Annotated in this window: 103 protein-coding genes, 1 tRNA gene, 1 pseudogene and 2 riboswitches (1 of these 107 only partly in view); of the genes and pseudogenes, 58 read left to right on the forward strand and 47 right to left on the reverse strand. The window is 62.8% G+C overall.

Features of this window, described 5'->3' with window-relative positions; all coding sequences use genetic code 11:
• The 3 genes and pseudogenes from PSV05_RS01295 to PSV05_RS01305 all read left to right on the forward strand — a co-directional run.
• Window positions 1–497 (forward strand): annotated as a pseudogene (locus PSV05_RS01295) (type I glyceraldehyde-3-phosphate dehydrogenase); the annotation flags it as partial.
• A 133-nt stretch (window positions 498–630) separates the two neighbouring features.
• The gene (locus PSV05_RS01300) at window positions 631–3,351 is read left to right on the forward strand and encodes a DUF2339 domain-containing protein (protein ID WP_300060334.1); all 2,721 of its coding nucleotides are present in this window, start codon (window positions 631–633) and stop codon (window positions 3,349–3,351) included.
• Window positions 3,348–4,718 (forward strand): DUF3999 domain-containing protein, encoded by a 1,371-nt coding sequence (locus PSV05_RS01305; RefSeq protein WP_300060337.1) that lies wholly within the window; start codon window positions 3,348–3,350, stop codon window positions 4,716–4,718. Before PSV05_RS01300 ends, PSV05_RS01305 begins: the two co-directional genes overlap by 4 nt.
• Before the next feature lie 25 nt (window positions 4,719–4,743).
• Here the strand turns inward: PSV05_RS01305 and PSV05_RS01310 are convergent, their stop codons facing one another.
• Window positions 4,744–6,462 (reverse strand): tetratricopeptide repeat protein, encoded by a 1,719-nt coding sequence (locus PSV05_RS01310; RefSeq protein WP_300060340.1) that lies wholly within the window; start codon window positions 6,460–6,462, stop codon window positions 4,744–4,746.
• Between the two features lie 95 nt (window positions 6,463–6,557).
• Between PSV05_RS01310 and PSV05_RS01315 the strand changes: the two genes are divergently transcribed.
• The 10 genes from PSV05_RS01315 to PSV05_RS01360 all read left to right on the forward strand — a co-directional run bounded on the left by PSV05_RS01315 (window position 6,558) and on the right by PSV05_RS01360 (window position 18,445).
• Window positions 6,558–7,748, forward strand: a complete 1,191-nt coding sequence (locus PSV05_RS01315; RefSeq protein ID WP_300060343.1) for a phosphoglycerate kinase — start codon at window positions 6,558–6,560, stop codon at window positions 7,746–7,748.
• An 87-nt stretch (window positions 7,749–7,835) separates the two neighbouring features.
• The gene (gene pyk / locus PSV05_RS01320) at window positions 7,836–9,317 is read left to right on the forward strand and encodes a pyruvate kinase (protein WP_300060346.1); all 1,482 of its coding nucleotides are present in this window, start codon (window positions 7,836–7,838) and stop codon (window positions 9,315–9,317) included.
• A 78-nt stretch (window positions 9,318–9,395) separates the two neighbouring features.
• A complete protein-coding gene (locus PSV05_RS01325; RefSeq protein WP_300060349.1) occupies window positions 9,396–9,983 on the forward strand; it encodes a hypothetical protein in 588 nt (195 codons plus the stop codon).
• Window positions 9,984–10,145: 162 nt separating this feature from the next.
• Entirely contained in the window at window positions 10,146–10,805 is a 660-nt protein-coding gene (locus tag PSV05_RS01330; RefSeq protein ID WP_300060352.1) for a hypothetical protein, read from the forward strand.
• Window positions 10,806–10,880: 75 nt separating this feature from the next.
• Complete coding sequence (locus PSV05_RS01335) at window positions 10,881–11,507, forward strand: hypothetical protein (RefSeq protein ID WP_300060354.1); 627 nt, start codon at window positions 10,881–10,883, stop codon at window positions 11,505–11,507.
• Between the two features lie 69 nt (window positions 11,508–11,576).
• Entirely contained in the window at window positions 11,577–12,581 is a 1,005-nt protein-coding gene (locus PSV05_RS01340) for a class I fructose-bisphosphate aldolase (protein WP_300060357.1), read from the forward strand.
• A 157-nt stretch (window positions 12,582–12,738) separates the two neighbouring features.
• A complete protein-coding gene (locus PSV05_RS01345) occupies window positions 12,739–13,206 on the forward strand; it encodes a hypothetical protein (RefSeq protein ID WP_300060360.1) in 468 nt (155 codons plus the stop codon).
• Window positions 13,207–13,341: 135 nt separating this feature from the next.
• Window positions 13,342–14,439, forward strand: coding sequence for an efflux RND transporter periplasmic adaptor subunit (locus PSV05_RS01350; protein WP_300060363.1), 1,098 nt, complete (start codon window positions 13,342–13,344; stop codon window positions 14,437–14,439).
• 6 nt (window positions 14,440–14,445) lie between these two features.
• On the forward strand, window positions 14,446–17,580 hold the full coding sequence (locus PSV05_RS01355; RefSeq protein WP_300060366.1) for an efflux RND transporter permease subunit: 3,135 nt from the start codon (window positions 14,446–14,448) through the stop codon (window positions 17,578–17,580).
• A complete protein-coding gene (locus PSV05_RS01360; RefSeq protein WP_300060369.1) occupies window positions 17,573–18,445 on the forward strand; it encodes a TrmH family RNA methyltransferase in 873 nt (290 codons plus the stop codon). Before PSV05_RS01355 ends, PSV05_RS01360 begins: the two co-directional genes overlap by 8 nt.
• Before the next feature lie 173 nt (window positions 18,446–18,618).
• Here the strand turns inward: PSV05_RS01360 and PSV05_RS01365 are convergent, their stop codons facing one another.
• From PSV05_RS01365 to PSV05_RS01380, 4 genes are all read right to left on the reverse strand, one after another.
• A complete protein-coding gene (locus PSV05_RS01365; RefSeq protein WP_300060372.1) occupies window positions 18,619–20,022 on the reverse strand; it encodes a M28 family peptidase in 1,404 nt (467 codons plus the stop codon).
• Between the two features lie 122 nt (window positions 20,023–20,144).
• A complete protein-coding gene (mscL, locus tag PSV05_RS01370) occupies window positions 20,145–20,558 on the reverse strand; it encodes a large-conductance mechanosensitive channel protein MscL (RefSeq protein WP_300060375.1) in 414 nt (137 codons plus the stop codon).
• A gap of 49 nt (window positions 20,559–20,607) precedes the next feature.
• Complete coding sequence (locus PSV05_RS01375; protein ID WP_300061292.1) at window positions 20,608–21,303, reverse strand: fumarylacetoacetate hydrolase family protein; 696 nt, start codon at window positions 21,301–21,303, stop codon at window positions 20,608–20,610.
• A 36-nt stretch (window positions 21,304–21,339) separates the two neighbouring features.
• The gene (locus PSV05_RS01380; RefSeq protein WP_300060377.1) at window positions 21,340–21,624 is read right to left on the reverse strand and encodes a hypothetical protein; all 285 of its coding nucleotides are present in this window, start codon (window positions 21,622–21,624) and stop codon (window positions 21,340–21,342) included.
• Window positions 21,625–21,740: 116 nt separating this feature from the next.
• On the opposite strand from PSV05_RS01380, the gene PSV05_RS01385 reads away from it, so the two are divergent.
• Window positions 21,741–22,088, forward strand: coding sequence for a Rieske (2Fe-2S) protein (locus PSV05_RS01385; protein WP_300061294.1), 348 nt, complete (start codon window positions 21,741–21,743; stop codon window positions 22,086–22,088).
• Here PSV05_RS01385 and PSV05_RS01390 read toward each other — a convergent pair.
• The 4 genes from PSV05_RS01390 to thiS are packed head-to-tail and all read right to left on the reverse strand — an operon-like array spanning window position 22,085 to window position 25,738.
• A complete protein-coding gene (locus PSV05_RS01390; RefSeq protein ID WP_300060379.1) occupies window positions 22,085–23,923 on the reverse strand; it encodes an SLC13 family permease in 1,839 nt (612 codons plus the stop codon). The genes PSV05_RS01385 and PSV05_RS01390 overlap by 4 nt on opposite strands.
• Before the next feature lie 43 nt (window positions 23,924–23,966).
• The gene (gene trmB, locus PSV05_RS01395) at window positions 23,967–24,701 is read right to left on the reverse strand and encodes a tRNA (guanosine(46)-N7)-methyltransferase TrmB (RefSeq protein ID WP_300060382.1); all 735 of its coding nucleotides are present in this window, start codon (window positions 24,699–24,701) and stop codon (window positions 23,967–23,969) included.
• 1 nt (window position 24,702) lies between these two features.
• Entirely contained in the window at window positions 24,703–25,506 is an 804-nt protein-coding gene (locus PSV05_RS01400) for a thiazole synthase (RefSeq protein WP_300060385.1), read from the reverse strand.
• A gap of 31 nt (window positions 25,507–25,537) precedes the next feature.
• Window positions 25,538–25,738 (reverse strand): sulfur carrier protein ThiS, encoded by a 201-nt coding sequence (gene thiS, locus PSV05_RS01405; protein ID WP_300061296.1) that lies wholly within the window; start codon window positions 25,736–25,738, stop codon window positions 25,538–25,540.
• Window positions 25,739–25,899: 161 nt separating this feature from the next.
• Here thiS and PSV05_RS01410 point away from each other — a divergent pair, with 161 nt between their 5' ends.
• The 5 genes from PSV05_RS01410 (at window position 25,900) to PSV05_RS01430 (ending at window position 31,223) form a co-directional block, all read left to right on the forward strand.
• A complete protein-coding gene (locus PSV05_RS01410) occupies window positions 25,900–27,759 on the forward strand; it encodes an autotransporter domain-containing SGNH/GDSL hydrolase family protein (RefSeq protein WP_300060388.1) in 1,860 nt (619 codons plus the stop codon).
• Window positions 27,760–27,829: 70 nt separating this feature from the next.
• A tRNA-Gly gene (locus PSV05_RS01415) sits at window positions 27,830–27,903 on the forward strand.
• Window positions 27,904–27,998: 95 nt separating this feature from the next.
• On the forward strand, window positions 27,999–28,916 hold the full coding sequence (gene rimK / locus PSV05_RS01420; protein ID WP_300060391.1) for a 30S ribosomal protein S6--L-glutamate ligase: 918 nt from the start codon (window positions 27,999–28,001) through the stop codon (window positions 28,914–28,916).
• A gap of 296 nt (window positions 28,917–29,212) precedes the next feature.
• The gene (locus tag PSV05_RS01425; RefSeq protein ID WP_300060395.1) at window positions 29,213–29,896 is read left to right on the forward strand and encodes a response regulator transcription factor; all 684 of its coding nucleotides are present in this window, start codon (window positions 29,213–29,215) and stop codon (window positions 29,894–29,896) included.
• Window positions 29,883–31,223: a HAMP domain-containing sensor histidine kinase gene (locus PSV05_RS01430; protein ID WP_300060398.1), complete on the forward strand. Its 1,341-nt coding sequence runs from the start codon at window positions 29,883–29,885 to the stop codon at window positions 31,221–31,223. Before PSV05_RS01425 ends, PSV05_RS01430 begins: the two co-directional genes overlap by 14 nt.
• A 19-nt stretch (window positions 31,224–31,242) precedes the next feature.
• Here PSV05_RS01430 and PSV05_RS01435 read toward each other — a convergent pair whose 3' ends face one another.
• The 3 genes from PSV05_RS01435 to metF all read right to left on the reverse strand — a co-directional run bounded on the left by PSV05_RS01435 (window position 31,243) and on the right by metF (window position 33,677).
• Window positions 31,243–32,160 (reverse strand): branched-chain amino acid transaminase, encoded by a 918-nt coding sequence (locus PSV05_RS01435; RefSeq protein ID WP_300060401.1) that lies wholly within the window; start codon window positions 32,158–32,160, stop codon window positions 31,243–31,245.
• 64 nt (window positions 32,161–32,224) lie between these two features.
• Complete coding sequence (locus PSV05_RS01440; protein ID WP_300060404.1) at window positions 32,225–32,806, reverse strand: hypothetical protein; 582 nt, start codon at window positions 32,804–32,806, stop codon at window positions 32,225–32,227.
• Window positions 32,807–32,852: 46 nt separating this feature from the next.
• Window positions 32,853–33,677 carry a methylenetetrahydrofolate reductase [NAD(P)H] gene (metF, locus tag PSV05_RS01445; protein WP_300061299.1) on the reverse strand — a complete coding sequence of 275 codons (825 nt, stop codon included), beginning with the start codon at window positions 33,675–33,677 and terminating at the stop codon, window positions 32,853–32,855.
• 148 nt (window positions 33,678–33,825) lie between these two features.
• On the opposite strand from metF, the gene PSV05_RS01450 reads away from it, so the two are divergent.
• Window positions 33,826–34,971, forward strand: a complete 1,146-nt coding sequence (locus PSV05_RS01450) for a GGDEF domain-containing protein (RefSeq protein ID WP_300060407.1) — start codon at window positions 33,826–33,828, stop codon at window positions 34,969–34,971.
• A gap of 67 nt (window positions 34,972–35,038) precedes the next feature.
• On the opposite strand, the gene ahcY is transcribed toward PSV05_RS01450, so the two are convergent.
• The 4 genes from ahcY to PSV05_RS01470 all read right to left on the reverse strand — a co-directional run bounded on the left by ahcY (window position 35,039) and on the right by PSV05_RS01470 (window position 38,199).
• Window positions 35,039–36,484 carry an adenosylhomocysteinase gene (gene ahcY, locus PSV05_RS01455; RefSeq protein ID WP_300060410.1) on the reverse strand — a complete coding sequence of 482 codons (1,446 nt, stop codon included), beginning with the start codon at window positions 36,482–36,484 and terminating at the stop codon, window positions 35,039–35,041.
• A 51-nt stretch (window positions 36,485–36,535) separates the two neighbouring features.
• A riboswitch (S-adenosyl-L-homocysteine riboswitch) is annotated at window positions 36,536–36,627 on the reverse strand.
• A gap of 67 nt (window positions 36,628–36,694) precedes the next feature.
• A complete protein-coding gene (locus PSV05_RS01460) occupies window positions 36,695–37,132 on the reverse strand; it encodes a putative toxin-antitoxin system toxin component, PIN family (protein WP_300060413.1) in 438 nt (145 codons plus the stop codon).
• Window positions 37,129–37,431: an AbrB/MazE/SpoVT family DNA-binding domain-containing protein gene (locus PSV05_RS01465; protein WP_300060416.1), complete on the reverse strand. Its 303-nt coding sequence runs from the start codon at window positions 37,429–37,431 to the stop codon at window positions 37,129–37,131. Before PSV05_RS01465 ends, PSV05_RS01460 begins: the two co-directional genes overlap by 4 nt.
• 195 nt (window positions 37,432–37,626) lie before the next feature.
• Complete coding sequence (locus PSV05_RS01470; RefSeq protein ID WP_300060419.1) at window positions 37,627–38,199, reverse strand: hypothetical protein; 573 nt, start codon at window positions 38,197–38,199, stop codon at window positions 37,627–37,629.
• A gap of 153 nt (window positions 38,200–38,352) precedes the next feature.
• Here PSV05_RS01470 and dcm point away from each other — a divergent pair, with 153 nt between their 5' ends.
• The 5 genes from dcm to PSV05_RS01495 all read left to right on the forward strand — a co-directional run bounded on the left by dcm (window position 38,353) and on the right by PSV05_RS01495 (window position 42,876).
• Window positions 38,353–39,600 carry a DNA (cytosine-5-)-methyltransferase gene (dcm, locus tag PSV05_RS01475; protein WP_300060422.1) on the forward strand — a complete coding sequence of 416 codons (1,248 nt, stop codon included), beginning with the start codon at window positions 38,353–38,355 and terminating at the stop codon, window positions 39,598–39,600.
• 9 nt (window positions 39,601–39,609) lie between these two features.
• Window positions 39,610–39,882, forward strand: a complete 273-nt coding sequence (locus PSV05_RS01480) for a hypothetical protein (RefSeq protein WP_300060425.1) — start codon at window positions 39,610–39,612, stop codon at window positions 39,880–39,882.
• Entirely contained in the window at window positions 39,882–40,283 is a 402-nt protein-coding gene (vsr, locus tag PSV05_RS01485; protein WP_300060428.1) for a DNA mismatch endonuclease Vsr, read from the forward strand. Before PSV05_RS01480 ends, vsr begins: the two co-directional genes overlap by 1 nt.
• A 10-nt stretch (window positions 40,284–40,293) precedes the next feature.
• Window positions 40,294–41,505, forward strand: coding sequence for an MvaI/BcnI family restriction endonuclease (locus PSV05_RS01490; RefSeq protein ID WP_300060431.1), 1,212 nt, complete (start codon window positions 40,294–40,296; stop codon window positions 41,503–41,505).
• 321 nt (window positions 41,506–41,826) lie between these two features.
• On the forward strand, window positions 41,827–42,876 hold the full coding sequence (locus tag PSV05_RS01495) for a nucleotidyltransferase domain-containing protein (protein WP_300060433.1): 1,050 nt from the start codon (window positions 41,827–41,829) through the stop codon (window positions 42,874–42,876).
• 145 nt (window positions 42,877–43,021) lie between these two features.
• On the opposite strand, the gene metK is transcribed toward PSV05_RS01495, so the two are convergent.
• The 6 genes from metK to PSV05_RS01525 all read right to left on the reverse strand — a co-directional run bounded on the left by metK (window position 43,022) and on the right by PSV05_RS01525 (window position 49,472).
• A complete protein-coding gene (gene metK, locus PSV05_RS01500; RefSeq protein ID WP_300060436.1) occupies window positions 43,022–44,257 on the reverse strand; it encodes a methionine adenosyltransferase in 1,236 nt (411 codons plus the stop codon).
• A 182-nt stretch (window positions 44,258–44,439) separates the two neighbouring features.
• On the reverse strand, window positions 44,440–45,438 hold the full coding sequence (gene dusB / locus PSV05_RS01505; protein WP_300060439.1) for a tRNA dihydrouridine synthase DusB: 999 nt from the start codon (window positions 45,436–45,438) through the stop codon (window positions 44,440–44,442).
• A gap of 90 nt (window positions 45,439–45,528) precedes the next feature.
• Window positions 45,529–45,864, reverse strand: a complete 336-nt coding sequence (locus tag PSV05_RS01510) for a YegP family protein (RefSeq protein ID WP_300060442.1) — start codon at window positions 45,862–45,864, stop codon at window positions 45,529–45,531.
• Between the two features lie 73 nt (window positions 45,865–45,937).
• Window positions 45,938–46,906 carry a ribokinase gene (locus PSV05_RS01515; protein WP_300061302.1) on the reverse strand — a complete coding sequence of 323 codons (969 nt, stop codon included), beginning with the start codon at window positions 46,904–46,906 and terminating at the stop codon, window positions 45,938–45,940.
• A gap of 37 nt (window positions 46,907–46,943) precedes the next feature.
• Window positions 46,944–48,227, reverse strand: a complete 1,284-nt coding sequence (locus PSV05_RS01520; protein WP_300060444.1) for a nucleoside permease — start codon at window positions 48,225–48,227, stop codon at window positions 46,944–46,946.
• Window positions 48,228–48,335: 108 nt separating this feature from the next.
• On the reverse strand, window positions 48,336–49,472 hold the full coding sequence (locus PSV05_RS01525; protein WP_300060447.1) for a GGDEF domain-containing protein: 1,137 nt from the start codon (window positions 49,470–49,472) through the stop codon (window positions 48,336–48,338).
• A 144-nt stretch (window positions 49,473–49,616) separates the two neighbouring features.
• Between PSV05_RS01525 and PSV05_RS01530 the strand changes: the two genes are divergently transcribed.
• The 6 genes from PSV05_RS01530 (at window position 49,617) to PSV05_RS01555 (ending at window position 55,203) form a co-directional block, all read left to right on the forward strand.
• Window positions 49,617–50,576 carry an aldo/keto reductase gene (locus tag PSV05_RS01530; RefSeq protein WP_300060450.1) on the forward strand — a complete coding sequence of 320 codons (960 nt, stop codon included), beginning with the start codon at window positions 49,617–49,619 and terminating at the stop codon, window positions 50,574–50,576.
• Between the two features lie 190 nt (window positions 50,577–50,766).
• The gene (locus PSV05_RS01535) at window positions 50,767–51,720 is read left to right on the forward strand and encodes an SPFH domain-containing protein (protein WP_300060453.1); all 954 of its coding nucleotides are present in this window, start codon (window positions 50,767–50,769) and stop codon (window positions 51,718–51,720) included.
• Between the two features lie 3 nt (window positions 51,721–51,723).
• The gene (locus tag PSV05_RS01540) at window positions 51,724–52,164 is read left to right on the forward strand and encodes an NfeD family protein (RefSeq protein ID WP_300060456.1); all 441 of its coding nucleotides are present in this window, start codon (window positions 51,724–51,726) and stop codon (window positions 52,162–52,164) included.
• Between the two features lie 149 nt (window positions 52,165–52,313).
• Complete coding sequence (gene gcvT, locus PSV05_RS01545; protein WP_300060459.1) at window positions 52,314–53,429, forward strand: glycine cleavage system aminomethyltransferase GcvT; 1,116 nt, start codon at window positions 52,314–52,316, stop codon at window positions 53,427–53,429.
• Window positions 53,430–53,493: 64 nt separating this feature from the next.
• Window positions 53,494–53,889 carry a glycine cleavage system protein GcvH gene (gcvH, locus tag PSV05_RS01550; protein WP_300060462.1) on the forward strand — a complete coding sequence of 132 codons (396 nt, stop codon included), beginning with the start codon at window positions 53,494–53,496 and terminating at the stop codon, window positions 53,887–53,889.
• Window positions 53,890–54,651: 762 nt separating this feature from the next.
• Entirely contained in the window at window positions 54,652–55,203 is a 552-nt protein-coding gene (locus PSV05_RS01555) for a hypothetical protein (RefSeq protein ID WP_300061362.1), read from the forward strand.
• Window positions 55,204–55,307: 104 nt separating this feature from the next.
• Here the strand turns inward: PSV05_RS01555 and PSV05_RS01560 are convergent, their stop codons facing one another.
• The gene (locus PSV05_RS01560; protein WP_345782228.1) at window positions 55,308–56,657 is read right to left on the reverse strand and encodes a serine hydrolase domain-containing protein; all 1,350 of its coding nucleotides are present in this window, start codon (window positions 56,655–56,657) and stop codon (window positions 55,308–55,310) included.
• A gap of 83 nt (window positions 56,658–56,740) precedes the next feature.
• Between PSV05_RS01560 and PSV05_RS01565 the strand changes: the two genes are divergently transcribed.
• Together PSV05_RS01565 and PSV05_RS01570 are read left to right on the forward strand one after the other, a co-directional pair.
• On the forward strand, window positions 56,741–57,337 hold the full coding sequence (locus tag PSV05_RS01565; protein ID WP_300060464.1) for a LemA family protein: 597 nt from the start codon (window positions 56,741–56,743) through the stop codon (window positions 57,335–57,337).
• Window positions 57,338–57,392: 55 nt separating this feature from the next.
• Window positions 57,393–59,285 (forward strand): M48 family metallopeptidase, encoded by a 1,893-nt coding sequence (locus PSV05_RS01570; RefSeq protein WP_300060467.1) that lies wholly within the window; start codon window positions 57,393–57,395, stop codon window positions 59,283–59,285.
• 36 nt (window positions 59,286–59,321) lie between these two features.
• Here the strand turns inward: PSV05_RS01570 and PSV05_RS01575 are convergent, their stop codons facing one another.
• Both PSV05_RS01575 and PSV05_RS01580 read right to left on the reverse strand, forming a co-directional pair.
• The gene (locus PSV05_RS01575) at window positions 59,322–60,320 is read right to left on the reverse strand and encodes a glycerophosphodiester phosphodiesterase family protein (protein WP_300061305.1); all 999 of its coding nucleotides are present in this window, start codon (window positions 60,318–60,320) and stop codon (window positions 59,322–59,324) included.
• Between the two features lie 160 nt (window positions 60,321–60,480).
• Window positions 60,481–62,055: a choline dehydrogenase gene (locus PSV05_RS01580; protein ID WP_300061308.1), complete on the reverse strand. Its 1,575-nt coding sequence runs from the start codon at window positions 62,053–62,055 to the stop codon at window positions 60,481–60,483.
• A 184-nt stretch (window positions 62,056–62,239) separates the two neighbouring features.
• Between PSV05_RS01580 and PSV05_RS01585 the strand changes: the two genes are divergently transcribed.
• A complete protein-coding gene (locus tag PSV05_RS01585; RefSeq protein WP_300060470.1) occupies window positions 62,240–63,595 on the forward strand; it encodes an MFS transporter in 1,356 nt (451 codons plus the stop codon).
• On the forward strand, window positions 63,595–64,449 hold the full coding sequence (locus PSV05_RS01590) for a metallophosphoesterase (protein WP_300060473.1): 855 nt from the start codon (window positions 63,595–63,597) through the stop codon (window positions 64,447–64,449). The genes PSV05_RS01585 and PSV05_RS01590 overlap by 1 nt, the downstream gene beginning before the upstream one ends.
• Here PSV05_RS01590 and PSV05_RS01595 read toward each other — a convergent pair.
• Complete coding sequence (locus tag PSV05_RS01595; protein WP_300060476.1) at window positions 64,446–66,920, reverse strand: acyl-CoA dehydrogenase; 2,475 nt, start codon at window positions 66,918–66,920, stop codon at window positions 64,446–64,448. The genes PSV05_RS01590 and PSV05_RS01595 overlap by 4 nt on opposite strands.
• 168 nt (window positions 66,921–67,088) lie before the next feature.
• Here PSV05_RS01595 and PSV05_RS01600 point away from each other — a divergent pair, with 168 nt between their 5' ends.
• The 7 genes from PSV05_RS01600 to PSV05_RS01630 all read left to right on the forward strand — a co-directional run bounded on the left by PSV05_RS01600 (window position 67,089) and on the right by PSV05_RS01630 (window position 76,630).
• A complete protein-coding gene (locus tag PSV05_RS01600; RefSeq protein WP_300060479.1) occupies window positions 67,089–67,667 on the forward strand; it encodes a TetR/AcrR family transcriptional regulator in 579 nt (192 codons plus the stop codon).
• 102 nt (window positions 67,668–67,769) lie between these two features.
• Window positions 67,770–69,518, forward strand: a complete 1,749-nt coding sequence (locus PSV05_RS01605) for a phosphoenolpyruvate carboxykinase (GTP) (protein WP_300060482.1) — start codon at window positions 67,770–67,772, stop codon at window positions 69,516–69,518.
• A 204-nt stretch (window positions 69,519–69,722) separates the two neighbouring features.
• The gene (locus PSV05_RS01610; protein WP_300060485.1) at window positions 69,723–72,893 is read left to right on the forward strand and encodes a TonB-dependent receptor; all 3,171 of its coding nucleotides are present in this window, start codon (window positions 69,723–69,725) and stop codon (window positions 72,891–72,893) included.
• A gap of 98 nt (window positions 72,894–72,991) precedes the next feature.
• On the forward strand, window positions 72,992–74,578 hold the full coding sequence (locus PSV05_RS01615) for a tetratricopeptide repeat-containing sulfotransferase family protein (protein ID WP_300060487.1): 1,587 nt from the start codon (window positions 72,992–72,994) through the stop codon (window positions 74,576–74,578).
• A 32-nt stretch (window positions 74,579–74,610) separates the two neighbouring features.
• Window positions 74,611–75,204 (forward strand): sigma-70 family RNA polymerase sigma factor, encoded by a 594-nt coding sequence (locus tag PSV05_RS01620; RefSeq protein ID WP_300060490.1) that lies wholly within the window; start codon window positions 74,611–74,613, stop codon window positions 75,202–75,204.
• Window positions 75,201–75,728: a hypothetical protein gene (locus tag PSV05_RS01625; protein ID WP_300060493.1), complete on the forward strand. Its 528-nt coding sequence runs from the start codon at window positions 75,201–75,203 to the stop codon at window positions 75,726–75,728. The genes PSV05_RS01620 and PSV05_RS01625 overlap by 4 nt, the downstream gene beginning before the upstream one ends.
• An 11-nt stretch (window positions 75,729–75,739) precedes the next feature.
• Window positions 75,740–76,630, forward strand: a complete 891-nt coding sequence (locus PSV05_RS01630; protein WP_300060496.1) for a DUF4097 family beta strand repeat-containing protein — start codon at window positions 75,740–75,742, stop codon at window positions 76,628–76,630.
• Between the two features lie 89 nt (window positions 76,631–76,719).
• Here PSV05_RS01630 and PSV05_RS01635 read toward each other — a convergent pair whose 3' ends face one another.
• Complete coding sequence (locus tag PSV05_RS01635; protein WP_300061311.1) at window positions 76,720–77,544, reverse strand: hypothetical protein; 825 nt, start codon at window positions 77,542–77,544, stop codon at window positions 76,720–76,722.
• Window positions 77,545–77,701: 157 nt separating this feature from the next.
• Window positions 77,702–78,622, reverse strand: a complete 921-nt coding sequence (locus tag PSV05_RS01640; protein WP_300060498.1) for an Hsp33 family molecular chaperone HslO — start codon at window positions 78,620–78,622, stop codon at window positions 77,702–77,704.
• Window positions 78,623–78,737: 115 nt separating this feature from the next.
• On the opposite strand from PSV05_RS01640, the gene mtgA reads away from it, so the two are divergent.
• From mtgA to PSV05_RS01655, 3 genes are read left to right on the forward strand one after another with little or no spacing between them, the layout of a single operon-like run.
• The gene (mtgA, locus tag PSV05_RS01645) at window positions 78,738–79,499 is read left to right on the forward strand and encodes a monofunctional biosynthetic peptidoglycan transglycosylase (protein ID WP_300060501.1); all 762 of its coding nucleotides are present in this window, start codon (window positions 78,738–78,740) and stop codon (window positions 79,497–79,499) included.
• Between the two features lie 57 nt (window positions 79,500–79,556).
• Window positions 79,557–80,597, forward strand: a complete 1,041-nt coding sequence (locus PSV05_RS01650) for a glycosyltransferase family 2 protein (RefSeq protein WP_300060503.1) — start codon at window positions 79,557–79,559, stop codon at window positions 80,595–80,597.
• Complete coding sequence (locus tag PSV05_RS01655) at window positions 80,557–80,985, forward strand: CBS domain-containing protein (protein WP_300060506.1); 429 nt, start codon at window positions 80,557–80,559, stop codon at window positions 80,983–80,985. The genes PSV05_RS01650 and PSV05_RS01655 overlap by 41 nt, the downstream gene beginning before the upstream one ends.
• A gap of 17 nt (window positions 80,986–81,002) precedes the next feature.
• On the opposite strand, the gene PSV05_RS01660 is transcribed toward PSV05_RS01655, so the two are convergent.
• The 5 genes from PSV05_RS01660 to PSV05_RS01680 form a co-directional block, all read right to left on the reverse strand.
• A complete protein-coding gene (locus PSV05_RS01660; protein WP_300060508.1) occupies window positions 81,003–82,964 on the reverse strand; it encodes an AsmA family protein in 1,962 nt (653 codons plus the stop codon).
• A 54-nt stretch (window positions 82,965–83,018) separates the two neighbouring features.
• The gene (locus PSV05_RS01665) at window positions 83,019–83,666 is read right to left on the reverse strand and encodes a hemolysin III family protein (RefSeq protein ID WP_300061314.1); all 648 of its coding nucleotides are present in this window, start codon (window positions 83,664–83,666) and stop codon (window positions 83,019–83,021) included.
• Between the two features lie 97 nt (window positions 83,667–83,763).
• Complete coding sequence (locus tag PSV05_RS01670; protein WP_300060511.1) at window positions 83,764–84,834, reverse strand: proline iminopeptidase-family hydrolase; 1,071 nt, start codon at window positions 84,832–84,834, stop codon at window positions 83,764–83,766.
• Window positions 84,835–84,922: 88 nt separating this feature from the next.
• Window positions 84,923–86,542 (reverse strand): peptide chain release factor 3, encoded by a 1,620-nt coding sequence (locus tag PSV05_RS01675; protein ID WP_300060514.1) that lies wholly within the window; start codon window positions 86,540–86,542, stop codon window positions 84,923–84,925.
• Between the two features lie 46 nt (window positions 86,543–86,588).
• Window positions 86,589–87,536: a M23 family metallopeptidase gene (locus PSV05_RS01680; protein ID WP_300060517.1), complete on the reverse strand. Its 948-nt coding sequence runs from the start codon at window positions 87,534–87,536 to the stop codon at window positions 86,589–86,591.
• A gap of 112 nt (window positions 87,537–87,648) precedes the next feature.
• A riboswitch (SAM riboswitch) is annotated at window positions 87,649–87,777 on the forward strand.
• 154 nt (window positions 87,778–87,931) lie between these two features.
• Here PSV05_RS01680 and PSV05_RS01685 point away from each other — a divergent pair.
• From PSV05_RS01685 to PSV05_RS01695, 3 genes are read left to right on the forward strand one after another with little or no spacing between them, the layout of a single operon-like run.
• The gene (locus tag PSV05_RS01685) at window positions 87,932–88,930 is read left to right on the forward strand and encodes a homoserine O-succinyltransferase (RefSeq protein WP_300061317.1); all 999 of its coding nucleotides are present in this window, start codon (window positions 87,932–87,934) and stop codon (window positions 88,928–88,930) included.
• Entirely contained in the window at window positions 88,927–90,156 is a 1,230-nt protein-coding gene (locus tag PSV05_RS01690) for an O-succinylhomoserine (thiol)-lyase (protein WP_300060520.1), read from the forward strand. Before PSV05_RS01685 ends, PSV05_RS01690 begins: the two co-directional genes overlap by 4 nt.
• On the forward strand, window positions 90,153–91,295 hold the full coding sequence (locus PSV05_RS01695) for a homoserine dehydrogenase (protein WP_300060523.1): 1,143 nt from the start codon (window positions 90,153–90,155) through the stop codon (window positions 91,293–91,295). Before PSV05_RS01690 ends, PSV05_RS01695 begins: the two co-directional genes overlap by 4 nt.
• Here PSV05_RS01695 and PSV05_RS01700 read toward each other — a convergent pair.
• Together PSV05_RS01700 and PSV05_RS01705 are read right to left on the reverse strand one after the other, a co-directional pair.
• Window positions 91,253–93,445 (reverse strand): EAL domain-containing protein, encoded by a 2,193-nt coding sequence (locus tag PSV05_RS01700; RefSeq protein WP_300060526.1) that lies wholly within the window; start codon window positions 93,443–93,445, stop codon window positions 91,253–91,255. The two genes, PSV05_RS01695 and PSV05_RS01700, sit on opposite strands and share 43 nt — an antisense overlap.
• A 78-nt stretch (window positions 93,446–93,523) precedes the next feature.
• Window positions 93,524–94,906 (reverse strand): L-serine ammonia-lyase, encoded by a 1,383-nt coding sequence (locus PSV05_RS01705; RefSeq protein WP_300060529.1) that lies wholly within the window; start codon window positions 94,904–94,906, stop codon window positions 93,524–93,526.
• 98 nt (window positions 94,907–95,004) lie between these two features.
• Here PSV05_RS01705 and PSV05_RS01710 point away from each other — a divergent pair, with 98 nt between their 5' ends.
• A complete protein-coding gene (locus PSV05_RS01710) occupies window positions 95,005–95,256 on the forward strand; it encodes a glutaredoxin family protein (protein ID WP_300060532.1) in 252 nt (83 codons plus the stop codon).
• 72 nt (window positions 95,257–95,328) lie between these two features.
• Entirely contained in the window at window positions 95,329–98,853 is a 3,525-nt protein-coding gene (locus tag PSV05_RS01715; RefSeq protein ID WP_300060535.1) for a hybrid sensor histidine kinase/response regulator, read from the forward strand.
• Between the two features lie 33 nt (window positions 98,854–98,886).
• Here the strand turns inward: PSV05_RS01715 and hemE are convergent, their stop codons facing one another.
• From hemE to PSV05_RS01735, 4 genes are all read right to left on the reverse strand, one after another.
• Entirely contained in the window at window positions 98,887–99,930 is a 1,044-nt protein-coding gene (hemE, locus tag PSV05_RS01720; RefSeq protein ID WP_300061320.1) for a uroporphyrinogen decarboxylase, read from the reverse strand.
• A gap of 186 nt (window positions 99,931–100,116) precedes the next feature.
• Entirely contained in the window at window positions 100,117–100,368 is a 252-nt protein-coding gene (locus PSV05_RS01725; RefSeq protein ID WP_300060538.1) for a WGR domain-containing protein, read from the reverse strand.
• Window positions 100,369–100,403: 35 nt separating this feature from the next.
• Window positions 100,404–101,504, reverse strand: coding sequence for a 3-dehydroquinate synthase (gene aroB / locus PSV05_RS01730; protein WP_300060541.1), 1,101 nt, complete (start codon window positions 101,502–101,504; stop codon window positions 100,404–100,406).
• Window positions 101,501–102,049, reverse strand: a complete 549-nt coding sequence (locus PSV05_RS01735; protein ID WP_300060545.1) for a shikimate kinase — start codon at window positions 102,047–102,049, stop codon at window positions 101,501–101,503. The genes aroB and PSV05_RS01735 overlap by 4 nt, the downstream gene beginning before the upstream one ends.
• A gap of 121 nt (window positions 102,050–102,170) precedes the next feature.
• Between PSV05_RS01735 and PSV05_RS01740 the strand changes: the two genes are divergently transcribed.
• From PSV05_RS01740 to PSV05_RS01750, 3 genes are read left to right on the forward strand one after another with little or no spacing between them, the layout of a single operon-like run.
• Window positions 102,171–102,374 carry a dodecin family protein gene (locus PSV05_RS01740; RefSeq protein WP_300060548.1) on the forward strand — a complete coding sequence of 68 codons (204 nt, stop codon included), beginning with the start codon at window positions 102,171–102,173 and terminating at the stop codon, window positions 102,372–102,374.
• Between the two features lie 43 nt (window positions 102,375–102,417).
• Window positions 102,418–103,029: a pyridoxamine 5'-phosphate oxidase gene (gene pdxH, locus PSV05_RS01745; protein WP_300060551.1), complete on the forward strand. Its 612-nt coding sequence runs from the start codon at window positions 102,418–102,420 to the stop codon at window positions 103,027–103,029.
• Complete coding sequence (locus tag PSV05_RS01750; RefSeq protein ID WP_300060554.1) at window positions 103,026–103,859, forward strand: cobalamin-binding protein; 834 nt, start codon at window positions 103,026–103,028, stop codon at window positions 103,857–103,859. Before pdxH ends, PSV05_RS01750 begins: the two co-directional genes overlap by 4 nt.
• Window positions 103,860–103,965: 106 nt before the next feature.
• Here PSV05_RS01750 and PSV05_RS01755 read toward each other — a convergent pair whose 3' ends face one another.
• From PSV05_RS01755 to PSV05_RS01765, 3 genes are read right to left on the reverse strand one after another with little or no spacing between them, the layout of a single operon-like run.
• Window positions 103,966–104,448 (reverse strand): DUF4426 domain-containing protein, encoded by a 483-nt coding sequence (locus tag PSV05_RS01755; RefSeq protein WP_300060557.1) that lies wholly within the window; start codon window positions 104,446–104,448, stop codon window positions 103,966–103,968.
• A gap of 8 nt (window positions 104,449–104,456) precedes the next feature.
• On the reverse strand, window positions 104,457–105,278 hold the full coding sequence (gene proC, locus PSV05_RS01760) for a pyrroline-5-carboxylate reductase (RefSeq protein WP_300060560.1): 822 nt from the start codon (window positions 105,276–105,278) through the stop codon (window positions 104,457–104,459).
• Window positions 105,275–106,033, reverse strand: a complete 759-nt coding sequence (locus PSV05_RS01765; protein WP_300060563.1) for a YggS family pyridoxal phosphate-dependent enzyme — start codon at window positions 106,031–106,033, stop codon at window positions 105,275–105,277. Before PSV05_RS01765 ends, proC begins: the two co-directional genes overlap by 4 nt.
• Before the next feature lie 93 nt (window positions 106,034–106,126).
• On the opposite strand from PSV05_RS01765, the gene PSV05_RS01770 reads away from it, so the two are divergent.
• From PSV05_RS01770 to PSV05_RS01790, 5 genes are all read left to right on the forward strand, one after another.
• Window positions 106,127–107,164 carry a type IV pilus twitching motility protein PilT gene (locus PSV05_RS01770; RefSeq protein ID WP_300060566.1) on the forward strand — a complete coding sequence of 346 codons (1,038 nt, stop codon included), beginning with the start codon at window positions 106,127–106,129 and terminating at the stop codon, window positions 107,162–107,164.
• A 59-nt stretch (window positions 107,165–107,223) separates the two neighbouring features.
• Window positions 107,224–108,354, forward strand: a complete 1,131-nt coding sequence (locus tag PSV05_RS01775) for a PilT/PilU family type 4a pilus ATPase (protein ID WP_300060569.1) — start codon at window positions 107,224–107,226, stop codon at window positions 108,352–108,354.
• A 62-nt stretch (window positions 108,355–108,416) separates the two neighbouring features.
• Complete coding sequence (locus PSV05_RS01780; protein WP_300061323.1) at window positions 108,417–108,983, forward strand: YqgE/AlgH family protein; 567 nt, start codon at window positions 108,417–108,419, stop codon at window positions 108,981–108,983.
• Window positions 108,984–108,985: 2 nt separating this feature from the next.
• Entirely contained in the window at window positions 108,986–109,459 is a 474-nt protein-coding gene (ruvX, locus tag PSV05_RS01785) for a Holliday junction resolvase RuvX (protein WP_300061326.1), read from the forward strand.
• On the forward strand, window positions 109,456–110,400 hold the full coding sequence (locus tag PSV05_RS01790) for an aspartate carbamoyltransferase catalytic subunit (RefSeq protein WP_300060572.1): 945 nt from the start codon (window positions 109,456–109,458) through the stop codon (window positions 110,398–110,400). The genes ruvX and PSV05_RS01790 overlap by 4 nt, the downstream gene beginning before the upstream one ends.
• Window positions 110,401–110,422: 22 nt before the next feature.
• Here PSV05_RS01790 and mgtE read toward each other — a convergent pair whose 3' ends face one another.
• The 5 genes from mgtE to rapZ form a co-directional block, all read right to left on the reverse strand.
• On the reverse strand, window positions 110,423–111,784 hold the full coding sequence (gene mgtE / locus PSV05_RS01795) for a magnesium transporter (RefSeq protein WP_300060575.1): 1,362 nt from the start codon (window positions 111,782–111,784) through the stop codon (window positions 110,423–110,425).
• A gap of 115 nt (window positions 111,785–111,899) precedes the next feature.
• Window positions 111,900–113,624: a phosphoenolpyruvate--protein phosphotransferase gene (gene ptsP, locus PSV05_RS01800; RefSeq protein ID WP_300060577.1), complete on the reverse strand. Its 1,725-nt coding sequence runs from the start codon at window positions 113,622–113,624 to the stop codon at window positions 111,900–111,902.
• On the reverse strand, window positions 113,624–113,893 hold the full coding sequence (locus PSV05_RS01805) for an HPr family phosphocarrier protein (RefSeq protein ID WP_300060579.1): 270 nt from the start codon (window positions 113,891–113,893) through the stop codon (window positions 113,624–113,626). Before PSV05_RS01805 ends, ptsP begins: the two co-directional genes overlap by 1 nt.
• 24 nt (window positions 113,894–113,917) lie before the next feature.
• Window positions 113,918–114,310, reverse strand: coding sequence for a PTS fructose IIA subunit family protein (locus PSV05_RS01810; RefSeq protein ID WP_300060582.1), 393 nt, complete (start codon window positions 114,308–114,310; stop codon window positions 113,918–113,920).
• A gap of 69 nt (window positions 114,311–114,379) precedes the next feature.
• Window positions 114,380–114,651 carry the final stretch of an RNase adapter RapZ gene (gene rapZ, locus PSV05_RS01815; RefSeq protein WP_300060586.1) on the reverse strand. 610 nt of this gene lie beyond the right edge of the window, so 272 of the gene's 882 nt are visible here — the last part of the coding sequence; its start codon lies beyond the right edge, outside the window — the gene reads right to left on this strand; its stop codon occupies window positions 114,380–114,382.

Consider the following 114,651-nt stretch of genomic DNA (forward strand, 5'->3'; position numbering starts at 1 on the left):
TCAAGCGCGGCCTGATGACCACCGTGCACGCCGCCACCGCCACCCAGAAGACCGTGGATGGCCCGAGCAACAAGGACTGGCGTGGCGGTCGCGGCATCCTCGAGAACATCATCCCCTCGAGCACCGGCGCGGCCAAGGCGGTTGGCGTGGTGTTGCCGCAGCTCAAGGGCAAGCTGACCGGCATGAGTTTTCGCGTGCCGACCAGTGACGTGTCGGTGGTTGACCTGACCGTGGAACTCGACAACCCGGCGACCTACGCCGAGATCTGCGCGGAGATGAAGGCGCAGTCCGAAGGCGCGATGAAGGGCGTGCTTGGCTACACCGAGGACAAGGTGGTTGCCACCGATTTCCGCGGTGATGCACGCACCTCGATCTTCGATGCGGGCGCCGGCATCGCGCTGGATTCGACCTTCGTCAAGCTGGTCAGCTGGTACGACAACGAGTGGGGCTACTCCAACAAGTGCCTGGAGATGGTCAAGGTCGTCGCGGCCAAGTAATTCGTTGCAAACTGAGAACTAGGCAACATCGAACCAAGGAAGCCCCGCATCGCGGGGCTTCTTCTTTTTTTCACCGCGTCGGCTAAGGTGGCGGCCATGATCCCGGCTGAACGGGGCTGGGGACGACCGCGCCATGGAACAGATGCTCGTCTTGCTTGCCCTGGTCGTACTCGCGGTTCCGGTGCTGCTGATCGTCTGCCTGGTCAAGATCAGCGGGATGAATCGCCGCGTAGGAGATCTGGAAACCGAAGTGCAGCGCCTGCGCAGGCCAGCCCAAGCAGCGGAAACTGGACCCACGCCGGCAACGGCACAGCCTGTGCAGGCAGTCCAGCCGCAACCGTCCGAACCGCAAGAGCCCACCTTGTCCGACCTGATGGCCCAGCGCACTGCCTCGGCGCCATCTGTTTCGCCAATGCCTCCAACTGCGCCAGTCGCCATGCCGGAAACCGCGCGCGTCGCGCCAGTTGCGGCATCGGCGACACCGCTCGTCACGCCGCCGCCGATCACGCCATCGCCTCGTCGAGTGGAGCCGGTGCGTCCCAATCCGGTCGAAGTCCTGTTGCGTCGGGTCAAGGCCTGGTTCACGGTCGGCAACGTGCCGGTCAAGATCGGCATGCTGGTGCTGCTGGCCGGCGTGGCCGCATTGCTGCGCTATGCCAGCGACCAGGGTTGGATGCGGATGCCGATCGAATTCCGCCTGGCCGGCATCTCTGCTGCGGCGCTGGCGGCACTGGTGTTTGCCTGGCGCAAGCGCGAGAGCAACCGCAGTTTTGCACTGGCATTGCAGGGCGGGGCAATCGGGGTATTGCTGCTGACGGTATTCGCGGCGTCCAAGATGTACGCGTTATTGCCGGCTGGCGCGGCATTCGCGATCAGCATTGTGCTGGTGGCGGGCCTCGGCGTGTTGGCGGTGCTGCAGGATTCACGCACCTTGGCAGTACTCGGGATTCTTGCCGGCTTCCTCGCGCCGATCTGGCTGTCGAACGGTGGTGGCAACCATGTCGCGCTGTTCGCCTATTACGCGATGCTCAATGCCGCGATCTTCGCGATCGCCTGGGTGAAGTCGTGGCGGATCCTCAATCTGCTTGGTTTCGCATTCACCTGGGGTATCGGCATCGTCTGGGGTGTGCTGGATTACCAGCCGGCCAAGTACGCCAGCACCCAGCCGTTCCTGCTGCTGTTCTTCGCGTTCTACCTGCTGCTGCCGATCCTGTATGCACGCAAGCGGCCAGCGCGGCCCAACGACCGCATCGACGGCTGCCTGCTGTTCGGCACGCCGCTGATCGCGTTTTCGCTGCAAGCCGGATTGATGCATGGCGACCGTATGCCGTTGGCGTTCTGCGCGCTCGGGCTGGCATTGATCTACGCGGTGCTGGCGCGCTCGCTGATCCATCGCGAACGCTATGCCGTGCTGGGTCAGGGCCACGCGATATTGGCAGTTGGCTTTGCGACCCTCTCGGTGCCGCTGGCGTTGTCGGCGCGGGCCACCGCCAGCGCGTTTGCGCTGGAAGGCGCCGGCCTGGTCTGGCTCGGTTTGAAGCAGGGCCGTCGCCTGCCGCGCTGGACCGGTAGCGGATTGCAGGTCGCGGCAGCTGTCGCGCTCCTCATCGGCGTGACGGCATGGAGGCACGATGCGACCGCCGTCGCCAACCCGACCTTCATGGGCGCCTTGCTGATCGCGCTGGCCGGTTTTGCCAGTGCGTGGACGCATCGCGATGCAGGCAAGCGGCAGCCCGCGCTCATCTGGTACGGCTGGGGTTTGTTGTGGTGGTGTGGCAATGCCATCAATGAGGTTGAGCGCTTCGTCGAATACACCTCGCGCGTCGACGTGTTGCTGGCGTTTGCGGCGATCACTGGCTGGCTTGCTGCGGAAGTGCATCGCCGCAAGCCGGCATCGGCGCTGGTGCTGACCACGCTTGCATCGATGGCCATCGCCATTCCGCTGGCTTTTGCCCAGGTCGATATCCACGAGCAGCCCTTCGCCGGCAACGGCTGGTGGGCATGGCTGGTGTTCGCGGTGTTGGGCATGCGCAGCCTGCAATGCCTGCGCGAAGGCGAGAATCGTTTTGCGGTTGGCGCGCAATTCACCTGGTGGCTGGTGTGGCCGACGATGGCTTCATTGCTCGGTGCATGGATCGCCGATCGCTTTGGGCTGGCGCAAGGCTGGGAGATTGCGCTGCTGGGCTTGCCATGGCTCGTCGCATTGGCCCTGGCGCAATTCCGCTGGGCGTGGCTGGCGATGCCGCTGGGCACACGCTTCGATGCCTGCCGCGTGGCGTTGACCGGCACCTATGTCGCAGTACTTGCGGTCGGTTGGGTGTGCGCATTGTTCGCGGCCGGCATCACTGCGCCGCTGCCGTGGGTGCCGCTGCTGAATCCGCTTGATCTGGCACAGTTGGCGGCATTGGCCTTGCTGGCGCGCTGGCTGTGGTCGCCGCATGCGAATGCCTTGCTGGTACGCCGACGGATCGCGGTGTTGTCACTGGCCGGATTTGCACTGGTGACCTGCATCACCTTGCGCGGCGTGCACCATTGGGGCGCGGTGCCATGGGACGGCGAGCTGCTATCGACCAGCCTTGCGCAAACCAGCTTGACCATTGTCTGGAGTGTGCTGGGCGTGGTTGGCTGGATCGGCGGCTCACGTCGTGGTCAACGTGCGCTGTGGCTGGCCGGGGCGGTGTTGATGGGCGTGGTGTTGGCAAAACTTGTCCTGGTTGATCGCCAGCATCTTGGCAATCTGCTGGGCATCGGTTCCTTCATCGCCTTCGGCCTGTTGTGCACGCTGGTGGGCTACTTCGCGCCCGCACCGCCACGCGCACATGCTGACGACGAATCTGCGGAGACAACATCATGAAGCGCTTGCTCTGGTTGACCCTGCTGCCGGCTTTGATCGCGTCCGCGCAAGTCGAAACCCATGCCGAGAATTACGCGCGGCAATGGCCGCTGGCCCTGCAATCGCAGGACGCGGGCGCCTATCGGGTGGTGCTGGATCGCGAGGTTTATCGCAGCGCGACACTGTCCTCGCTGCGCGACATCGACGTCCGTAATGCAGCAGGTGCCGCGGTGCCTGCTGCATTGTTCTCACCCGAACAACCGCTGGCGCAGGCATCGCATCAGCGTGTATTGCCGTGGTACCCGTTGCCGCGCGACCAGGCCGCGCCGGGCCGTGACATCACCCTGATCAGCGAGCGCGATGCCGATGGCAGCCTGCGCCGGGTGGAGGCGCACGTCGGCGAATCCGGAAAACCGGGCGCGGAACCAACCGCGAATGCATGGCTGATCGATGCCAGCCAGATCGATGCGCGGATCAAAGCCCTGCATCTGGATTGGCCTGCACAAGCCTCAGCACTCGACGTGGCATATCAGGTCGAAGGCAGCGACAACCTGCGCGACTGGCGCATCCTGCAACCACGCGCACAACTGCTGGACCTGACCCGCGACGGCCAGCGCCTGCAGCAGCGACGGATCCCACTTGACGGGCAAGCGAAATACTTGCGGCTGTCGCCGTTGCAGACCGATGCGGTACTGCCGCTGGCTGGAGTGACCGCAGAACTGGCTACGCCTGCGGCCGCAGAGACTTGGCAATGGGAAGCGTTGCGTGGGCATGAAGTGGTCGAAAACGGACGCACGTATTACCAGTTCACCCTCGATGGCCGCTTCCCGATCGCACGTGCCGATGTCGCGCTGGACGCCAATGCGGCAGGCGAATGGACGCTGGAAAGCCGCGATGCCGACGATGGCTACTGGCAGCGCCGCGCCGGCCCATGGATGGCGTTCCAGGTAGGCGCAGGCGACGGTGGCTTACGCTCCGCCGAGCAGTCGCTTGCGGGCATCGCCCGTGACCACCAGTGGCGGTTGTCGTCGCGCGCACCGATCAATGCTGCGCCCGTATTGCGCCTGGGCTATCAGCCTGAAGTGATGGTATTCCTTGCCCAGGGTCAGCCACCATTCGCTTTGGTCGCGGGCAGTGCGCGCGCGACACGCGCTGATGCGCCATTACCGCAACTGGTCGAAGCGATCCGCGCGCGTCGTGGCGCGGATTGGCAGCCCGCAACCGCAACACTGGGCGCACCGGCCGAGCTATCAGGCGCGCAGGCGCTGCAACCTGTGCCAGCGCAACGCGACTGGAAGTCGTGGCTGTTGTGGGGCTTGCTGGTGCTGGGCGCGGTGCTGGTGACGGGGTTTGCGACCAGCTTGTTGAGGCAGTCGAAGACGCCGTAATGACAATCTGCGCAAACGTTTACGCTCAGGGCGGTAGGCCGATCTCCAGCAGCAGCTCGCGGTAGCGTGGATCGTCGCGTAATGAACGCAGTGCCGGATCGTACTTGAGGTATTGCAAGCCGGCGTCGTGCTGCGACACCGCGCGTTGCAACCAGTCGAACGCCGCATCGTGCTCGCCGCGCCAGGCGAATGCACCGGCGATCTGATATGCGCTGTCGTGCGCATGTTCGGTGACCAACGCCTGCATGAAACGCGAGGATTCCGCATCGGCGCCACGGTCATGCTCCACCATCGCCAGCCCGGCGAGCCTGAAGGTGTCGTCGTTGCAGCGTGCATACCAGAGACGCGCGCCCTCGGCATCGCCTTCGAGTAATGCCGCCATGCCCAGGCCCAACGGTGCACGACCATGGTCGGGCGCGATGTCCAGGGCATGCTCCAGCGATTGGCGTGCCCCCGCGATGTCCCCATCTGCGAGCTGGTAACGCGCCAGGATTTCCCAGGCCTGCGCCGACAGCGGATCCAGCTGGGTGGCCAGCCGGGCGGCGGACAAGGCCTCGGGCAGGCGGCCCAACGCCGCAAGCAGTCGGCTGTACTGCCAATGGGTCATCACATCGCCCGGATTGAAGACCAGTGCCTGCGCGAAGTCGGCGTCGCCACCGTTCCAGTCCAGGTCGAACACGAAGCGCAGCACCGCGCGAGCTGTATAGGCCTCGCCCAACGTGGGGTCGCATGCCACGGCTTGCTCCGCCACTTTGCTGGCGCGCTGGCGCCCGGCCAGCATCGCCGCGTCGGATCTGGTGTGGTCCGCGGCATAGGCTTCGGCCAGCGCCAGCCCGGCGAGCGCGGCCGCGTACCCAGGCTCAAGCGCGGTCGCTTGCCCGAACGCCTGCACCGCGCGCCGGAACCCGTCCTCGCTGGCGCGGTTGAGCAATTGCCGTCCCAGCAGGAAGTGGTTGTATGCCTCCGGACCTGGCACGTGATGGCCGGCGGTGGTGGGCTGCTGCGCCGGCAACAGCCTTAGCCTGAGCGCTTCGACGACTGCGGCGGCAATCTCGTCCTGTACCGCGAAGATGTCGGTCACTTCGCGATCGTAGGTTTGCGACCACAGGTGGTAGCCGTCCTGCACCTTGACCAGCTGCGCGGTGATCCGCACCCGATCGCCAGCCTTGCGCACGCTGCCTTCCAGCACGTTGGCGACATTGAGCGCGTGGCCGATCTCGACGATTGTTGTCGGCTTGTCCTTGAACGAGAACGATGAGGTGCGCCCGGCGACATGCAGGCCCGGTACTTGCGCCAGCAGGTTGAGCAGCTCCTCGGACAAACCATCGGAAAAATAATCCTGTTCCCGGTCCGAGCTCATGTTGACTAGTGGCAGCACTGCGATTGATGCCGTTGCCGGTGTGGGCGCCGCCGCCCAGGGCGTTTCGTTGGCGACAGATACGGCGGGTGTTGCTGCTGGCTGCCCGGCGCGAGGGGCCTGCGTTTCGCGCGCCAAGCCGGCGCTGGTCCAGGCGTAGCTCCACGAGAACAGCAACGCCAGCGGGAAGCCCAGCACCGCCATCAGCACTAGCAAGCGCATCACCCAGTTGGGGATGTCGAAGGTCGGGATCAGCAGCGACGCGACCTGCAGCAGCAGCCACGAAAGCGCGCAGTAGGCGACTGCCATGCGGATGACATGGCGGCGCTTGAGTTCCGCCCAAACTACGCGCATCGCCTCCACTCCCGGCGCCATGCGCGCCACCATGCTGGATGGATGGTAGCCGATGCCGAAGCGTCGGCAGGTTTGAAGGCGGCCGTACGTCGCGAGACAATGCGGTTTTCCAGTGAGTGATGACCTCGATGCCCATCGTCCGCATGACCGACCTCGACCTGACCAGCAAGCGCGTGCTGATCCGCCAGGATCTCAACGTGCCAATCGAGCATGTTGATGGCAAGCCGGGGCATATCACCTCCGAACAACGCATCACTGCTTCGTTGCCGACCATCCGGTTGGCGCTGGAAAAAGGTGCCGCGGTGATGGTCACCTCGCATCTTGGCCGGCCCAGGGAAGGCGTGTGGAGCGAGGCGGATTCGCTGGCGCCGGTGGCCAAGCGCCTGGGCGAATTGCTCGGACGCGCGGTGCCGCTGGTGAAGGACTGGGTGGACGGCGTGGAGGTAGCGCCGGGTAATGTCGTCCTGTTGGAAAATTGCCGCATGAATATCGGCGAGAAAGCCGACGACGACGTGCTCGCGCAGAAATATGCCGCGCTATGCGACGTGTTCGTGATGGATGCATTCGGCACCGCGCATCGTGCTCAGGCGTCCACGCACGGTGTCATCAAATTCGCGAAACAGGCCGCGGGCGGGCCGCTGCTGATGGCGGAACTCGACGCGCTGGCCAAGGCGTTGCAACATCCTGCGCGGCCACTGCTGGCGATTGTCGCCGGATCAAAAGTCAGCACCAAGCTAGAACTGCTGTCCTCGCTGGTGAACAAGGTCGACCAGTTGATCGTTGGTGGCGGTATCGCCAACACCTTCATCGCCGCGATGGGCCATGGCGTCGGCAAGTCGCTGGTCGAGATGGACCTGCTCGACACCGCCCGCCAGATCATCGCCGACGCCAAGGCGCGCGGCGCCGGGATCCCGCTACCGATCGACGTGGTGGTGGCGCCTGCATTCGCCGCCGATGCACCGGTTACGATCAAGGCCGTCGATGCAGTGAGCGATGACGACATGATCCTCGACATCGGCCCGCAAACTGCGGACGTCTACGCACAGCTGATCGCCAAGGCCGGCACCGTGGTCTGGAACGGCCCGGTGGGCGTGTTCGAGTTCGACGCGTTCGGCAAGGGCACCGAAGCGGTTGCACGCGCGATAGCGGCCAGTGATGCGTTTTCAATCGCGGGTGGTGGCGACACGTTGGCGGCAGTCGACAAGTACGGGATTGCCGATGCCGTGTCCTACATCTCCACCGGCGGCGGCGCGTTCCTGGAGTTCCTGGAAGGCAAGACGCTACCTGCAGTGGCGGCACTCGAAGCCCGCGTCTGCTGAGTTCGTTTTCAGGCGTGCGGTGCTGCGGTTGGTCGGCGCCGCATGCTAGCGTGCGGGCAACAGGAGCCCATACATGACTGATCTCGCATGAAAGAGAAAGACGCCACTCCGCACCAGCGCCGCACCCGCATCGTTGCCACGCTTGGGCCAGCTACCGATCCGCCCGAGGTGCTGGAGGCAGTATTACGGGCTGGTGTCGATGTGGTGCGGTTGAATTTCTCGCATGGCGATCCGTCTTCGCAGGTCGCGCGTGGCGAAGCGGTACGAGCTATGGCGCTGAAGATCGGGCGCGAGATCGGCATCCTCGCCGACCTGCCGGGCCCGAAGATCCGCATTGAAACCTTCGCCGAGGGCAAGGTGCAGTTGCGTGCGGGTGAACGCTTCGACCTGGTGGCGCGCAACGACGTACCGCCCGGCGATGCAACCCAGGTCGGTGTCAGCTACCTTGAGTTGCCGGGCGATGTCGTTGCCGGCGACTTGCTGTTGCTCGACGATGGTCTTGTGCAGTTGGAAGTGACCGCGGTGGAGGGCGAGCGCATCGTCACCCGCGTGATCAACGACAGCGTGCTGTCCAATCGCAAGGGGCTGAACAAGCAGGGTGGTGGACTGTCACTGGGCGCGATCACCGAAAAGGATCGCGAGCTGATCGCGGTGGCCGCCGGCATGGACGTGGACTTCATCGCGGTCTCGTTTTGCCGCAATGCCGAAGACATGCACGAAGCACGCCGGGTGGCACGCGCGCATGGCAGCAAGGCCGCGCTGGTGGCGAAGATCGAACGCGCCGAGGCGATCGAGAACCTGATCGAGATCGTCGATGCCAGTGAAGTGGTGATGGTCGCGCGTGGCGACCTGGGCGTGGAGATCGGCGATGCCGAATTGCCGGGCCTGCAGAAGAAAATCATCCGTGTAGCAGTGGCACGCGAGAAGGTGGTGATCACCGCCACCCAGATGCTGCAGTCGATGGTTGAAAGTCCGATCCCGACCCGCGCCGAAGTATTGGACGTGGCCAACGCGGTGATCGACGGCACCGACGCGGTGATGCTGTCGCAGGAAAGTGCCGCCGGCAGCTGGCCGGTGAAGGCCGTCGAGGCGATGGCGCGGATCTGCGTGGGTGCGGAAAAGCAGTTCGTGGCTGACGTCGATTTCGAGAAGGCACGGCGCGGCCTGGAACGCGCCGATCACGCCATCGCGATGGCCACCATGTTCCTGTCCGAACACATCGGCGTGCGCGCGGTGGTGGCGATGACCGAATCCGGCGGCACCGCGCGGTTCCTTTCGCGGTTCCGTTCCTCAGTACCGATCTATGCGTTTTCGCGACACGCTGGCGCACGCCGTCGCATGGCGCTGATGCGCGACGTGTTCCCGATGGACTACGACAGCCGCGGCCAGACCCCACGTGAGGCCGCTCGCGGCGGCATCCGCCTGCTGGTCGATGCTGGTTTCCTGGCAATCGGAGACCGGGTGGTATTCACCAGCGGCGAGCACATGGAAACCCGCGGTGCCACCAATACCCTGCGCCTCTTGCAGGTCGGTGAAAACGGGCAGGCCGAGGGGCTCGGCGAACTGTAGTCCATTCTTTTTGCATGTCATGAATTGGGGGGGGTAGAGTCAGGTTTCCTTGGCCAGCATTTTTGGAAGGCGGGTTCAATGAAGATTCCATTCGCTGTTTTGGCAGTATTGGCCGCCGGGACTGTTTCCGCCCAGCAAATGGACATGCGCATCGTTGATGAAGGAAAGCTCGACGGCGCCCAAGTCTTTGCGGTCGCAGGCAATCAGGTTGCCCCGGATTATCCGGCGGCATACGTCGCCAGTGGCGACGATGTCTGCATCGCGATGGCCTATACGATCAAGCCTGACGGCAGTACCGGCGATTTCAAGGTGTTGCAGGCATGGAGTAGCGACTCCTCGCAAGCGCAATCCAAAGTTGGCTATGTCGATGCATTCGCGGCGAAGGTGATTGATGTGGTTTCGAAATGGCGTTTCGTCCAGCAGGAGCGTACCGATGCACAGCCTGTTAGCACGGTGGCGACATTAACCTTCAAAGGCAACGGCGGCACGCGCAGGCTTGGCGACCGTTGCCGGGTCAGCCAGCTTGTAAACTATTACAAGACTGTCGGCCGCGCCGATCTCAGGACGGCGCAGGAATTGAAACGGACTGCCGACCAAGTAATGAATCAAATAATCTCGGTCACGGTTCATCAGTTGTATGACGAAGCATACCTTCGGAACCACTGAATCAAATGTTCTTTGCCACAAGCCGTGCAAATTATATCCAATCCACACCATATGTACCCCGTCCTATACCAGCACGCCAAAAGAGCAGTGCGCCGATCCGTTTGGCGGATGACGTAGGCCGGTGCTAATTAAAGTCGAGAATTCGATTTGCAGAGGTGCGAAATGGGCAAGTCATGTTGGCTGTGCGTGTTGCTTGTGCTGGCAATCAATGCACCCTATGCGCGCGCGGAAGACAAGATCCCGGTCGTGAATGAAGATGCGATCGGCAAGACGTGGACACTCCCGCCAGGCAGCAAGCTGACAGGTCTGGGATACCCGCCGGAGTACCGGGATCACCAGGAGGAAGTCTGTCTTGCCGTTGGATACCTGATCAACCCAGACGGACATACCTCGGACCTCGCCTTGCTCAAGTCCTGGAGTTCCGGGGAACCCAAGCGCGACCGCGCCCGATACTGGGGCGCGTTCGCCGGCGTGGTATCGGCCGAGCTTTCGCAATGGCGCTTTGTGCCCAAGTCGGAAGTGGGTGTGCCTAACGCGGTGTATACGGTGGCAACCTTCGTGTTTGCATCACCCAGCGTGCTTGAATCCAGCATGCGGTGTGCAATTCCCAATCTCAGCCAGCAGATCCTCGGGCTCATGCAGGACACCCGGCGACGCCGTCGCATGACATCGACTGGCGTGTTCACCCGGCTTGACCTCGACCGGATGGTGGTACCGCGTTACCAAAACTATCGCGGCATCGGCGCGAGCCAGATGAACGGGCCACCACAACGACCGCCACCGCCACCACGACCGGAAGGGACGAAGGAGGGGTCGGATTAGTGGAACCCAGGTGTTTGACCTTGCCATGGGTCAGTGTTAAATCAGAGTCGTGAATTCAATTTGCAGAGGTGCTGAATGAGCAAGTCATGTTGGTTGTGCGTGTTGCTGGTGCTTGCAATCAATGCGCCTAATGCACGGGCGGCGGAGGACAAGATCCCGGTCGTGAATGAAGATGCACTCAATAAGACATGGATATTTCCGCCAGAAATCAAGCTTAAAGGCTTGGCATACCCGCCTGAGTACCGGGATCACCAAGAGGAAGTCTGTCTTGCCATTGGCTATGTGATCAACCCGGACGGACATGCATCGGATCTCTCCTTGCTCAAATCCTGGAGTTCAGGGGAACCCAAGCGAGACAAGGATAAATACTGGGCCGCGTTCGCCGACGCGACGTCAGCCGAACTTTCGCAATGGAAGTTCGTGCCCGCGCCTGAAGCGAAATCGCCAGGCGCGGTGTACACCGTGTCGACGTTCGTATTCGCCTCACCCAGCGTGCTTGAATCCAGCAAACGGTGTGCAATCCCGAGCCTTACCCAGCACATCCGCGATCTGCTGCGGAACAACCGCACACACCGTCGCATGGCTTCGAATGGCGTGTTCAACCGGCTTGACCTCGATCCCACGCTGGAAGCTCGCTTCTACAATGCCAACGGCGCCGGCACGAGCACGAAGGAGGCGCCGCCACCTCCCGGCGTAAAATGACGAGCGGGTGGGTCAGGCCAGCCAGCGGGCTATAATCACGGGTTATCACTACAAGCCTGCAGGAAGCCCATGAGCATCGAACAACTCGCCGAAACCGCCCGTGCCATGGTTGCCCCGGGCAAGGGCATCATCGCCGTCGATGAATCTTCTGGCACCTGTGCCAAGCGTTTCGCCGGTGTTGGCATCGAAAACACGGAAGAGAACCGCCGCGCCTATCGCGAAATGCTGCTGACCGCGCCAGGCGCCAACCAGTACCTGTCCGGCGCGATCCTGTTCGACGAGACGATTCGCCAGTCGACCAAGGCTGGCGTGCCGTTCACCAAGTACATGATGGACAACGGCATGATCCCCGGGATCAAGGTCGACATGGGTACCCATCCGCTCGCCGGCTTCGAGGGTGAGGTCATCACCGAAGGCCTGGATGGCCTGCGCGCGCGCCTGGCCGAGTACTACAAGCTGGGTGCGCGCTTTGCCAAGTGGCGTGCGGTAATCACCATCGGCGAAGACATCCCGTCCGGCACCTGCATCGAGGCCAACAGCCATGCGTTGGCACGTTATGCCGCGCTGTGCCAGGAGCAGGGCCTGGTGCCGATGGTCGAGCCCGAAGTGCTGATGGACGGCGACCATGACATCGAGACCTGCTACGAAGTCACCGAGGTCGTGCTGCGTTCGCTGTTTGACGCGCTGTACAACCAGAGCGTGATGCTGGAAGGCACGATTCTGAAAGCCTCGATGGTCGTGCCGGGCAAGGGTTGCGACGAGCAGGCCAGCATCGAGGAAGTGGCCGAGTCCACCCTGATGTGCCTGAAGTCGACGGTGCCGGCGATCCTGCCGGGCATCGTGTTCCTGTCCGGTGGCCAGAGTGATGAAGCCGCGACCGCGCACCTGGACGCGATGAACCGGATGGGCCCGAACCCGTGGCCGCTGAGCTTCAGCTATGGCCGCGCGATGCAGCAGGCTGCAATGGCGTTGTGGGCGAAGGACATGACCGGCAACTACGCCAAGGCCCAGCAGACCGTGTTCGAGCGCGCCAAGGCAAATGGTCTGGCTGCTTTGGGTCAGTGGGGCGAGTAAGGTGCTACTACGCGCCGTCCGTGCGTCCCGCTGACGGCGGTTCGCTACGCGCTCCAACAACACGCTGGCCTAGTGCCGGCGTATTGTTTTTTGCGGGTTTGATGATTGACTAGACATGGCGGGGGTATGCTCGGCATGGATCACGGGGGACTGGCACGTGTCGAATGACCAATCGTTGCAGGCGCAACTCAAGGATGCCGTCGCGCGTGGCGACAAGGACGCGATCAAGGCGTTGATGCGCCAAGGCGGCATTGGTGGATTGTTGCAGACCTTGCGTGCAGTGCAGGCCACGGCCGTCCAGCAATCCATGCAGGCATCCACGCAGTCGGCGGTGCAGGTGCCTGCTGTGGTCAAGAACGCATTGCAGCAAGGCAACTTGATCGAAGCGGTCAAACGCCTGCGCGAGGCCAACCCGGGGATCTCGCTGAAGGCTGCCAAGGATCATGTCGACGCGTTGGGTGCCAGGATGCCAGTGAAGCAGATACAAAGAGCTGCTTCGACCTTCGCCAGCACTCGCGAACGAACGCCAACCGTAGTGATGGGCGACAAGCCCGGCGGGTTACGCTGGCTGTTCGTGTTGATCGCGTTCGTGGGATTGGCCGGGTGGTGGTGGTCGACCATATGATCGCGGCACTGCCGGCGGCAACGCTCGAAGGTGCATTTGGTTGACCGTGAAGTCGGTCGCAGGGTGCAAGCGGATGGCACAGGGCCTGTCACCCCGCAACGGCTAGAATCAACGATCCTTCGTACGAGTCGCGCCATGCTGCCAAGCATCCGCAATCTTTTCCTTGCCTGCATGTCGTTGGCGATCCTCACTGGCTGTGGCAATGACAAGGGCGCCGCGGGTCCCGGGGCACGTGGCATGGATCGACCTGTTCCGGTGACCACGCAGGTGGTGCAGCCACGCGAGTTCAGCGATACCTTGCGCGCACTTGGCACCGTGCATGCGCGCGAAGCGGTGACCATCACCGCCAAGGTCAGCGAGACCGTGCAGCAGGTGCATTTCGACAGTGGCGACACGGTGGTACGTGGTGCGCCGCTGGTGAGCTTGTCCGGCCAGCAGCAACAGGCTGCAATGTCCGAAGCGCAGGCCGCCGCCAGCGAGGCCACGCGCCTGTATCAGCGCCAGTCCGACCTGGCCGCACAGCAGTTGATTGCGCGTGCATCGCTGGATGCGCAGGCGGCTACCCGCGACGCCGCCAACGCCCGTGTTGCGCAGATCCGCGCGCAACTTGCTGATCGCGTGATCCGCGCGCCGTTCGCCGGCGTGCTCGGAATTCGCAAGGTCAGTCCAGGCGCGCTGGTCACGCCAGGTACGGCGATTGCCACGCTCGACGACATCGCCCGCGTCTACGTCGACTTCCCGCTGCCGGAAAGTGATCTGGCATTGGCGGGTGTTGGACAGCGGGTCAGCGGCAGCAGCTCCAGTTGGCCCGGCCGCAGTTTTGATGGCACCGTTTCAGCAATAGATCCGCGCATCGATGCCGCAAGCCGCGCGCTCACCGTGCGCGCCGATTTCCCGAATCCGGACCAGGCCCTGCGCCCGGGCATGCTAGTCGAGGTCAGCCTGCATCGCGCGGCGCGGCAAGCGCTGTTGCTGCCGGAGATCGCAGTGGTGCAAGTCGGTGACAAGACCTTCGTCTGGCTTGTCGGTGCCGATGGCAAGGTTGCCCAGGCCGATGTGAAGATCGGCGTGCGCCGCGATGGCATGGCCGAAGTCGTCTCCGGCCTGACGGCTGGTGATCGCATCGTGGTGGAAGGCACCGGCAAGCTGCGCGCAGGCAATGACGTGCAGGACGCCGCCAACGAAAAGGCAGCCCCCACCCCAGCCCTCCCCCGCAAGCAGGGGAGGGAGTAAAAACGCATGCGCCTGTCGGATATCTCGATCCAGCGGCCGGTATTCGCGACCGTCTTGAGCTTGTTGCTGGTGGTGCTGGGGGTGATGTCGTTCAGCCGCCTCACCTTGCGCGAACTGCCCGCGATCGATCCGCCAATCGTCTCGGTGCAGGTCGATTATCCGGGCGCATCGGCCAGCGTGGTCGAAAGCCGCGTCACCCAGCCACTGGAAGACGCGCTGGCCGGGATCGAGGGCATCAACACGATCGATTCGCGCAGCCAGAACGGTAGTTCTTCGATCAGCATCGAGTTCCTCGCCAGCCGCGATGTGGAAGCTGCGGCCAATGACATCCGCAACGCGGTCAGTCGCGTCGCCGACCGCATGCCGGACGAAGCGCAGGCGCCGGAAATCAGCAAGGTCGAAAGTGATTCCGACGCGATCATCTGGTTCAACCTGCGCTCGTCCACCATGGACACGCTGCAGCTGACCGACTACGCAAACCGCTATGTCGTGGATCGGTTTTCCAGCCTCGAAGGCGTCGCCCAGGTACGCATGGGTGGTGGCCAACGCTATGCGATGCGGGTCTGGTTGAACGGCGATCAGCTGGCGGCGCGTGGACTCACCACAGGTGACGTGGAAGCGGCCTTGCGCGCCGAGAACATGGAGCTGGGCGCGGGTCGGATCGAATCGGCCGACCGTGACTTCATTTTGCGCGTGGCGCGCGATTACACGAGTGCCGAAGCCTTTGCGCAGATGCCCATTGCAAAAGGCGCGGATGGCTACGTGGTCAAACTGGGCGATGTGGCAAGGGTTGCACTGGACTCGGTGGAACGCCGCTCCTACTACCGCAGCAATGGCGAGCAGGCGATGGGCCTTGGCATCGTCAAGACCTCGACCGCAAACAGCCTGGATGTCGCGCGCACTGCGCAGGAAGAAGCCAAACGCATAGGCGCCACGCTTCCGCAGGGCACAGATATCTACGTGGCCTTCAACAGCACGTTGTTCATCGAAGCCGCGGTCGAGCGCGTGTACGAAACCCTGGCCGAAGCCATCGTGCTGGTGCTGCTGGTGATCTGGCTATTCCTGGGCAGCATGCGCGCCGCGTTGATCCCGGCGGTGACCGTGCCGGTATGCCTGATCGCAGCGTTCACCGCACTGTATGTATTCGGGTTCTCGATCAACTTGCTGACCTTGCTCGCGCTGGTGCTGTCCATTGGCCTGGTGGTGGACGATGCGATCGTGGTGGTGGAGAACATCCAGCGCCGTGTCGACCTGGGTGAGCCCGCTCTCGTCGCCGCCAAGCGTGGCACCAAGCAGGTCGCCTTCGCGGTGATTGCCACGACCGCCGTGCTGATCTCGGTGTTCCTGCCGGTCGGTTTCCTGCAGGGCAATACCGGGCGCCTGTTCCGTGAGTTGTCGGTGGCATTGGCCGCGGCAGTGGCGATCTCGGCATTGGTCGCGCTCACGCTGACGCCGATGATGGCGTCCAAGCTGTTGCGCCCGCATAGCGGTCCGCATGCGGTGCACGGCAACCGGGTGAGCGAGTGGCTCAACGGCAAGTTCCAGGCAATGGCCGGACGCTATCGCGGCGTGCTGGATCGCCACGTGCATCGAATCTGGCTGTTCGGCGCATTGATGCTGGCCGCGCTTGCTGCTTCGTTCTTCCTGTTCAAACTGCTGCCGAGCGAGCTGGCGCCAGCGGAAGACCGTGGTTCGTTCCAGTTGTCGATGGACGGGCCGGAAGGCGCCGGTTTCGATTACACCGTCCGGCAGATGCACAAGGTCGAGGCGATCCTGGCGAAGGAAGTCGGCGACGACAAACCCATCATCCGCGCCAATCCGCGCGTGCCCGGCAGCTGGGGGGGCAGCGAAGAAATGCACACCGGTCGCGCCAGCATCTTCCTGCAGCCATGGAACAAACGCTCGCAATCGACTGCGGAAGTGGCCGACGAATTGCAGAAGGCGTTTGCCGGCCTGACCAGCGTGCGTGTGCGTACCCAGGTTGGCGGCGGCCTGGTGCGCACGCGCGGACAACCGTTCCAGTTGGTGCTGGGTGGCCCAGACTACGCCGAGCTGGCGAAGTGGCGCGACATCATGTTGTCCAAAATCGAGGACAACCCGGGCCTGGTCGGTGCCGATTCGGACTACAAGGAAACCCGTCCGCAGATGCGGGTGAAGATCGACCGCGCGCGCGCATCGGACCTTGGCGTGTCGGTCGGCGATGTTGGCCGTGCACTGGAAACCATGATGGGCGGGCGCCGCGCCACCACTTTCGTCGACAATGGTGAGGAGTACGACGTGGTGCTGCAGGCCGCGCGCAATGCACGTTCCTCCCCCGCCGATCTTGGTGCGATCCAGGTGCGTGGCGGCCATGGCGAACTGGTACCGTTGTCGAACCTGGTGACCTTGAAGGAAATCGCGGAACCCGGCTCGTTCAATCGCTTCAACCGGCTGCGCTCGATCACGATCTCCGCTGGCCTCGCGCCTGGCTATCGCTTGGGCGATGCGGTGACTTGGGCACAGCATGAAGTGGATACCTCATTGCCGGATTACGCGCAGGTCAGCTGGAAGGGCGAGTCGCGCGAATTGCAGCAATCCGGTGGCGAGGTGCTGCTGACCTTCGCGCTGGCGCTGCTGATCGTGTACCTGGTGCTGGCGGCGCAGTTCGAGAGTTTCCTGCATCCGCTGGTGATCATGCTGACCGTGCCACTGGGCGTGCTGGGCGCGTTGATTGGCCTGTGGATCAGCGGCGGCACGCTCAATCTTTTTTCACAGATCGGCATCGTGATGCTAGTCGGGCTGGCGGCGAAGAACGGCATCCTGATCGTGGAGTTCGCCAACCAGCTGCGCGACGAGGGTCGTAACGTCCACCAGGCCATCGTCGAATCCTGCGCGATCCGCCTGCGTCCGATCCTGATGACCTCGATCGCCACCGTGATGGGTGCGGTACCGCTGGTCGTCGCGGGAGGGCCGGGCTCGGCCAGTCGCGCCACGATTGGTATTGTGGTGATCTTTGGGGTGATGGTCTCGACCTTGCTGTCGCTGTTCGTGGTGCCGGCGTTCTATTCGTTGCTGGCGCCGTTCACGCATTCGCCCGAAGCATTCAAGCACGAACTCGAAACATTGGAAGCAAGCACCCCGGAGGTGTCCGCACATGACTGAGCGTGAATCGCCATGGAAAACCCGCGCACAGCGTGACGCGCGACCTGCACGCCAGGAACCCGCACCACGTGTCTACCGTGAACGCCCGCCAGTGGTTGAACCTGCAGCAGCGGATGCGCCGCAAGACGAACGTCGCAATCCTGAACTGCGCATCCATGGCATGAATGCACTCACCGCCGTGTTTGCCAAGCGGCCACAGGCCATCCGCAAGCTCTATCTGCTCGAAGCGCGCATCCCGCAGTTGCAGCCCTTGCTCAAGTGGTGCGTGGCCAATCGCGTCGGCTATCGCGTGGTCGAAGACGGTGACTTGCAGAAACTCGCCGCCAGTGCCCATCACGAAGGCGTGGTTGCCGATGTGCTGCGCGCGGAGCCGCAACCGCTTACCACGTGGCTACGTGAACTGCCCGAAGGTCCGCAATGCGCGCTGTGGCTGGATGGCGTGGGCAATCCGCACAACCTTGGCGCGATCCTGCGTAGCGCCGCGCACTTCGGCGTAGCGGCCGTGCTGCTGCCGAAGCATTCGATGCTGGCGCTATCCGGCGCGGCTGCGCGCGTGGCCGAAGGTGCCGCGGAAGCAGTGCCGTTCGTACGATTGGGGCGCGACGACAATGCGCTTGCGCAACTGCATGGAGCCGGCTTCCAGCTGGCTGCGACCGTGGTAAGCGGTGGCAGCGATCTGTTCAAGGCGAAGCTGCCGCAGCGCCTGGTCTATGTGCTTGGCGCCGAAGGCGAAGGCATGTCGGGCGAACTCACCACGACATGCGACCTCAAGCTGTCGATTCCTGGCAGCGGAGCGGTTGAAAGCCTGAATGTGTCTGCTGCGTGTGCCGTATTGCTGGCGCAGTGGGTGAGCAGCCGCGCGTAGGGCGAGCCTTGGATCTGCGCGGTGCTGCTGGCGCAGCGTGTGAGCGGTCCATGTAGAGCGGGCCTTGGCCCGCTAGCCGACGCAACTTCGAATCGAAGCAGCGGGTCAAGACCCGCTCTACGCGGCTCTCAGGAATCATAGGGTGGGTCCAGGCCCGCCCTGAGGTGTGTCTGTCAGTGCGCTTGGGTTTCAGCCGGTTTCGGCGCGCTGCCGAAATCGCCATCTGCCTGCGCTGTTAGCCATGTGAGCACCACGTAGGCGGCCACGTTCTGCGCGAGTTGCTTCGGGTCGATCTTGTCGAGTGTGTCTTCGGCGGTGTGGTGCAGATCGAAGTACTTGGTGCCGTCGTGCCCCAGCGATGCCCAAGCCATGCCGAGTCCGGCCATCATCTCGATATCCGATTCCGGTCCACCCGTGCCCGGCATCCACTTAATGCCCAGCGGCTCCAGCGCGCTGGAGATTTGCGCCATCACCTCTGGTTGCAGCTTGGCCGCGCTGCTGTCGAACTGGTAGATCCGGTCGGCGCCGAAATCGCTTTCCGCGGCGATCACATGCTTGCTCACTTCGCCCGCATGCTTTTCGGCATACGCACGACCGCCCCATAGCCCTTGCTCCTCGTTGGCGAATGCGACCACGCGGATGGTCCGGCGCGGCTTCATCGGCTTGAGCAATGCGCCGGTGGCCATGGTGATGGCAACGCCGGCGCCATCGTCGATCGCGCCGGTACCGAGGTCCCAGGAATCCAGATGACCGCCGAGCAGCACGATCTCGTCAGGCTTTACGCTGCCGGTGATTTCGCCAATGACATTTTGCGAGGTATAGGTACCGTCGAAGCCGCAATCCAGCGAGAGCCGCACGCGGGTCGGGCCAATCGCGACCAGGCGCGCGAGTTGCGCCGCATCAATCGTCGAAAGTGCAGCGGCCGGGATCGGCGTCAGTCCGGCGGCAAGGCGTGTCATGCCGGTGTGTGCGGCGCGCGAGGTGTCGGTGCCTGCCGAACGCATCAGGAACGCCGACGCACCCTTCTGGATCGCCACCGATGGCCCGCCGCCACGGATGCCGCCGCCGTTGCGGTAGTCGCTACCGTCCTGCTTGCGCTGCATCTGGTAATCGACGAAGGCGATCTTGCCCTTCAGTGATCCATCCGGCGCCGCCTGCAGTGCGGCCAGGTCGGGGAAGCGCACGACTTCGCCTTCGACCGTACCGCCAGGGCTACCGCCGAGTGCGGTCAGCACCAGGTTCTGCGCGCTGCCGCCAAGGACTTCGCCATGTTCGCTGCGACGCACCCATTTCGGGAACGTGACCGGCTCGGTCCATACCTTGTCGTAGCCGAGTGCCTTGAACTTGGCCACTGCCCAGGCGACTGCGCGCGCATCGGCTTCGCTGCCGGCAAGGCGCGGGCCGACTTCGGTGGTCAGCGACTCCACTACCTTCCAGCCGGTGTCGTCATGCAGTGCCTTCTCACGCAATTGGCTGGCTGTGGCCAGTGTTGCAACGCTGACATGGGTCGCACGTTGGGCATGGAGCGGGCCGCTGAGGGTAACGGCAAGGGCAAGCAGCAGGACAGTACGGCGCATTGCGCGATCTCCATGGAGTAGGCGCCAGGATGCAAACATGGGCGCGAAAACGACGAAACCCCGAGCGTAGCAGCCCGCGGTTCCAATGCGCTGTGCCGGTGGTCATGCCGGCATCGCGAAGTCTATTTTTTGAGTGAGTCGCGGATCTCGCGCAGCAACAGGACTTCCTCGGAAGGCTCGGCCGGTGCGGCGGGCGCTGCTTCCTGCTTGTGGTGCATGCGGTTGATCGCCTTGACCACCAGGAAAACGGCCAGTGCGATGATCACGAACTGCACCAGGGTATTGAGGAACGCGCCGATACCGATCGCCACCGCAGGCACTGCTTCACCAGCGGCGTTCACTGTGGCGTCCTTCAGCGTAATGACCCATTTCGAAAAATCCACCCCGCCGATGAGCAGTCCGATCGGCGGCATGATGATCTTGTCGACGCTCGCGGTGACGATCTTGCCGAATGCCGCGCCGATCACCACAGCGACTGCCAGGTCGATCACGTTGCCCTTGGCGATGAAATCCTTGAATTCGCTGACCATGCCCATGCGCGCATCCTTTTGTTGGGATGATGTCGTTGATGCTTCGGCCGGAAGCTCAAGCGACCTGTGGCGGCTGGATGCAACCCTGCAATTCGATCAGGTTGCCCAGCCTCGCCAGATAGCGATCGCCAACCTGCAATGGCCCTACGCCCGCCGGCGTGCCCATGAATATCACATCGCCCGCGCGTAGCGCATAGAGCTTGGACAGTTCATGCAGGATGTCGCCGACATCCCAGATCAGGTCCGACAGAGGGCCGTGCTGGCGGGTTTCGCCATTCACCTGCAGGCTGATGTCGAGCGAGGTGTAATCGCCAATCATGTCGGCAGGCAATAATGCACTGACCGGTGCCGAGTGGTCGAACGCTTTGCCGGTATCCCACGGCAAGCCCTTGGCCTTGGCGGCGGCTTGCAGGTCGCGGCGGGTCAGGTCGAGGCCGATGCCGTAGCCGAACACCAGTGCCATCGCTGCATCGGGCGCCAGAACGCCCACAGGCGCATCACGGCCGAGCGCAACGAGCAGTTCGACTTCGTGATGCAGGTTGTTGGTACCAGGCGGGTAGGGCACTTGCCCATCGATGACGATCGCATCGGCCGGCTTGCAGAAAAATACCGGCGAACCGCGATCTTCCTTCGATGCCGGCGCCGCAGCACCCATTTCGCGTGCATGGTCGGCGAAGTTGCGACCGACGCAATAAATACGCCGAACCGGGAAATCGCCGAGCACGCCATCGCTGGCATTGCGTACCGGAATCCGCGGCGTCGCCGCGGCAGCGACAAGGTCAGCCACTCAGCGTGCCTGCGGCAGTTCAGCCTTGGGCAATACGCGGTACTCGCCGGGAATGGTGTCGCCACCATGAGCGATCGGTTTGCTGCGCTGCTTCCACAGGCGCACCAGCAGGCCTACCGCCAGCATCGCGATGCCGACGAACACGCTCACGAACAACAGGCCCAGCAACAAGGCTACGCCAACCGCGCCCAGCACCCAGCGCAGGATGCGATGGCGCGGCCTGCGCGGCGCCTTGAACGGGTCAAAGCGGAAACCTTGGAACGAACGGGCACGGAATACGGACATCGAGGTTGAATCCCCAGGGCGCTAATGCGCCATGACACAATGACGACAGTATCGGACGGGTGCGGATTCGAGTTGTGAGTAGTTCGTTAAATGGTGATGGCGTCGACACCTCGCACATGCCCTTGTTGCGGGTGGATGCCCTGGCCGCGGACAGCCTGCATGAGGTCGAGGCGGTGCTGGATGGCGATGCGGAATCACTGATCGTGCATCGCGATGCCGCGGGCGCGGTGCATGCGTGGTTGAACGTGTGTCCGCATGCGGGCCGGCGCCTGGATTGGGCGCCTGGCGAGTTCCTGCGCAGCAAGGACGGTCTGCTGGTATGCGCCGTGCATGGCGCCAGTTTCGAACTTGCCGGTGGCGAGTGCGTGGCCGGTCCCTGCCGTGGCGAGCGATTGCGCGAAGTTGCAGTGCATTGCGTGGATGGCGATGTGCGGCTTGGCGCCGCGTCGGATGCAGCCACTTAATAAAGCAGGTTGATCATCACCACGATAATGGCGGTGTAGGCCAGGGTCAGTGGGCCACCCGTGCGCCACATGTCGCGCACCGTGTATGCAGCCGGGCCGGTAATCATCGAGATCGACGGGTTGGATGCGGTGATGAAGTTGTTGGAGGCGGACAGCGCCACGATCAATGCGAACGCGGTGGGATTGCCGCCTACTGCCAATGCCAGGCTGATTGCCAATGGCACCATCACAATCGTCGCGCCAACGTGGCTGATGACCAGCGAAAAAGCAGTGGTGAACAGTGCCAGCACCAGTTCGATAAGCCATACCGGCATGCCTTGCGGCAGGCGATCGAAGCTGTGCCCGGCAATCCAGGCCGCTGTGCCGCTGGAATCCATCGCCCAGCCCAGAGGGATCAGGCACGCCATCAGGAATACGGTCTTCCAGCTGATGGCTGCATAGGCCTCGTCCATCTTCAACACGCCGCTGACCAGCATGCCGGCAACGCCTGTCATCAGCGCGATCGAGGTAGGGATGCGCGAGGAAAGTGCGAGCAGCATGCTCACCGCGAAAATCGCCATGGCGATCTTGAATTTGTGCGGGCGCTGCTCGCCCTTCGGATAATCAGTCACCACCACGAAGTCGCGGCTCTCGGCCGCTTCCGCAAGGTCGGTCCAGATGCTGTGCAGGACCAGCATGTCGCCCGCGCGGATGGCGATGTTGCGCACGTCTTCGCGCAATACGTGTTTGTCGCGGTTGATCGCCAGCAGGCTGATGCCGAAATGCTTGCGCAATTGCAGGTCGGCCTGGGTCTTGCCGATGAAGCGCGATGTCGGGGGGACCACCGCCTCCGAAATGCCGGCACGGCTGGGGTTGAACAGGTCGCCGAAGGTTCGCAGGCGGGTCGACAGGCGCAGGAAGTTGTTTTGCGCGAAGTCGGCAACCTGCTCGCGTGGACCCATCGCGCCGAGCACGCTGCCGACCCAGATGCGCGCATCCGCCGGTGGTGCCAGCCGCGATTCATTGCCGGTCAGCAAGGCCAGCATCAACGGCGAACCGGGTACTGCTTCGGCCTCGCCAATGCTCATCCCGACCAGCGGGCTGTCGGCGCTGACGGTGAGTTCATAGACATCGCCATCAATGCCGTAGGCGCGGGCGAAATAACTTTGGGTGCGGGCCGGAGTGACCGCTTCGTCCACGTCCTCGCGCAGCAGTTTGGCGCCGAAGAAATGAAAATAAAGCAGCGATGCAGCCAGCAACGCCAGCCCGATCGGCAGCGGTGCGAACATTTTCAGCGGTTCCAGTGTCGCCGCACCCGAAGGCATGTTGGCATTGGCCGAAACCAGCAGGTCGTTGAGCAGGATCAGCGGCGAGTTGCCGACCATGGTCAGGCTGCCGCCCATGATGATTGCTGCCGACATCGGCATCAGCAGCCTGGACAGGCTGATGCCGGTGCGCGCAGCCAGCCGCGATGCTACTGGCAGGTAAAGCGCAGTGACCGAGGTGTTCTGGATGATTGCCGAGTTGAGGCCGGCAACACCGGATGCCAGCAGCAGCAGCCGCTGTTCAGCCCCGTTGGCGCGCCGCAACAGCCAGCTGGCGAGGCGATTGAGTGCGCCAGTGCGGTCCAGTCCCGCGCCCAGAATCATGGTGGCGATGACGTTTATCACCGCGCCGGAGGAAAAGCCGCCGAACAGGTCTTCGGGCGCAATCAGGCCGGTCAGGCCCAGCACCACAAGCACCACCAGGGCGACCACATCGGCGCGGATGCGATCGAACAGGAACATCAGCATCGTGAAAAACACCAGCCCGAGCACCAGTTGCATGTCCGAGGTGAGCGTCAGCGCGGTATCCATTCTGCGACGAGCGTTTCCCTGTATTCAGCCGGCAAGCGCCGGGTCAGCAGCGGTCGTACAGTAGGTCCCAGACGCCATGACCGAGTTTCTGGCCACGGGTCTCGAAATGCGTTTGCGGGCGCCAGTCCGGTCGCGGCACCGCACCACGCAGTCCCGCGCGATTGACGATACCCAGCGTTGCATCCAGCACATCCCACATCTGCTCGGCATAGTCCTGCCAATCGGTGGCGAGGTGCAAGCGGCCATCGGCCGCAAGCTTGCGCACCAGCAGTGCGGCGAAGGTGGAATTCACCAGCCTGCGCTTGTTATGGCGCTTCTTGTGCCACGGATCCGGGAAGTAGATGCGCACTTCATCCAGCGTGCCATCGGCGATCTCTTGTTCTAGCACCTCGACTGCGTCGTGGTGGTAGAGACGGACGTTGCCGGTATCGTCATCGCCAAGCGCATTGAGCAGGCGGCCGACGCCCGGCGCATGCACTTCAATACCGATGTGGTCGCGCAGCGGATCGTGTTGCGCTGAGTAACGCAGGGCTTCGCCATTGCCGAAGCCTATTTCGAGGATGCGCGGCGCGGTACGCCCGAACAATGCATCGAAGTCGCGCGGGCTTCCTGCGTAATCAATGCCGAAGCGCGGCCACAGTTCATCGAACGCGCGCTGCTGGGCTTCGGTGAAGCGACCCTGGCGAAGCACGAAGCTGCGCACCTTGCGCTGGCCCTCGATAATCGTGAACGGCTTCGGCGGCACCTTGCCGCCAGCACTGGAGAACGGATCCGTCATCTCAGCCGATGAGCCCATCGATCGGCGAGGACGCACTTGCGAAACGCTTGCGCGGGATACGGCCGGCCAGGAATGCTTCGCGTCCGGCCTCGACCGCCTTGCGCATGGCACTGGCCATCAGCACCGGGTTCTTGGCGCCGGCGATCGCGGTGTTCATCAGCACGCCATGACAACCGAGTTCCATCGCGATGGCCGCATCCGATGCGGTGCCGACGCCGGCATCGACAATGATCGGCACCTTGGCGTTCTCGACGATTTCGATCAGGTTGTATTTGTTCTGCACGCCCAAGCCCGAGCCGATCGGCGCCGCCAGCGGCATCACCGCGACGCAGCCGATTTCCTCCAGACGCTTGCACAGGAGTGGATCGTCGCTGGTGTAGACCATTACGTCGAAGCCGTCCTTGACCAGGATCTCGGCGGCGGCGAGGGTAGCGACGACATCGGGATATAACGTGCGCGGGTCGCCCAGTACTTCGAGCTTCACCAGCTTGTGGCCATTCAGCAGCTCACGCGCCAGCCGGCAGGTGCGCACCGCGTCGTCGGCGGTGTAGCAGCCGGCGGTGTTGGGCAGGATGGTGTAGCGCTCGGGCGGCAGTACGTCGAGCAGGTTGGGCTCGTCGGGGTTCTGACCGACGTCTTTGTTGAAGAACGGCGTCCGGCGGATCGCGACGGTGACGATCTGTGCACCGGCGGCCTCGGTGGCGCGGCGGGTCTCGTCGAGGTCCTTGAACTTGCCGGTGCCGGTCAGCAGGCGCGAGGCATAGGCCTTGCCGGCGATATGGAGCAGGTCGGATGTCTGTGTCATCTGGTCATTATTGCCGATGCGGACGATTGCCTCACCCCCCCCCCAGCGCATGCACGATTTCGACGCGGTCGCCGTCTTGGAGCTTATGTTCGGGATGTTGTGCACGCGGCACGATGGTGCCATTGACCTCGACCGCGACGCGGCGCTCGGCCAGGCCTTCGGCCTTCAGCAGGCTGGAGATGGTGTCATTGGCTAGAGTTTGGCGGGCTTCGCCATTGAGTTGGATCTGCATGCAGGGATTTTCGCCTGTTTTGCGGACCGGGCGTGCGGCGGCGCAACTTGTGAGCGTTATAATTTCGTGAAACCATTCGAACCATTCGGTGTCGTACTGTTGCTGCAACGCGATTGTCCACAGCATCCACCGCCTGAATTCCGCCCCCTCAGAGGATCGTCATGAAAGCCAAATTCTCCCGCACCGTGCTGGCCGCTGCCCTGGCCCTGGCCGCGATGCCGCTGTATGCGCAAAACCAGCCGACCTTCACCCAGACCGTGTTCTTTGGCGACAGCCTGACCGATGGCGGTTATTTCCGTCCGCTGTTGCCTCTCAGTGTGCAGGCGGTGACCGGCCAATTCACCACCAATCCGGGTCTGGTCTGGTCGCAGTACCTGGCCGACTACTACGGCAGCAATGCCGACAGCGCCTGGTTTGGCACCGGCGCAGGCACCACGCCCGGAGCCGGCAACAACTGGGCGGTCGGTGGCGCTCGCGCCGGGCAGGATAGTTTTGGAGCACTGGGATATACGCCATCGATGGCGTCGCAGGTCACCAACTATCTGTCCCGTAACGGCGGCCATGCCGATCCTGGCGCGCTGTACACGGTCTGGGGTGGCGCCAACGACCTGTTCGCGGTGCAGGCCAACCCGGCCAATGCGCAGGCAATCATCGGTGGCGCAGTGGCCGCACAGGTCGGCATCGTCGGCACACTGACCACTGCCGGTGCCAAGTACATCCTGGTGCCGACCATTCCAGACCTCGGCCTGACCCCGTCCTCGCGTGCCGGTGGTGCAGTCGCGATGGCGCAGGGCACGGCGCTGACCGCCAGTTACAACAACGCACTGTTCGGTGCACTGGCATCGGCAAACATGCGGGTGATCCCGCTGGACACGTTCCACTTCCTGCAGGAAATCGTCACCAATCCGAGCACCTATGGCATCGTCAATGTTACCGGCACCGCTTGCCTGCCACCCGGTAGTTCTTCGCTGACCTGCAACCCGACCTCGCTGGTCAGTCCGAACGCACCTTATGACTATGCCTTCGCCGATGGCGTGCATCCGACCACCGGTTCGCACAAGATGCTCGCGCAGTTCGCGGAATCGGTGATCGAAGGCCCGCGCCAGATCGCGATCCTGCCGCATTCCGAGGCCACGATTGGCCGGGCCCGCACTGAAATGTTGTCGACCAACCTGGGCAATCGTCCAGAAAGCGATGGCATGCGCTGGTGGGCCAGTGCCCTCAATACCAATCAGCGCTTCGGGCGCGGCGGCACCGCTGACGGCTTCGATGGCGATGCGCCAAGCCTCAACGGTGGCATGCAGTGGGCGGCCGGCAATCTCACCTATGGTGCGTTCGGTGCGTACGGCAAGGCCAATATGGATTGGGGCATGCGCCGCGGCAACTTCAAGCAGACCGATACCACCCTGGGCGGTTTCGTTGGCTGGTATGGCGATGGTCCGTGGGCGAATGCGCAGCTGAGCTACACCTGGCTCAACTTCGACGTCAAGCGCGACATCGTGCTTGGCCCGGCGGTGCGGACCCACTACGGCTCCGCCAACGGCAGCAACCTGACCGCCGCAGGCAGTGCGGGTTGGACCTTCACCCACGGCATGTTGAGCCATGGTCCGGTGCTCGGCCTGGTGTCGCAGAGGATCGACGTGAATGGCTTCGCCGAATCCGCTCCGGCGATGTCGACCTCGCTCGCGTATCCGAGCCAGTCTTTCAATTCGTTGGTAGGCAGCATTGGCTGGCAGGCCAGTCTTGCACTGGGCGAACACATCACGCCCTACGCCAAGCTGACCTGGGATCGCGAGTTTGAGAAGCCGGCGGCGGAAGCCTTCGCCATGGCGCAGTCGATGCCCGGTACCCAGCCGTATGCGGTTCCGGGCCTGGTGCTGGATCGCGAATACGGTACCGCGCAGTTCGGCGTCCGCAGCGAGATGTTCGGCATGGATGTGCAGACCGGTACCCGCATCACCGTCAACCAGGACAATGGCAACAACGCGACGTTCTTCGTGACCGTGGCCAGGAAGTTCTGATAGCACCAGTGGCGCACGCTTGCGCGTGCGTTGCGCCGCCCGTTGCGCTCGGCATAGACTTGCCGCGCAAGCGGGTGTAGCTCAATGGCAGAGCTGTAGCTTCCCAAGCTACTGACGAGGGTTCGATTCCCTTCACCCGCTCCAGATCGACAACGGCGGCACCCCGGATGGGGTGCTGCCGTTTGCTTCGGGGCGCGCTTGCGGTTGTTGAAGCATCGAACATCCCCCGAGTCACGCCGATGAAACTCGCGATCCTGTCCCGCAACAGCAAGTTGTATTCCACGCGCCGACTGGTCGAGGCCGCACGCAACCGTGGCCATAGCGTGCGCGTGCTGGATCCTTTGCGTTGCTACATGCGGATCAGCACCGAAGGCTTTGAGATGCACTACAAGGGCGCCAGCATCGCCAACTATGCGGCGGTGGTGCCGCGGATCGGCTCCTCGGTGACCCGTTATGGCTGCGCTGTATTGCGCCAGTTCGAACTGATGGGCAGCTTCACCCCGAACAGCGCGGCGGCCATCGCGCGTGCACGCGACAAGCTGCGTTGCCACCAACTTCTGGCGGCGGAAGGGATCGGTCTGCCGGTGACGGTGTTTGGCGACAATCCCGACGATACCGGCGACCTGCTGGCCATGCTCGGCCCGCCACCGCACGTGATCAAGCTCAATGAGGGTACCCAGGGCGCGGGCGTGATGCTGACCGAGAAATTGTCTGCCTCGCGTGGGGTGATCGAAACCCTGCGCGGCCTGTACGCGCATTTCCTGGTACAGGAATTCATCGCTGAAGCGAAAGGCGCCGACCTGCGCTGTTTCGTGGTCGGCAACCAGGTGGTTGCAGCGATGTCGCGACATGCCCCGAAGGGCGACTTCCGTTCCAACCTGCACCGCGGCGGTACTGCCAGGGCAGCGCGCGTGAGCAAGGCGGAAATCGCCACCGCGGTACGGGCCGCACAGGTGCTTGGCCTGGGCGTGGCCGGCGTCGACCTGATTCGGTCCAAGCGTGGCCCGCTGGTGCTGGAAGTCAATTCCTCGCCGGGGCTTGAAGGGATCGAGCACGCCACTGGCATCGATGTCGCCGGGCACATCATCGGCCACGTGACATCGGAAGGCAGCGTTGCCAACAAACACCCACGCAACACGGATTTGACGGATTCTTAATCGCTATGCGGCTAACGTGGCGCTGTGGCGCTGCTTCCACCCCCGGAGCCGCCATGCAGGACAGCAAGTGACCTTCGGCCCAGGTGGATTCCCGCCTGGGCCTCTGTTTGTCCGTGCTAGTTATCCAAGATAGTTGTCTGAATTGTCCTTGCGGTCGCCACAGACCCGCGACGATGCGAGAGTGGCAGGCCCAACTGTCTGAGACGTGCTGTGCCAGAATCGTTGAACCATGAACATCGGTGCAGGTCACAGCCAAGGCTGCATCTGTCCTGCAAGCCCGCCGAAAGGAACCCTGCATGCGCATCCTGGTCATTGAAGACAACCCCGATATCGCCGCCAACCTGGGCGATTACCTTGAAGACCACGGACATACCGTGGACTTCGCCGCCGACGGCGTGACCGGCCTGCACCTGGCTGTAGTGCATGAATTCGATGCGATCGTGCTGGACCTCAACCTGCCCGGCATGGATGGCCTTGAGGTCTGCCGCAAGTTGCGCAACGAGGCGCGCAAGCAGACCCCGGTGCTGATGCTGACCGCGCGCGATTCGCTGGACAACAAGCTGGCCGGCTTCGATTCCGGCGCGGACGACTACCTGATCAAGCCGTTTGCGTTGCAGGAAGTCGACGTGCGCCTGAACGCGCTGGCCCGGCGCGGGCGCGGCCCGCAGGCGCGGATACTCAACGTGGGCGAGCTGGAGTTCAACCTCGATACGCTTGAAGTCCGCCGCGAAGGCAAGTTCCTGCAACTCAACCCGACCGCGTTGAAGATACTGCAGTCGCTGATGGAGGCCTCGCCGGCGGTAGTGACCCGGCAGGAACTGGAAACCCGGGTGTGGGGCGAGGAGTTGCCGGATTCGGACTCCCTGCGTGTGCATATCCACGGCCTGCGCGCAATGATCGACAAGCCATTCGCCACGCCGATGATCCAGACCCGGCATGGTATCGGCTACCGGATCGCCGTACTCGATGTCGAAAGCTGACCCCGCGCCGCAGCGGTCGGTTGCCCGTGGCCGGCACCGGCTACGCACACGCATCATTGTTTCCTTCATGTTGCTGGGTTTTGGCCTGACGGCACTGTTCGCCGTAGCAATGGTCAACTTGCGAAACCGCCTGGAAAATCAGCTCATCGAGAACACCCTCAAGCGTGAGGTCGCAAATCTCGTGCAGCATGTCGAGACGCGTCCCGACGAGCCTCCTTACTACCTTGTCTTCGATGCCCGTACCTTCAGCGACGACAACGCCTACAAGATCAACCCGCTGTATCGTGACCTGAAGTCAGGCGTGCACGAGATTCGTGAGCCTGACGTCAATGGCGTTATCCAGGTTTACAAGGTCGCAGTCCGCATGGGGCTGAGCAAGGAAGGAAAACGGTTCACAAGTCTGGTGCGGTACAACGTCACTGATGCCGCAGCAACATCGGATGTATTGACTCAATGGCTGTTTGGAGCGGTGTTGGCGTTTACCCTGCTCGCCCTCGTGTTGGGCTGGTGGTCGGCCTCCCGCGTGATGGCCCCGGTGTCCGACCTCGCCCAGCGATTGCGACGCAGTGGCATGAGTTCCGACACAGATGAACTGGCGCCGTATTTCGCCGAGGACGAAGTGGGCGAGCTGGCCAAGGCCCTCGACGACTACGCGGGCCGCCTGACCGAGGTCGTGCAGCGCGACCGCGAGTTCAATGCCGATGTAAGTCATGAACTGCGCACGCCACTGGCGGTGATTCGCGGTGCAGTGGAGTTGCTGCTGTCCAAACCCGAACTGGATGAACGCACGCGCAGTCGCTTGCAGCGCATCGAGCGTTCCGAATTGCAATGCACCGACTTGATCAGCGCGTTGCTGCTGCTGTCGCGCAACGAACGTGCGCAGGGCCATTGCGACGTGGCCAAGCTGGCCAAGCAACTGCTGGACAACCATCGTGCGCAGCTTGGTGGCAAGCCGCTGGAGCTGCGTCTGGAAGGCGAACCGAAGCTGATGATCGATGCGCCGGAATCCGCGGTAGCGGTGGCCTTGGGCAACCTGATCGGCAATGCGGTGAAGTACACCCGCAGCGGTGAGGTGGTGGTGCGTCTGCATGCCGATGCGGTGGAAGTGGTGGACTCCGGCCCCGGACTGAGCGCTGACGATGCCGCGCGCCTGTTCGAGCGTGGTTATCGCGGTACCCACGCCGGCCATTCGCAGGGCGGCGGCATTGGCCTGTCGATCGTGCGCCGGATCTGTGCGCTGTACGGCTGGGATGTGCGTGTGCGTCCTGGCGATACGCAGGGCGTAGTGGCCATGCTGCGCTTTGGGGCGCAGGACATCCTGGGCTGATTGCGCAAAAGAGCGAGTGTTACGCGTCCAGCATCTCCAGCCAACCGTGCTTGTCCGGCGTGCTGCCATCGAACAGTCCGAAGAACATCGACTGGATGCGCTGGGTCATCGGGCCGGGCTTGCCGGCGCCGACCTGGCGGCCATCGACCGAACGGATCGGGGTGATCTCGGCGGCGGTGCCACACATGAACAACTCATCGCATAGATAGAGATATTCGCGCGGCAGGTCGCGTTCGACCACTTCGATCCCGTTGGCACGGGCCAGGATAATGATCGTATTGCGGGTGATGCCGTTGAGCAGCGCGGCGCTGACTGGCGTGGTGTGCAGCGCGCCGTCGAACACCAGGAACAGGTTCTCGCCGGCGCCTTCGCTGAGCAGGCCGGTCGAGGCCAGCGCAATACCTTCGCCGAAGCCAAGCCTGCGCGCCTCGCGCGCGATCAGTTGCCCGGACAGGTAATTGCCGCCGGCCTTGGCGCCGGCCGGAATGGTGTTCGGCGCGACCCGCTGCCAGCTGGACACGCAGGCGTCGATCCCTTGTTCAAGCACGCCCTCGCCGAGATAGGCGCCCATCGGCCACGTCGCGACGGCAACATCGATCGGCGTTTCCGCGGACAGGCCGAACCCGCCAAGGCCGCGGTAGGCGACTGGACGCAGGTAGGCCTTGGCCAGTTCATTGCGCCTCACGACTTCGCGGCAGGCGGCGTTGATCTCATCCTGCGTGTACGGGATCACCATGTCGTAGATCTTGGCCGAGGCGAACAAGCGCTTGGTGTGGTCGGTCAGGCGGAAGATCGCCGGGCCCTTGGGCGTGTCGTAGCAGCGGATGCCCTCGAATATCGACGAGCCATAGTGCAGCGCATGCGCCATGACATGAGTAGTAGCCTCGGCCCAGGGCATGATTTTGCCGTTCTGCCAGATCCATTCGGGGTATTGCATCGCCGCCACTCCAGGGAACTTCAAACCTCGATTTTGCCTGAATCCGCCGCGACGCGGCACTTGCTCAGAAATGCACCCACCAGCAACCGAGGTTCTTGCGCAGGCCAAACACCGTGCGCGAGGGCGTGCTGTTGTTTGCCAGCGTCTGCTCGACGCGCAGGCCAACCAGACGCGGCCTGACCGCAGGTCGCGGGATGACGGCGCCATCCTGGTCGAATTCAAGGACGCCGGCATACGGATCGCTATAGGGGTCATAGCCACCCGAGTACATCGGTTGCACATCGACCAGTGGACGCTTGGCGATTATTTCCAATCGCTTCATCAACCGATAACCACTGGCGGTGGATGCACCGCTGAAATCATAAAGCCCCGCCAGCTGGTTGACGTCACTGGTCTGGATCGCATTGCCCAGCGAATACGCCAGGTCCTGCACACTGCGCGCGCAACCGCGATACACGTGACTGTTGTTGATCCCGATAATCCCGTTGGAGGACAGGCGCTCGGTCGCGCCGATGTCCTCGCATTTGCGATCGGTATAGATCAGGTTGCCGTCGCTGGCCGTGCAGCGGCGTACCTGCGCCTGTGCGGCATGCGGCATGTACGCGGCGATTAGCAGCAGGAGTGACGTCAGGAGGATGCGATGCATGCACCAGCCTAACCGCGCGGGCACGGCCGGGGAAGCGGATTACGGATCAACGCAGGCGTTCGAGTACGGACAAGGTTGGCTTCGACAGGTTCAGCGTATAGAAATGCAACGCTGGCGCGCCACCGGCCATCAGCCGCGCGCACATGCTGGCGACCACATCGGCCGCGAACGCGCGGATGCTGTCGGCATCGTCGCCATAGGCGCGCATGCGCTGGCCGATCCAGCGCGGGATTTCGGCGCCGCAGGCTTCGGAGAAACGCTTGAGCTGGCTGAAATTGGAGATCGGCATGATGCCGGGAACGATCGGCACCTCGATGCCGGCTGCGCGCACGTCATCGACGAAGCGGAAGTAGGCATCGGTGTTGTAGAAATACTGGGTGATCGCACCGTTCGCACCGGCATCGACCTTGGTCTTGAAATTGCGCAGGTCGACCAGTGCATCCTCCGCCTGCGGATGCGTTTCCGGATAGGCGGCGACCTCGATGTGGAAGTGATCGCCCTGTTCGGCACGGATCAATGCGACCAGTTCGCTGGCGTAACGCAGGTCGCCACTACTCACCATGCCCGACGGCGTGTCGCCGCGCAGTGCGACCACGCGGTCGCAACCCAGCGCGCGATAGAGCTTGAGCAGCGAGCGGATTTCCTCGCGGTTGCCGCCCACGCAGGTGATGTGCGGCACGCCGGCCACACCATGTTCGCTGCGTAGCCGTTGCACGGTTTCCGGGGTATGGCTGAGGGTCGAACCGCCGGCGCCGAAGGTGACCGACATGAACTGCGGAGCGTGCGCTTTCAGCCTCTGCACGCTGCGGTCCAGTTGTGCGCGCTGCTCGTCGGTCTTGGGCGGATAGAACTCGAAACTGATCGGCAGCATATGCGGGGTTCGGCGCGAGGATGCCGACATTCTATCGCTTCATCCGGATGAAATAAAACAGTTAACGCGAAGCCTGGTTGCCGCAGCGCTTGACCTGTGCGGGATCCGGCGGGCAATGTGCATCCAGGGGGAACCGATGCACGATGTAATGGAAACTGCGCCTGCGTCGACTACAGCGACGCCACGCGTGCTGCAGGAATTGACCGAAACCTTGCAGCGCCTGCGCCTGGGTGGACCGTTCTATGTCCTGCTATGGGGCTTGGCGGGCTTGGCAGGCAACTTGTGGGAACGCGCGCGCTGGCCATTTCTGGTGATCGGCGTGTGCTTCATCGTGCTGACCATCATCCGTTTCCGCGTGCGCGGATTACCCAAAGGTTCAAGCAAATGTTCAAGCGACGTCGAGATGCGCAAGCGGCTTGATGCCATCTGGATGCTGTTGCTGGTGAATACGGCGCTGTGGGGCGGGGCGGCGGGCTGGTTGTTGCTGGTGGCGCCAGACGAGAGCGCACGCACCGTGGCCGCCGTGAGTTCCTACGCATTTGCCACCGCCTTCGCGCACAACTTCCCGATGCGCCTGCGGCAGGCGCTGCTGGCCATTGGCTTGATCTACCTGCCGACGCTGGCAGGCTTCATGCTCGTTGGTTCGCGCGTGGAGTTGGTGGCGGTCAGTGCGCTGTACTTGCTGTACGTGGTCCTGGCGCTGCGCCGGAGCCATGTCGAATACCTGCAGCGCCTGGACCTGGAGGACGAACTGCGTCGCCAGCGCGACCTGTTCGAGCAGCAGAGCCGGCGCGATGGACTCACCGGCCTGGCCAACCGGCGCCTGTTCTCGAGTGTGATCGAGGAAGGCATGGCCACGACCCGCCGCCATGGCGATGCATTAGTGCTGATGATCCTCGACCTGGACCATTTCAAGGTGGTCAACGACAGCCATGGTCATGCTGCAGGGGATATCTGCCTGCGCGGCTTCGCCCGGCAGTTGCAGCAGGCATTCGACAACCCGGACGAAATGGTCGCGCGGCTGGGTGGCGAGGAATTCGCGGTCGTGATTCATGGCCAGGCGCTGGAGGCTGCGCTGGATCGTGCCGAAGCCTTCCGTATCGACCTTGTAGGCACGCCACAAATGCTCGATGAAACCAGTAGCCTCACGCTGGCGGTCAGTATTGGTGTGGCGGTATTCGACCCGGCACGGCATGCGGATGTCGATGCGTTTTATCGCGATGCCGATGCTGCCCTGTACCGCGCCAAGGAACTGGGCCGAAACCGGGTCTGCACGCCGGACATCGATTCGTAGCCTCGGTTCCACAAACACAGCGGGCGCCTTCCAGCGCCCGCTGCTTGCAAACGATTCGGCGATTCGATCAGTAGCGGTAATGCTCCGCCTTGTACGGGCCATTGACCGAAACGCCGAGATACTCGGCCTGATCCTTGCTCAGCGTGGTCAGCTTCACCCCGATCTTCTCCAGGTGCAGGCGCGCCACTTCTTCGTCCAGGTGCTTGGGCAGGATGTAGACCTTGTTCTCGTAGCTGTCCTTCTTTTCCCACAGGTCGATCTGGGCGAGGGTCTGGTTGGCGAACGAGTTGGACATCACGAAGCTCGGGTGGCCGGTGGCGCAACCCAGGTTGACCAGGCGGCCTTCAGCCAGCAGGAAGATGCTGTTTCCATTCGCAAACGTGAACTTGTCGACCTGGTCCTTGATGTTGGTCTTCTGAGCATCCTTGAGCGCGTACAGCGCATCGACCTGGATCTCATTGTCGAAGTGGCCGATGTTGCAGACAATCGCCTGGTCCTTCATCGCCTGCATGTGCTGCACGGTGATGATGTCCTTGTTGCCAGTGGTGGTGACGTAGATGTCGCCGCGGCCCAAGGTCGCTTCGAGTGTGTTGACCTCGAAACCTTCCATCGCTGCCTGCAACGCACAAATCGGGTCGATCTCGGTGATCACTATGCGCGCGCCGTAGGCACGCAGTGACGCCGCGCTGCCCTTGCCGACATCACCGTAGCCGCAGACCACTGCGACCTTGCCGGCCAGCATCACGTCCATCGCGCGCTTCAGGCCATCGGCCAGCGACTCGCGGCAGCCGTAAAGATTGTCGAACTTGGACTTGGTGACGGAGTCGTTGACGTTGATCGCTGGCACCAACAACTTGCCCTGTTCGGCGATCTGGTACAGGCGGTGCACGCCGGTAGTGGTTTCTTCCGATACGCCTTTCCAGTCCTTGACCACGCGGGTCCAGTAACCGGGGCGTTCGATGGCAACACGCTTGAGCAGCGCCTTGATCACGCCTTCCTCGTGCGAAGCGGCCTTTTCATCAACCCAGGTCGAACCCTTCTCGAGCTCGAAGCCCTTGTGGATCAGCAGGGTGACGTCGCCGCCGTCATCGACCACGAGTTCCGGGCCCGTCTGGGTGCCATCGGCCAGGGTGAAGGTCAGCGCGTCGAGCGTGCAGTCCCAGTATTCCTCCAGCGATTCGCCCTTCCAGGCGAACACCGGGGTGCCGGTCGCGGCGATCGCGGCGGCGGCATGGTCCTGGGTCGAGAAAATGTTGCAGGACGCCCAGCGCACATCGGCGCCGATGTCCTTGAGGGTTTCGATCAGCACTGCGGTCTGGATGGTCATGTGCAGCGAGCCGGTCACGCGCACGCCATCCAGCGGCTTGCTGTCGGCATGCTTGCGGCGGATCGACATCAGGCCCGGCATCTCGTGCTCGGCGATGTCAATTTCCTTGCGGCCGAAGTCGGCCAGCGCGATGTCGGCGATCTTGTAGTCGCCGTCGGTACTGAAGGTCTTGAGTTGGGCGTTCATGTGAGCTACTCCGGTTTCCGTGCTCGCCGTTGCGGCAGAGCGGGGATGAATGCAAACCGGGCGCCGTTGGTGCGTGGAAATCCTGCCGAGCCTGATTCCGGCATGCCTTGACGGCATCCGGACTTGCAGCGCCCCTCGGCAGGGAGCGGCATTATATCGCAGGATCGCGATGGAGGGATGAATGGCGTGCTTGCCCATCCCTACTCACAATCAGACGCTGCTGCCTGCCGGGTACAGCACTGCCAGAAAATTTGCCGGCGCCAGAATCGAAAAGCGCACCTGTTCGGCCAATGCCAGCAGGTCGGCATCACCGCTGACCAGCACGTCTGCGCGGCCGGTCGCAGCCAGATACAGGAATGGCATATCGAAGGGGTCGCGGCACGCGGGCACAACAGGCGGCTTGGCGATGCGAATGACCCGCGTATGCGGCAGGTAGTCAGCCAGAAGCTCATGCTGCGCGTCAGCGGGCAGCTTGAACTTCGGATAGGCCAGCACCCGGATCAACTCCTGCACCGTGTCGTTGCTCACCAATGGCTCGAAGGCGCCACGTTGCCACGCAAGCCGCAGTTGCCCGGACACACCGCCACGGAACAGCAATGCAGACACCACCACATTGGTATCCAGCACCACCCGTGGTGGGTGCTTCATGGCTTGCGTTTGCCGGCCTTGCGCGGTGTCGCCGCGCGCGCAGGTGACTTCATTGCGTAAGTGCCCGCCGGTTCGGCAACGCGCTGCCGCGCCCAGGCGACGGCGTCATCCAGATCAGCCTGGGTCAGGTCGAGTTCCGCCAACTTGGCCCGCACCGCATCAGCACGCTGGATGCGCACCGGCGTCAGCACAATCGCTCCGTCGCGCACCTCGACATCGAAATACTCTGTTGCTCCAACCGCAAGCGTTGCCGCCTTGGGCAGGGTGAGCTGGTTCTTGGAGGTGAGTTTGGCAAGCATGTCGGTTGCCGAAAGTAAGGATTCCTTACTCTAGCAGGTGTTGGTGATTGTGCGATTAATCAGTGCGTCGTGGACGAAGTGCAGGGAAGAAAAGGGGTCAGAGTGAATTTCCTGCCGAGGAACATTGATCGTTCGAGGATGTTGGTCAGGAAACTTCACTCTGACCCCTTTTCTTGCTTGCGATGAAGGGATGAATCAGTGTGCCGTGGATGACACGCGGAACGGCAGGATCTTCGCTGCCGGCCGCAAGTGCTGGCGCAGCAGGTCCGCGGCAAAGTGGAAATCCCGGCCCAGATCCTTGCGGCTGAACGGTGTCTCCAGCTCGCGCAGCGCGACCTCGAAAGCGTTCAGCCCGTTATGCGCGATCAGCGACCAGACCAGAAATTTACGCTGGTTCATCGACGCGATCAGGCTGCGGTTGCTGTTATGGGCGAAGACGAATGGATGACTCAGCGCGTCGAGTTCGGCCTGTGCCAATGGACCATCGATCCCGCATGTTGCAAGCAGACCGGCCAACTGCCGCGCGGCCATGACATGCAGCTGTCTGAGGTCGGCCACCAAGCCCGGCAGCACCAGCACGGTGCCTGTGGCCGCGTTCATCAGCACCACATAAGGATTGCGATCGATGAAATCGATGTCCGCACACCAGGCGCCCAGGGGGTTGTCGCCGGGCGGTGGCTCCGGCAGTTTCGGTGGTTGGCGCAGGCGCTTGAGGAGTTTTTTGGAGCAGTGGAGGGTGGTCATGGACTTATTTTCAGGTGGGGTCACGCAAAGGACAACCGCCACGTAGACCAAGCGGCGCGGCGGTACGTGTCAACGGTAGTGCGGTTCGAGGAAAGCTGCGCGGCTGGCATCCAGTCTCATGATCTGGGACGATGACCGGACACCCTGTCCGCTTTCCGTCCCAGAGATTCCGCCGCCATGGAAGACCCGATTCCCTACCTGCTGGCACTTCGCCGGCATCACTCCCAGACCGATATCGCCCGCGCACTGCAGACCACCGCACGCACCGTTCGACGCTGGGAATTGCGGGAAACCGACCCGCCTCCTTATTTGCTGGACGCACTCCGCCAGCGTCTGCTGCTGCCGCAGGCGCAGCCGCCATTACCCGGGAATGCCGCATTCCGCTTCATCGATCTGTTCGCCGGCATCGGCGGCTTGCGAACTGCCTTTCAGGCGCAGGGCGGCCAATGCGTGTTCACCAGCGAATACGACGCCTACGCGCAGAAGACCTATCTGGCCAACTTCCCCGACGCCATCGACCACATGGCTGGCGACATCACTCTGGTGAAGGCCAAGGACATCCCCGATCACGATGTGTTGCTGGCCGGCTTTCCGTGCCAGCCCTTCAGCATTGCCGGCGTGTCCAAGAAGAATGCGCTGGGGCGGGCGCATGGTTTTGCCGATGAAACCCAAGGCACGCTGTTCTTCGACGTGCAGCGGATCATCGCGGAGAAACGCCCGGCCGCATTCCTGCTGGAGAACGTGAAGAATCTGGTCAGTCACGACAAGGGCAATACCTTCCGGGTGATCCGTGGCGTTCTGGAAAATGAGCTGGGCTATCACATTCATTGCAAGGTGCTGGATGGCGGCCATTGGGTACCGCAACACCGCGAGCGCATCCTGATCGTCGGCTTCCGCGAACCGACCGATTTCGACTGGCAGGACGTGCGCATTCCCGAAGTGCGGCGAGTGCTGGGCGACATCCTGCATCCGCAGGACGGCAGCGAGACGCCGGAAGGCCACTACACCACCGGCCCGAAGGCCAAGGTGGACGCGCGCTACACCCTCACCCCGAACTTGTGGGCGTATCTGCAGGCGTATGCGGCCAAGCACAAGGCGGCGGGCAACGGGTTCGGGTTCGGGCTGGTGAACGAGCAGAGCGTGACCCGCACCTTGTCCGCGCGCTACTACAAGGATGGTTCCGAGATCCTGCTGTCGCAGGGCGCGCGAAAGCGGCCACGCAGACTGACGCCGCGCGAGTGCGCGAGGTTGATGGGGTTCGACAAGGACTTCGTGATTCCGGTGAGCGATACGCGGGCGTACAAGCAGTTCGGAAACAGCGTGGTAGTGCCGATGATGACCGCAGTGGCGAAAGTGATGACGCCGCGCGTCATGCAGTTGATTTCGGAAGACCCTCAAATGCAACAATCACTCATGGTCGCTTAGGAGATCGAAATGGAAAGTCGGATTCCTGCTTACGATTCAGCTAACCCGGACGGGATGCTCACGTGGTTTGCTGAAATGTCCGCACGTGGCCTGTTGTTTCACCCTGAAGAAGATCCGGCAGAGATCCTGCGCATCGGCACATGGGAACGAACATTCACGGATGCCGAAGCTGACCGAGTGCGTGGGATTCTTTGCAACATGTTCGCCCAGCATGGCGACGAAACGATCAGCGCCTGCTGTCCGGTCTTCATGCGTGCTGTCGGCCAACGACTGGATGCCTGATGACGGACGTCGTGGACCGCGCCACGCGAAGCCGGATGATGTCCGGCATCCGTGGCCGGGACACGAAGCCGGAACTAGCTGTGCGCAAGTACCTGCACGCAGCCGGTCTACGCTTTCGGCTCAAATCTAGACTTCCAGGGAAGCCTGATCTGGTATTACCTAAATATGAAGCTGCGGTATTTGTGCATGGCTGTTACTGGCATCGGCATGCAAATTGTCGATTTGCCAGTACGCCATCGTCCAACAAGGACTTCTGGCTTGAGAAATTTGCAGCCAATATTGAGCGCGACAAGAAAGTAAAGGTGCTCTTGCGGAACCTTGGCTGGCGGCATTTCGTTGTATGGGAATGCCAATTGTCGCCACTGGCACTAGACTCTCTCATACGGAAAATCATCGATTGAAGGAATATCGTTGAGCGCACAGCTTGAAGCTTATGCAAGGTTGCTTGCAGATGGCATCGACTTTGAGTCAGCTGAGATCTTCGTAAAGGTGCTTACATCAAATGATGACGCCGGCCGACATGGTGTTCTAATTCCAGGAGAATCGTATTCGTTTTTTCCTGACCTCCAGATCCCAGATCCGGCCATCAACGCAACCGTATTGTTTTCCGGGATCGATGCGATCTCCAAAGAGCGCAAGGACTTTGGATGGAAGTATTACCAGCGTTACCCGGAACGTCGCGTTACAAGACTGAATCCGTGGTTGAACGAAATGACTCACGGACGAAGATTGGCAATCTTTCTGCGAGCGAAAATTCCAGCTGGGCTCGTTACATATTTTGCAGATGCCAGTGTCGAAGGTTTAGATGAAAGATTCGACAGGTTGGTCGACATGTTCTTTGGCTCGGATGCTCCATCAAATCCAGGATCGTTCGTGCGTCTGCCAGTCGATGCGCCGAAATTCAGCGTGGATGATGCACTTTCAGATCTTCTTCGTCGTTACGACCATGTAAGTGCCTGTGGCTGGCTGGACTCAATGCGAACTGGCTCGACTGGCATTGGATACACCTTCGAGAGTTTGGTCGGTGTTGAGGAAAATAACGACCAAGGCGCGGACTTTCGGGGTATAGAACTGAAATGCAAGCTTAAACGCGACCACGGCCCAGCCATCGGCAAGGTCAATTTGTTCCAGCTGGCCCCGCGCTGGACCACCCCGCAATCCAGCATCGAACGTTTGCGGATGATGGGCCGGCAAGATGCGGACGGCCGCTATTCCTGTTATTCGCAGGTCACCACCACCGCCAATAATTTGGGACTCTGGCTAGGAGTACAACTGCCGCCTGAGGGAATCCACATGCACAAGGATGCCCAGCAGATAGGAGTCTGGGCGCGTGAGCGTCTCGCGGAACGGCTGGCGGAGAAGCACTCTCGCGCGGCCTTCGTCACAGCGGAATCCAGACGATTGCGTGCTGCCACCCAATACAGGTACATCGATCTGGTGTATTGCGAACGGCCCGATATCCAGAAGTTCATTGACATGGTTGATATGCGCCGCATCGTCTTCGAGTTCACGATGACAGAACGGCCACCCGGACAAGTTCGGAATCACGGCTATCCGTGGCGGCTGGTTGACCCGCGTGAGCTAGGCAGGTTGTTCGCCATGCAGGTGAAATTGCGCGGCTAAGGCGCTTCTTCCGTACCGATCTATCTTGCAGGCACGGCGCGCCACGTGAGGCGCAGCCGAGCATGCTTGGTGAATAGGCATCGAAACGCAAATTCACCGCATCACTGCGGCCCGGAAGAGCCAACCCTCCCCTTCAACAAGAGGAGCGGGCGAGAGCATTTGCGCGCGGGGTTATACCACCAGATATTTTTTGGTGGGATAACTCCTTCTGTCTGAGGACACCGCCAGAATCAGCCCAGATCGACGTTGTACGCAAATTCGTATTGATTGCGTATAACAGCGGGAGTACGCTCAAACCTGCCTGCACACCGGGAGTCCCGAATGCCCCGTTTCGCGCCGCTTTCGTCATCGGCTCAAACATCCTACGCACAGCTGCTGGATGCGGTGCATGGTGCGGATCTGACCCGCACGGTGGCCAACCTGCGCGGCACGTTTGCGCGCAAATCCGTGCGTGGACGTGAGTATTGGTATTTCCAGTACACGGAGATCTCCGGCAAGGTGCGGCAGGTCTACGTGGGGCCACAAAGCGAACGCGTGCAGGCGCTGATCGACGCCCACGCCGCTGGCGGTGCATTGCCCGCGCTAGAGGCATTGGCCCGTTCGTCCGCGGCACTTGGCAATGCGCCGGTGCTGGCGCGGCATTACAAGGTGGTGCAGCGGCTGTCGGATTACGGGTTTTTCCGTGCGGGCGGCGTGCTGGTGGGCACGCATGCCTTCCTGACCTTCGGCAACATGCTGGGCGTGCGTTGGGAGGACGGCCAGCGCACGCAGGATGTCGATTTCGCGCATGCCGGCAAACAACTGGCAATTGCGCTGCCGACTAACGTGGAGATCGATACGCATGCCGCGATCGAATCATTGCAGATGGGACTGCTGCCAATCGTGCATGCGGACGGAGGGACAGGTGCGACCTATCTTGATCCGCGCGATCCCGAATTCCAGCTGGATTTCCTGACGCCACTGCATCGCGGCGGCAACGAACCATTCCTGCATCCGCAACTCGGGATCAAGTTGCAGCCGCTGAAATTCATGGAATACCTGCTGCAGGATGTGCAACAGGCCGCTTTGTTTACATCGGCAGGGGGCGTGGCGCTGGTGAATGTGCCGCATCCGGCGCGCTATGCGCTGCACAAGCTGATCGTGGCAGGCGAGCGACCGGCATCGCGCATCGCCAAATCGAACAAGGACGTGCAACAGGCCGCAGCCTTGTTGGCTGTCATGCACGAGCAAGCCGCATGGCAGGTCGATGAGGCGTGGCAGGACCTTGTGGCGCGCGGTCCCGGATGGCGGTCGCGTGTGGTGCGCGGTCGTGATGCGTTGCTGCGGGTTGCACCGGAGCTGGATGCGGCAGCTTGGCTGGTTTTGCCGTAAGACTAGGCGGCTGGGTTGCGCAAACAACCTGCGCAACAAAAACGGGCCGCAGTGCTGCGGCCCGTATCGAAAAGCCGGATTCCCGCTTTCGCAGGAATGACGAGTTGGCAAAGGCGCGCGCGCGTGACGCTAGTGCGCCGAACCGTTACTTCAGCTTCGCAGCCTTGCGCAGTTCTTCGGCCTTGTCGGTCTTCTCCCAGGAGAAGGCGGTAGCCTTGTGTTGCTTGCCGGCGCCATCGGTGTAGCTGATTTCTCTCGGCTTGCGGCCGAAGTGACCATAAGAAGCCGTCGCCTGGTACATCGGATGGATCAAGTCGAGCATCTGCAGGATGCCGTACGGACGCAGGTCGAAATGGCCGCGGATCAACTGCTCGATCTTGTCATCGGAAATCTTGCCGGTACCGAAGGTGGTCACCGAAATCGAGGTGGGGTGCGACACGCCAATCGCGTAGCTCACCTGGACTTCGCAGCGATCGGCCAGGCCTGCGGCGACGATGTTCTTGGCGACGTAACGCGCGGCGTACGCGGCTGAACGATCGACCTTCGACGGATCCTTGCCCGAGAATGCACCGCCGCCGTGGCGCGCCATGCCGCCGTAGGTGTCGACGATGATCTTGCGACCGGTCAAGCCGCAATCGCCGACCGGGCCGCCGATCACGAAGCTGCCAGTCGGATTGATGTGCACCTTGTTCTTCGACAGCGCATCGAGCATGGCCTTGGGCAGCACCGGCTTGAGGATTTCTTCGTAGACGCCTTCGACCAGATCCTTGTGCTTGATGCCGGGGTCATGCTGCGTCGAGAGCACCACGGCATCGAGGCCGATCACCTTGTGCGCGTTGTCATAGCGCAGCGTGACTTGCGACTTCGCATCCGGACGCAACCACGGCAACTTCGAATTCTTCTGCTTGCGCACCTTGGCCTGCTGCTCGACCAGGCGGTGGGCGTAGAAGATCGGCGCCGGCATGAACTCGGGCGCTTCGTTGCAGGCATAGCCAAACATCAGGCCCTGGTCGCCCGCGCCTTGTTCTTCAGGCTTCTTCTGCTTCTTGCCGGTGCCATCGACGCCGGCAGCGATGTCGGTCGACTGCTTCCCGATCAGGTTCAGTACGCCGCAGGTCTCGCCGTCGAAACCGACTGACGAGGAGTCGTACCCGATGTCCATGATGACCTTGCGCGTCAGCGCTTCCAGGTCGATCCATGCCGAGGTGGTGACTTCGCCGGCGACGATCGCCACGCCGGTCTTGACCATGGTCTCGCACGCCACGCGCGCACGCTTGTCCTGCGCGAGGATCGCGTCGAGGACGGCGTCGGAAATCTGGTCGGCGACCTTGTCCGGATGGCCTTCGGACACCGATTCGGAGGTGAACAGGTAGCTCGACATCAGGCTTATATCCTTATATTCGGATGAAAAGATGGCTGCACATGATACATGGCGCCGGGCAGGCGTGCATTTTGCGGCATTTCCGCGCGATGCTGTGTTGTGCGCGTGTTAAGTAGCGTGGACGCGACGGAGCGCGAAGCATTACGCCTGTTCTGGCAACTCCTGCGTATTCCGCTAGCTGCTCAAGCCGCCGCGCAAACATCCGGAATCACGCCCGCGACCAGCGCATCGAAATAATCGCCGGTCAGTCGCAACTGCGCGTCGGCACTGATGGCCTGGTTGACCACCGCTCGGAACGCATGGTTTTCAGGTCGATCCCTGGCATACCAACCCAGGTGCTTGCGTGCGATGCGCACGCCCATCTGTTCACCATAGAAATCGTGCAAGGCCTGCAAATGGCCAAGCAGGACCGCGCGCACCTGTTCCAGCGAGGGTTCCGGCAAGCGTTCGCCGGTGGCCAGGAAATGCGCGATCGCACCCAACAGCCATGGCCGCCCTTGCGCCGCACGCCCCACCATCACCGCATCGGCACCGGTATGGCGCAGGACCCAGGCTGCCTTGTCAGGTGAATCGATATCGCCATTGGCGATCACCGGAATGCTTGACCGCGCCTTGATCGCGGCGATCGTGTCGTATTCGGCGCTGCCGGTGTATTGCTGGTCACGGGTGCGTCCGTGCACGGCCAGTGCTTTGATCCCGGCATCTTCGGCGATGCGCGCGATTTCCGGCGCATTGCGATGGGTGGCATCCCAGCCAGTACGGATTTTCAGTGTCACCGGTACATCGACTGCGGCCACCACGGCTTGAAGGATGCGCGCGACCAGCGCCGGCTCCTGCATCAGTGCGGAACCCGCCCAGGCGTTGCAGACCTTCTTGGCCGGGCAGCCCATGTTGATGTCGATGATCTGCGCGCCATGCTCGACGTTGTGGCGCGCTGCGTCGGCCATGATCGCGGGCACGGTGCCGGCAATCTGCACGCTGACCGGGTCGGGCTCGCCGACATGGTCCATCCGGTGCACCGATTTCGCCGTGGTCCAGAAACGCGGATCGCTGGTGGTCATTTCAGACACCGCCAAGCCCGCACCCAACTGCTTGCACAACAGCCGGAACGGTTTGTCGGTGACTCCTGCCATCGGGGCGAGGATCACGCGCGGCTCAATGCGATGACGGCCGATCTGCATCGGCATAGTGTAGTCATCGTTGCCGGCAAGAACCCGTAATGACAAAGCCCGGCAGGGGCCGGGCTTTGTCATGGAATGGGCGTTGCCTGGTCAGGCGATTTCGCTGAGGACCTCGGCACCCGGTGCATTGGTCATCACCGCCTGGATGCCGTTGTCGCACGCGGACACGCTGCTATACATCTCGCTCTTGCCGATGATCTGCCCGTTGCTGGCCTTGAGGCTGAAATACGGACTGCCATCCTTCGCGGTCTTGCACTCGAAGTGGGTGGGATTGACCGAATGCATGCGCACCGATTCGACGCCCATCTGGCAAGCTGGCAGCGAGCTGTAGCCTTCGCTACTTAGGATCACCTGGCCTTTTCCGGTCTTCAGGTTGAACTGGAATTCGCCGTTGCTGCGACTGCTGATTTCAAACTTGCCTGTCATGCGGGTTTCCTCCGGGCACGATTGCACGATGTGGATATGCCACTAGGATAAACCCAGACTGGTGATACGACGGTTAAGCCGTCTTGAAGCGCGCGGCCATCTCCGCCAGGGTCGGCATCGCAAGCGCGGCGCCTTCGTGTTCGGTGGACAGGCCGGCGTAGCGGCTCGCGAAACGCACATGCGCGTTGAATGGCAGTTGCGGCTGGCTGGCCAGTGACGCCGCCAGCGCGCCATTGAAGGCATCGCCCGCGCCGGTGGTGTCGACCGTGCGCACTGCTTCGGCGGACACTCTGCAGTAAGCGCTGGTATCGCCGCGCAACTGCTTATCCGCATGCGACACGAAGCAGCCACTCGCGCCCAGGGTCACGATCACCGTGCTCTCGTGGCCAAGTTGGCGGCACAATGCATGCAGGCGACTCTGGTCGAGGCTGCCAACGTCATTTGGATTAATGCGCTCGCCGACATGCCGGCCCAGCAGGGCAGCGAATTCGGTTTCGTTCGGGGTCAGGATGTCGGCCAGTTCGAGTTGTGCGCCGCCGACGGTGGCATTGGCCGGGGCTGGGTTGAGGATGGTCAGTGCACCGCGCTGCCGGCCAAGCCACAAGGCTTCCTCCACCGCATCGGCCGGCGACTCAAGTTGCGCCAGCACAACGTCTATACCCGCAATCGAGTTCAGCGTCTCGGTGACGAAGCCCGGCTCCAGCCAGGCATTCGCACCAGCGCCCACGACAATACTGTTGCGGCCCTGTGCATCCACATAGATGCCGGCGGTTCCGGTTGGCAGCGTGCACTCGGCATCGCGCAGGTCGATGCCATCAGCGCTGCACAACGCGCGTGCGAGTTGCGCGCCGGGGTCGCCACCAAGCGCACACACGAAGCTGGTCTCGGCGCCGGCACGCCGCGCCGCCATCGCCTGGTTGAAGCCCTTGCCTCCCGCACCGCTGCGGTACTCGCCGGCCAAGGTCGCACCCGGTTGCGGCAACGAGGCGACACGCCAGACATGGTCGACGTTGAAGGAACCGACCACACAGACGTGGCCCATTTGCGATTGACCGATGCGGGGCTTGTCCATTCGCGGGTCAGGGGTTGCTGACATCGGCCTGGCCATGTGCACCTGCATGCGCCAGCGCGCGCGAGTCGTGACGATGCTTGAACAGTGGCACGAACAGCAGCGCCATCGCCAGCGAGTACAGCGCGAACGTCACCCAGATGCCGTGCCAGTCCTTGGTGCCATCGGCACCCGTGAAATACGCATCGATCATCCAGCCGCTGATCGAACTGCCCAGCACCGCGCCGATGCCGTTGGTCATCAGCATGAACAAGCCTTGCGTTGACGCGCGGATGCGTGGGTCGCTCTGCTGCTCGACGAACAGTGAGCCGGAGATGTTGAAGAAGTCGAACGCCATGCCGTACACGATGCAGCTGGCCACGATCATCCACAGCCCCGGACCCGGATCGCCGTAGGCGAACAGGCCGAAGCGCAGGAACCACGCCACCATGCTCAGGGTCATCACCGTCTTGATCCCGAAGCGCTTGAGGAAGAACGGAATGGTCAGGATGAACAGTGTTTCCGAAATCTGCGAGATCGACATGATGATCGCGGGGTACTTCACCGCCAGCGCATCCTGATAGAGCGGGTTGTTGCTGAACTCGCCGAGGAAGGTGCCGCCGTAGGCATTGGTCAGCTGCAGCGCCGCGCCCAGCAGCATCGCGAAGATGAAGAATACCGCCATGTTGCGATCACGGAACAGGCGGAACGAGGACAGGCCGAGCACATCCAACAGCGAGCGGCTGTCGCCGCTGGACAGGCGCGGCGGCGCCTTCGGCAGGGTGAACGCGTACAGGCCCAGCACCAGAGATGCCGCCGAGGCGATGTAGAACTGGCCGGGCGAGGTTTCCAGCTTGAGCAGGCTGGTGGTCCACAACGCGGCGATAAAACCAATCGTGCCCCAGACGCGGATCGGCGGGTAATCGCGGATCACGTCCTTGCCGTCCTGCTTGAGCGCGTTGTAGGCCACCGCGATCGCCAGCGAGATCGTCGGCATGTAGAAGATCATGGTGACCAACATCACCCAGAACATGGTGCGTGGATCGTTGACCTGCGGCACATAGAACAACATGACGGCGCCGGCCAGGTGCAATGCGCCGTAGAGCTTCTCGGCATTGATCCATTTGTCGGCGACCACGCCCATCAGCGCAGGCATGAACAGCGATGCGATGCCCATGGTCGAGAAAATCGCGCCGAAACTCGTGCCGGACCAATGCTGGTTCTCGAACCAGTAGCGGCCGATGGTGATCAGCCATGCCCCCCAGATGTAGAACTGGAGGAAATTCATCACGGTCAGGCGCAGTTTCAGACTCACATCGCATCCCCTGTCATGCGGGATCGGTGATACCCGCTGCAGCAGGGTAGGGCAGAGGCGGCAATCGCGGCAATAGCGCCATGCGGCGCTGTGCTGCTGCATGCAAATTCAGGGATCGCGGGCCAGCACCCGGTTGCGGCCTTCCTGTTTGGCCTGGCGCAGGCGAATGTCGGCGCGGCGCAGCAATGCGGAGAGATCGGCGCCCTCTTGTGGCCAGACCGCGATCCCGGCACTGAAAGTCAGCCGCATAAGGTCTGCGCCGGTCTCAGGCTGGAACGGCTGCGAGGCCACCGTGCGCCGCATCGATTCCAGCCGTTCCCATGCGCGGCCAAGCGGCATCGGTAGCAGCAGGGCGAATTCCTCGCCGCCAAGCCGGGTCAGCCAGTCGCCTTCCTCCAGTTGTTGTTGCAGCACGTCGACCACATGGCGCAGTGCGCGGTCACCGGCCAGGTGACCCAGCTCGTCGTTGATGCGCTTGAAGTAGTCCAGGTCGATCAGGCAGACCGACAGCGAACCGCCGCTTTCTCGCGCCGCATCCAGCACGCTGGGGAAGCGATGTACCAGCCATGTGCGATTCGGAAGGCCGGTCAATCCATCGGTGCCGGACATGTCCACCAGCCGCTGCATGCGATAGACAATGGTGGTGGTCAGTGCGGTCATCAATGCGATCAGCACCATCCGCTGCACCTGGTTGGAAACGGTAGCGATGCCGTATTCGATGGAGGCCAGCCGATCCGGATTGCCCACAAGCTGGAATACCAATAACACCAGCAAGGCGTACTGCAGCAGCGCCAGCACTCCCGCGTACAAGGTGAGCCGGCCATCGTTGCGCAGGGCGGTCATGGCGATCGAGATCAGGTAGAACACCCAGACCACCATGCTGTTCAGGCCAGTGGCTGGCGAATCGAAGGCCAGTGCGACCAGCACCAGTGTAGTCAGGGTAACGTCGTAGGTGGCGGTGGCATAGGGCAGCCAGCGGAAACGCCCTTGTTGCCGGGCCAGTGCCAGCCAGATTTGCGACATCACGATGGCCAATATCGCGCCGGTCAGGCCGATCATGGTCTCGCTGTATTTGCCGCCACTGAGCAGGTTGATCAATGGCAGCAACAGCAACAGCATCGACAACACTGCGCGGATCCGCGCGACGAGCAGCTCGCCACCTGCGCCCAGTTCCAGCATCAGTGCATCCGGCTGCGTCAACAGGCGTTGCCAGAAATCGCGCAGGCCGGATGGCAGGATGGGCACGCAGGAATTCCCCTGATGTTCGATGCAAGTAGGTGCGCAGGCAGCATAGTGCGCCGGAGCGCACGCGGCCAGCGATGCACGGTCAATGCCTCAGTTGAGCGCCGTGCATCTACAATCAATGTGTCGAAGCAGCGAGTCATTCCCATGCAATACCGTCGTCTTGGAAGTTCCGGCCTGCAGCTGTCGGCGTTGTCGTTTGGCGCATGGGTGACCTTCGGCGGTCAGGTCGGTCGCAGTGCCGCGCGCGAGATGATCGCCGCGGCTTGGGACCACGGGGTCAATTTTTTCGACAACGCAGAGACCTACGCCAATGGCGAGGCCGAACGCGTGATGGGCGATGTGCTGGCCGACCTGCGCCTGCCGCGGGACGGTTGGTGCGTGTCGAGCAAGGTGTTCTTCGGTGCGGTCGACGATCCGCGGCCCACCCAGAAGGGGCTGTCGCGCAAGCATGTCGCTGATGCCTGCCATGCCGCGCTCAAGCGCCTGCGGGTGGATTACCTGGACCTGTACTTCTGTCATCGGCCAGACCCGCATGCGCCGATCGCCGAGACGGTATCGGCGATGGACAACCTGATCCGGCAGGGCAAGGTCCTGTACTGGGGCACGTCGGAATGGAGCGCGGACGAAATCCGCGAGGCGCATCGTGTTGCCATGGCGCACAACCTGCAGGCGCCGACCATGGAGCAGCCGCAATACAACCTGCTCGACCGGCAGCGAGTAGAAGTGGAGTACGCGCCGCTGTATGCCGAATTCGGCATGGGCACCACGGTCTTTTCGCCGCTCGCATCCGGGCTGCTCACCGGCAAGTACAACGACGGCATTCCCGCTGATTCACGGCTCGCGCAGGAAGGCTACGGCTGGCTGCAGCGCGGATTGCAGGGCGAGCGCATCGCGGCATTGCGCCGCTACACCGCGCTGGCGCAGGACTTGGAGGTAGCACCATCGACGCTTGCACTGGCCTGGTGCCTGCGCAATCCGAATGTGTCCACGGTGATGCTGGGCGCGTCGAAGGTCTCGCAGTTGCTGCAGAACTTCGAAGCGCTGGAGGTTTCGCAGCGCTTCGACGATGCCGCCTGGGGCGAGGTCGAAGCCAGCCTCGCCTGATCGAGCAAAACGGAGCCCCGCAAGTGCGGGGCTTTGATGGTGTTTCAGTTGACGGTCGGTGGCACAGGTGGTGGTGGTGGGGCTCTTGGTGCCGGCGGCGGTGGCGGGGGCAAAGGGTCGCACCGGCAATGCAATATCGTCCACGCAACGGGGCGCCTATACTTGAATCCTTAGCCAAGGAGAACGTCCGATGGGCCCGTTACTCGCGATGATCGTACTTTTCGCCGGGGTGGTGATCCTGTTCAAGACCGTGCGGATGGTGCCGCAAGGCTATCAATGGACGGTTGAGCGCTTCGGCCGCTACACCCAGACCCTCAACCCCGGGCTGCACTTCCTGATCCCGGTGGTCTATGGCGTTGGCCGCAAGATCAACATGATGGAGCAGGTGCTGGAAGTGCCCAGCCAGGACGTGATCACCAAGGACAACGCGGTGGTCAAGGTCGACGGCATCGTGTTTTTCCAGGTGCTGGATGCAGCGAAGGCGGCATACGAGGTCGCGACGCTGGAAATTGCGATCCTCAACCTGGTGATGACCAACATCCGTACCGCGATCGGTTCGATGGACCTGGACGAATCCTTGTCCAAGCGCGACGAGATCAATACCAAGGTGCTGATGGCGGTCGACCAGGCCACCCATCCGTGGGGCATCAAGGTCAACCGCATCGAACTGAAGGACATCGCGCCACCGCGCGACCTGATCGACTCGATGGCGCGGCAGATGAAGGCCGAGCGCGAGAAGCGCGCGAATATCCTTGAGGCCGAGGGCTTCCGCCAGGCCGCGATCCTCAAGGCCGAGGGTGAGAAGCAGGCGACCATCCTGGAAGCCGAGGGTGAGCGCGAAGCCGCGTTCCGTGCGGCCGAGGCGCGCGAGCGGCTGGCCGAGGCCGAAGCCAAGGCAACCCAGATGGTGTCCGACGCGATTTCCAGCGGCAACGTGCAAGCGATCAATTACTTCGTCGCGCAGAAATACATCGAAGCGTTCAAGGAATTGGCGCAGGCACCGAACCAGAAGTTCGTGCTGATGCCGATGGAATCCAGCGGGATGCTCGGGTCGCTGGGCGGCATCGCCGAACTCGCTCGGGAAGCAATGGATCGCAAGCCGGGCGGCAACCCGGCGATGCCCGCGCCGAAGACAGGCACCTGACCGATGCGCTGGGACATCTTCGGTTGGGCGGCGATCGCGCTCCTGCTGTTCGCCGCGGAGGCGCTGGCACCCGGCGCCTTCATGCTGTGGCTCGGGTTCGCCGCGGCCGCCGTGTTCCTGGCGGTGTGGATCATTCCCGTCGAGATCCCATTGATCGTGCAGGCGACGGCGTTTGTCGTGCTCAGCTTCGCCTCGATCCAGGTTTATCGCACCTGGTTCCGCGGCCGTGAGAATGACAACAGCGACCAGCCGGCATTGAACCGCCGTACGGCGGCACTGGTCGGCCGGGTGGTGCCGCTGGAACGCGCCATCGTCGATGGCCGCGGTCGCGTGCAGATCGCCGATGCCTATTGGGACGTCAGTGGCCCCGACCTGCCTGCCGGTACGCCGGTGCGCATCAGCGGTGGCGACGCGATGAGCTTGCAGGTTGAGGCGGCCGGCTGATCGCTTTTGTAGGAGCGCCGTTTACGGCGCGATCACGGCCTCTCGGGGGTATCGCGCCGTAAACGGCGCTCCTGCGGCCGCACCTGCAGCCAGCCATGCGTTTGCCGCTTCCCTGCGATAATGCCAGCTCCACATCGCAGGCGGCAGGCATGACCCAGAAGACCATCCTCAACGAAGCCCATCGCGCGCTTGGCGCCAAGATGGTCGATTTCGGCGGCTGGGACATGCCGATCCATTACGGCTCGCAGCTTGACGAACACCACCTGGTCCGCCAGGCCGCGGGCATGTTCGATGTTTCGCACATGACCGTGGTCGATCTCACCGGTGCGCGCGTGCGCGAGTTCCTGCGCAGGCTAGTCGCCAACTCGGTGGACAAGTTGGCCAAGCCAGGCAAGGCGCTCTACACGACCATGCTCAATCCGCAGGGCGGAGTGATCGATGACCTGATCATCTATTTCATGGACGAGTCCTGGTTCCGGCTGGTGGTCAATGCGGCCACCCGCGAAAAGGATCTGGCGTGGATCACCCAACAGGCGGCGGCGTTCGATGTCGAGGTGCGCGAGCGTCCCGAGTTCGGCATGGTTGCAGTACAAGGCCCGACCGCTCGCGACAAGGTGATTGGCCTGTTGCGCGAGGATGATCGTGCGAAGCTCGCCAAGCTGGGTCGCTTTGCCGCGCGCGAGGCGGTGACCGAAGACGGCATCCAGGTGTTCATCGCCCGCACCGGTTACACCGGCGAGGACGGTTTCGAAGTCGTGGTGCCGGAAGTGCAGACCGTCGCCTTCTGGAATGCGCTGCTCGCCGCCGGGGTGAAGCCGGCTGGCCTGGGCGCACGCGATACCCTGCGCCTGGAGGCCGGCATGAACCTGTATGGGCAGGACATGGACGAGACCGTATCGCCGCTTGAATCCGCACTGGCTTGGACGGTTGCGTTTGACAACGGCCCCGATGGCCAGTCGCGCGACTTCATCGGCCGTGGCGCGCTTGAAGCGCAACGAGACGCCGGCGTGCCACGTCAGATGATCGGCCTGGTGATGGACGACAAGGGCGTGCTGCGCCATGGCCAGAAAGTGCTCACCGCCAATGGCGAGGGCGAAATCCTGTCCGGCACCTTCTCGCCGACGCTGGGCAAGGCGATTGCCTTTGCGCGCGTGCCTGCTGGTGACTGCACGGACGTACGCGTGGACATCCGCGGCAAGGAGGTTCCTGTCCGCATCGTGAAGTTCCCGTTTGTCAGGGAAGGCAAAATCCAGGACGGAATCTGAACTTTTCACCCGCAGCTTCGCTAGACTTTCCTTACCCTCACGTTTCAAGCCACTGGAGCACCCGATGAGCGAGATCCCCGGCGACCTCAAATTTCTCAAGTCCCACGAATGGGCACGCGTCGAAGATGACGGCAAGGTCACCATCGGCATTTCCGACCATGCGCAGGATCTGCTTGGCGACCTTGTCTACGTGGAATTGCCCGACGTTGGTGATCAGATCAATGCCGGCACTGCATGCGCGGTGGTGGAATCGGTCAAGGCCGCTTCCGATGTCTATGCCCCGCTGAGCGGCAAGGTGCTCGAGGTCAACACCGCGTTGTCCGACAAGCCGGAGACGATCAACGAGGACGCCTACGGTGACGGTTGGTTGTTCACCATGGAGATCGATGACGCCGAACAACTCAACGACCTGCTCGGTCCGGACGACTATGCCGAGCTGTTGGAAGACGACGACCACTGATCGCGATCTTCAACTCGGGTTCGCATCGCATCGTCTCGACCCGCGACGGCAACGTCGCGGGTTTACTTTTTTTCGGCGGCGCACGTCCGTCAAAACGAACGTGATGTGCCTCTACAGTCGAAAAAAGTTCGCGCAGTTTTCGCGCAAACCGACTTGTGCGACGCGCAAACACATGTTCGCGTTGCGATTTTCGAAAGCTGTTCGATGCATGTGTCCTGCGTGCGGACGGCATGCGTCGAAGCGAGTCATGCAAGCTATGACACATTCAACGTTTGCATGCGTGCATCGCTGCGAGCCGCGCCAATGCTTGCGTGTGGCGCCCTTGCATGCAGTCGCGCGATTGCGCGAAGCAATCGTTGGCGGATGTTCGCGCGGTATAGATGCGCATGTATGGCGAAGCGTAGGCGCCCGACCTTGAAAAAAAACCTTGTCGGGTTATTGACAGTTGAAAAACGCGTGATTAGGTTTCGCCCAACAGACGTATCCAGCAGAAGCGAGTGAGCAGACACAACGCGATAGCCGGCAAGACACCATGGACCTCCACCTGCAACATCAAACTGGTGGACGCCGGCATCGCATCCTTCGCAGAAAGCACCCCGACACCCACGAACAGGACCTGCGGCGATCTACGCCGTGGGGTTGTCGATGGGCGCGGGACGTCGAACGGTGGCATCGCGGCAGTTGCGCACGCCACCACCACATCCGTTCCGGCGCGCGCTGCGCGCCGGCGGTCGATCACGGGTCCGATACCCGTGGTGTCTTTTGAAACTGGGCGTTACCGATAGACCATTGACGAGGAGCCATCACATGGCCATGAAGAAAGCTGCGAAGAAACCGGCCGCCAAGAAGGCCGCGAAGAAAGTCGCCAAGAAGCCGGCGGCCAAGAAGGTCGCGAAGAAGGTAGCAAAGAAGCCAGCCGCCAAGAAGGCAGTGAAGAAAGTTGCCAAGAAGCCAGCTGCCAAGAAGGCCGCTAAGAAAGTAGCGAAGAAGCCGGCCGCCAAGAAGGCTGCAAAGAAGGTAGCGAAGAAGCCGGCCGCCAAGAAGGCTGCAAAGAAAGTAGCGAAGAAGCCAGCCGCCAAGAAGGCTGCGAAGAAAGTAGCGAAGAAGCCAGCCGCCAAGAAGGCTGCGAAGAAAGTTGGCAAGAAGCCAGCTGCCAAGAAGGCTGCGAAGAAAGTAGCTAAGAAAGTAGCTAAGAAGCCAGCCGCCAAGAAGGCTGCTGCCAAGAAGCCAGTCGCCAAGAAGGCTGCTGCGAAGCGGCCGGCGAAGAAGGCCAAGCCTGTTGCAATGCCGGCGATGCCTGCACCAATGATGTAATCCAGCCTGGCTTGATCAGGCAAGCCCGATCGGCGACCTGCGATCGGGTGATGAACACTGCAGACCCTTCCCGTTGCCCAGGCGGGAGGGGTTTCTTTTTTGAATCAGCGCGGTGCGGCGGTTGCCGCAGAAGCATCGCTGCCCGGAGGTGCATCGTCCTGGTCGACGTACTGGGTTGCAGGCTGGGTGATGTCGTCGTCCAGCCATTGCCCATCGTTGATGCCCAGTGCGCTGTCCAGGATCGTCGGCAACAGGCCGGACGGCAATGCACTTTCGCTGTTCCACAAGATCACGATGCCGAGATCACGGTCGGGCAGCAAGGCCATCGCCCCGCGATAGCCCTGTACGGCGCCGCCATGGAATGCGATTTCATGCCCGGCATAGTTGAGGTCGCGCCAGCCCAGCGCATAACCCGCTGAACTCAGTCGTGTACGACGCCAGCCAGAGCCGCGCATTTCGCTGGGCGTGTCGATGACGGCCTGATGCAGGGTCGCCAGCAGCGGCGCCGGCAGCACGTCGGGCCGATGTCCGGTCTGCGCGATCATCCATTGCGCCATGTCGCTGATGCTGGCATTGACGCCCGCAGCCGGCGCCACCCGGTAATAGTTCGGCTTCGGCATCAACGGCACCCAGCCGTGACCGCCACGCACGTGCGGCTTGGCCCAGCGACCGCTGGCTTCGATGCCTTCCAGCCCATAACTGGCATCGTGCATGCCCAGCGGCTTGAAGATGCGACGGGCGACCGTCTCGCTGTAGAACTGGCCTGTGGTCGCGAATACGATGTCGCCAATCAGGCTGAACGCCACGTTCTGGTAGGCGTAGCACTGGCCAGGCGCGCAGGCCATTGGCGCATTGGCAAGCTTTTGGGTCAAGGTATGGAAATCGGCATCGGCTTCCAGGTCACGGTCGAAGGCATTGCGGGTCAGGCCCACGCGATGACTGAGCAGGTCGGCGACGGTGACCTGTTGCGCTGCGTCGGGTTGCGACAGGCGGAAGTCAGGTAGGTAATCGACCAACTTGCTGTCCCAGCGCAACACGCCATCGTTCACCAGGATCCCGGTGACCGCGCCTGCGAAAGACTTGGAGAGCGAAGCCAGCCGGAACACGGTATGTGCATCAACCGGCAGTCCGTCGCGGGAATCGGTGACGCCATAGCCGCGCGCACTTAGCACGCGTCCGTTCTGCACGATGGCCACGGCAAGCCCGGGGATGCGGCCGCCAGCCACCATTTCCTCGGCCATGGCCTCGAACCTGCGCACATCAAGCGTTGGCGATGCCGGAACAGCTTGCATTGCCGGGACGCCGGCCAAGGTTGCCGGTTGCGGCGCACGCGCAGGATCCGCGACGCGTGTGTTCCACTTCAGGTCGGCTTGCGCGGCCGAGGCCACTGCAAGCGGCAACAGCATGGCAAGCAAGCCCAGGCGTCGCGCTTTCCGAGTGCTGCTGTCTTTCATCGGCGGAGCCCCCTGCGTATGCTTCGAGTACTGGTCGATTCTAGCGCCTGTTTCCACGCTTGCATGAACAAGGAGAACTTCGGATGGTTGGTTTTTTGATTCTGCTGGCAATTGTGGTGGTGATCGGGTTCTGGGGCGTCGGCATCTACAACGGCCTGGTGACCGCGCGCAACGCATTCAAGAACGCCTTCGCGCAGATCGACGTGCAGTTGCAGCGTCGCTTCGACCTGATCCCGAACCTGGTCGAGGTCGCCAAGAAATACATGGCGCATGAGCGCGAAACGCTGGAGGCGGTGATCGCCGCACGCTCGGCAGCGCAGGCGGGCCTGGCTGCGGCCAAGGCCAACCCGGGCGATGCCGAGGCGATGGCACAACTGGCCGCGACACAGGGCCAGCTGAGTGCAGGCCTGGGCCGGCTGATGATGGTGGCCGAGGCCTACCCGGACCTGAAGGCCAACCAGAACATGATGCAGCTCACCGAAGAGCTGACCAGCACCGAGAACAAGGTCGCGTTCGCGCGGCAGGCATTCAACGATGCAGTGATGAGCTACAACAACAAGCGCGAAGTGTTCCCGTCCAGCATCTTCGCTGGCATGTTCAACTTCGCCGCGGCCGCCTTGCTGGAAATCCCGGCCGAGAAGCAGGCCGAGGTCCGCGCGGCGCCGAAGGTCGAATTCTGATTCGAGCTGCCGGTGTGCACGCCCCGGCGTGCCCACCGGCGCTGAGACGACACACATGAACTTCTTCGAACACCAGGCGGCTGCCCGGCGCACGTCATCGCGGCTGGTCATCCTGTTCGCACTGGCCGTGGTCGGCATCGTGCTGGCCGTGGACCTTGCGGCTTGGATCGCCACCCGCGGTTCGCCCAGCGTGGTCGCGTTCACCAGCGTGGTTACCTTGGCGGTGATCGCGTTGGGATCGATGTACCGCATCTCCAGCCTGAGCGGTGGTGGCGAACCGGTGGCGCTGCAGATGGGCGGCGTGCCGGTGCCGGAAAACACCACCGACCTCAACCTGCGCAGGCTGCGCAATGTGGTCGAGGAAATCGCGATTGCGTCCGGCGTGCCGGTGCCGAAGATCTACGTGCTCGAGCATGAAGATGCGATCAATGCATTTGCCGCCGGCTTTTCGCCCTCGGACGCGGTGATCGCGGTCACCCGTGGTGCGCTCGACAAGCTCAACCGCGACGAGCTGCAAGGCGTTATCGCGCATGAGTTCAGCCACATCCTCAATGGCGACATGCGGCTGAACATCCGCCTGATCGGGATCCTGTTCGGGATCATGATGATCGGCCTGATTGGCCGCAAGATCCTGGTGTATGGGCGTTTCAGCGGGCGTAGCAAGGGTGCTGGCGCGATGCTGGCGGCGGCGCTGGTGGCCTTGATCGTCGGCTATGTCGGCTTGTTTTTCGGACGCATGATCAAGGCCGGCGTCAGTCGGACCCGCGAGACCCTGGCCGATGCCAGCGCGGTGCAATTCACCCGACAGTCGCAAGGCCTGGCCGGCGCACTCAAGAAGATCGGCGGCCTTGAGGCAGGCGCACGCTTGAGCGACCCTGGCAGTACGGAGGAAGTGAGCCACATGCTGTTTGGCGATGGCATGGGTTTCTCTGGCCTGTTCGCCACTCATCCACCATTGCTCAAGCGCATCCAGGCGCTGGAACCGAGTTTCCGCGGTGATGAACTGCAGCGCCTGCAGTCAAAGTGGATGGTCTCGCCACCGAATGGCTTGCAGGAAGACATCCACATGGGACTGGATGGTGGAGTCGGATCGCGCCTGCCAGGCGTGAACCAACAGTTGAACGTGACTCCGCCGATGGTTGCATCGCAGGTCGCAATGCCGGCAGCTGACGACTACAGCCGCGCCGATACCATCGCGACCGCAATCCCCGAAGCACTGCGCGACCTGGCCGCGGATCGCGAATCGGTGATGCCGTTGTTGCTCGCGCTGTTGCTGGGCGACGACGAGAATCTGGCTGCGCGTCAGCACGTGGAAATCGCTGGCCGGCTTGGCGACACCTGCGCCGACCATGCTGTGCGCATCCACCAGCAATTGACTGCCGACCTGCATCCGATGTTGCGCCTGCCGCTGGCGTCGCTGGCATTCCCGGTCCTGCGCCTGCGCCCGCGTCCGCAACTGGACAGCTTCATGGATGCGGTGTTCGCCGTGGTCAATGCCGATGGCGAAGTCTCGTTGTTCGAGTACTGCCTGGGTCGTCTGCTCACCGTGCAGGTGCGCGAATCGCTGGATCCTTCGCGCTACGCACGCTTTGGCCGGCGCAAGCCAGGCAACGTCAAGCAGGAGTTCGCGACGTTGCTGACGGTGGTGGCGCAGGCAGGCAGGCCGGACGATGTCTCCGCGGCGCAGCGCGCCTATCTCGCCGGCATGCAGCGCGTGCTGCCGCGCGACCACGTGCCGTATGCGCCGCCCGCCAACGGCGTGCTCGCACTGGATGCCGTGTGGGAGCCACTGGACGCGCTCGACCCACTGGCGAAGCAAGTCATGGTGGAGGCGATCACTGCCGCGGTCAGCAATGACGGCCGGGTCAGCGTGGCCGAGGCCGAATTGCTGCGCACCATCTGCGGTGTGCTGCATTGCCCGCTGCCGCCGATGCTGGAGCGGGGTTGACTCAGGAATTTCAAGCTAGGCGCGGGTTCGCCTGGCCTACCTGTGGTTTTCCATCCCAATCCATTCCTTGGTGTCGGCAACGAAATTGCCCGCGGATTGAAATGCCGATTGGCCCATGCTGCTGATGTCGCGGGCGAACTGGCGTACATGGGGTCTGCCGATTGCGGCGTAAATCCAGCGATGCGGGGCGGAATACGGTTTCGAATGACGTTGCCGTGCGCAACTGTCAGGGTTGTTGGTGACCGCGATATCAACGCCGCTGGTGTAGGCCCAGCGGCAACTCGCAGCGAACCGTTCCTCGGTGTATTGACGTCGCCATGTGTCGAAGGACACCAGCTTGGCATGGTCATGCGCTGCCTTGATGCGGTCCTTGCTGATGAAGTTGCGATCCATTTCAATGATGCGCAGTTGCGGATCGTCCAGGGACAATGCCCAATCCAGATCCTCGTCGCTCAGCGCCTTGAACTGCAGGGTGCTGTCCATCGACAATGCGCGCACAGTCTGATAACGCTTGCGATCACCACCCAGCTGGAAATAGATACGGTCGATCGCATTCCATTGCCTGGCCATGTCGATGCCGGGCGCGATGGTTGCCTCGGTCTTGAACTCGGCGTCCAGGATCGCATGGTCTCCAGCAGCCTGTATGACGTCGGAGAACAGGGGCACGGGCTCGCCGGAATCCTTCAGCCGACAGGATGCGACCTGCGCATAGGTCAGATCGCCGATGGCGCCCGTGCAATCCGTATGCGATTGCAGCAGCGGGTCGTGGTAGACAAACACCTTGCCGTCGCTGGTCGCTTGCAGGTCGATCTCGATGACATCGGCATGGCCTGCAGCAATCGTCTGCTTGATCCGGGTCAGGCCGCCTTGATTGTGGAAGAAGCCACCGCGATGGGCGGCGACCAGAGGCGGCGACATCGCTGCAACCGACGCGTGGCCGGCTTCGATTGCTGATCGGGCGACATCGTCAAGACCGATTCCGCGTTGCGATGACAAGGCCAAGGCGCAGATCGCAAGTGCGGTGCAAATTGGCATTGTCACGATCCCGGTTTGAGTGCATGCACTCTCGGCGATCGCTCCGTAAGCTTGTCTCAGCCCGGGGTTAGCGAAACGTTGCTGCGCGCACCAAGCCCGGATCCGGCACGCCTTGATCAGGCTTCACTAACTCAACCTTGCCGGCTTGTCAGATGAGTCGTCACTTGATGAGATCCGCCGCGCGTTCCGCAATCATGATCGTCGGCGCATTGGTATTGCCGCTCGGCAGCGCCGGCATCACCGAGGCATCGACCACGCGCAGGCCGTCGACACCACGCACGCGCAGCTGCGCATCCACCACCGAGTCCGCGTCATCGCCCATCCGGCAGGTGCCGACCGGGTGATAAACCGACTCCGCCTTGGCGCGGATGAACTCGACCAGCTCGGCATCGGACAGATTGGTGCGGGTGGGATGAATCGGCGTGCCGCGATACGGATCGAACGCGGCCTGCGCGAAAATCTCGCGGCTGATTTTCGCGCATTCGACCATCATCTTCAGGTCGAAGCCTTCGTCATCGCCGAGATAGTTGGCCTGGATAGTCGGCTTGTCGTTGGGCTTGTTGCTGGCCAGCGATAGACGGCCGCGGCTGTGCGGGCGCAGGAAGCAGGCGTGCAGGGTGTAGCCGTCGCCGGACAGGCGGTTGCGGCCATGGTCATCGAGCATCGCCGGGACGAAATGGAACTGGATGTCGCTGCGTTCATCGGTCGCCAGCGGCGAGCGCGTGAAGCCGCCGGCCTCGGCGAGGTTGCTGCTGCCCGCGCCGCGATGGCCCCGCAGGTAATAGTCGAACGCCATCTTTGCTTCGTTGATGCGGTCATAGGTGATGCGCTTGGTGGAATGCTGCAACGTGCAGATGTCGAGGTGGTCCTGCAGGTTGCCGCCGACGCCTTCGGCATCGTGCACGACCTCGATGCCATGGCCGCGCAAGTGGTCGGCAGGACCGATGCCTGACAGCATCAGCAATTGCGGGGAATTGATCGTGCCACCGCACAGGATCACTTCGCGCGCGGCCTTGGCATGCGTGGCCTTGCCGGCATGCACGTAGTCGATGCCATTCGCACGCCGCGACATGTCGAAGGTGACGCGGCTGGCCATGGCGCCGGTGTGCACGGTCAGGTTGGGGCGATGCTTCGCCGGGTTGAGGTAGGCCACCGCAGTTGAGCAGCGCGCGCCATCACGCTGGGTGACCTGGTACAGGCCGACGCCTTCCTGCGAGGCGCCATTGAAGTCGGCATTGGACGGGATGCCGGCCTGTTTGGCAGCATCGATGAAGACCTGCGACAGCACGTTGTGGTGGCGCAGGTCGCTGACACCCAGCGGACCATTGCCGCCATGCAATGAATCGGCGCCACGGCTATTGCCTTCGGCGCGCTTGAAGTAGGGCAGCACCGTGTCCCAGTCCCAACCGGACGCGCTGCGCGCCCAGCCGTCGTAGTCCTGCTCGACGCCGCGGATGTAACACATTGCATTGATCGAACTCGATCCGCCCAGTACCTTGCCGCGCGGCCACCACAGGCGGCGTCCCTTGAGCTGCGGCTCGGGCGCGGTGTTGTAGTTCCAGTTCACGCCCTTGCGATTGACCAGCTTGGCCAGCCCGGCGGGCATGTGGATGAAGGGGTGCCAGTCACTCGAACCCGCCTCCAACAGCAATACTGTGGCATCGGGATCCTCGCTCAGGCGGTTGGCGAGTACGCAGCCGGCAGAACCGGCGCCGATGATGATGTAGTCGAACATATTGTCCAAAAGTAGCGACCGTCCTACGGCGATGACCACCCCGACGCTATGCGTCATGGCTAGAGCAAATGCTCGGTGGAAGTATTCAGGGAGACTACTCAGGGAGATTGCGGCGGTGGCGCATGCCGGTCGCTGCGGTTACCTTTGCCAACACCGCGCAACACCGCGCAACGACCGGGCCAAGATGACGGACACCGCCGCCACAACCGGCCGCATTGGCCGCTTCAAATCCGCGTTCGGCGAATCGCCGGCGCTGCTGTGGTCGTTCCTGTATTTCTTTTGTCTGCTCAGCGGCTATTACGTGCTGCGCCCTGTGCGCGAAGCGATGGGCGCGTCCAGCGACATGGCGACGCTGTTCCCGCCGGCCATGATCGAATTCTTTGCGGCGCGCGGCATGCCTTTGAAGGACCTGAGCCTGCAGGTGCTGTTCAGCATGACCTTCGTGATCATGTTGGTGTTGCAGCCGGTCTACGGCGCACTGGTCAGCCGCTATCCGCGCCGGGTATTCCTGCCGGTGGTGTATGGCTCCTTCATTGCAACCCTGTTGCTGTTCTACCTCGCGTTCCATAGCGCAATGCCCGGTCGCGGCATGGCGTTCTTCCTGTGGCTGACCGTGTTCAATTTGTTTGCGGTGGCGGTGTTCTGGAGCTTCATGGCCGATGTCTTCGATACCGTTGAGGCCAAGCGCTACTACGGCTACATCGGTGCGGCTGGAACGCTCGGCGCGATGCTCGGCCCGACCTTGACCCGAACGTTGGTGGAACGGATCGGCATCGCGAATTTGATGCTGGTGTCCGCGGGGTTTCTCTCGATCTGCGTGTTCTGCCTGTTGCGCCTGCGCCTGCATGCGGTGCGCCGCGAGGCCGAGCGCAAGCTGGTCAGCGGCGAGGTACCAATGGGCGGCAGCGTGCTGGCCGGCCTGAAACTGATCGCGCGTGAACCCTTGCTGCGCTGGCTGGCCGTGCTGACCTTGTTTGGTGTCGGGGTCGGAACACTGCTTTACAACGAACAGGCGGCGATCGTCCGCAGGCTCTACCCGGATGCGCAGCTCGCGACCGCCTATTACGCCAATATCGATCTGGCGGTGAACGGGCTGGCGCTGTTCGTGCAAATCTTCGTGACCCGCGGACTGCTTTCGCGTTTCGGCATTTCCCCTGCATTGCTTGTGCCGGCAGGCGCGATCCTGCTGGGCTATGCAGCGCTCGCTGCATCGCCGTTGCCGCTGATGGTGGCCGTGGTGCAGGTGGTGACCCGCGCCAGCGAGTTCTCGCTGTCCAAGCCGGCACGCGAAACCATCTATACCCGCGTCGGTCGCGAGTGGCGCTACAAGGCCGGTGCGGCGATCGACACGGTGATCTATCGCGGAGGCGACCTCACCTTCGTCTGGGTGCACAAGGCGCTGTCGGCGTTTGGTTCCAGCGCGGTGTTCGGTGTCGGCGTGCTGGTTGCCGGGGGCATGACCCTGGGTGCATGGAAGGTGCTGCGAGAGGCGGAGAAATTGCCAGACGAACACCCACCGGATCGGCGCGCGGCCCCTTGATGCTGCGCTGGAAACGCTGGGGTTGGCACCAACGCGTGGCATGGCTGGCGTTGGCAGGTTTCCTGGCGGTTTGCGTGGACGGATTCTATGTCGAGCCTGCACGCCTGGTAGAGCGCGATTACACGCTTCCGTTGTCGAACTGGCCAGCCTCGTGCGATGGCCTGCGGGTCGATGTGGTCAGTGATACCCACACCGGCTCGCCGCGCAATGGGCTGGACAAACTTGACCGCATCGTTGCGAAGCTGTCTGCCAGCGATTCCGACATCGTATTGATGACAGGCGACTACGTGATCCTGAGCGTGCTGGCCGGTACCTATATTCCGGCCGAGACAATCGCCGAACATCTCAAGCCGCTGACCGCACGCAAGCGGGTCTATGCCGTGCTCGGCAACCACGACTGGTGGAAGGATGGCCCGATGGTGTCACATGCATTCGCGGCAGCCGGCGTGCACATGATCGACAACATGGCGCTGCCGATCGACGCGGGCAGTTGCCATTTCTGGCTGGCCGGGTTGGGCGACCTGCTGGAGGGGCACCCGGACGTACGCGCGACCTTCGCGATGATTCCGCCGGATGCGCCGGTCATCGTCATCACCCATGAACCAGCGCTGTGGCCACGCATTCCGGCGCAGGCCACGCTGACGATTGCCGGGCATACCCATGGCGGCCAGATCAATCCATTTGGCCTGTTGACCCCGGCCCGGTACAAGCCGTATTCGTATCAGCTCAAGGGCAAATACGCCATCAACGGACGCAGCCTGTTCGTCAGTCCGGGCATCGGTACCAGCATCCTGCCGATGCGGTTGGGCGTGCCGCCGGAGATCTCGCGGCTGACGTTGCGCAGCAAAAACTAAGCCGCTGCGCGTGCGTCCTCGCGACCATGCAATGTCGCGTAGCCAGCCGAACGCAATTCTTCCGGGTCGAAATCATCCACCGTGATCGCATCCAGCGTGATCGCGCGCAATTCTTCCAGCAGCACGCGCTCCTCGCTGGTGATCCAGCCTTCGCGCACGCCTTCGTCAAGTTGGGCATCGAATTCGAGCGCTTCGATGTCGCTGTTCTTCAGCGCCTTGAGGAACTTGCGCTCGACCGGCTCGGCCATGATCACCTTCGGCAGGTAACTGATGATGCGGCCCGCCGGGTTGTTGTCTGCAGGCGTGGTGTACAGGCCGGCAGCCATGCGCTCGCGCGCATCGCAGGGCGTCATCAGCAGCGATGCGACCTTGTGGCCCAGGCGGTCGCTCGGTGCCTGCGCGCGACGACCCCATGGAAAGATCACTACCCATAGCAACCAGCCAACCGGGCGGATCGGGAAGTTGCGCAACGCACCGGACAACGCGGTCTCGATCTTGTTGACCGCATCGTGGATCGCCCACGCCAGCATCGGCTGGTCGCCGGCAGGGTTGCCGGCATCCTGGTGGCGTTTGAGCATTGCGCTGACGATGTACAACTGGCTCAGCACATCGCCAAGCCGACCGGACAGCGACTCCTTGAATTTCAGCTTGCCACCCAGCAGCAGCATCGAGGTATCGGCCATTACCGCCAGCGCCGCCGAATAGCGGTTGAGCTTGCGGAAGTAGCGGCGGGTGTCATTGTCTCCAGGGGCACTGCCGATCTGCGCGCCAGTCAGGCCATACCACCAGCTGCGCACGGCATTTGAAATGGCGAAGCCAATGTGGCCGAACACGGCCACGTCGAACTGGTCGATGCGCGCCTTCGGGTCTTCCAGCTGCGCCGACTTCATTTCCTTCATGACCCACGGATGGCACAGGATCGCGCCCTGGCCGAAGATCATCAGGCTGCGGGTCATGATGTTGGCGCCCTCAACCGTGATCGCGATCGGCGCAGCCTGCCACGAACGACCGGCGAAGTTGCGCGGGCCCAAAATAATGCCCTTGCCACCGAGGATGTCCATTGCATCCATCGATGCGCGGCGGCCCATTTCGGTGCAGTGGTATTTGGCAATCGTCGACGGCACTGCAGGATTTTCGCCACGTTGCACTGCCGCTGCAGTGGCTTCCGACAATGCGCTGCAGGCATAGGCATTGCCAGCCAGACGCGCGAGTGCTTCCTCGACGCCTTCGAAACGTCCGATCGACAGGCCGAACTGCTTGCGGATACGCGCATAACTGCCGACCGCAAGCGCACCCATCTTGGAACCACCGCTGGCGGTGGAGGGCAGGGTGATCGAGCGCCCGATCGACAGTAATTCCATCAGCATCTGCCAGCCCTTGCCGGCGTAATCCTCGCCGCCGATCAGCTGCGACAGCGGCACGAACACGTCCTTGCCGTGGATCGGGCCATTCTGGAATGGCGAATTGAGCGGGAAGTGGCGGCGGCCGATGTCCAGCCCCGGTGTATTGGCCGGCACCAGTGCCAGCGAGATGCCGATGTCGCGCTTGTCACCAAGCATGCCGTCCGGGTCGTACATGCGGAAGGCAACACCAATCAGTGTCGCGACCGGCGCCAGCGTGATGTAACGCTTGTTCAAGGTCAGGCGGATGCCGAGCACGTTGATGCCGTTCCAGTCGCCCATGCAGACGATGCCGTAGTCCGGGATCGAGGTCGCATCGGAACCGGCGAACGGGCCAGTCAGGGCGAAGCACGGGATCTCGCGGCCATCGGCCAGGCGCGGCAGGTACAGCTGCTTTTGTTCGTCGGTGCCGTAGTGCATCAGCATTTCGGCCGGGCCGAGCGAGTTCGGCACGCCCACGGTCGAGCTGACCACGGCCGACAGCGAGGCCAGCTTCTGGATGACCTTGTGGTTCATCAGCGCCGAGAACCCCAGGCCGCCGTATTCGGTCGGGATGTTCAAGCCGAAGAATTTGTTGCGCTTTATGTAATCCCACAGCTCCGGCGGCAGGTCGGCGCGGACATGGGTGATGTCCCAGTCGTCGGTCATCCGGCACAAGGTTTCGCACGGGCCATCGAGGAACGCCTGTTCCTCTGCGGTCAGCACGGGCTTTGGCAGGTTGAGCAGCTGGTCCCAATCAGGCTTGCCGGAGAAAAGTTCGCCCTCGAAACCGACCGTGCCGGCCTCCAGCGCGGTGCGTTCGGTGTCCGACAGCGGCGGCAGCAACTTGGTGTAAAAGCCCAGCAGCGGCGTGGTGATGTAGGGCTTGCGGATCTGCGGGATCAGCAGTGGCGCAGCGATCAACATCACCAGCACTACCGCGATGATCGTGGTGGCCAGATTGGCGCCGAGCAGCCAGCACGCGACCAGCAGCGTTGTGGTGAGTGCCGCCCACACCGCCAACCGAAGTCGGTGATAGGCCGCAAACGCGCCGGCGGCAATGAAGGCGAGAAGAGGCAGGATGACGCTCATGAGGAACTCCGACGGCCACAAGGAGGTAATCTGGCGGCGTTGCATACGTTTGCAGCGTCGCTTACCATACGCCAAAGTATGGGATCGGCCTTGATGCTGTCAACTGACATAAAAGAGCTAATACTCAGCATACTCCCGTGGCACCCGGCGTACGGATAGACTGCACCCATGACCGAAACCGTTTCGCGTAACGGGCGTCTGAGCGCCGAAGACTGGGCCCGCGAGGCCCTCGACCAGATTGCCGAATCGGGCGTGGCCTCGGTGGCGGTGGAGCCGCTGGCGCGTCGCCTGGGTGTGACCAAGGGCAGCTTCTACTGGCATTTCCCATCCCGCGACGCCTTGTTGCAGGCGGCGCTGGATCGTTGGGAAACCATTGAGCAGGAGGAAGTCTTCGGCACGCTCGAGAAGGTCACCGACCCGCGTGAGCGCTTGCGCGCGCTGTTCCTGGTGGTCGCGCACGAAGTCAAGTCGCACATTATCTATAGCGAGTTGCTGAAAGCGCTCGATCACCCGGCAGTCAGCCCGGTGATTGGCCGGGTTTCGGAGCGCCGGCTGGATTACCTCACTGCAAGTTTCCGCCAGGCCGGGCTAAGCCGTACCGCTGCCCAGCATCGCGCGCGGCTGGCCTACGCGGCCTATGTCGGCTTCCTGCAGCTCAGCCTGCAACTGCGCCAGCCGCGCCTGCAGCACGAAGAATTCGAGGCCTACGTCGAGCACGTCATGCAGACCCTGATCCCGACGCCGTGAGGCGTTTCGGGAATTGCCTGTTGAATTGCTTCGAAAATAGCTTCGAAAATCACTTCGAAAATCACAAACCTTTTTCCTTGCCATATCGATGGAGCAATACCAATGGCCAGCAGTCTGGATGCACTTAACCAATGGGTGATGGAAGTCGCCCGCCTGACCTGCCCCGAACAGATCCAATGGTGCGACGGCAGCGACACCGAGAACGATGCCCTGATCGCGCAAATGCAGGCTGATGGCACCTTGCTGCCGCTTAATCCTGAGACGCATCCACGTAGCTGGCTGCATCGCTCGCATCCCGATGACGTGGCCCGCGTCGAACACCTGACCTTCGTGTGCACGCCCGAGCGCGATGATGCCGGGCCGAACAACAACTGGATGTCGCCGGCCGATGGCCATGCGCAGATGGACGCGCTGTTCGACGGCTGCATGGCCGGACGCACCATGTACGTGGTCCCGTATTGCATGGGGCCGATCGACTCACCGCTGTCGCGTTGCGGGGTGGAGATCACCGACAGCCCGTACGTGGTCGCCAACATGCGCATCATGACCCGCATGGGCGCCGCGGCCTTGGCCCGCATCGAACGCGAGGGTTCGTTCGTGAAGGGCCTGCATTCCATCGGTGAGCTCGACCCCAACCGTCGCTACATCATGCATTTCCCGGAAGATCTCGCGATCAAGTCGTATGGCTCGGGCTACGGCGGCAATGCCTTGCTCGGCAAGAAATGCCACGCCCTGCGCATCGCCAGCCACCAGGCGCGCAGCGAAGGCTGGATGGCCGAACACATGCTGATCCTGGGCCTGGAAAATCCGCAGGGACAGATCCACTACATCGCTGCCGCATTTCCGTCAGCCTGTGGCAAGACCAACCTGGCGATGCTGATTCCGCCGGAAGGCTACCGCCGCGACGGCTGGAAGATCTGGACAATCGGCGACGACATCTGCTGGATGCGCCCGGGCGCCGATGGCCGCCTGTATGCGATCAATCCGGAAGCCGGGTTCTTCGGCGTCGCGCCTGGCACCTCGGAGAAATCCAATCCGAATGCCCTGGCCAGCATCCAGCACGACACCATCTTCACCAATGTCGGGGTGACCGCCGACAATCAGCCGTGGTGGGAAGGCATCGACAACGGACAGGTTCCAGTCACCGACTGGCGTGGTGAACCTTTTGATGCGGCCAAGCGTCCCGCCGCGCACCCCAACTCACGTTTCACCGTGTCCGCCCGGCAATGTCCTAGCTGGTCACCGATGGCCGAGGATCCGCACGGCGTGCCGATTTCCGCCATCGTGTTCGGCGGACGGCGTGCGTCGCTGGTGCCGCTGGTATTCGAGGCGCGCGACTGGACCCACGGCGTGCTGGTTGGCGCCGCGATGGGCTCGGAAACCACCGCTGCCGCCACCGGCACGGTCGGCGTAATGCGTCGCGATCCGATGGCGATGAAGCCGTTCTGTGGCTACAACTTCGCCGACTATTTCGGCCACTGGCTGTCATTCGATCAGCCCGGGGCGAACCTGCCCAAGGTCTTCCACGTCAACTGGTTCCGCAAGGGCGACGATGGCAAGTTCCTGTGGCCCGGCTTCGGCGACAACCTGCGCGTGCTGGAGTGGATGATCAAGCGCGTGGAGGGCAAGGCCGGTGCCCAGGACACGCCGATCGGCGCGTTGCCACTGCAAGGAGAGCTGAATCTGGACGGACTGGACCTGTCCGCTGAAGCCCGCGAAAAACTTTTTGGCTTGGACCAGGCAGGATGGCAGGCCGAGTTCGCCAGCATCGGCCAGTACTTGCAGGAATACGGCACCAGGATGCCGGAGGCGTTGACAGCGCTGCAGGTGAGTATCTGCAAAGCCCTTTAGGGCGCTATCGCAGCCTTGCTGCGGTGCGACATACAGATGAATGGTTGAATTTGAAACTGAATACGCAATCAGACGCATGAATTTAGGGTGAGGGGGTTGTTAAAGAAATGTTGTCTGGTCTATAGTCGGCGGGTCAGGCCCCACGGCCGCGACATACATGCATGTACATCTTGGTCACAACTGTCCCTATGGGGGTTACACACAATGACATCTAATAATTTCGCCAAAGGCCTGAAGCGGAGCGCGCTTACTGTTGCGCTTGGTCTGTGCTTCGCAGGCGGCGTCCACGCTCAGAGCACCACCGGTACCATCTATGGCTCGGCCAGTGAAGGCGCGTCGGTTACTGTTAAAAATGATAGCGGCATGTCACGCACCGTGACGGTCGATTCTGCTGGTCGTTACAACATCGGCGCGCTGCCGATCGGTAACTACACCGTCACCGTCGAGAACGCTGGCAAAGTGGTCGGCACCCGTACTGTGACAGTGCGTGCTGGCGCAGGTGCGGACGCTTCCTTCGGCAGCGGCACCACCACCCTCGGTACGGTGACGGTCAGTGCTACTGCTGGCGCACCGCTGATCGACACCACGGCTGTCGACACGCGCAGCATCCTCACCTCCGAACAGCTTGAGCGTCTGCCGTTGGCCCGTTCGGCTGAAGCGGTCGCATTGCTAGCCCCGGGTGCCGTCTCCGGCGCCGCTGGCTTCTTCGGTGGCCTGGTGTCGTTTGGTGGTTCCGGTGTGTCCGAGAACGCCTATTACGTCAATGGCTACTTCACAGGTGACCCGCTCTCCAACCTCGGCGGCTTCTCGCTGCCCTTCGGTGCGATCGAGCAGCAGGAAACCTTCATCGGAGGCTACAGCGCCAAGTACGGTCGTTCCGACGGCGGCGTGATCAGCCAGATCGGCAAGCGCGGTACCAATGAGTGGAAGTTCGGCGGCCAGGTGACCTACACGCCGAAGAGCCTGAGGGGTCACAGCCCCGACCTGTTCTACCCGAATATCGATCTGGGGCCGGCCAACGCCAACCCGAACCTGCCGCACACCTGTGACAACCCGGCAACACCGCCTCCAATGATTGAGACGGACTACCTTTGCCAGTACAGCTACACCAATAAGACCCTGCCGGGCCAGATCTACTCGCGTGGCAAGGGCTCTGACACCTGGAACGAGACCTACAGCGTGTATGCCGGTGGTCCGATCATCAAGGACCGGTTGTTCATCTTTGCGTCTGCCGAGTGGGACAAGACCCATCAGCAGTCCAAGTCAGTCAATGCTGGTGCTGGTGCGAAGACCACATACACCACGACTGAGACCTCGAACCCGAAGATCTATGCCAAGGTTGACTGGAACATCACCGACAACCATTTCCTGGAACTGACCTACCTGCGTGAGAAGACGGACCAAAATGGCCTGGGCTACGACTATTACTTCACAACCGATACCATCGGCGCATTGAAGAATGGCGTTCCGGACCCGTTCAATCAGAAGCACGATTACCTCATCGGCAAGTACACCGGCTATCTGACCGACAACCTGACCTTCAGCGCCACCTACGGCCGTAGCGACCTGAAGACGAGTGTCATCAACCCGTCGTCGACCCTGCCGCTAATCAGCGGCTCCACCAATCAAAACCCAGCGTACAATGGCGGTGCCCCGCGCATCAATGCTCAGCAGGGCTTCTCTTCGGTGGACTCGGAAGACAAGACCAATGGTCTCCGTCTTGACTTGGAATGGGTGCTCGGCAGCCACACGCTGACCGCCGGTCTTGACAACATCAAGTTCGAGGCGATCAACGAAGGCCAGGGTCAGAACGTGGATCGTTATATCTACGGTCGCACCATCAAGAACGTTGTTCCGGGCCACGTCGGCAGTGCGATTGTCACGGGCAACCCGGATGGTTACTACGTCTACAAGTATCGGTTCTCCACCGCGACCAACATGAGTCTGGAACAGAAGGCGTTCTATCTGGAAGACCGCTGGCAGGTGACTGACAACCTGCTGCTGTCGATGGGCTTGCGCAACGACCGCTTCACCAACAAGAACAATACCGGTGAAGCCTACCTGGACGCCAAGAACCAGTGGGCCCCGCGTCTGGGCTTCTCCTGGGACGTGAATGGCGACTCTTCGTTGAAGATCTTCGGCAACGCGGGTCGTTACTTCCTGGCGCTGCCAAACAACGTCGCCATTCGTGGTGCGTCGGCTTCGACCTACACCCGCGAATACTTCAACTACACCGGCATCGACGCCAACGGTGTGCCGACCGGCCTGACCCCGATTCCGCGCACCGATGGCGGCAGCGGCCCGTACTCGTCCAATGGCGAATACGGCACCCCGGTCGACGTCAAGGCGTTCGCACCGTCCGATCTCAAGAGCATGTACCAGGATGAATACATCCTCGGTATGGAAAAAATGCTGACCGAGAACTGGATGTTGGGTGCCAAGCTGACCAGTCGCAGCCTGAAGGCCTCGGTGGACGACGTCTGCGACCCGTACACCCTGATGGCCGCGAAAGGCCTGACCGTGATCAATCAGGTTGGTGGCAAGTTCATTGCCCAGGGCGCCACCGGTGGTCCGGTCGAAGTGGCCTACTGCTACATGTTCAACCCGGGTGGCACCAACACCTTCAGCTTTGCCAATGTGAATGCAGATGGCGTTCCGACCGGTGGCCGTACCGAATACTCCATGAATTCGACGACCGACTGGGGCTTCCCGGACAAGATGAAGCGTAATTACACCGGTCTTGACATCTACCTGGAACACGCGTTCGACGGTAAGTGGGAAGCACGTTTCGACTACACCTTCAGCAAGAGCCGCGGCAACAATGAAGGCCAGGTGAAGTCCGAGTTCGGTCAGGACAATATCTCCAAGACCCAGGACTGGGATGCGGCTGCGATCATGCGATACGCCAGTGGTTACCTGGCAAATGATCGTCGTCATCAGCTGAAGATGCGTGGTAGCTACATGATCACTGACGAACTGATGATCGGCGCCAACGTCCGCATCATCTCCGGCGGCCCGATCAGCTGCCTGGGCTTCTTCAACCCGACTGGCAGCATCGATGAGGGCAGTGGTGCTGCCGACCCGATCGGTTATGGCGCCAGTTATCACACCTGCTTCGGTCAGGTCGCTTCCCCGGGCGCCATTCGCAACCCGTGGACCAAGACCATCGACCTGGGCTTGACCTACCGTCCGAACTTCCTGGACAAGAAGTTCTCGCTCGGTGTGCAGGTGCGCAATGTGCTCAACGCTGGCAAGCCACTACAGGTTGGCGTGACCTCGGAGTCGGCTCCGTACAGCGTCTCCAACACCTACTTGCTGTCGCAGGGTCGCCAGACCCCGCGTACTGTCCAGTTCACGGCTTCCTACGACTGGTAAGTAGCGGCACTCTGGCGATCGAAAGATCACCAGTGCATTGGTAGTTCTACAGAACCGGCCCTCGCAAGAGGGCCGGTTTTTTTGTGTAGCATGCCGCGATGGTTTCACCGACTTTCGAACAGATCAGCCAACGCGCCCAACAGCAGGCAGAAGCATGCAATTGGGATGCCGCACGCAAGGACTGGCTGGACGCATTGGCCCTAGTACCGGATTCGGTCGAGGTCATGCTGGAGCTTTCCTATGTAGAGTCCCTGTCAGGCCATTACCGGGTAGCCCATGATTGGGCATTGCGGGCGGCGAAGGCGGGGCCAAGTTCGCTTGATGCAGTGGTTCCACTCGTTCAGCGCCTGCGGACGTTCAACGCGATTCCGCAAATGCGTGCCCTGGTTGCGCAACTGTTGGCTGATGGGCGAACGCCGGTTGCCGTGCTGGTTGAATGCGCCAGGCAATTGAGCAATCTCAACGATTTCGACCTGGCCCTGCGCTGCGCGGAGGCAGCAACCGCCAAGGCACCTGACGATCTGGCTGCCCGTCTGGTCAGGGGCCAGTTGCTGGCCTCACATGGGCGCATCAACGATGCTGCCGCCGATATCAATTGGGCACTGGCGCACCAACCGGGCATACCGATTGCCTGGTGGATGTTGTCGCGCCTTCACAAGCAGACGCCTGAATCGAACCATGTCAGCCAATTGCGGTCCTTCCTGGCTACGCCGGGTTTGCATCCCGACCATGTATCGGCTTTGGCGCGTGCCCTGCACAAGGAGCTTGATGACATCGGCGCGCATGACGAGGCGTGGCAGGCCTTGGAGCTGCTCTGCAAGGCTAGGCGATCGACCGAGCATTACGATCGCGCCGCGCACCACGAGTTGATGGATGCACTGATGGCTTGGGCGCCCGGAAAACCCGGCGCCGCAGCGGTGCAGGTCAAAGCCAAGACACCGATCTTCATCGTCGGCATGCACCGCTCCGGCACCACCTTGCTGGAACAGTTGCTGAGCGCCAGCCCGCAGCTGCTTGGCCTGGGCGAGTTGAACGATTTCAGCAGCGCGATGCGGCATGCGGCCGATCACTATTGCAGGGGTCCGATTGATCTCACGATTGTCGAGCGTGCAGCTGGAATCGACTTCAGCGCAGTCGGCCAACGTTATCAGGAAGGTGTGGCCTGGCGCCTGGGCGACGAGTCTTTTTTCGCCGACAAGCAGCCATCGAATTTTCTGAATATCGGCTTCATTTGCCAGGCTTTGCCGCAAGCGAAGATCCTGCACATGGTGCGGGACCCGGTGGAAACCTGTTTCTCGAACCTGCGTGAATTGTTTACCGAAATCAACCCTCATTCCTACGGCCAGCAGGACATGGCGGATTACTTCCTGCAATACCGTCGCCTGATGGCGCATTGGCATGCAATGTTTCCTGGGCGAATTCTCGATGTGGACTACGCGCGGCTGACCGCGAGTCCGGAATGCACGATGCGTGAAGTGGCAGCGTTCTGCGGCATCGACTACACAGACGGCATGCGCAGCACCGCATCCAGCGGTCGCGCAATCGCCACCGCCAGCTCCATCCAGGTGCGCGAGGGCGTTGTGCGTCGCGAACGCCCGAAGTGGGCGCCGTATGCGCGCCAGCTGCAACCCTTGATCACGGCACTTCGGCAGGGCGGCATCGAAGTTCCCGAGCTGCCTGCTTAAACCCTGCGACACGGGCTGGCATCCCACTGGGTATGCTGACGCTGACCATGCCCATGCCATCTGAAACCACGTGCCATGCCCCTCCCATAGATGATGGCGACGATGCCGTACTGGCGATGCGTGCGGCCAATGCCGATGTGGCGGCGTTCGAGCAGTTGTATCGCCGCCATCATCGCCGCGTGCATGGCGTGATCGTGCGCTTGGTGGGCATGGCCAGTGCGCGTGCCGAGGACTTGACCCAGGAAGCGTTCGTCCGCGCCTGGCAGGCGCTGCCCAGCTTCCGCCATGAAAGTGCGGTGTCCACATGGCTGCATCGGCTGGCAGTGAATACGGCGCTGATGGAACTGCGTTCGCGGCGCAGCCGGCCGCTGCAGGACGAGGATGAGGAAACCTTCGAGCTGTTGTCCACGCCGGATACCGCCGGTAATGCGGTGCTTGGGCGCGATCTTGAGCGTGCGGTCGCTACCTTGCCGCCGCGCGCACGCGCCGTGTTGGTGCTGCACGATGTCGAAGGCTGGAAGCACGAGGAGATCGCCACGCAGTTGGGCATGGCGGTCGGGAGTTCCAAGGCACAGTTGCATCGTGCGCGTGGATTGTTGCGCACGCGGATGGGAGCAGTGGCATGAACGAAGATCGCATGCAGATTGGCGAAGCGGAGTTGCGCATGGCCCTGCTTGGCTTGCGCCAGGACATCGAACCCGGCCATGACCTGTGGCCCGGGATCGCGGCACGCTTGCAGGTGCTTCCACAACAACCCATCCACGTGGCGCGCAAGCCGCGTGTTGGCTGGCTGTGGCCAGTGGCTACCGCGGCATCGCTGCTGCTGGCAGTTGGTATGGCCTGGCAGTTCAAGCCAGGCCAGCCGGAAGCCGCAACTGGTCCGGCGCAATCGTCGCGTCCCGCCAGCAGCGCCACGCTGGTGCAGCGCGAAGCCGACAGCATGACCGCGCATTACCAGGCGGCACTGCGCGAGCTGGCGCCACAGCCGGTTCCTGCCAGCTGGCAGCCGGGGCTGGACACACTGGATCGCGGCGCAATCGAGATTCGCAGCGCCATGCAGCATGACCCGAACTCACGCCTGTTGTTGCAACGCCTGCGTGACACCTATACCCGTCGGCTCGCACTTGCGCGCCGTGCGCTTTACGCTTGAAGGAGTTGACTATGCGCATTAACCTGATGGCTTCCGTGCTGGCGTTGGCATGCAGCATTGCACCGCCCGCTTTTGCGGCCACTCCGATCAACCAGACCCGGCCGCTGGATCCGCGCGGACGGGTGGAGATCGACAACCTCAAGGGTCGGGTCGAGGTCCGCGGCTGGGACCGTCCCGAAGTGAAGGTGACCGGCAGCCTGGGCGACGGCGTGGAAAAGTTCGTGCTGGAAGGCGATGACAGGGTCCTGCACATCGAGGTGAAATATCCATCGAGGTCGAACCGGGCCGAACCGACCATCCTGATCCTGCAGGTGCCGTTGCGCGCAGAGCTCGAAATCGACACGGTGTCTGCCGACATCAATGTCCACGGCATGGCGTCACGCGAGATGTCGCTGCAGTCGGTCAGTGGCGACATCATTGCCAACGGTGCGCCGGGTCGCGCGAAAGCCGAATCGGTTAGCGGCGACGTCAACTTGACGTTCAACAGTAGCGATGTCTCTGTGAGTACGGTCAGCGGCGACGTCACGCTCAGCGGGCGCCTGAATGGTGAAGTGTCGGTCGAGACCGTGTCCGGTGACATGCGGGTGGACAGCAAGGGTGAAAAGCTTTCCAGCTTCAAGGCCAGCACGGTGTCCGGGGATATGCAGGCGCGGATGGCACTGGCGGGCGATGGTGTCGTCAAGATGGAGAGCGTCAGCGGCGATCTGTTGCTTGTATTGCCACGCGACTTGTCCGCGCAGGTTTCAGGAGAAAGCTTCAGCGGTGAACTCAAGGCGCCCGGAGCGAAGATCAAGCGCGAGGACTTCGGGCCGGGCTCAAGCTTCCACACGCATTACGGTGCCGGCAAGGGCGAGATCCGAATGGAGAGTTTTTCGGGCGACGCGGAACTACGGCTGCAATAACTCGCGGCTCACGACTCGCAAATGCAAAGGCCGCATCATTGATGCGGCCTTCGTCGTATGTGTTGTTGTGATCGTGCCGTGGTGCATAACTACAGGTCCTGCTGGTAGCGCACGTAGGGCACGGTGCCCTCGTCGTCCTGGCTGTTGGCAGCCGAGAACGGATTCTTGCCGCGCGTCACCACGTTGTCGGCGCCCACGCTGAGTTGACCGCTCCATGGCGTGCGCCAGGTCAGGCCGAGGCCGAGCCCCTTCCAGACATTGCTTTCGCCGGGGACATTGACCACGCGCCCGACGATGTTGGCGCCGAACGAGCCATAACCGGCGCCGATGCTCAGGCTGCGCGTATTCCACTGGTCAGCTAATTGCGGCACGTCGGAAGCAGGCACCAGGCGCACGCGCGCCACGGTACCGCCTACGCTGACGAAGCCGTCACGGCCGATATTCTTCTCGGCAAACAACGAGAAGTCGTTTTGCTCGACCTTGTTGGCGACTTTGTTCGGCGCGAGCCAGGCTGGAAGGGTGTCGCGACCGCTACCGACTGCAACGCCAACCTTGGTGCCGTTGCGGCTGATGCTGGCGCCAGCAGTGCCGTGGCGACTGCCGGTGCCGGTGTTGTCGCCATCCAGAGATGCCAGCACGCAGCTATTGGCCAGTTGCACGATCTCGCTGCCAATGCCGTTGCGACGATCACACAGCAGGGCTAGCGAATTGCCAGTCTGCAGGCCGTAGGTCGCTTCCAGCGTGGTGCTGCCAAAGCGCCAGCGAGTACCCGCAGTCGTGGTGGTCGGCTCCAGCAGGAGCACGGCTTCGAGTTTGCCGCTGGTCTTGTTCAGCACCGGAACCACAGCGGAGTCGCGACTGCCCGGTTTCGTCTGCGCCTGTGTAACACCGCTGGCACAGGCCAGGGCGAGCAGGGTGGCAGCGATGTAGGGCAGGCGAGGGCGCATAGTCTGTATGGGACAAGTCTTCAGCTGGGAAGTTCAGCTTCCCGATCTCTTGATCCTAGTGGATTTATGAAAATTTAACAATACTCAACGTGGTCTGAATCCAGGTCATTGTGCGTCCCGGAGCTCATTGTATTCCGGGTGCGGCGGGCAGTTCGGCAGCCGCATCCCTGAACAGGATAGCCAACTGGTCTTCGTCGAAACGGTAGTCCTGGCCACAGAATTCGCAACGAACCTGTGCCAAGCCGCCGCCGGCGGCTACCGCGGCGTGGGCTTCGTCCGGGCCTAACGAGACCAGCATGGCCCCGACCCGCTCACGTGAACATGAACAGGCGAATCGCAAGGGCTGTTCGCCCAGCAATTCCGGGGCTTCCTCGTGGAACAGGCGGTGGACGACCTCGGCAGGCGGCAGTGCCAGTAATTCAGCAGCGCCCAAGGTGTCGAACAGCGCGCCGACCCGGGTCCAGCCGTCGTTGTCGCCGTGGTCGCTCGGGAGCGCCTGAAGCATGAAGCCGGCCGCACGCTGGCCGTCGCAGGCCAACAGCAGGCGCGTGGGCAGTTGCTCGGATTGGCGGAAGTAGCCCGCGAAGGCCTCGTCCAGGCTTTCGGCATCGATTTCGACCAGGCCTTGGTAGCGCATCGGCTCGCGCCCGCCGAATGCGGGATTTTCGATCGTGATCGCCAGCAGCGCATCGCGCCCCAGCTCACGCAGGTCGCGCGAAGGTGGCGGCATGCTGCCGTCCAGCACGGCCTCGTCGAGTTGGGCGATGCCGCGCAGGGTGCCGGCCGCCGTGCATTCGGCGAACATGGTGCGCAGTGCGCCCTGTCCGCGCAGTTGCACGGACAGGCGACCATCGACCTTGGCATGGCCGGTGAACAAGGCAGCGGCCGCCGCTGCTTCACCCAATAATTCGGCGACGGCTTGCGGATAGGCGGCGCGTTCGGCCATGGCCTGCCAGGTGTCCTGCAGTTGCACGGCAATGCCGCGCACACCGGCGGTGGGCAGCAGGAAACGAAGTTGCAGGTCGTGGGGGGCGTTTGGATTCATGTCGATACCGTCGGGCGCCAGCCTGCTGATAATGTGCAGGCCAAGGGCGGGGAGCGTGTGTGGACAAGGATATGGGGAAGGACTGCAGGATTCGCAAGGCTGGGAGTGTGCTCGCATGAGCGCGGGCAATGGCAAGGGTCGCCGACGCTGGCGTGCATGGTTGTGGAAGCTGCCATTGCTGCTGGTGCTGTTCAGCCTGGCGCAGGTACTTGCGCTGCGCTTCATCGACCCGCCGTTCTCGATGTTCATGCTGGCGCGCCAGCTGGATGCGGTGTTCGAAGGCGACTTCAAATTCCGCATCACATATGACTGGCGCGACATGTCGAAGATGTCGCAGAACCTGCCGCTGGCGGTGGTGGCCTCGGAAGACCAGAACTTCGCCCAGCACCACGGCTTCGATTTCGATGCGATCGAGAAAGCCCAGGCGCACAACGAACGCATGACCGAGCGCGCAGAGAAACGCGGCAAGCCGGTGCGTCGCTTGCGCGGCGCCAGCACGATCAGTCAGCAGACTGCCAAGAACCTGTTCCTGTGGGGCGGCGGCGGCTGGACGCGGATGCTGCGCAAGGGCGTGGAAGTCTGGTACACGGCATTGATCGAGTTGTTGTGGCCGAAGCAGCGCATCCTGGAGGTCTACGTCAACATCGCCGAGTTCGGCGACGGCGTGTACGGCGCGCAGGCGGCCTCGCGCAACTTCTTCCGCAAGGACGCCTCGCGACTTACATCTGCCGAGGCCGCGCGGCTGGCAGCAGTCCTGCCCAGTCCGAAGCGTTACAACGCGGCCAGTCCGGGGCCTTTTGTGCAGCAGCGTGCGAACGTGATCCAGCGGCAGATGCGCCAGATCGGTGGGCCTGCCTACCTGCACACGCTGGATTGACCATCCGTGTCTGAGCAAGCCTGAGCAGCGCTGTCGCAGCTGGCATACCATCGACCGATGAACGAGATCCCGACCAGCGACCGTTGCCTCACCATGGTGATCGCCGCCTACAACGAGGCCGAGGTATTGCCGGCGCTGCAGCCACGGATCACCGCCGCGCTGGATGCGGCCGAACGCGACGGGCTGGAGGCCAGGCTGCTGTATGTCGATGACGGCAGCCAGGACGCGACGTGGTCGGTGATGAACGACCTGGCATCGCGCGATCCGCGCATCGCCCTGCTGCGGTTATCGCGCAATTTCGGCAAGGAAATCGCGCTGACCGCCGGGTTGGATCGGGTCGAGCGCGGCGCTGCCATGATCCTGGATGCCGATGGCCAGGATCCACCGGAATTGCTGCCGCAGTTCATCGCAAAATGGCGGGAAGGTTTCGACGACGTGCATGGCACCCGCATCGCACGTGATGGCGAAGGCGTGTTCAAGCGCGCGACCGCGCATGGCTTTTACCGGCTGATCGGGCGGCTGTCGAAGACGCCAATCCCACGCGACACCGGCGATTTCCGCCTACTGTCGCCGCGCACCTTGGCGGCCTTGCGGCAGTTGCGCGAACGCCATCGTTTCATGAAGGGCCTGTTCGGCTGGATCGGCTTCAACCAGGTTTCGATTCCTTACCAGCGTGCGCCGCGGATCGCCGGCAGCAGCAAATTCAGCGCATGGAAACTGTGGAATTTCGCGCTCGAGGGCATCACCAGTTTCAGTACCGCGCCGCTGCGGGTGGCGACGTACGTTGGCATCGCCAGCGCCATGGTCGCGTTCGCCTATGGCAGCTGGATCATCCTCAAGGCCATCCTGTGGGGCGATCCGGTGGCGGGCTGGCCCACGATGATGGCGGTGATCCTGTTCCTGGGTGGCGTGCAACTGGTCGCGCTGGGCCTGATCGGCGAATACCTGGGCCGCCTGTACGAGGAGTCCAAGCAACGGCCGTTGTACCTGGTGGACTGCTGGCAGCCTGCCGGCGGGGTAGACTCGAACCCGTCCTCCATCCTGCAAGGAGCGGGCCATGCGTACGGTGCGTCAACTGCTGGAAACGAAATCGCCTGAGGTGTATTCGATTTCGCCGGAAGCCCCGGTGATCGATGCGATCAGGATGATGGCGGAGCGCCGCGTTGGCGCATTGCTGGTGATGGATGGCCCGCGTCTGGCCGGAATCCTGTCCGAGCGCGATTACGCACGCAAGATCGTCTTGCAGGGGCGATCTTCGAAGGACACCCCGGTGCGCGACATCATGAGCGCGGAGGTGGTCAGCGTCAGTCCGCAGCACAACACCGACCAGTGCATGCAACTGGTGACCGACAGCCGCATCCGTCATTTGCCCGTAGTCGAGGATGGGCAGGTGATCGGCGTCATCTCGATCGGCGACCTGGTCAAGGCGGTGATCGAGGAGCAGCGCCAGGAGCTCGACCACCTGCAGCGCTACATCGCCTCCTGATCGCATTCCGTGCGGCTTCAGCCGCCTTGCGGCGTGCAATATTTTGCGTCCTTGCCGTGGCCGAGTTCGGTGGTGGCGGCCAGTCCCGCAATCGGGGCGGCAATGTTGGCGAGCACCGCGGCGGCGGCTGCGCGCAAGCCCATGCGCACGTAGTCGGGATGCACGCTGGGGTGTTTGAAGGTGCCGCGCACGTAGAACGGCGAGCGTAGCGACAGCGGGCTGAACTTCTTGTTGGTCGCCTTGAAGGTCAGGTCCAGGCGTTCGTCGCCAAGATCAATCATCCCCTCGCCGTTGAGCCGTAATTCGGTGGTATCGAACACCAGCGCACGCGGAGTCATCACGCCGTTCTTGACCGCAAAGTCGCCATAGGCACAGCGGATCGGGATCTGCCGGTCGTGGGTCAACTTGATCTTGAGGATGCCGGTCAGGTCCATCGATGCAAATTCCATCAACAGCTTGCTGACCTGTCCGCTGCCCATGCCGGCCTCAGCATCGCCATTGGCATTGCCCGCCATGGTCGCGATCGAGTTGCCCAGGGTAGTCACCGCCACATCCGCCCGCACTTTGCCGATCGCGGTCTTGCCGAGCTCGGCCTTGGGCATCAACTTGCCGAGCGTCATGCTGCGCGCGGTGATGGTGGCACGGGTGCGAATGATGGGTTCGCGTGCGTCCATACGGATGATGGCGCGGAGGTCGCCGTCGGCCACGCCGAAATTGAGAGGGTCCAGCCGCAGCACGCCATCGTCTATGCGCAGGCGTGCATCCATGTCGTCAATGGGCAATGTGATGGTATCGATCCTGCGCGCCTTCAGGCGCACGTCGGCATCCATCGCACGCAACTTGTCGAGCTTGTAGGGCTCTGACGGCAACAGGCGGGTGCTTGCAGCCCCATTCGCGGTCGGTGCAGCAACGGCTGGATGGTTGGTCTCGCTGCCGCGGGCCTGCGGCGCCTTGCCGATGAAGCCGCCGAGGTCTCCGAAGTTCATACGCTGCGACACGAAAGCACCCTTGAAGAAGGGGCGTGCGCCGCCAATGGTAACGGCTGCGTCGCCGCGCAGGTCGCTATGGCCGACCTTGCCGCTAAACCCGAGATAGCGCCATGTGCTGCGCTTGGCGTCCTGGAAGTCGCGGGTGAGTCGACCATCGAGCGCATATGGTGGCGTGTCCGGCGTCGCCACGCCGATCAGGGGATAGAGGTCACCGAGGTTGTCTCCGGCCAAGGCAAGTTGCAGGTCAAAATCGCGGAAGCGCAGCGGATCGAGCAGGGTTCCGCGGGCATGCGCCCGAGTGGGACCGGCAATCGCCTTGATGTCGATTCGATAAGGACGCGCGCTATCGCGCAGTTCGAGTGGCGATTCCGCGGTCCCGCGCAGGTTGAAGGCATTGCCATTCCAGCGGCCGCCGCTATTCACGGAAATCGGAGGTTCTGCATCGTTGGCGCGCGGCTGCAGGCTGTCGACATTAATCCTGAGGTCGGTCTTGTGCGCCGGTTCGAAATAGGTGAGCAGGCCTTCCTTGATATGGACGTTGCGGAACTCGGGCAAATTGCTGTTGCTTTGCGGGAACACCCAATTGGCGACGCCGTCGGGATTGCGCTGCAGGTGCAGGACGGGTTTGTCGAGTGCGATGCGCGGGATCTGCAGTTTGCCGCGCAATAGCGGCCAGAACCGCAGGTCGAATTCCAGCCGGTCGGTTCTCGCCATCTCCGGCTCTCGCGCCGAGGCGGTGTTGCCAAAACGCAAGCCATATGCGGTGATGGTGAGGGTCCGACCCAGGTCGACATCAAGATTGCCATCGATATGAAACTCACGGCCGGTTTGTGCAGTCACCCGGCGTTCGAACGGGTGCTTGAACCAATTCCAATCCCACAGCAGCAACAGCACGAAAATGCCAATTGCAAGAAGGATTGCCACGCTCGACCAAGGATGTCGCGACAACCAGCTGCGCTCGGATTTCAGGTTGGAGTTAGCTGTCGTCATCCATCGACTGTCGTCACCCGGGAGTCAAGCGAGGGTGAATGTGCTGCGTGCCGCTCAGACCGGCGTGCGGATCTGTGCGAAGACGGCGATGTAGTGGCAGACGCTGCCACCCAGCACGAACAGGTGCCAGACCGCGTGTGAGTAACGCATCGACGGACGGTGGTAGAAAAACGTGCCGAACGTGTAGAACACGCCGCCGGCGATGAGCCAACCCAACGTCCACGCATCCAGGGCCGCGAACAGCGGCTTCGCCGCGACCAGGATCAGCCAGCCCATTGCCAGGTAAATCAGCGTCGAGAGCTTCTTGAAGCGCCCGGTGTAGAAGAGCTTGAATACCACGCCTGCCAGCGCCAGCGTCCAGATCATGGCGAACAGCCACCAGCCGACCGGACCACGCAGTCCGATCAGGGTGAACGGCGTATAGGTGCCGGCGATCAGCACATAGATCGCGCAGTGGTCGAACACCTTCAGCCGGCCCTTGGCGACCGGATGCTGGATCGCGTGGTACAGGGTCGAGGCGAGGTAGAGCAGCAGCAGCGCGATGCCGAACACGATCGATGCGCCGAGTTGCCAGGCATCACCATGCAGAGCGGCAAGCGTGATCAGCACGGCACCACCGGCCAGCGCGGCGGTCGCGCCAAGGCCATGGGTCAGTGCGTTGGCCAGCTCCTCACGCAGGTCATGCATTGTCTCGGCCATCAGGTTTCACCATGCGGGCGACAGGCCCGTCAGCGATCTACAGTGGCGACTTGCACCCGAGACCGCAATCTATTCGTCGCGCTGCCGATGCCGGGCGCGGTCATTGCGCTCCGGTTTCGACACCCTTGAGGAAGTGGGTCAGGCCGTCCATGTAAGTCTGCTGGTCATCATAGAACGCCATGTGGCTGCCATTGGGCGCGAACAAGTATTGGCCGTGTGGAAGCAACTTCGACATCTTTTCCATGTACTTCGGGTCCATGGTGTCGTGGGCAGCGCCGATGACCAGCGTCGGCACGGTGATGTCCTTCAGGTCATTGGTGCGATCCCAGTCAACCAGAATGCCGCTGGCCCCCATCTCGCTGGGTCCCTGCATCGGCACATAGACCTTCTTGTTGAGCTTGGCGAATGCGCGCACGACCGGGTCTGGCCATGAAGCCGCGGGCATGCGCAGGGCATGTGCCTCGTAGAAAGGCAGCAGCAATTCTTCGTAACGCGGATCGTCGTACTTTTTTGCGGCTTCCAGCGCCAGGATTTCCTTCAAGGCCTTCTGGTCCATCTGCGGCATCAGCACCTCGTGCGCGTATTTGTTGTACGCGGGGATGCTGGACATCATGTTGGAGATCACCAGGCACTTCAGATGCTGCTGGTACTTGAGTGCATATTCGATGGCGAGGATGCCGCCCCAGGAGTGGCCGAGCAGGCAGAAGTTGTCCTTGTCCAGGTGCAGCGCCTGACGTACCTGTTCGACCTCGTCGACATAGTGGTCGATGCTCAGGTACGGCGTCATGTCATCGGGCTGGTCGCTGTAGGCGGAACCAAGCTGGTCGTAGTAGTAGTACTCGATGCCGGCAGCCGGGAAGAAGCTGTCGAAGGCTTCGAAATATTCGTGGGTCCCTCCGGGGCCGCCATGCAGCAGCAGGACCTTCAGCTTCGGGTTGTTGCCGACGCGCTTGGTCCAGACCTTGAAGTCGCCAGACGGCGTGTGGATCGGGACCATCTTGACGCCGCCAGTCAGCACATCGTCGCGGCCGCTGTTGTCGTAATAAGCGTCGGTGATCGCAGTTGCCGCAGTAGTCTGCGTCGGTGCGGTCGATGCGGGCGTTGCAGTACGATCACAACCCGCCAGCACGACCAGACTAGCCAACAAGAGACCTGGAAGCAGATTGCGCATGACGCTCTCCCTTTGCGGCAATTCGCGAGGATGCCACGTCAGCCAATCTGCAACAACGCGACCGCCGGGTCAGCCCGCCAAAGCCGAGTCAGCCCAGATCCACCGCATGCGCATGTTCGCGGGTGGCCATGAATTCCACGGCCGGCGAGCGTTCCTGCGCCAGTTGCAGGTTGACCCGTGTTGGCGCCAGATATACAAGGTGGCCAGCGCCATCCAGCGAGAGGTTCATCGCGTTCTTCTCGCGGAAATCTTCCAGTTTCTTCGCATCGCCGCACTTGATCCAGCGCGCGGTTGTGACCTGTACCGGCTCGAAGGATGCCTCGACGCCATACTCGTCCTTGAGCCGGTAAGCGACCACTTCGAACTGCAGTACACCGATCGCGCCCAGCACCAGGTCGTTGCTCATCAACGGCTTGAAGAATTGGGTGGCGCCTTCCTCGGACAATTGCGCCAAGCCCTTCTGCAATTGCTTGAGCTTGAGCGGATCGCGCAGGCGCGCGCGGCGGAACAGTTCCGGCGCGAAATTCGGGATGCCGGTAAAGGCGAGCTTCTCGCCTTCAGTGAACGTGTCGCCGATCGAGATGGTGCCGTGGTTGTGGATGCCGATGACATCGCCGGGGAAGGCACTTTCGGCGATCTCGCGATCGGACGCCATGAAGGTCAGCGCGTTGGCAAGCTTGAAGTCCTTGCCGGTGCGCGGGTGGAACGCCTTCATGCCGGCGCTGAACTTCCCGGAGCACACGCGCATGAATGCCACGCGGTCGCGATGCATCGGATCCATGTTGGCCTGGATCTTGAACACGAAGCCGGTGAGTTTGGATTCTTCTGGTGCCACGTCGCGGGTCAGGGTTGCGCGCGGACGCGGCGACGGTGCGTTTTCGACGAAGAAATCCAGCAGCGGCTGCACGCCGAAATTGTTTACGCCCGAACCGAAGAACACCGGCGATTGCTGGCCGGCAAGATAGGCCTCGCGGTCAAACGGATGGCTTGCGCCCTGTACCAGTTCCAGTTGCTCGCGCACCTCGGCCAGCATGGGCGCGCCGATCCGTGCCTCGACCTTGGGATCATCGAGTGACTTGAAAATCGTCGAGTCCTGGCGGGTGAAGTTGCGGCCCGGTTCGTACAGATGCACTTCACCAGTGACCAGGTGGATTACACCCTTCAGGCGATTGCCCATGCCGATCGGCCAGGTCACCGGCGCGCACTGGATGCCGAGCACGGATTCGATTTCGTCGAGCAGGTCGATCGGGTCCTTGCCCTCGCGGTCGAGCTTGTTGACGAAGGTCATGATCGGCGTGTCGCGCAGGCGGCACACCTCCATCAGCTTGATCGTGCGTTCCTCCACGCCCTTGGCGACGTCGATCACCATCAGCGCCGAGTCGACCGCAGTCAGCACGCGATAGGTGTCCTCGCCGAAGTCGGCGTGCCCGGGGGTGTCGAGCAGGTTGATGACGCGGCCCTCGTATGGGAACTGCATCACCGAACTGGTCACCGAGATACCGCGTTCCTTTTCCAGCGCCATCCAGTCGGAGGTCGCATGGCGCGCGGCTTTGCGGCCCTTGACCGAGCCCGCCATCTGGATCGCGCCGCCGAACAGCAGCAGCTTTTCGGTCAGCGTGGTCTTGCCGGCGTCGGGGTGGGAAATGATGGCAAAGGTGCGGCGGCGCGCGGCTTCGCTGGAAACGTCTTGGCTCAGGGTTGCGGACATGAGGGCGCCGCGCGAGTGCGCGTCATCGGATCAAGGGAAGACGCGATTATAGCGGGCGCTGCCCGCTTGCCGCCGGTTCAGCGTCTTGCATCGGCATGCCGCGCATGCGGAACGGGATCGAGACCAGGTGCATGCCGCGATTGACCTGCACCGCGAAGTGCAGGTGTGGTCCGGTGGTGAAACCGGTGTTGCCGGACAGACCGATCTGCTGACCGGTCTCAATCTTTTGTCCAAGCCGAACCAGCACGCCGCCGGTCTTGAGGTGCGCATACAAGGCCATGCTGCCGTCGTCATGCAGGATGCGCACGAAGTTGGCGCGGCCGCTGTAAGTGTCCTTCTTGAGGCCGGCCTTGCTGAAGTCCGCCTCGACTTGCATGATCGTGCCGGCACGCGCGGCCATGACCGGGGTGCCGATGTCGGCGGCGAAATCGAGTGCATAACGATTTTCTTCATCGTCATGGCTGAACTGGCCATCGAACCCCTGGTCGATCCGGCTACGTGGCTGCCGAAGTGGCGGCAGGTATTCGACATTTTGTGGACGTGCGCTGGGATTGCCGGGAACGCCGCGCAGGCTCAATTCGAACGAGCCATTGCGGCCGGGCGCATCTGCGCCCAGCCGTGCCACCAGCACGGTGCCGCCGGCGGGAACCGTGGCACGGGCCGGCAATGCGGGTTCGGCATGCACATTGCTGCTGCGGGTGAACGACAGCAGCACCTCGATCGGTCCCGTCAGTCTGTTGTCTGCCCAGGCCAGGTAGTTGCCTTCGCCGGCTTCCACCCGCAGGCGCGCAATCGCGTGTGGTTCGACAGGAACCTGGATGACCCGCACTTTCGTATCTGGCACGCCATGCGGCTGGTAGTCGCCGTAATGCACCACGCCGCGCGCATCGACCCAGCGATACACCTGCCTGGTATCAGCCGACCCGGGCAAGGCCAAGGACAGCATTGCAAGCGTGCATGCAAGCAGGACGGGGCGGCGGTTGATTGAACCCATTGAGCAAGTATGTCGGAAGCCTTTGGCTGCGTCCTTATGACATTGGGTTATTAATATCTCTTTATCCGCATAAAGAGATTGACACGAAGCTGGCGCGTTGACAGACTGCGGTCATCCATCGAGACCGGCTGAGGGACAGGCCCGAAGAAGCCGGGGCAACCTGATGGAGACGACCCTCGCGGTTGTCTTCATCGCGGTGCCAAATCCTGCGGGGACCTGCGTGTCCACCGGAAGATGGTTGCGCTGTCGTGCATGCCGCGACTCCCGCATCCGCCGACTTCGTCGGCCTTCCGGTTCCCCCGCGAGACCCGATGGTTCCATCCATCCGGGGAATCGCCATGAGCCTTGCCGAACGCACCACGTCCAGCCCACAGCCCGCACTGGCCGGAGCGGGCATGCGTGCGTCAGTCGGATTGTCACCAGTGGATACCGACGCCGTGCGCGGCTGCATCGACGCGGTGTTGCCCATGCGCCATGCCGGTACCCGCAAGGTGCGCATCGCGTACGAATTGTCGGGTGCCGCGGGCGCGCCGGTGGTGTTCGTGGCGGGTGGCATCTCGGCGCATCGACACGTGGCGGCCAACGCGTGCGATGCCGCTGCCGGTTGGGCCGAAGACCTGTTGGGCGCGGGCCGCACGCTGGATCCTGCGCGCTGCCGCATCCTGGCGTTCGACTACATCGGCGCCGACGGCAGCCTGGACGCGCCGATCGACACTGCCGACCAGGCTGATGCGATCGCCTTGTTGCTCGAAGCGCTGGGCATCGAATGCCTGGAAGCCTTCATCGGTTACTCCTACGGCGCGATGGTCGGCCTGCAACTGGCGCAGCGGCACCCGACGCGCCTGCAACGGCTGGTCGCAGTCAGTGGTGCGCATCGCGCGCATCCATATGCGGCGGCATGGCGTGCGTTGCAGCGCAAGGCGGTCGCCCTGGGCCAATTGCAATGCGCGGACGAGCAGGGCCTGTCGCTGGCGCGCCAATTCGCGATGCTGAGTTATCGAACTCCAGAGGAATTCGCCGAGCGTTTCGACGCGGCGCCTACGTTGAAGAACGGTCGCGTCTGCGTCGCCGCAGAAGACTACCTGGATGCCGCCGGCGCGAAATTCGTCGCCCGCATCTGCAGCACGGCATGGCTGCGACTTTCCGAATCGATCGACCTGCACCAGATCGATCCGGCGCAGGTCACCGTGCCGACCACGGTCATTGCGGTGGAGGGCGACCGGTTGGTGCCGTTGTCCGATGCGGTGACCCTGGTCGAAGGCTTGGGATTGAACGGGAGCCTGCGCGTGCTGCGCTCCCGCTACGGACATGACGCTTTCCTCAAGGAAGGCGATCGCATCGACGCACTGTTGAGTGCTGCGTTGCGCCACAACATCACTGGGGAGACAGCATGAGCCTGGACAACATCGACGCCACATCCATCCACCAAGCCGGGTGTCGTCCTTCGACCCAAGCGGTGCGTGCCGGCATCGACCGCGACACTGCTTTCGGTGCAGTGACGCCACCGCTGGTGTTGTCGTCCAATTTCAGCTTCGCCGGCTTCAACGAAAAGCGCCAATACGACTATTCGCGCAGCGGCAATCCGACCCGCGACCTGCTGGGCGAAGCGCTGGCGCAACTGGAAGGCGGCGCTGGTGGCGTGGTGACCTCGACCGGCATGTCAGCGATCACCTTGGCCCTGAATGCGTTGCTGCAGCCGGGCGACCGCTTGGTGGTGCCGCACGATTGCTACGGCGGTAGCTGGCGCCTGTTCAATGCGCTGGCGAAGAAGGGCGCGTTTGAACTGGTCACCGCCGACCTCACCGATCCGCGCGCGCTGGCCGAGGCATTGAATCCATCGCCGGCACTGGTCTGGATCGAAACGCCGTCCAACCCATTGCTGCGCATCACCGACCTGCGTTTCGTGATCGATGCCGCGCACAAGGCCGGTTCGTTGGTGGTGGTAGACAACACTTTCCTGTCGCCCGCCTTGCAGAGACCAATTGCCGATTTCCAGGCGGACTTGGTGGTGCATTCCACCACCAAGTACATCAATGGCCACAGTGACGTGGTCGGCGGTGCGGTGATCGCGCGCGATGCCGCCTTGCATGAGCAACTGAGTTGGTGGGCCAATTGCCTGGGCATTACGGGTTCCCCGTTCGACAGCTTCCTGACCTTGCGCGGGCTGCGCACCCTGGACGCGCGCCTGCGCGTGCACCAGGAAAACACGCAGGCAGTGGTGGCATTGCTGGATGGGCATCCCGCGGTGCGTGCACTGCACTATCCGGGGCTGGCTACGCATCCGGGACATGCGCTGGCAGCGCGCCAGCAACACGGTTTCGGCGCGATGTTGAGCGTCGAACTGGAAGGCGGCGAGCAGGCGGTGCGCGCATTCGTCGACGGCCTGCGCTACTTCACCCTGGCTGAATCGCTGGGCGGCGTGGAGAGCCTGGTCGCGCATCCGGCAACCATGACCCATGCGGCAATGAGCGAGGAAGCGCGCGCGGTCGCGGGTATCTCCGATGGCTTGTTGCGGCTGTCAGTGGGCATCGAACATGCGGATGACCTGTGCGCGGATCTTGCCGATGCGCTGGTGCGGGCGCAGGCTGCTGCAGGTAAGGTACGCAAGGTCGCCAAATGAACGCACAGGTCGCAGCATTGCGCAGTACGAGTGTAAAACCGGCACGGGTGGCCCTGCTTGGTACCGGCACGGTGGGCAGCGCGCTGTGGTCGCGGCTGGCCGGCTGGGACGGATCACCATTGGGTGAGCGCCTGTCGCTGGTGCACGTCGCCAATTCGCAGGTCGCGATCAGCAACTGCAAGGGCATTCCGGCCAACACCCCGGAGATATTCATGCACAACAGGCCGCAGGCCAGCTCGCTGGATGCGGTGGAAGCAGCGCTGGATGGTGCAGGCCCGCGGATCGTGATCGATGCCACCGCTTCCGATGAGGTCGCCGAGCAGCATGCCGCCTGGCTTGCGCGTGGCATCCATGTGGTGACCGCCTGCAAGCTGGGGCAGGGCACGTCGCTGGAGCGTTGGCATGCGATCCAGTCGGCTCGCCATGCGGGCGGCACGTATTACGGCGACAGCGCGACGGTCGGTGCAGGCCTGCCGCTGCTGCGCAGCCTGCGCGAGCTGCAGACCGGTGGCGATCGCATCCATGCCATTGCCGGCGTGCTGTCGGGATCGTTGGCGTGGTTGTGCAACCACTACGATGGCTTGCGCCCGTTTTCCGGCTTCGTCCGCGAAGCGCGCGAAGCCGGCTTCACCGAGCCGGACCCACGCGAAGACCTCTCTGGCGAGGACGTGCGCCGCAAGCTGTTGATCCTGGCTCGCGCCGCCGGTTATCCCTTGCATGCCGATGCGGTACAGGTGGACTCGCTGGTACCCGCCGGTCTGGCAGCACTGGCGGAACAGGACGCCGACGCCGCCCTGCCGCAACTGGATGCGCCAATGCGGGCGCACTATGCCGCAGCTTACAAGAATGGCGAGAAGCTGCGTTTCATCGCGCGCCTGCGGGGTGGCCTGGCGACGATCGGGCTGGAAACGTTGGCCGCCGATCATCCGCTTGCCGGAGGAGCCGGCACCGACAACAAGGTCGCGATCTGGTCGGACCGGTATCGCGAGCAACCGTTGGTGATCCAGGGGCCTGGCGCGGGCGCCGCAGTGACTGCGGCGGCATTACTGGATGATGCGCTTGCGATCCATGCGGCAACTGCCGGCGATAGAGCCGTTCAGGTGAGCACATTGATCCCGAAGAACGTTTCGATGGGCTGAGGGCGCTGGAAGACATAGCCCTGCGCGTAATCCACGCCGATCCGGCGCAGATGTTCGAGCTGTGCCTCGGTTTCAGCCTGTTCGGCCACCGCACGCTTGTTGAGTACATGTGCGATTTCGGTAATCGATCGCACGACTGCCTCGGGCAGGCCGCCGTTGCCGAGCTCGCGCACGAAGCTGCCATCGATCTTCAGGTAGTCCACATCGAGTTCGCGCAGGTAGCCGAACGAACAGAAGCCGGTACCGAAGTCGTCCAGCGCGAACCGGCATCCCAGGTCGCCCACGCGATCAATGAAGCGGCGCGCGCGGGTCATGTCGCGGACCACGCTGGTCTCGGTGATTTCAAGGCACAGCTGTTCCGGCTTTAGCGGGCTGCGACGCAGGCGTGCGGCGAAGTAGTCGCCGAAGTCCTCGTCGACCAGGGTGGTACCTCCGATATTGATATTGCACTGCTCGACTTGCGCCAGCGCGACGGGATTCTGCTCAAGCCAGGTCAGGGTCGCGTCCAGCACGTAGCGATCCAGGCGTGGCCCCAGCCGGTAGCGCTCGGCCGCGGCGATCATTTCCGCTGGAGGACGCAGGTTGCCGTCCTTGTCGCGCCAGCGCACCAGGATTTCGAAATGCGATTGCAATGGTTGCTGGTTGCACAGGTTCACGATTGGCTGGCACCACAAGTCGATCCGGCGTTGGTCCAGCGCTTCGCGCGCCGCCATCGCCGAGTGCATCGCGCGGGTGCGCATGCGGATGTCGTCCGGGTTTGATGCTGCTGCAAAGGAGCGATTCCCGCCCAGCTCCTTGGCGGCAAAGCAGGCGGCATCGGTCAACGAGAGCAACTCGTCGAAGGTCATGTGCGGCGCCTTGCTGGTGGCCAGCCCGATGCTGCCGGTGGTGCCCAGGTTCTGTCCCTGCCAGGCCACGCGCAGTCCCTCGATTGCGGTCAGCAACCGGCGTGCGCGAGTGTTGGCGGTGCGCTCGTCCATCGGCAGCAGTGCGGCAAATTCATCGCCGCCGGTGCGAGCGATCGGTGTGTCCTCGCCGAATTCGTTGCGGAACAGCCCGGCCACCTGGCGGATCATTTCGTCGCCCGCCACGTGGGTGGCCGAATCGTTGACCAGTTTGAAGTGGTCAAGATCGGCATACAGCAGGGTGATGGTTTCATTGTCGGCGGCGAGTATCTGCCGCGCCTGCTCCTCGAACGTGTCGCGGTTGAGCAGGCCGGTCAGCAGGTCGCGGGTAGCGCGTTGCTGCAATGCCGCGCTGGCATGCGCATGTTCCTGGCGCGAGGCCAGCAACAGCGCGGGGATGATCGAATACACCACCAGCATCGACATCATCAGAACGCTGTCATGCAACGTCTGCGGCCGTTCGAAGCCGCCCAGGCCCAGGCCGGTCATCAGGCTCACGAAGATGATCACTGCCGAGGTTGCCAGCAGGGTCAGCAGCGGTGGGTAGCGCACGGCAGACCACACCAGCAGGGACAGCGGCAGGCTTGCCAGCGCCAGTGGATAGTGGCTGCCCAACTGGCCGACGGCATAGACCACGCCAAGCAGGGCGACCAGCAACACGCTCCACAAGGTCATTTCGGCACGGTGTGCAGGCTTGCCATGTAAAGCCGGTTCGGTACCGTGGTTGAAGAAGATATACAGCAGGACAGGGCTGACGCTGGCCACGCCGAGCAGGTCGCCCATTGCCCATTGCACAGCGATGCGGCCGGCATCGTGAAATTGCGCCATGCCGGCATGGACCATGCCGAAGGCACCGATGCAGGCGCTGGTCGCGCTCAGCAGCAGACCGCCGCGCAGCAGCAGCAGACCGTCGGCGGTGCGCAGGTGGATGCGGCGGGAGGTCATCCGGCTGCGGACGTACCACCCGGCCACCAAGGTTGCCAGCATTTTGCTGCCTATCGAGTACGGCAGGAATTCGGCTGGTACCGGCAGTACGAATGCATGCAAGGCCAGCATCGCCAGCGGGATCGTGAGCACATACACCAAGCCGTAGCGGAGTACCATCGCGAACCCGATGCCGGCCGCCGGCCAGAACAGGGTCACGTCGGCGGGCGTGCGCAGGTAGGACACGGCAACCACCGCTCCGGCAAAATACAGGCCGGTCAGCAGCACTCCCCTCTGTACACGTGCCAGTGTGGCTTGCATGACTTCAGTCTATGCATGGCCACGCCGGATGCAAGCGGCGTCATCAAGTTGGATCGCAGGTGCAGCCAGCCCCGTCATTCAGCACTCGATGACATTCACCGCAAGCCCGCCTCGGCTGGTTTCCTTGTACTTGTCCTGCATGTCGCGGCCAGTGTCGCGCATGGTCTTGATCACCTTGTCCAGGCTGACCTTGTGCTTGCCGTCGCCGCGCAGCGCCATCCGGCTGGCGTTGATCGCCTTCACCGCGCCCATCGCATTGCGTTCGATGCACGGAATCTGCACCAACCCGCCGATCGGGTCGCAGGTCAGGCCGAGGTTGTGCTCCATGCCGATCTCGGCGGCGTTCTCGATTTGCCCCGGGCTGCCACCCAGTGCAGCGGTCAGGCCGGCGGCGGCCATTGAACACGCCACGCCGACTTCACCCTGGCAGCCGACTTCGGCGCCGGAGATGCTGGCGTTTTCCTTGTAGAGAATGCCGACTGCAGATGCCGTCAGCAGGAAGTCGAACACGCCCTGTTCGTTGGCGCCGGGGCAGAAGCGGTCGTAGTAATGCAGCACAGCCGGAATAATCCCGGCCGCACCATTGGTCGGCGCCGTCACCACGCGGCCACCCGCGGCGTTCTCTTCGTTGACCGCCAATGCATACAGGTTGACCCAGTCCAGCACGGTCAGTGGGTCGCGCATTGCTGCTTCGGGTTTTGACGAGAGTTCGGCATATAGACTCGGTGCGCGCCGGGTGACGTGCAAGCCACCGGGCAGGGTTCCGGACTGGCGGATGCCGCGTGCCACGCAATCCTGCATCGCGAGCCAGAGTTCACGCAGGCCTTGCCTGATCTCGTCGGCACTGCGCCAGGCTTGCTCGTTCTCGAACATCAGCTTGGCGATGCTGATGTCGTTATCGATTGCACGCTTGATCAGTTCGTCGCCGCTTGCGAACGGATACGCCAAGATGGTGGTGTCGGCCACGATGCGATCTTCGGCGGCCTCGTCCTGGTTGACCACGAACCCGCCACCCACCGAGTAATAGTCGCGCGTCGCGATCTCCACGCCCGCGGCATCGAACGCCGCAAAGCGCATGCCGTTGGTGTGGAACGGCAATTTCTGCCGCTTGTTCATCACCAGATCGCGCTTCTCGTCGAAGGCGATATCGTGTTGGCCATGGAGGTTGATGCGTTTCTGCCCGCGGATGCGCTCCAGCGCGGCCGGAATGATCTCGGGGTCGATCGTATTCGGCCATTGGCCTTCCAGCCCCATCAGCACGGCCTTGTCGGTGCCATGGCCGCGGCCAGTCAGGGCCAACGAACCGAATACCTCGGCACGCACGCGTGCAACATCCTGCAGGCGACCTGCTTCGGCCAAGTGGTGCTCGACGAAACGCGCAGCTGCGCGCATCGGCCCGACGGTATGCGACGAACTCGGGCCAATACCAATTTTGTACAGGTCGAAGGTGCTGACAGCCATGTGGAAGATTGCTCTATGGTTGCGGGGGAACAATTGGATCAATCGCATCGAACACCCCTATTCTATGCCTGCCATCGCAACCGACGGGACGCTCGCGCATGGATCTGATTCTTTACCAGCGTGATGAGTGCCACCTGTGCGACCTCGCGCTGGAGGTGCTGGCGGCTGCGCGGGTGCCGGAGTTCGAAAGCGTGTTCATCGATGATGCTGCTGCGCTTGAACAGCGCTATGGCCTGCGCGTGCCGGTCCTGTGCGATGAAGCCGGCAGGCGCGAGTTGGATTGGCCTTTCGATGTGGAACTCGTGCGCCGATTCCTGGTAATGGACTCGGAAGGTTTCGATCCGGGTTGAAGTTTTGACGATCCTGCTTGCGTTGCCGGCGCCGCGTTGCGAGCATGCGGTGGGGATGTCGAGGAGCAATGCATGTTGCACAGGATCTGCATGCTGTTGGTGTTTTGGCTGCTGTGCGCGAACGCGCTGGCGGCCGTTCCCGAGCGTCCGCATTTCCGCATCATTGGGCCGGCGCAGGGCCTGCCGTCCACCGAGATCAGGGTGCTTGCTCGCGACCATGATGGCTATTTGTGGATCGCCACGGCAGATGGCCTGGCGCGTTACGACGGCGTCGGCATGCGGGTGTGGCGATACGATCCGGCCGATCCAGACGGATTGCCAGGCAACAATATCCAGACCTTGATGATCGATGCGGACGACCGCATCTGGGTCGCGGTGGAAGGGGCCGGCATCAGCGTACTGGATGCGCAACGGCACGCCTTCGTGCACTACAACAGGTCAACCCATCCGCAGATTGGCAGCGACGATACCTGGTCATTTGCGCACCAGGGCAAGACAGTCTGGTTCGGCACCTACGATGGCGGCCTGTATCGGCTGCAACCTGATGGCGACATCTCGGAATTTCGCCACGTTCCCGATGCAGCGGATGGCCTGCCATCGGACACGATCGTCGCACTGGCGCTGGATGCCGAAGGCACGTTGTGGATCGGCACCGACAAGGGATTGGCTGTCCTGCAGGATGGCAAGATCCACGCGGTGCGCTTGCCCGGCGCCGATGGTCCACCTCTGGTGTACTCGCTCAGTGTGACCTCCGATGGCTTGTGGGTAGGCACATCGAAAGGTGTCTGGCGGCATGATGCTGCGGGGGTGTGGTTGAAACCTGTGTGGTCGTCGATGTTTGAACGGCCGAATGCGGTGAAAAGCATTGCGCGTGATCATGACGGGTCGTACTGGATTGGTAGTCAGCGTGGCCTGTGGCGGCAGCAGTACGGCGAGCCACCGGTGCCGCAGCGCGGAGTGGGTCTGGATAGCTTGCGCGCAGGCGACGCTTTGTTGCTGCAACCAGACGGCGCTCTCTGGATTCCGTTGCCAGGTTTGGGTTTAGGCTATCTGGAGTCGGAATGGCGGCAGACTGCTGAATACTCGGGTGTCGAAAACGGGTTGCAGGGCGCGATATGTCGTGCACTGGCTCCGGCTCGTGCTGATGGTTTCTGGCTGGGTGGCCTGAACGGTGCGCTCGAGCGCCTGACGCGGAGTGGCAGCATCGTGCAGGCCGATGGCGACATTCTCGGACGGTTGCAGAACTTGAAACTGCTTGCAGTGGCTGAGGACTCACCGGGAAATATCTGGCTTGGTTCTCGATTGGGTTTGATCAGGGTTGGAGTCGGCGGCGTTATCGACGAATGGCGCGCCAACGACCCACAGGATCCGACCCCTGATGCCCAGATCGACACGCTGCAGCTTGCCGGCGACGGGACTCTCTGGTTGTCGGCGCCGGGTGGTGGTGTACAGCAGCGTGATACGGCGACCGGCAAGATCCTCCTCGACATCCCGGCTGGCGATATGGGCGGGTTGGGCAATGCCGATCTTGAAGCTTTGATCATTTCGCCCGATGACGAGCCATGGGTCGCCGGCGCCGAAGGCGTGGCCCGGCTTGATCGTGTGCATCGGCGCTTCGTGGTGCTGCCGGAGCTGGGTGGCGGGCGCGTCTATGCACTCGCCTTCGATGGTCGTGATGTGCTCTGGTTGCAACGTCTGCCTGGCCTTGAGCAGTACCGCCTCGCTAATGGGCATTGGTCGCTTGAGACTCGTGTTGGCGAAAGCGAAGGCATGCCTTCCGTGGGTGCTGCGGGAATTCGCGTTGACGCACACCATCGGGTGTGGGTGTCCACTTCACGTGGATTATTCCGATGGGATCCGGTGCGCCGCAACCTGCGTCGGCAGGGCATGCAGGACAGTACCAGCAGCCAGGAATACCTGGATCGTGCGCTGGCGATGAGCAACGATGGTGTGCTGGCCGCAGCCACGGCCGATGGCGGGCTGGTGCTGGTGGACACCAATGCTGCCGATCCCGCGAGCAACATACCCACGCTGCGCTTCGATCGTTTCTCGGTGCGTCGCAATGGCCAATGGCACGATCTGCCGATTAGCGATCCACTTCAATTGCTGCGTGGTGACCGTGAGTTCCGTTTGCGCGCACGCTTGCTTGCGTTCGACGATCCACTTGGCAGTCGCTACTGGGCAAGACTCGATGGGTTCGACCACGATTGGGTTGCGCTGGACAGCGATGGCGAACGCGTGTTCACCGACCTTGCGCCCGGAACCTGGACCCTGCACATGCGTGCGCAGGATGCGTCGGGCAATCGTGCACGCCAGCAGTCCCTGTCGTTCGTGGTGCCACCACCCTGGTGGCTGACGCTGTGGGCGAAGATAGTGTTCACGATCATGGCCATCTGCCTGGTGCTGTGTGCCGCATGGCTGTATCGCGCGCGCCTGCGGCGCATGCATGTCTGGCAGCTTGCCGAGGCGCAACGTGCGATGGTGGAACAGGCATCGGAGGCCAAGACGCGCTTCCTGGCCACGCTTGGCCATGAGGTGCGGACGCCGATGGCCGGTGTGCTCGGCATGAGCGAGCTGCTGCTGGCCAGTAATCTGGACACGCGCCAGCGCGGGCAGGCCGATGCGATCCATCGCGCGGGAAACCACCTGCTGCGACTGGTGAATGATGCTCTGGACCTGGCCCGCATCGAAGCCGGTCGACTTGAACTATTGAATGCGGATTTCGCCCTGCGCCCGTTGCTGGATGAAGTGGTTGCGCTGATGGCGCCGTTGGCGGAACGACGCGGCCTGCAATTCATCGACACGCTTGATCCACAAGCACCGCAAGCCGTGCATGGCGACCGGACCCGCATCGAACAGATACTGCTGAACCTGCTTGGCAATGCGATCAAGTTCACCGAGGCCGGCCATGTCTCGATGGAAACTTTTGCACTGTCTCCGCAAGGCATGCGTTTCGTGGTCGCCGACACTGGTCCGGGACTGAGCAGCGAGCAGCAGGCACGCCTGTTCCGTCGCTTCGAACAGGCCGATGGCGCACGCACCGCATCACGTTATGGCGGCAGCGGGCTGGGACTGGCGATTTCGCAGGAACTGGCTGCGGCGATGGGCGGGCGCATCGATGTTGAAAGCGAACCAGGGCGGGGGACGCGTTTCATCGTCGACCTTCCACTGGCCAGTGCGGCACTCCCCGCAAATCCGGAGCCGCTGACGCCCGTGTTGAATGAGCATTCGTTACGAATGTCGCATCTACTACTGGTCGAAGACGATCCGACCGTGGCCGAGGTGATCCGGCAATTACTGCAAGAACAAGGTCACGATGTCAGCCATGCTGCACATGGGTTGGCTGCACTGGGCGAGGTTGCCGGCAACACGTTCGATGCCGCGCTGCTCGATCTCGACCTGCCGGGCATGGACGGGCTGGCGTTGGCGCGCGTGCTGCGTGCCCAGGGATTCAGTGCGCCGCTGCTCGCAGTTACCGCACGTTCGGATACCGGTGCCGAGGTGTTGGCGCGGGAAGCCGGTTTCAACGGGTTCCTGCGCAAGCCGGTGACCGGGGCGATGTTGGCGCAGGCACTGGCGCGCCTGCTGCCCGGGTAATTCGATAAGCAGAGAAGATGTAGAGCTGGCGCGTCAGCCGAGTTGTCGCTGCCTGCTGCCTGCATGCACCGCAGCAACCAGTGCAGCGACATGCTCGGGAAGCATGTCGGGTGACAGACCATGGCCGAGGTTGAACACGTGTCCCTCGCGCGATCCGCCGTTGCCGGCGGCGTAACTGTCCAGTGACGCCTGCACCTGCATGGCGATTGCGTCCGGCGATGCATACAGAATTGCCGGATCCAGGTTGCCCTGTACCGCGACCTTGCCCGCCGTGCGGCGTGCGGCGTCTTCCAGGGTCACGGTCCAGTCAACGCCGAGCCCCTGCGTGCCGCTACCTGCTAGTTCCTCCAGATACGGGGCGTTGCCCTTGCCGAACAGGATCAATGGAGCATCCTCGCGCTTGAGTTCGCGCGCGATGCGGGTGAGGTAGGGCAATGAGAATTCGCGGTACATCGCCGGCGACAAGGTGCCGCCCCAGGTGTCGAAGACTTGCAGGACTTGTGCGCCTGCGGCCTGCTGCGCGCCGAGATAGGCGATCACCGCATCGGTGACCACGCCCAGCAGCTGGTGCATGGCCCTGGGCTCATTCAATGCCAGCGCCTTGACCTTGCCCCAGTCCTTGCTGCCGCTGCCCTCGACCATGTAGCAAGCCAGCGTCCATGGGCTGCCGGAGAACCCGATCAACGGGATCGCAGGATCCAGCTCGCGGCGAATCGTGCGCACCGCATCCATCACGTAGCGCAGTTCACGATCCATGTCCGGCACGGCGAGTTTTGCGATGTCGGCCACGCTGCTGATCGGGCGTTCGAACTTCGGGCCCTCGCCGTCGACGAAGTACAGGCCCAGGCCCATTGCATCCGGGATAGTCAGGATGTCGGAAAACAGGATCGCGGCGTCCAGCGGGAACCGACGCAACGGTTGCAACGTCACTTCGCAGGCCAGTTCCGGATTCTTGGCCAGGGCCAGAAAACTGCCTGCCTGCGCGCGTGTTGCCCGGTATTCCGGCAGATATCGGCCAGCTTGCCGCATCAGCCAGACTGGCGTGCAGTCGACGGTTTCGCGACGCAGTGCGCGCATCAGGCGGCTATTAAAGGCGGGGCTCTTCAAGGCGAGGTTGTCGTTCGGGGGCGTTGGCACTTCAGTGAAATCCTTCGAATGCGAATGAATGCCGTCCCTGGCGTGAGAGGTCGGCTTCGAAACATACTGCCCGGCCATCCTTGGCCGGGCGTTCGGCGGCGCGTGGACTGCCGATAGGGCAGTCCACTAACGCACCGCCTCACCTTGCGCGAACACGAGTTGGAAGCCGCGCTTGAGCTGTGCATCACGGGCCACTTCGAGTGCCAACAGCGCACTGGCCTGGTCGGTGAATTGCTCGCGGCGCAGGGTGCTGCGGCTGCCGATCTGCCCGGTTTCGCGCAACAGCGTCCAGCCGCCCAGTAGGTCGGGCTGGAGCTGGAGCTGGACGAAGCGTGGGGCTTCGTTGCCATCGGGGCGTTGTTGCAGCAGCAGGCGCATGGGCGCGCATTGTACGGGCTGCAGCTCTCGCGGGCTCAGGCTTGCAGGGTTGCGAGCACCGCGGCTTCGTCCACGCCAGCCACGATCCGTGCCGCGCCGGCGCGATCCCACAGGATGAAGCGAAGGCCAGAGCCCTGTGCTTTCTTGTCCAGGCGCATGCGTGCGAGCAGTGGTGCCGGGTTCAGCCCCACCGGTAGCTCGACCGGGAGTCCGAACGCCTGCAGCAATGCGCGCAGGCGTTCGCCATCGGCGGCGTCGGCTATTCCCAGCGCGCTGGAGAGCTTCGCCGCCAGCACCATCCCGACCGCCACGGCCTCGCCGTGGTTCAAGCCACCCCCGTACCCAAAAAAAGCCGCTTGCTCGGTTTCGATGGCGTGGGCGAAGGTATGGCCGAAATTGAGCAGGGCGCGCTCGCCATGCTCGAACGGGTCGCGCTCGACGATCGCGGCCTTGTGCGCGCAACTGCGGGAGATTGCTTCGGCCAGCAGCGCATCATCGCTGGCCAGCAGCCTGTTGGTGTTGGCTTCCAGCCAATCCAGGAAACCGACATCCACAATCGCGCCGTATTTGATGACTTCGGCGAAGCCCGCTCGCAACTCGCGGGGCGACAGGCTACGCAGTGTGGTGGTGTCGGCGAATACCGCGCGCGGCGGATGGAACGCGCCGACCAGGTTCTTGCCTTGGGCAATATCCACCGCGGTCTTGCCGCCAACCGAGGAATCCACCATTGCCAACAACGTGGTTGGCAGCTGTACGCAATCGATGCCGCGCATCCAGCATGCCGCGGCGAAGCCGGCCAGGTCGCCAACCACGCCGCCACCGAGTGCATACAGGCAGGCATCGCGGGTGGCGCCATGCATGGCAAGTGCATCAATCGTGGCGCTGAAATTCGCCAGCGTCTTCGATGCCTCGCCGGCGGGGAATACATGGGTCGCGATGCGAGCGTCGGGCCGCGCGTTGGCCAAGGCCTGTTGCACACGCTGTGCGTACAACGGCGCGACATGGCTGTCGCTGACGATCAGTGCATGCCGGCCACGCAGCATTGACGCCAATGCGGTGCCGTCTTCCAGCAGTCCTGGCCCAATCTGGATCCGATACGGCGCCGCGCCGTCGACATCAACCATATGTGGGTTCATACGCAGCGCTCCGATGCCTGTTCCAGCAGCGCCACCATTGCGACTGCTGCGTTTTCCGGGGAATGTTGCGTCGTATCGAAGACAATGTCGGCGACTTCGAGATACAGCGGCTCGCGCATCGCTTGCAGCTCAGCCAGTTGTTGCGCGGGGTGGTCGGTAGCCAGCAGTGGGCGCGTGTCATCACCGGCCAGGCGCTGCATCTGCATGGCTGGTTCGACCTGCAGGTAGATCACGGTGCTGGCATCTCGCATCGCGGAGCGGTTGCCGGCGTTCAATACCGCACCACCGCCGGTCGCAATGACGCTGGCTGCGGTCTTCGCTAACGCGTCGATCAATGCACGGCATTCGCGCGAACGGAACCCTGCCTCGCCTTCGCTCGCGAAGATCGCGGTAATAGTCGTGTCTGCTTCGGCTTCGATGCAGGCATCCAGGTCGGTGAAAGCGCGTTGCAGCCGCACCGCCAGCAGGCGGCCGATGCTGCTCTTGCCGGCGCCCATCGGGCCGACCAGGACGATGTGTGACGGGCTTTCGGATGGATCGCGCATCGCAACATGCTAGCAGTCGCGTGCGTCGCGCCACAGACCGCCATTGCATGGCCTTCACTCGACACGCGGCAGTGTGGATATCGCCGTGCAGTCCCGCCGGCGTCACCCAGGGAACAAGCCCATGTCCGTCGCCAAGATCATCGAACTCAATGCCTCCTCCAATACCAGCATGGAAGACGCAGTCAGGGTTGGCCTGAAGAAATGTTCCGAATCGGTCAAGAACATCAAGGGCGCCTGGGTCAACGAAATCAAGGTGGTCACCGAAGATGACGGCACCGTCACCGAATGGCGGGTCAACTTGCGGGTCAGTTTCGTGGTCAGTTGACGCCTGCAGATGCACCGGCGCGAGCGACCGGCGACAATGCGCCATGGCCAATCTCTCCGCTGAAAATATCCCCGCTGACATCCTGACCAGGTTCGACACCCTGTTTGCCGAGGCCGAGTCCGCCGGGGAACCGGATCGCACTGCGATGACGCTAGCCACCGCCACGGCGGATGGCCACCCGTCCGCACGCATCGTCCTGCTGAAGGCACATGACCCGCGCGGCTTCGTGTTCTATACCCACCTCGACGGCCGCAAGGGTCGCGAACTCCAGGCCAATCCGCGGGCAGCGCTGCTGTTCCATTGGCCACGAGTACGCGATGGCGTGCAGGTGCGGATCGAGGGCAATGTCGTGCTTGTCGACGATGCCGAAGCAGATGCGTATTTTGCCAGCCGTCCGCGCGGCAGCCAGCTTGGGGCGTGGGCGTCGCTGCAATCGGAGACGCTGCCCAGCCGTGAGACGTTTGAGCAGCGTCTTGCCGATGTCGAACGCGATTACGAAGGGCGTGACGTGTCGCGTCCGCCAGGTTGGACCGGTTTCCGGGTCGTGCCGCATGCTGTCGAGTTCTGGTACGGCGCGCAATATCGTCTGCACGAGCGTTACCTGCATGAGCGCGATGCCGACGGCAACTGGTCAACGCGGATGCTGTATCCGTGAGTGAGCGCAAGCTTGGCCCGCAACGCATCGTCTGCCTGACCGAAGAACCCACCGAGGTCCTGTACTCGCTGGGCGAGCAGGACCGCATCGTCGGCATCAGTGGCTTCACCGTACGGCCGCCGCGCGCGCGCAGGGACAAGCCGAAGGTCAGTGCATTCACCAGCGCGAAGATCGGCGAGATCCTCAAGCTGGAACCGGATTTCGTGGTCGGGTTCTCCGATATCCAGGCTGACATCGCGGCGGAGTTGATCCGCCATGGCGTCGAGGTCTGGATTTCCAACCATCGCAGCGTGGCCGGCATACTTGATTACATCGTGCGGCTTGGCGCATTGGTCGGTGTCGGCGAACGTGCGACTTCCTATGCAGACGAACTGCGCTTGGGGCTGGAACAAATCGAACGCGATGCGGCATCGCAGGCGCGCAGGCCCAAGGTGTATTTCGAGGAATGGGATGATCCGATGATTTCGGGCATCCGTTGGGTCAGCGAATTGATCGGCATCGCCGGTGGCGATGACATCTTCCCGGAATGCGCGGCCTCATCCTTGGCCAAGGGCCGCATCCTGGCCGACCCAGGCGAAGTCATCCGGCGCGCGCCCGACATCATCCTGGGTTCTTGGTGCGGCAAGAAGTTCCGGCCCGAAAAAGTCGCCGCGCGACCCGGATGGGACGCAATTCCCGCCGTGCGCGATGGCCAGCTGCATGAGATCAAATCGCCCATTATTTTGCAGCCAGGGCCGGCGGCACTGACGGAGGGCATCAACGAAATCGCGCGGATCATCCGCGATTGGGCGGAAATGGGGTCGGTGGCAAGGGAAATGGGGTCAGAGTGAAGTTTCCTGACTAGGTTTCCCGAACGATCTATTGGCGTCGGCAGGAAATTCACTCTGACCCCATTTCCTGGAAACCTTACTCTGACCTCATTTCCCATGAGTTAACTCAACGCTGGTACAAGTCCGCCGTCGTGGAGATTTCGGCCCGCGCGCCATTGCGCACTGCGCCAATCCTGAATTGCACCGTAGCCGGTGGCGAGGCATGGAATACGCCGATGTAGTCGGTCATGCCGCCGGTGGTGATCGGGCGCAAGGCTAGCGGCTTTGATGCATCAAGCAACGCACCGGCAACGGCATCCAGGCGAAGGTCGCCGGGTTCGATGCCATTGCCGCTGGCATCACGGACCGTCACCAGCAACATCAGCCCGGAACTGCCGCGCTCGATGGCGTAACGTCGCGCAACTGTTTCATTGAGGTCGGCCACATCCATGGTCGTGGCCTGCAGGGTTGCGCCGCCGACGATTGTAATGGCGCTTGCGTTGGCCTGCGTGGGTAGCGCGGCGGCGGCGGATTCACGTCCATTGCAGCCGGCCAGGCCCAGCAAGGGCAAAGCCAGTGCAAGCAGGGCGACGCCACAAGATCGATGCATTGCGAACCTCATTCGTTTGCGGCGGACAATTCCCGCCCTCGCTTACGTGCGGCGTGGATCGCACTGGCAACCAATGCGCGCAGGCCGCCGGCTTCGAAAGACTCGATGGCCGCGTGGGTGGTGCCATTCGGTGAGGTCACCCGTCGCCGAAGTTCGGCGGCATCCGGCGCGCCTGCTTCGGTCAGCATCCGCGCTGCGCCCAGCACCGTCTGTAAGGCCAACGTGCGTGCGGCATCCGCAGGCAGTCCCTCGGAAATCCCGGCATCGATCATCGCTTCGGCCAGCAGGAATACATAAGCCGGGCCACTGCCTGACACCGCGGTCACCGCGTCCATCAGGTCTTCGCTATCGATCCAGACGGTCTTGCCCGCGGCGGCTAGCAGTGTTTCCGCGAATGCGCGGCCATCGGCATCGACCTGGTCGCTGGCATGCAAGCCGGTCACGCCGGCACCAAGCAGGGCTGGGGTGTTCGGCATCGTGCGCACGACCGGCAAAGCGCCACCTAGCCAGCGTTCCAGTTGATCGCCGGTGATGCCGGCTGCGATCGAAATCACCAGGGGGCGCTGCACCTGTGCCTGCGCGGCAAGCGATTCGCACACCATGCGCATCACCTGCGGCTTGACCGCGAACACCCAGGTCGATGCCCCGGAAACGGCGGCCGTGCCGGTGTCGAGGACGGAGACGCCGAAATCGGCTTGCAGGGCATCGCGCAATGCTGCGACTGGTTCGGCGACATGGATGGAAGACGGTGCGCGGCCTTTTGCGATCAGGCCGCCGATCAGGCTGCGTGCCATGTTGCCGCCGCCAATGAACGCGATGTTGTCACTCATGAATGTGGTTCCTGTTTTGATGCGTCCTGTGGTGGCGTGACGCGTGGGCCGAACAGCGCACTGCCGACGCGCACCATGGTCGCACCTTGCTCGATGGCCCCGACGAAGTCCCCGCTCATGCCCATCGACAGCGTGTCGATGCCAGGATGCTGCTTGGCCATTGCATCGAACAGATCGTGCATCGCGCGGAAAGCCTGCACGCGCTGTTGCGGGTCTTCGTGGGGTGCGGGAATTGCCATCAATCCGCGTAATCGCAATCGAGGTTCGGTGGCGATCAGATCCGCCAGTCTCATGGCATCGGCGGGTGCACAGCCATGCTTGCTGGCCTCGTCATCGATATTGACCTGTACCAGCACGTTCAGTGGCGGCAGGTCTGGTGGGCGATGGCGTGCCAGCAAGGCAACGAGTTTGGCGCGGTCGATGGTCTGGATCCAATCGAAGGCGCGCGCGGCGTCCTGCGCCTTGTTCGACTGCAGGTTGCCGATCAGGTGCCACTCCAGGTCGAGCGCCTTCAGCGCTTCGATCTTCGGAAGCGCCTCCTGCACATAGTTCTCGCCAAATGCCCGCTGGCCCGCCGCAGCCAGGACGGTGATCGCGTCGACGTGCTGGGTCTTGGACACGGCCAGCAGTGTGGGTGCTGGCCGGTTCGGCATGGTCGCCGCGTTTGCCATCCGTGTAAGGACGTCTGCAAGTCGGATCTGGACGGGCGATTGACGCTCAGGCACGGCGGTTGACACTCTGGAGTGTGCGCTCATACTGCCATTGGGGTGTGTGCGATGCCACTCGGGCAGTGGCATCAGGCGTGAGATCATGACCGCGGTATCACAATAAAGCGCAGGGGAATACGCATGGATATCGCCGAACTTCTGGCATTTTCGGTCAAGAACAAGGCTTCGGACTTGCACCTGTCGGCGGGCTTGCCGCCGATGATCCGTGTCGATGGCGATGTACGCCGAATCAATATCCCGGCCTTCGACCACAAGCAGGTGCATGCGCTGGTCTACGACATCATGTCGGACAAGCAGCGTCGTGACTACGAGGAATTCCTCGAGGTCGACTTCTCGTTCGAGATTCCGGGGCTGGCCCGCTTTCGCGTCAACGCGTTCAACCAGAACCGTGGCGCTGGCGCGGTTTTCCGCACCATTCCATCGGAAATACTGTCGCTTGAAGACCTCGGCTGCCCGCGTATCTTCAAGGAACTGATCGAGCAGCCGCAGGGCCTGATCCTGGTCACCGGACCGACCGGTTCCGGCAAGTCGACCACGCTGGCGGCGATGATCGACCACATCAACAAGAACGAATACGGCCACATCCTCAGCGTCGAGGATCCGATCGAGTTCGTGCATACCTCGCAGAAATGCCTGATCAACCAGCGCGAGGTTCACCGCGATACCCACGGCTTCAACGAGGCGTTGCGCTCGGCCCTGCGCGAAGACCCGGACATTATTCTGGTGGGCGAGTTGCGCGACCTCGAGACCATCCGCCTCGCGCTGACCGCCGCGGAAACCGGCCATCTGGTGTTCGGCACCCTGCATACCTCGAGCGCGGCCAAGACCATCGACCGCATCATCGACGTGTTCCCCGCCGGCGAAAAAGGCATGGTGCGCTCGATGCTGTCCGAGTCGCTGCGTGCGGTGATTGCGCAGGCGTTGCTGAAGAAGGTCGGCGGCGGACGCACCGCCGCGTGGGAAATCATGGTGGGTACCCCAGCCATCCGCAACCTGATCCGCGAGGACAAGGTGGCGCAGATGTATTCGGCGATCCAGACCGGCCAGAACGTAGGCATGATGACCCTCGACCAACACCTGCAGGACCTGGTCAAGCGCGGCCAGGTGCCACGCCAGCAGGCCCGAGAATACGCCAAGGACAAGCGCCTGTTCGAATAAGGACAGCGCTTCCGAAAGACGCGCCCACTGGGCGCGCATATTGATCTGGAGCCATACGCATGAGCAGCATCGACTTTTCCTCGTTCCTCAAGCTGATGGCGCACCAGAAGGCGTCGGACCTGTTCATCACCGCCGGCATGCCGCCGTCGATGAAGGTGAATGGCAAGGTCAGCCCGATCACCCAGAACCCGCTGACCCCGCAGCAGTCGCGCGACCTGGTATTGAACGTGATGACCCCGCAGCAACGCGAGGAATTCGAGAAGACCCACGAGTGCAACTTCGCGATTGGCGTGTCTGGCGTCGGCCGTTTCCGCGTGTCGTGTTTCTACCAGCGCAACCAGGTAGGCATGGTGCTGCGTCGGATCGAGACCCGGATCCCGACGGTCGAAGAACTCAATTTGCCGCCGATCATCAAGACCCTGGCGATGACCAAGCGCGGACTGATTCTCTTCGTGGGCGCAACCGGCACCGGTAAATCGACCTCATTGGCCGCGATGATCGGCTACCGCAACCAGAACTCGACCGGACACATCATCACGATTGAAGACCCGATCGAATTCGTGCACAAGCACGAAGGCTGCATCATCACCCAGCGCGAGGTCGGCATCGACACCGACAGCTGGGATAATGCGCTCAAGAACACCCTGCGCCAGGCGCCGGACGTGATCATGATCGGCGAGGTGCGGACCCGCGAGGGCATGGACCATGCGATCGCCTTTGCCGAGACGGGCCATTTGGTGCTGTGCACCCTGCACGCGAACAACGCCAACCAGGCGATGGATCGCATCATCAACTTCTTCCCTGAAGACCGGCGCAGCCAGTTGCTGATGGACCTGTCGATGAACCTGAAGGGCGTGGTCGCCCAGCAGCTGATCCCGACCCCCGACGGCAAGGCGCGCCGGGTGGCCATGGAAATCCTGCTGGGTACGCCGCTGGTGAAGGACTACCTGCGCGATGGCGAGATCCACAAACTCAAGGAAGTGATGAAGGAATCCGTGCAAATGGGCATGAAGACCTTCGACCAGAGCCTATTCGAGCTTTACCAGGCCGGTGAAATCAGCTACGAGGATGCGTTGCGCTTTGCAGACTCCTCGAATGAAGTGCGCCTGCGCATCAAGCTGGCGCAGGGTGGTGATGCCAGGACCTTGGCCCAAGGCCTGGACGGGGTGGAAGTCGCCGAGGCACGCTAGTCCTGCGCATGCGGCTTCGCCCCGCGACATGCGCAGGCTAGAATTGCGCCATGCCGAACGCAATGCCAAGCGAGTCGTCGCCACTGTCCAACCAATTGCTGGTGGCGCTGCCCGCGCTGCACGATCCGCATTTCGCGCGCAGCGTGACCTTGGTCTGCCAGCACGATGGCGACGGCGCGATGGGCGTGATGATCAATCGAGCTTCCGATTACACGCTGGGCGAAGTCCTGCAACAGATGGGCATCCATAGCGACAGCGAGGCGCTGCAGTCGCAGATCGTCCTGGCCGGCGGTCCGGTGCATCCGGAACGCGGCTTCGTCCTTCACGATGGCGATCGCGAATGGGATTCAACCCTGACCGTGGGGGATGGCCTGTTCCTGACCACCTCGCGCGATGTGCTGGAAGCGCTCGCCCGCGGTGATGGCCCGGAACAGGCCGTGGTGGCGCTGGGTTGTGCCGGCTGGGGTGCGGGCCAACTGGAACAGGAACTGGTCGACGACAGCTGGCTGATGGTGCCGGCGCGTCGCGAATTGCTGTTCGGAGTACCGCTGGAACAGCGTTGGCAGGCCGCGGCTGGAAGTATTGGTGTGGACCTGGTCAATTACGCCAGCCAAAGCGGCCACGCATGAGCCTGCCGCAGGCGCCCGTCGATGCCATCCGCCGCGACGGCACAGTACTTGGCTTCGATGTCGGTTCACGCAGGATTGGCGTGGCCGTGGGTAGTGGCTTCGGCACCGGCGCGCGCGCGATTGCGGTGATCGATGTGCATGCGGGCAGCCCGGACTGGAACGAGATCGATCGACTGCGCCGAGAATGGCGGCCGGATGGATTGATCGTGGGCGATCCGATGACCATTGATGGTGGCGACCAGCCGATCCGCAAGGCCGCGCAGGCGTTCGCGCGCCAGTTGCGCGAGCGCACCCAGCTGCCGGTGGTGATGGTGGACGAACGCAGCAGTTCGATCGAGGCCGCGCAACGTTTTGCCAATGAGCGCGCCAGCGGTCGCAAGCGCCGGCGCGATGCCGCAGCGCTGGACGCGGTGGCCGCCGCCATTATTGTCGAACGTTGGCTGGCAGCGCCTCAGGATGCAGTGGTGGTGGCATGAGCGAACAACTAGACGACGCAGGCAGGCTGAAACACCTGCTGACGCTTGAGGGCATGCCGCGTGGCGTGCTGGAAGCAATGCTGCAGCGTGCCGATGCTCTGGCCGAGTATGCGCATGGTGGCAGCGAAATGCGCGACGCGCTGGCCGGCAAGGCGGTATGCACGCTGTTCTTCGAGGCATCCACCCGCACGCGCTGCAGCTTCAGCCTGGCGATCCAGCGGCTCGGCGCCGACCTGCTCAATTTCGATGCGTCGTTCGCCTCCACCACCAAGGGCGAGAGCGACCTCGACACCCTCAAGACGCTGGAAGCGATGGGCGTGCACGGTTTCATAGTGCGTCACAAGATGGATGGCGCCGTCGCCGCGCTGGCACGCTCGGCATTGCCGGGCACGGTACTCATAAATGCCGGCGATGGTCGCAGCAACCACCCCACCCAAGGGCTGCTGGACATGCTGACCCTGCGCCAGGCCAAAGGTCCTGACTTTTCAGCGATGAAGGTCTTGATCGTCGGTGACGTGAATCATTCGCGGGTGGCGCGTAGCGATTTGCATGCACTGCATGCCTTGCGCACCGGCGAGGTGCGCGTGTGTGGCCCGGCCTCGTTGCTGCCTGACGACGACACCCTGCATGGATGCGTGGTCGGTGATGATTTCGACGCCATGCTGGATGGCGTGGATGCGGTGATGATGCTGCGCCTGCAGCGCGAGCGCATGAGCGAAGGACTGGTGACGTCGCTGGACGACTACCACCGCGACTTCGGTCTGACCATGGCGCGCCTGCGTCGTGCGGCGCCCGATGCGATCGTCATGCATCCCGGACCGATGAATCGCGGCATCGAGATCACCGGCGAAGTGGCCGACGGCCCGCAGTCGCGGGTGCTGCAGCAGGTCGCCAATGGCGTGGCAGTGCGGATGGCGGTGCTGGAAGCGTTGCTGGCCTAGCGCTTCAACCCTGCGAAACTCGCTAGTGCAGCAGCACCAGCGTTGCCAATCCGAGGAAACTCAGGAAGCCCATTACGTCGGTGACTGTGGTCAGGATCACGCCGCCGGCGAGTGCAGGATCGAATCCCAGGCGCTTGAGTGTCACCGGCACCATCACGCCGGCCAACGCCGCCGACAGCAGGTTGATCGTCAGGGCACTGGCGATCACCAGTGCCAGCGGCCATTGACCGAACCACAACCAGACGATGCCGCCAAGCGCGGTGCCCAGCGCGATGCCATTGAGCGCGGCGACGCGTACTTCCTTCCAGATCAGCACATTGAGATTGGTCGCGCCGAGCTGGCCGAGTGCAAGTCCGCGGATCACCAGTGCCAGCACCTGGGTACCGGCGTTGCCGCCCATGCCGGCGACGATCGGCATCAGTACCGCCAGTGCGACGATCTGCTGGATGGTGGCCGCGAAGCGTCCGACCACCGACGCAGCGAGGAAGGCCGTCGCAAGATTGATGCCGAGCCAGAGCAACCGCCGCCGCGTTGCACGCGCCACCGGCGAGAACAAGTCTTCGTCCTCGTCCAGGCCGGCCGCACCGAGGGCCTGGTGTTCGGCCTGCTCGCGGATGATGTCGACCACGTCGTCGATGGTGATGCGACCGAGCAGGATGTTATTCTCGTCCACCACCGGTGCGGAAATCCAGTCGTGGTCCGAGAACTCGCGTGCCACCTGTTCGGCGGACGCCTCGACGCTGATTGCGGAGAGGTCGCTGTCGATCAACGCATTTATCGGCGTGTGCGTGTCGCAGGTGACAAGACTCTGTAGCGCGACCCAGCCGATCAGCTGGTGGCGGCGGTTGACCACGTAAAGGTGGTCGGTATGGTCAGGCAGTTCCGCACGCAGGCGCAGATAGCGCAGCACGACATCGACGGTAGTGTCGGCGCGCACCGTCACAACGTCGGGATTCATCAGGCGGCCGGCGCTGTCCTCGTCGTAGGACAACACTTGTTCCAGGCGCTCGCGGTTTTCGCGGTCCATCGACTTGAGGACTTCGTGGATGACGGTGTCCGGGAGGTCCTCGACGAGGTCGGCCAAGTCGTCGATATCGAGGTCTTCGACCGCGGCGATCAGTTCGTCCGGATCCATGTCGGCGATCAGGCCCTCGCGGACCTCGTCGCCGACGTGGACCAGCACCTCGCCGTCGTCTTCCGGATCGACCAGGCCCCAGACTATGGTGCGCTTGCCCGGCGGCAGCGATTCGAGCAGGTTGCCGATCTCGGCCGGCGACAGCGTGTTGACCAGCCGTCGCACCGGACCCAAGCGCCCACTGTCCAGTGCGTCCGAAAGCAGACGCAGCTGGCGCGCGGTCTTGTCGTGGCGGACGGCTTCTGCCATGGGCTGCTTCCGGCTGGTGATGGGCACGCAGCGCGTCGCGACACGCAGGCCCGGATCAGGAGTTCATCCAGGCATTATCGCGGACTTAGAGGTACCTGCCCACCTTTTCCCATGCTCAGGCTGGCGTATGCGCCGCCAGCCAGCGTTCGATGCCTGCGCGATCGCGCGCGCGCAGCAAGGCGGGGGCATGCGCGCGCAGTGAAGCGAGATCGCAGCCACGGATCGCGCGCCGGACTTCCAGCAGGGTGGCAGGGTGCAGGCTGAGTTCGGACAGGCCAAGCGCGAGCAGCATCGGGGTGAACATGGCATCGCCGGCGATTTCGCCGCAGACCGCAACCGGCCGGCCACGGCGGTTGGCGATGCGCACGACGTCGCGCAGCAGCCGCAGCAGGGCGGGATGCAGCGGTGTGTAAAGGTCGCCGAGTGCATCGTTGTTGCGATCCGCGGCAAGCAGATACTGGACCAGATCATTGGTACCGATCGACAGGAAGTCGCAGGCGCCGATGAACATCGGTAGTGACAATGCGGCCGATGGGACTTCGATCATCGCGCCCAGCGGAATCTTCTCGGCCATCTCCGAGCCGTCGCGGGCGACCTCGTGCATCGCCGCGCGCAGCATGTCGCGCACCGCGAACATTTCCTCCGCGCCGCTGATCATTGGCACCAGGATCCGCACCGGACCATAGCCCGAGGCGCGCACGATCGCGCGCAACTGCGTGTGCATCAGGCCCGGACGCGACAGCGACAGACGCACGCCGCGCAGGCCGAGCGCAGGGTTGGGTTCGTTGCGCAAGGCCAGGCCGGTGTTGTCGGCCTTGTCGGCGCCGACATCGAGCGTGCGGATGGTGACCGTGCGCCCGGTCATGCCCAGCACCACGTCGCGATACGCGCGGAACTGGGTGTCCTCGTCCGGTATTTCGTTGTTGTTGATGAACAGATATTCGGTGCGGTACAGGCCGACTCCGGCCGAGCCCAGCGCATGTGCTTCGGCCACGTCCTCGCGCGATTCGGCATTCGCCCACAGCTTGATGTCGACGCCGTCGAGGGTGCGGCTGGGCTCGCGGCGAAGGCGGTTGAGCTGCCGTTGTTCGCGGCGCGCGTTGGAGGTTCGCGCGTGGTGCTCGCGCAGGTCGGCTGCATTGGGTTCCAGCACTACCAGGCCGCTGCTGCCGTCGATGACCAGCACGTCGCCATCGTTGACTTTCTGCAACGCGGCGGCGGCACCAACCACCAGCGGCAGGTGCAGGCTGCGGGCCAGGATCGCGCTGTGCGACAGCGCACTGCCATTGGCGGTGACCACGCCCATGACGCCCTGCACCTGCAGTTGCGCGAGCTCCGCCGGCGAGATGTTGTCAGTGACAAGGATCTCGCCGGCCACGCCCTGCAGGTCGGCCTCACGGCGGTGCAGGGCAGCGTGCAGGCGACCGATCACCTGGTCGATGTCGTCGATGCGGCTGCGCAGGTAGGCATCGTCGATGCCATCGAAGACGGCGGCGATGCGGTCGCGCTGCAGCCGCAGCGCGTAATCGGCGGAATAGCGACCGGTGCGGATCAGCGCATCGATGCCCTGCAGCAGTTCAGGGTCGTCCAGCAGCAAGGCATGCAGGTCGAGGAATTCACCGACCTCGTGCGCCAGTGCGCCATGCAGGCGTTCGCGCAGGATGTGCATCTCCGCGCGAACCGTGTCGACCGCGTCGTGGATGCGTTGCAGTTCGGTTTCGACGTCCTCGGGCGCGATGCGCGCCTCTTCTACATTCAGGACGTGCGGCAGGCGCACGCGTGCCCGTCCAAGTGCGCTGCCGCGCGCGGCGGCATTGCCGGACAGGACGTGCCGCGGCATCAGCTGTCCTCGTCGAAACGGCGTTGGAACAGCGCAGTGACCGCATCGGCGGCGGCCTGCTCGTCTTCGCCATCCACGCGCAAGACTATTGTCGTGCCGGTGGCGGCGGCCAGCAGCATCACGCCCATGATGCTCTTGGCGTTGACTTCGCGGCCACGCGCCTCCAGCGTTGCCTGGCAACGGAAGGTGGACAGCAGCTGCACGAGTTTCGCGGTAGCGCGCGCATGCAGGCCGAGGCGATTGATGATGGTGAGTTCGCGCTGGATCATGGTGTGGGTTGTCTTGGTTGTGGCTCAGGCGTCGTCAAGGATCACCCCGTTGCGTGCACCTGCGGTGGCAACCGCGGGCAGTTCGTCCAGTTCAAGATCGGCGTAGTTCATCACCCGCAGCAGCATCGGCAAGTTGAGCGCGGAGACCCGGCGCACTGGCGTGCCGAGTCGTGCAAGCCGTGCGGCGATGTTGCTTGGGCTGGCGCCGTACAGATCGGTCAGTACCAGCACGCCGTGGCCGCCATCGACACGCCGTAGCGCGGCACTGGCCTGCGGCAACAGGGCGTCGGCGTCGGCATCGAAGGGCACTTCGAAGGCTTCGGTAGTCAGCGGCAGCTTGCGCAGCAGGCGCGTGGCGACCTCCAGCATGGCGTTGCCGATGCCTTCATGGGTGATGAGCAGGATGCCGACTGTCATGCCTGCAAGTTAGCAGACGCCGGTGACAGGACAAAAATATTGTTGCGTGAAGTGCCTTATGCGTGGCGGTCAATCCAGTTCGCGATGGTAAGTGGCGACCTCAGCCCAGTCGGTTTCGCGGCAATGTCGGGCCAGGCGTTCGGCCAGATACACCGAGCGATGCCGTCCGCCGGTGCAGCCGAATGCGACGGTGACGTAGCTGCGCGTGTCCTTCTGCAGCTTGGGCAGCCATGTGTCGAGGAAACCCTGTATCTGGCCCACATAGGCCAGCACATCTTCTTGGCCTTCCAGATAGTCGCGGACATCGGCATCACGGCCCGACAGCGGGCGCAGGCGCGCAT

Source organism: Thermomonas sp. (assembly GCF_029945965.1).
Classification (GTDB): domain Bacteria; phylum Pseudomonadota; class Gammaproteobacteria; order Xanthomonadales; family Xanthomonadaceae; genus Thermomonas.

Coding starts and splice junctions, on each gene's coding strand:
- mtgA (WP_300060501.1), top strand. CDS start 78,738: ATGAGCGCGGGCAATGGCAAGGGTCGCCGACGCTGGCGTGCATGGTTG.
- PSV05_RS01630 (WP_300060496.1), top strand. CDS start 75,740: ATGCGCATTAACCTGATGGCTTCCGTGCTGGCGTTGGCATGCAGCATT.
- PSV05_RS01740 (WP_300060548.1), top strand. CDS start 102,171: ATGTCCGTCGCCAAGATCATCGAACTCAATGCCTCCTCCAATACCAGC.
- PSV05_RS01680 (WP_300060517.1), bottom strand. CDS start 87,536: ATGGGTTCAATCAACCGCCGCCCCGTCCTGCTTGCATGCACGCTTGCA.
- PSV05_RS01790 (WP_300060572.1), top strand. CDS start 109,456: ATGAGCGAACAACTAGACGACGCAGGCAGGCTGAAACACCTGCTGACG.
- PSV05_RS01465 (WP_300060416.1), bottom strand. CDS start 37,431: ATGCTTGCCAAACTCACCTCCAAGAACCAGCTCACCCTGCCCAAGGCG.
- pyk (WP_300060346.1), top strand. CDS start 7,836: ATGAAAGAGAAAGACGCCACTCCGCACCAGCGCCGCACCCGCATCGTT.
- PSV05_RS01330 (WP_300060352.1), top strand. CDS start 10,146: ATGGGCAAGTCATGTTGGCTGTGCGTGTTGCTTGTGCTGGCAATCAAT.
- PSV05_RS01515 (WP_300061302.1), bottom strand. CDS start 46,906: ATGGGCCACGTCTGTGTGGTCGGTTCCTTCAACGTCGACCATGTCTGG.
- trmB (WP_300060382.1), bottom strand. CDS start 24,701: ATGACGGATCCGTTCTCCAGTGCTGGCGGCAAGGTGCCGCCGAAGCCG.
- PSV05_RS01585 (WP_300060470.1), top strand. CDS start 62,240: ATGACGGACACCGCCGCCACAACCGGCCGCATTGGCCGCTTCAAATCC.
- rimK (WP_300060391.1), top strand. CDS start 27,999: ATGAAACTCGCGATCCTGTCCCGCAACAGCAAGTTGTATTCCACGCGC.
- PSV05_RS01450 (WP_300060407.1), top strand. CDS start 33,826: ATGGAAACTGCGCCTGCGTCGACTACAGCGACGCCACGCGTGCTGCAG.
- PSV05_RS01410 (WP_300060388.1), top strand. CDS start 25,900: ATGAAAGCCAAATTCTCCCGCACCGTGCTGGCCGCTGCCCTGGCCCTG.
- PSV05_RS01350 (WP_300060363.1), top strand. CDS start 13,342: ATGCTGCCAAGCATCCGCAATCTTTTCCTTGCCTGCATGTCGTTGGCG.
- metF (WP_300061299.1), bottom strand. CDS start 33,677: ATGCTGCCGATCAGTTTCGAGTTCTATCCGCCCAAGACCGACGAGCAG.
- ptsP (WP_300060577.1), bottom strand. CDS start 113,624: ATGCCGCGGCACGTCCTGTCCGGCAATGCCGCCGCGCGCGGCAGCGCA.
- PSV05_RS01315 (WP_300060343.1), top strand. CDS start 6,558: ATGCCCATCGTCCGCATGACCGACCTCGACCTGACCAGCAAGCGCGTG.
- PSV05_RS01780 (WP_300061323.1), top strand. CDS start 108,417: ATGCCAAGCGAGTCGTCGCCACTGTCCAACCAATTGCTGGTGGCGCTG.
- PSV05_RS01705 (WP_300060529.1), bottom strand. CDS start 94,906: ATGGCTGTCAGCACCTTCGACCTGTACAAAATTGGTATTGGCCCGAGT.
- PSV05_RS01675 (WP_300060514.1), bottom strand. CDS start 86,542: ATGTCCGCAACCCTGAGCCAAGACGTTTCCAGCGAAGCCGCGCGCCGC.
- PSV05_RS01430 (WP_300060398.1), top strand. CDS start 29,883: ATGTCGAAAGCTGACCCCGCGCCGCAGCGGTCGGTTGCCCGTGGCCGG.
- PSV05_RS01565 (WP_300060464.1), top strand. CDS start 56,741: ATGGTTGGTTTTTTGATTCTGCTGGCAATTGTGGTGGTGATCGGGTTC.
- PSV05_RS01710 (WP_300060532.1), top strand. CDS start 95,005: ATGGATCTGATTCTTTACCAGCGTGATGAGTGCCACCTGTGCGACCTC.
- PSV05_RS01440 (WP_300060404.1), bottom strand. CDS start 32,806: ATGCATCGCATCCTCCTGACGTCACTCCTGCTGCTAATCGCCGCGTAC.
- PSV05_RS01625 (WP_300060493.1), top strand. CDS start 75,201: ATGAACGAAGATCGCATGCAGATTGGCGAAGCGGAGTTGCGCATGGCC.
- PSV05_RS01650 (WP_300060503.1), top strand. CDS start 79,557: ATGAACGAGATCCCGACCAGCGACCGTTGCCTCACCATGGTGATCGCC.
- PSV05_RS01685 (WP_300061317.1), top strand. CDS start 87,932: ATGCGTGCGTCAGTCGGATTGTCACCAGTGGATACCGACGCCGTGCGC.
- PSV05_RS01340 (WP_300060357.1), top strand. CDS start 11,577: ATGAGCATCGAACAACTCGCCGAAACCGCCCGTGCCATGGTTGCCCCG.
- PSV05_RS01460 (WP_300060413.1), bottom strand. CDS start 37,132: ATGAAGCACCCACCACGGGTGGTGCTGGATACCAATGTGGTGGTGTCT.
- PSV05_RS01700 (WP_300060526.1), bottom strand. CDS start 93,445: ATGCAAGCCACACTGGCACGTGTACAGAGGGGAGTGCTGCTGACCGGC.
- PSV05_RS01670 (WP_300060511.1), bottom strand. CDS start 84,834: ATGCGCAATCTGCTTCCAGGTCTCTTGTTGGCTAGTCTGGTCGTGCTG.
- PSV05_RS01605 (WP_300060482.1), top strand. CDS start 67,770: ATGGCCAGCAGTCTGGATGCACTTAACCAATGGGTGATGGAAGTCGCC.
- PSV05_RS01310 (WP_300060340.1), bottom strand. CDS start 6,462: ATGGTGGCGCGCATGGCGCCGGGAGTGGAGGCGATGCGCGTAGTTTGG.
- metK (WP_300060436.1), bottom strand. CDS start 44,257: ATGTCGAGCTACCTGTTCACCTCCGAATCGGTGTCCGAAGGCCATCCG.
- PSV05_RS01540 (WP_300060456.1), top strand. CDS start 51,724: ATGCGCTGGGACATCTTCGGTTGGGCGGCGATCGCGCTCCTGCTGTTC.
- dusB (WP_300060439.1), bottom strand. CDS start 45,438: ATGCAGATCGGCCGTCATCGCATTGAGCCGCGCGTGATCCTCGCCCCG.
- thiS (WP_300061296.1), bottom strand. CDS start 25,738: ATGCAGATCCAACTCAATGGCGAAGCCCGCCAAACTCTAGCCAATGAC.
- PSV05_RS01365 (WP_300060372.1), bottom strand. CDS start 20,022: ATGCGCCGTACTGTCCTGCTGCTTGCCCTTGCCGTTACCCTCAGCGGC.
- PSV05_RS01600 (WP_300060479.1), top strand. CDS start 67,089: ATGACCGAAACCGTTTCGCGTAACGGGCGTCTGAGCGCCGAAGACTGG.
- proC (WP_300060560.1), bottom strand. CDS start 105,278: ATGAGTGACAACATCGCGTTCATTGGCGGCGGCAACATGGCACGCAGC.
- PSV05_RS01300 (WP_300060334.1), top strand. CDS start 631: ATGGAACAGATGCTCGTCTTGCTTGCCCTGGTCGTACTCGCGGTTCCG.
- PSV05_RS01695 (WP_300060523.1), top strand. CDS start 90,153: ATGAACGCACAGGTCGCAGCATTGCGCAGTACGAGTGTAAAACCGGCA.
- PSV05_RS01435 (WP_300060401.1), bottom strand. CDS start 32,160: ATGCAATACCCCGAATGGATCTGGCAGAACGGCAAAATCATGCCCTGG.
- hemE (WP_300061320.1), bottom strand. CDS start 99,930: ATGCGCGCACTGCGTCGCGAAACCGTCGACTGCACGCCAGTCTGGCTG.
- PSV05_RS01770 (WP_300060566.1), top strand. CDS start 106,127: ATGGATATCGCCGAACTTCTGGCATTTTCGGTCAAGAACAAGGCTTCG.
- PSV05_RS01765 (WP_300060563.1), bottom strand. CDS start 106,033: ATGAGCGCACACTCCAGAGTGTCAACCGCCGTGCCTGAGCGTCAATCG.
- PSV05_RS01690 (WP_300060520.1), top strand. CDS start 88,927: ATGAGCCTGGACAACATCGACGCCACATCCATCCACCAAGCCGGGTGT.
- PSV05_RS01570 (WP_300060467.1), top strand. CDS start 57,393: ATGAACTTCTTCGAACACCAGGCGGCTGCCCGGCGCACGTCATCGCGG.
- PSV05_RS01735 (WP_300060545.1), bottom strand. CDS start 102,049: ATGCGCGATCCATCCGAAAGCCCGTCACACATCGTCCTGGTCGGCCCG.
- PSV05_RS01660 (WP_300060508.1), bottom strand. CDS start 82,964: ATGACGACAGCTAACTCCAACCTGAAATCCGAGCGCAGCTGGTTGTCG.
- PSV05_RS01390 (WP_300060379.1), bottom strand. CDS start 23,923: ATGGATACCGCGCTGACGCTCACCTCGGACATGCAACTGGTGCTCGGG.
- mgtE (WP_300060575.1), bottom strand. CDS start 111,784: ATGGCAGAAGCCGTCCGCCACGACAAGACCGCGCGCCAGCTGCGTCTG.
- PSV05_RS01305 (WP_300060337.1), top strand. CDS start 3,348: ATGAAGCGCTTGCTCTGGTTGACCCTGCTGCCGGCTTTGATCGCGTCC.
- PSV05_RS01640 (WP_300060498.1), bottom strand. CDS start 78,622: ATGAATCCAAACGCCCCCCACGACCTGCAACTTCGTTTCCTGCTGCCC.
- mscL (WP_300060375.1), bottom strand. CDS start 20,558: ATGGGCATGGTCAGCGAATTCAAGGATTTCATCGCCAAGGGCAACGTG.
- PSV05_RS01360 (WP_300060369.1), top strand. CDS start 17,573: ATGACTGAGCGTGAATCGCCATGGAAAACCCGCGCACAGCGTGACGCG.
- PSV05_RS01495 (WP_300060433.1), top strand. CDS start 41,827: ATGCCCCGTTTCGCGCCGCTTTCGTCATCGGCTCAAACATCCTACGCA.
- pdxH (WP_300060551.1), top strand. CDS start 102,418: ATGGCCAATCTCTCCGCTGAAAATATCCCCGCTGACATCCTGACCAGG.
- PSV05_RS01325 (WP_300060349.1), top strand. CDS start 9,396: ATGAAGATTCCATTCGCTGTTTTGGCAGTATTGGCCGCCGGGACTGTT.
- PSV05_RS01810 (WP_300060582.1), bottom strand. CDS start 114,310: ATGACAGTCGGCATCCTGCTCATCACCCATGAAGGCATCGGCAACGCC.
- PSV05_RS01530 (WP_300060450.1), top strand. CDS start 49,617: ATGCAATACCGTCGTCTTGGAAGTTCCGGCCTGCAGCTGTCGGCGTTG.
- PSV05_RS01425 (WP_300060395.1), top strand. CDS start 29,213: ATGCGCATCCTGGTCATTGAAGACAACCCCGATATCGCCGCCAACCTG.
- PSV05_RS01775 (WP_300060569.1), top strand. CDS start 107,224: ATGAGCAGCATCGACTTTTCCTCGTTCCTCAAGCTGATGGCGCACCAG.
- dcm (WP_300060422.1), top strand. CDS start 38,353: ATGGAAGACCCGATTCCCTACCTGCTGGCACTTCGCCGGCATCACTCC.
- PSV05_RS01725 (WP_300060538.1), bottom strand. CDS start 100,368: ATGCGCCTGCTGCTGCAACAACGCCCCGATGGCAACGAAGCCCCACGC.
- ahcY (WP_300060410.1), bottom strand. CDS start 36,484: ATGAACGCCCAACTCAAGACCTTCAGTACCGACGGCGACTACAAGATC.
- PSV05_RS01575 (WP_300061305.1), bottom strand. CDS start 60,320: ATGCCAATTTGCACCGCACTTGCGATCTGCGCCTTGGCCTTGTCATCG.
- PSV05_RS01595 (WP_300060476.1), bottom strand. CDS start 66,920: ATGAGCGTCATCCTGCCTCTTCTCGCCTTCATTGCCGCCGGCGCGTTT.
- PSV05_RS01715 (WP_300060535.1), top strand. CDS start 95,329: ATGTTGCACAGGATCTGCATGCTGTTGGTGTTTTGGCTGCTGTGCGCG.
- PSV05_RS01380 (WP_300060377.1), bottom strand. CDS start 21,624: ATGTCCGTATTCCGTGCCCGTTCGTTCCAAGGTTTCCGCTTTGACCCG.
- PSV05_RS01805 (WP_300060579.1), bottom strand. CDS start 113,893: ATGATCCAGCGCGAACTCACCATCATCAATCGCCTCGGCCTGCATGCG.
- vsr (WP_300060428.1), top strand. CDS start 39,882: ATGACGGACGTCGTGGACCGCGCCACGCGAAGCCGGATGATGTCCGGC.
- PSV05_RS01560 (WP_345782228.1), bottom strand. CDS start 56,657: ATGAAAGACAGCAGCACTCGGAAAGCGCGACGCCTGGGCTTGCTTGCC.
- aroB (WP_300060541.1), bottom strand. CDS start 101,504: ATGAACCCACATATGGTTGATGTCGACGGCGCGGCGCCGTATCGGATC.
- gcvH (WP_300060462.1), top strand. CDS start 53,494: ATGAGCGAGATCCCCGGCGACCTCAAATTTCTCAAGTCCCACGAATGG.
- PSV05_RS01355 (WP_300060366.1), top strand. CDS start 14,446: ATGCGCCTGTCGGATATCTCGATCCAGCGGCCGGTATTCGCGACCGTC.
- PSV05_RS01590 (WP_300060473.1), top strand. CDS start 63,595: ATGCTGCGCTGGAAACGCTGGGGTTGGCACCAACGCGTGGCATGGCTG.
- PSV05_RS01755 (WP_300060557.1), bottom strand. CDS start 104,448: ATGCATCGATCTTGTGGCGTCGCCCTGCTTGCACTGGCTTTGCCCTTG.
- PSV05_RS01510 (WP_300060442.1), bottom strand. CDS start 45,864: ATGACAGGCAAGTTTGAAATCAGCAGTCGCAGCAACGGCGAATTCCAG.
- PSV05_RS01385 (WP_300061294.1), top strand. CDS start 21,741: ATGCCCTTGTTGCGGGTGGATGCCCTGGCCGCGGACAGCCTGCATGAG.
- PSV05_RS01615 (WP_300060487.1), top strand. CDS start 72,992: ATGGTTTCACCGACTTTCGAACAGATCAGCCAACGCGCCCAACAGCAG.
- PSV05_RS01535 (WP_300060453.1), top strand. CDS start 50,767: ATGGGCCCGTTACTCGCGATGATCGTACTTTTCGCCGGGGTGGTGATC.
- PSV05_RS01620 (WP_300060490.1), top strand. CDS start 74,611: ATGCTGACGCTGACCATGCCCATGCCATCTGAAACCACGTGCCATGCC.
- PSV05_RS01480 (WP_300060425.1), top strand. CDS start 39,610: ATGGAAAGTCGGATTCCTGCTTACGATTCAGCTAACCCGGACGGGATG.
- PSV05_RS01335 (WP_300060354.1), top strand. CDS start 10,881: ATGAGCAAGTCATGTTGGTTGTGCGTGTTGCTGGTGCTTGCAATCAAT.
- PSV05_RS01400 (WP_300060385.1), bottom strand. CDS start 25,506: ATGACACAGACATCCGACCTGCTCCATATCGCCGGCAAGGCCTATGCC.
- PSV05_RS01610 (WP_300060485.1), top strand. CDS start 69,723: ATGACATCTAATAATTTCGCCAAAGGCCTGAAGCGGAGCGCGCTTACT.
- gcvT (WP_300060459.1), top strand. CDS start 52,314: ATGACCCAGAAGACCATCCTCAACGAAGCCCATCGCGCGCTTGGCGCC.
- PSV05_RS01580 (WP_300061308.1), bottom strand. CDS start 62,055: ATGTTCGACTACATCATCATCGGCGCCGGTTCTGCCGGCTGCGTACTC.
- PSV05_RS01655 (WP_300060506.1), top strand. CDS start 80,557: ATGCGTACGGTGCGTCAACTGCTGGAAACGAAATCGCCTGAGGTGTAT.